This is a genomic window from Amycolatopsis sp. NPDC114484 (assembly GCF_055633755.1).
In genome coordinates, this window is record NZ_JBVKDQ010000024.1 from 1 (window position 1) to 109,911 (window position 109,911).

Below are 109,911 nucleotides of genomic sequence, written 5' to 3' on the forward strand. Positions count from 1 at the left end.
CGCGGCCGCGAGCTTGTCCAGCGTGTCGTTCGCGCCCTTCACATACGCCGCGTGGTGCTTGCTGTGGTGCAGCTCGTTGATCTCACCCGAGATGTAGGGCGCGAGAGCGCCGTAGTCGTAATCGAGTTCGGGCAGCTCGTACCGGGCCATTGGCCCTCCTTCTGGTCGACGCGCGGTTTTGCTTGGCGGCTTCCCTCGCGGGAGCCTTCTGAAACCGAGCCTCGTACTTCAAGCTAGGTGGAGGTCAACCCGCTGTGACCCGGCTCATGCCGACGGGTCCCGGTACCGCGCGAGGTCGCGGGCCAGTTCGTCGAACACCGCCACGTTGTGCTCGAACGCGACCACGGATTCGTCGATCACCCGGGCGCGGTCCTCCTCGCTCCACGGGGCCTCGTCCAGCTTCGCGCGGTAGCGGTCGCGGAAAGCGGGGGCGCTGCCGATGTCGTCGAAGCGGTAGAAGAGCGTGCCCGCCTCGGCGAGGTCGAACTTCTTCTCCAGCAGCCGACGGATGATCTGGCCGCCGGCGATGTCGCCCAGGTAGCGCGTGTAGTGATGCGCCACGAACCCGCCGGACCAGCGCGACGCCTCGGCGATCCGCGCGGTGTAGGCCTTGGTGGCGGCGAGCGGGGCGATCTCGGTGCGCCAGCCGGGGCCGACCAGGCGGGCGAGGTCGCGTTCCAGCGCGGGCAGCCGGCGCAGCTCCTCGAACACGAACTGGCTGCCGACCGGGTCGTCGGCCATCGCGTCACCGGCGCGCTCGATCGCTTGGTAGATGAAGTAGTACTGGGTGGCGAGCGCCGCGTAGCCCGCCAGTGTCAGCTCGCCGCCGAGCAGCGCGTTCATGTACGTGGAGTGGTTGGCCTTGTCGTGCACCGTCCTCGTGGACGCGCGCAGCTGTCCGGAGAACGGGCTGGCTTCGAGGTCCGCGGTCACCGTCATCAAAGGCCTCCCGACGTTCTTTCTGACAAGCTGTCAGAAAGAACTGTAGGCCACGACTGGCACTTAGGCTACCCTAAAATCAGCCATTTTCACTCGAACCGACCGCCCGCCGGACGAACCGCACGGCGGCCTCAATGGCGTCTTCCAGCTGGTCAGCGGGCACATCGATGACCTGGCGGCTGCCGAGCGCGGCGGTGATCATCGGGACCGCCACCTCGAGGTCCTGCGCCGGCCAGCTGCCCGCGTCGACTCCGGCGAGCAGCACCGAGCGCAGCTGTTCGATGATCGGGTCGGCGTGCGCGCTGATCCGCTGATACGCCGCGGGCGCGAGCGCGGACTCCAGCGCGGTGCCGGGCGGAAGGTGGTGTTCGGCCAGCACGCGCAGCTGCAGCCGGACGAACGTGGCGAGCTGGGCGATCGGGTCGTCTTCGGCGTCCACCGCCGCGCGCAGCCGCTCGACATAACGCGCGGCCTCGTCCTCCACGAACGCGACCAGCAAGCTTTCCTTGTCCGGGAAGTGGTTGTACATCGCGGTGCGGCCGAGCCCGGCCTCCGCGGCGACACCGGCGAGCGTGATCGCGTCGAACCCGCGCTCGTACAGCTGCGCACGGACGACGTCGAACACTCGTGACCGCACTTCGCGGCGGTGCGCTTCGAGCGAACCGCCCAGCACCTTCGGCACGCGCCACCCCTTCCCGTGCGAAACACTGTAGGGGACCGCGCGAAACGGTTCAGTCGTCGAGCGCCCAGGTGTGCACCGGCTCGCCTGCCGCCGAGAGTTCCAGGTACCGCCGCAGCATCCAGTTGAGCGCGGTCTCGCGGTCGGCTCCGCGTTCATGCGCGCGCAGTACGTAGTCCCGCTGCCAGGTCGCGCCGCTGCGGCGGGCGAGGCATCGGCGTTCGATGATGCCGAGGTAGCGCACCCGGGCCTCGTCGGACACATCCGAACGACGCAGGCCTTCGTGGGCCAGCGGCAGCAGCACGCGCAACGCCAGCTCGTCCGGCGGGATCCAGCCGATGCCGGGCCAGTACAGCTGCGCGTCGAAACCCTTGCGCGCGCCTTCGTACAGGTTTTCTTCCGCTGCCTGGAACGACATCTGCGACCAGACCGGCCGGTCCTGCTCGGCCAGCGCGCGTTGTGCGCCGTAGAAAAACGCCGCGTTGGCCACCATGTCGGCGACCGTCGGGCCGGCGGGCAGCACGCGGTTCTCGATGCGCAGGTGGGGCAGGCCGTCGACTACGTCGTACACCGGCCGGTTCCATCGCCAAATCGTTCCGTTGTGCAGCCGCAGTTCGGAAAGTTTCGGCGCCTGCCCGGATTCCAGCGCTTCGATCGGGTCCTCGAGATCAGTCTCCGGCAGCAGGCCGGGAAAATAGCGGACGTTTTCCTCGAACAGATCGAAGATCGACGTGATCCACCGTTCGCCGAACCACACGCGCGGCCGGACGCCCTGGTTTTTCAGCTCCTCCGGCCGGGTGTCGGTGGCCTGCTGGAACAACGGGATCCGGGTTTCGTGCCACAGTGCCTTGCCCAGCAGGAAGGGCGAGTTCGACGCGAGCGCGGTCTGCACGCCGGCCAGGCACTGCGCGGCGTTCCAGTGCGCCGCGAATTCCTCGGGGGCCACCTGCAGATGTAATTGGACCGAAGTACAAGCGGCCTCCGGGAGAATGGACTCCGCGTAATGCCGCAGCCGTTCCGGCTGGGTTCCGGGAAGCGCCGGTCCGTCCATCGCGAGCGCGATCCGCTCGCCGCGCGCGGCGAAGATCTCGTCGTTCAGTGACGAATAGCGCGTTTTGTGGGAAAGCCACTTTTGGTCGAAGTGTTCCGGCCGCAGTGTCGGCAGAATGCCGATCATGGCCACCGACGAACCGGTGTGCGCCGCGCTTTCCCCGGCTTTCGCGAGGTAGGCGTGCAGGTCTTCTTCCAGCCGCAGCGCGGAATCCCCGGCGAGCGGGCGCGGCGGCACGTTGAGTTCCAGGTTGTGCTGGCCGAGCTCGGTGGTGAACACGGTGTCGTCGAGTGCCTCCAGCACGACCGAGTTGGTCATCGACGGACGCAGCTGCCCGTCCACCAGATTCAGCTCGACCTCGAGGCCGATGTTCTTGCGGGGAAAGGAAAAACTGCCGTCGGTGAGCATCCGCGCCAGAGCGTCCAGACACCGCTGGACCTTCCGGCGGTACCGTCCGCGATCGAGCCGGCCGGGGTGTGCCGATAGATCCGTACCCATGGTTCGACGCGCTCCTTGGCTGCTGTCCGCGGTGGTCTGGGCGGCTAGTACGCCAGGCAGACCACCGTCGCACAGCGAAGTGTCCTGGGCTAGCGGCCAAACTGGTGCTCTCCGTCACCGGCGGTTGACCCAGTGCGTAATTACGCCGTTTGCACTAGAGCGAGCCACGCGTTCGGATCAATGGGCACGGGTTCGGGCGGGTGCGAGACTGTCCGATGTGGCTCAACTGATCTTCACCGAGGACCGGGCGCATCCGGGCCTCGACGACTTCCGCGACCTGTCCACAGCGGACCGTCGCCCGGACCGGCCCGGCGGGCGCGGGCTGGTGATCGCCGAGGGAACCGTCGTGGTCGGACGGTTGCTTGCTTCGCGCTATCCGGTGCGAGCGCTGCTCGGGGTGGAGAGACGGCTGCGGGAACTGGAAAACGAGCTCGCCGCCGTCGACGTGCCCGCGTATGTGACGTCGGCGGAGACGATGGCCGACGTGGTCGGGTTCCATCTCAATCGCGGCGTGCTCGCGGTCGCGGACCGGCCGGAACCGCCCGCGGTTTCCCAAATCGTGGACAGCGCACAGGTTCTGGCCGTGCTCGAAGGGGTCGGCGACCACGAAAACCTCGGCGCGCTGTTCCGCAACGCGGCCGCGCTCGGCGTCGGCGGGATATTGCTCGGTCCAGGTTGTTCGGATCCTCTTTACCGGCGCAGTGTGCGCGTTTCGATGGGGCACGTGCTGCGCGTCCCGTTCGCGACTTTCGACAGCTGGCCCGGCGGCCTGGATGTGCTGCGGGCACGGGGTTTCACGGTGGCCGCGCTGACGCCGCGCGCGGATTCCGTGCCGCTGCGCGGATTGCGCGAAAAGGTGCCGGGCCCGATCGCGCTGCTGCTCGGCGCGGAGGGGCCGGGGCTGACGGACGAGGCGATCGAGGCCGCGGATGTCGCGGTCCGCGTGGAGATGGTGTCCGGCGTCGACTCGCTGAATGTCGCCACGGCCGCCGCGATCGCGTTCCACGAGGTCTCGTCGGGGGTCGCCCCACTAGAGTGACCCCCGGCACGTTTCTTGCGGGGAGGGGCACCATGGAGCTGCGGATCCGCGGCGAGCAGGCGGTGCTGGCCGGGCCGGGCGGCGAGCACGCGCGCGAGGTCGACCCGCGCCGGCTCGCGATCGGTGCCGACCTGGCGCAGGCGCTGCACGAGTGGGCGCGCGTGGCGTCGGCGTTGGCGCGATCCGAGTCAGAAGCCGATGTCGCCGGTTCGGTCGTGTCGCAGCGCGGCCGTCAGCTCGCCGCGCGGCTGGCCGCCGTGATGGGCACCGAGGTGCGCTTTGTCGACCCGGTGACTGGAGTGGAGACGGTCGTCGAGCCGCCGCCGCGGCCGGATCAGCCCGCGCGGACCCGGACCCCGGACGAGCCGACGCCTTGGTTCACCGGGCTTACGGTGTCGGTTTTCGCCGCTGCTGTGGTGATCGTGGCGATGCTCGCGCTGGCCGGCACGCTCGCCCGCGAGACGAGCACGTGGCTCGCGCTGATCGCGTCGCTGGTGGTCACCGGCGGCGTCGCGCCGTCGCTGTGGCTGGGGCGGAAGGTGCCGATCCTGCGCTGGGCGGTGTACGGCGCGGGCGGCGGCCTGGTGCTCGCGTGGATCGGCGTGCTGGCCACGGTGTTCTGACTCGCGGATACTGGCCCGATGGCTCCGTCTGATGAATCGTACGGCTCCGCCGTTCCGTTGAGGGCGGTGGTGGGGCGGCAGCTTGGGGAACTGCGCGCCCTCTGCCTCGCCCTGCCCGAAGCCACCGAACGGCTCAGTCACGGTGAACCGGCATGGTTCGTCCGCGGCCGCAAGACGTTCGTGATGTTCGCCGACCAGCACCACGACGACCGGGTCGCGTTCTGGTGCCCCGCGCCGCCCGGCGTGCAGGAGGAACTGGTGCGCACCGAACCAGAACGGTTCTTCCGCCCGCCGTACGTCGGGCCGAGCGGGTGGCTCGGGGTGCGGCTGGACGTGGACGTCGATTGGACCGAGATAGACCAGATCGTGCGCGAGGCCTACCGGCATGTGGCGCCGAAAAAGCTGGCCGCCCTGCTGGACGCGTGACCCCGGCCTGGCCCGCCTGAGTGAAAGTCCGTGAGGGGAACCCTGAGGGAATCTGATTCCCTCAGGGTTCCCCTCACGGACAATCGCAGGTCAGTGCAGGTCAGCCGCGCTGGGTGCGGACCCCGAGCAGCACGTCCTCCCAGGACGGCACGATCGGATGGCTCTTCTTCGCCTTCGTGCGCGGCTGTTCGACGTCGTCGCCGTCGGGCTCGCCCGGGACGCGCGGGATCTCGCGGGTCCCGTCGTCGCCCTCGTCCGGACCCTCGATGGCGCGCGGTTCCTCGACGGCGTCGAGCGTCGGCTGCACCACCGAATCACGGGCCGGGGCCAGCGCACGCACGGTGCGCGGGGCGACGTACGAGTTCGGGTTCAGCAGGACCTCGGCGTTCTCGTCGAGCGCGTGCACCGTTCCGCCGTGCGCGCCGGGCGAGAACGACCAGTGCGCGCGGTTGTCGGAGCGGCCGGCTTTCCAGCGCAGCACGACGACCCACTTGCCGTCGTCGCCGCGCCAGGCGTCCCAGGCGGCCTGGTTGTAGTCGTGGCCGCGGACGCCGAAGGCGTAGGCGATGACCTCGCCGAGCGTCTGGACGTCGGGCCCGTCCTCGCGGACCGGGTGCGCCGACTGCGCGAGCTCCGCCGTCCGGGACCGTTCGAGCAGCACCGGGTAGGCGAATCGCTCCACCCGCTGCGTCGAGACGCCCGCGCTGCTCGCGACCTGCTCGACGGACTCGCCCGCGCGGATTCGCGCCTGGATCTCGCGTGGCCGCATCTGGCTCTCCAACTCGATCTCGATCTGGCCCAGCCGGGCTATGTCCCCCCTCGCCGCCGCACGCAGTCTCTCGTCGGCCGGGAGCAGGAAGCGGGTACGGCTCGCCGGGTCCTCCAGCACGAGGGACTTCCCGTCCTCGTGCAGCCCGACCACCCGCAACGCCCGCATTTCTCGCCTCCCCGGTGTTCACCTTTGTGGGTGCCCACGTTAGAACGGCGCGTCGGCTTGACGTGCGAGGCGCGCCGACGCCTCACCCATCCGAACTCAATCCGACGACCCTTTCCCGGTTATTTTCGCGGTGCCGGTAATCCGGCACGGCCGTGACACGCCGACCACGGTGCGTCACGAACGAGTGGTCATCAACGCACACCGCCCCGCGAGCCGGGCGGCTGGCGGGGCGGTATGGGCGTTTTCCGTTCAGCCCAGCCGTTCCACGACGTATTCGATGCTCTGGGTGAGCTTCGTGACATCGTCCGGGTCGATCGCCGGGAACAGGCCGACGCGCAGCTGGTTGCGGCCCAGCTTCCGGTACGGCTCGGTGTCGACGATCCCGTTGGCGCGCAACGCCTTCGCGACCGCGGCGGCGTCGACCTCGTCGGCGAAGTCAACGGTGCCGACGACCTGCGAGCGCAGGTCCGGGTTCGCCACGAACGGCGTGGTGTACGAGGTTTTCTCGGCCCATTCGTACAGCCGGGTCGAGGATTCCTTGGTGCGCGCGGTGGTCCAGGAGAGGCCGCCCTGCCCGTTCATCCACTCGATCTGCTCGGCGAGCAGGAAAAGCGTGGAGACGGCGGGGGTGTTGTAGGTCTGGTCCTTGCGCGAGTTGTCGAGCGCCGTGGTGAGCGACAGGAATTCGGGGATCCAGCGGTCGCCGCCGCCGATCTCGCCGATCCGCTCGATCGCGGCGGGCGAGGCGAGCGCGATCCACAGCCCGCCGTCGGACGCGAACGACTTCTGCGGCGCGAAGTAGTAGACGTCGAAGTCCTCGGCCTTGACCGGAAGACCGCCGGCGCCGGACGTCGCGTCGATCGCGACCAGCGCGCCGTCGCTGCCTTCGGGACGCTGCACCGGCACCGCGACGCCGGTGGAGGTTTCGTTGTGCGCCCAGCCGACGAGGTCCGCGCCCTGGGAGTAGGCGATCTCCGGCGCGCTGCCCGGGTCGGCCTTCACCACGATCGACTCGCCGAGGAACGGGGCCTTGTTCGTGACGGTCGCGAACTTCGAGGAGAACTCGCCGTAGGTGAAGTGCTGGGCGCGCTCGCGCACGAGGCCGAACGCGGCGGCGTCCCAGAACGCGGTCGTCCCGCCGTTGCCGAGGATGACCTCGTAGCCGTCCGGGAGGGAGAACAGCTCGGACAGCCCGGCGCGCACCCGCCCGACGAGCGACTTGACCGGCTTCTGCCGGTGCGAGGTGCCGAGGTAGGTGGAACCGGACCGGGCGAGGGCGGCGAGCTGCTCTTCGCGGACCTTCGAGGGTCCGCAGCCGAAGCGGCCGTCGGCCGGCTTGAGGTCTGCTGGGATCGTCAACTCAGCGTCGGTCATGTGCTTAGTCTCTCAGGTCGGGACAACGCAGGTAACGGCGGTTGGCGGGTGTCCGACATGTGGAATCGTGACGGAATCGCACGGTTATCGGCCGCGCTGGGGGTGGGTTGCGCTCTTCGCCTTGACGGCGTTGGTGCACCCGTGGGACTCGACTGCGCTGATCGGCCTTCCAATCGGGGCGGCCGCGACATTGCTGATGGTTTTCGTGCCGTGGCGACGCGCGTGGTTCCGCCGTCGAGTGGTCCCCGCTGCGCTGTTCGCTCTGTCCGTGGCGTTCGCCGGGTTCGTCGCCGCCGGGTTCTTCGTCGAGCCGCCGAATCCCGACGAGGTCAGTTCAGCCGTTTTCGCGGTCGTGCTCGCCGTCGCGTTTCTCCTTGGCTCGCTGTGGTGGTGGCGGCCGTGGCGCCGGGTGCCGCCGAAAGGATCAGTGCGCGAGGTCCGCGCCGTGCTCGACGGGGACACCACTCAGTGGGACCACGGCCAGGAGCCTTCGAGCCTGCTGCGCGTCACGGTCCGTCCGCGCGGCTACCTCACCCTGCTCGACTGCCCGCCGGAGCAAGCGCGCGAACTTCGTCGGACGGGACGGTTGCGGCTGGACGAGCCGGACGCGCACGGCCGGGTCACGGCGGAGATCGGCGGGGTGGCGACGCCGGGGCTCTTCACGACTGACCCGACGGGCTTGCCGCGGCGGCGGTTGTCGCTGCGAAGGCTGCGCTGGCAAGCCGCCATCGCCGTACCCGCCGCGGTGCTGGCGGTGGCGATCGCGGTGGGCGGCGTGGTCGCGGCGTTCCGGTTCCTCGGCGGCTCCGGGTGGCCGGTGCTGATTCCCGCGCTGATCTGGGGAGGGGTCGCGGTGGCCTGGGCCAGGCAGACCCGCGAAACCTGGCGGTTGCGGCAGGGGCCGCTCACCTCGGTTTGGGCAGCGCTGCCGGACCGGCACGTGTGGCCCGGCACGTCGGTGACCGGCTGGCTCGTGCTCGAACCCGGCTGGCCGGGACGGTTCGGCATCGAGCACTGCCCGCCGGAACTCGCCGCCGAGCTGATCGAGCACCGGCGGCTGTGGGTGTTCGGTACGCCGGAGCTGGGCGACGTTCTGGTGGGCTTGCCCGGCCAGGACCTCTACGCGAAGGCGTGGCTGTCCCCGGCCGGGCGAGCGCCCGACCTTGACGCCGAAGAGCCCGGCGTCAAGGTCGAAGCGGGATGACTCAGCGCCAACCGGCCTCGTCCAGCCCGCCCGGAATCGGCGCGGCCGGGTCGTACGGCGTGCGGCTGAAGATGAACGTCGCGAGGTTCAGGTGGTTCGCCGTCCCGTCCGCGTCGCGGCCGACGGTGAGCGTTTCGCCCGCGTAGTAGCCGTCCAGGCCGAGCCAGGTGTCCGGGCCTTCGGGACGGAACCGCGAGGCCCGCCCGCCGCCGACGGCCGGGTTAAGCGAGATCAGGCCGTCGCCCTGCACCCGCAGGAAGTACGGCGACGGGCCCCAGTGCCACAGACCGGTCAGCGCGAGCAGTTCCGGGTCCACAGTGGACGGAAGCCACTCTTCGGGCAGCGCGGGTTCGAGGTCGTCGGCGGTGGTGAGCAGGTCGAGGCACAGCTGCGTGATGTTGACCCCCGAGGTGGAGTTCGCCAGGCACAGCGCGCCGGTGCCGCTGCGCGGGTCGACCAGGGTCGCGGCGAGGAAGCCGGGCATCGAGCCGGTGTGCCCGGCCAGGTGCCTGCCCTGGTAGCGCATGACCATCAGGCCGAGGCCGAACCCGGTCGACCACACCTCGGTGTCGTCGACGGTGTTCATCGTCCGCATCTCGTCGACGGTGTCGGCGGACAGCACGTCGCCGGTGTGGCCGCCGAGGAACGACGTCCAGCGGCCGAGGTCGGTGATCGTGGACCAGAGCTGGCCCGCCGGGGCCATCGCGCCGGCGTCCGGCCACTTCTCCGGCATCAGCACGTCGGCGAACGGGTGCACGGCGAATCCCTCGGCGTGCGCGCCTTCCGGGTGCGGGGTCGTGCGGTTCATGCCCAGCGGGGTCAGGATTTCGTCGCGCACGACGTCGTACCAGGGTCGTTCGCGGTGCCGGGCGACCAGCTCGCCGAGGACGCCGTAGCCGACGTTCGAGTAGTGGAACTTGGAGCCGGGACGCAGCTTCGTCGCGCCCTTTTCCAGGCTCGCGACGAGCGCCGCCCAGTCCGCGCCGGGCGCGCGTTCCCACCACTGGCCGGGCGATTCCGACGTCAGGCCCGAGGTGTGCGACAGCAGCTGCGCGACGGTGACCGAGCCGAACGCGGTGCCCGGCAGGTGTCGCTCCAGCGGATCGGTGAGATCGAGTTCGCCCTCGTCACGCAGCCGCATGACCGCGGTCGCGATCATCGTTTTGGTGATCGACCCCAGCCGGTACTGCGTGTCGTCGTCCGGGCGCTGGTCGCCGACGCGGCCGCGGGCTCCGGACCAGACGACGTCGCCGCCCCGCACGACAGCGGCGACGAGGGACGGGGCGCGGCTGACGGACTGCTCCTGCGCGAGCCGTCGGTACAGGGCGAGTTCGGTGGAGTCGAGCATGGCGTCATTCTGCCCGGAAGCGTCAGCCGAGCAGTTGCCGGTCCAGTGCCGTCGTCACCGCCGCCGTACGGTCGGAAACGCCGAGCTTCGAGAACACCCGAAGCAGATGCGTTTTCACCGTCGCCTCGCCGATGTGCAGCTCGCGGCCGATTTCGGCGTTGGTGTGGCCCTTCGCGACCAGCCGCAGCACGTCCACCTCGCGCGCGGACAGCGGCGACACCGGCACCGGGTTCCGCATCCGGTGCACGAGCTTGCCCGCGACCGACGGCGCCAGCACGGTCTCGCCGCGGTGCGCGGCCCGGATCGCACCGGCCAATTCCGTGCGCGACGCGTCTTTCAGCAGGTATCCCGACGCACCGGCCTCGACCGCGCGCAGGATGTCCGCGTCCGTTTCGTACGTGGTGAGCACGACGATCCGGCGCGCGGGCGTCTCCTTGAGGATCGCGTGGATCGCGCCGACGCCGTCGAGGCCCGGCATGCGCAGGTCCATCAGGATGACGTCGGGCTGTTTCACGCGGTCGAGCGCCACCGCTTCGTTGCCGGAACCGGCTTCGCCGACCACCGTGAGGTCGTCCTCGGCTTCGAGCATGCCGCGCAGTCCTTCGCGCACCACGGGATGGTCGTCGACGAGCATGATCGTGATCACGCGGGCACCTCCAGTTCCAGTTCGGTGCCGCCGTTCGCGCCGGTCCGCACTTCCAGAGCGCCGCCCACCTGCTCGGCCCGCGAACGCATGCCGCGCAACCCGAATCCGGTTCCATCGGCGTCCGGGGTGAAGCCGCACCCGTTGTCGGCTACCCGCAACCGTATCGCTCCGTCCACAGCGGACAGCTGTAGGCGGACGAGCGTCGCGCCCGAGTGCTTGCGCACGTTCGACAGCGCTTCTTGCGCCGCGCGCAGCAGCACCACTTCGACCGCAGTGGACAGTGGCGGCAGCGCATCATCCACTTCGCACTCAACCGGAATACCGAGTTCCTCGGCGAGCCGATCTGCTTGACGCTGTACGGCTTCCGGCAACGAGCCAGTGGACAAATCGGACGGTGCGAGCGCGGCGACCATCGCGCGGGCCTCGGCGAGATTCTCGCGCGCGGTGCGTCCGGCGAGCGCGAGGTGTTTGCGCACTGTGGACAGATCAGTGTCCAGTTCGGACTCGATCGCCTGGGTCAGCGTGATGATGCTGGTGAACCCCTGGGCGAGCGTGTCGTGGATTTCCCGCGCCAGCCGTTCGCGTTCGGCCGCGGTGCCCGCCTCCCGCGACAGCCGGGCGACCTCGGCCTGGCTGGACTCCAGTTCGCGGATCAGCTCGGCGCGGGCGCGACTCTGCTGCAGGACGTCGCTGGTGAACTTCCCGGCCAGCACGCTGAAGACGATGAGGATCGCGGTCATCGGCAGCAGGACCGAAAGCAACTGGTTGTCCCAGCCGCCGTTCAGCACCGCGGAGACGGGTTCGAGCAGGATCAGCAGCGTCGTCGCGAGGACCGCGGGCCGCAACTCCAGCAGCATGAACAGCAGCGGACAGGAGACGAACAGCACGAAGCTCGCCGTAGTGGTCGCGATGATGGCGGTGGCGCTCAGCGCGATCAGCGCCACCGCCGCGATGCCGCGAGCCGTCTCGTTGTCCTCGCCGTGCACGATGCGCCGACCCGTGGCGAGATACCCGGCGGCGATCGCGCCCAGCGCCGCTTCGGTCACGACCTTCGTCGTCGCCGAACCGTCGTTGATGAGCACCAGGAGGGCAGTCGCCACGTAGGCGACCGCGAACATCACCTCCCAGGACCAGTACGACCGCTCCCACGCGTCGGTCTGGTTCATTTCGCTTCGTTGGTCCACCGGAACGTCACCCTCGCGAGCACCAGGCCCACCACACACCACACCGCCAGCACCAGCGCCACCTTCGGAAGCTCCCATGTCCCCGCCATCTCCTGGGTCGCGGCCTCCGGCGGAAGGAACACCGAGCGGAAGCCCTGGCAGATCCATTTCAGCGGGAAGAACGACGCGACGTCGACCATGATCCTCGGCAGATGCGTGATCGGCGTGACGAACACCCCGGAGATGAACTGCAGCACCAAGTACACCAGCTGCACCAGCGCCACGGTCCCGGCCGCGGAACGGGCGACCGAGCTGATCGCGATGCCGAGCAGCGTCGAGGAGACGATCCCGAGCAGCAGCACCCAGACCAGCGTCAGCCACTTCGCCGGGTCGGACGGCAGTTCGAGGCGGAACATCAGCATCGCCACCGCGGCCATCAGCACGGTCTGCGCCACGCTGGTCACCGCGACCATCACCATTTTGCCGACGAAATAGGCCGCCGCGGGCATCGGCGTGCCGCGCAATCGTTTCAGCGCCCCGATTTCCCGGTCCGCGGCGATGCCGATGCCGACGCTGTTGAACGACGTCGACACGATGCCCGCGCCGATCATCCCGGCGGCGAGCAGCTGGCCGGACGACACCCCGGTCTGCGCGGTCGGGCCGTCGAGGATGGAGCCGAGCAGGATCATCAGCACCGCGGGCAGCGAGAAGGTGAACACCACCTGCTCGCGGTTGCGGAAGAACTGCCGCAGTTCGAGCGCGCCGCGGGCGAGGCCCAGGCTGAAGGTGCCCGGCACGGCCATTGTCGTGGTCACGGTTTTTCCCCGATCAGGTCGAGATAGACGTCTTCCAGGCTGGGTCGCGTCACGGTGAGGCCAGCGAGTTCCCCTTGCGCACCAGCGAGTTGCGAGACGAGTTTCGTCGGGAACTGCGTGCGTTCCTCGTGACTGCCGTGCTCGTCCTGCCACCGCACGACGGCCTCGGCTCGTTCGCGGCCGCCGAGCGTCGCCGGCGTCCCCTCCGCGACGACCGAACCGCGCGCGATCACCGCGAGCCGGTCGGCCAGCGCCTCGACCTCGTCGAGATAGTGCGTGGTCAGCAGGATCGTGGTGCCCTCGTGCGCGAGCGCGTCGATGAGCGCCCAGAACTGCCGCCGCGCCTCCGGGTCGAAGCCGGTGGTGGGCTCGTCCAGGAAGAGCAGTTCCGGACGGCCGATGATGCCGAGCGCGACGTCCACGCGGCGGCGTTGCCCGCCGGACAACGACTTCACCCGCGCGCCCGCCTTCGCGGTGAGGCCGACCTGGTCGATCACCTCTTCCGGATCCCGCGGGTTCGGGTAGTACTTCGCGAAGTGCCGCACGGTCTCCGCGACGGTCAGTTCCGCCGCGTCGGTGGCCGTCTGCAGCACGATGCCGAGGCGGGCGCGCCACGCGCGTCCCGCGGTACCCGGGTCCTCGCCGAGGACAGCGGCTTCCCCCGCCGTCCGCTGCCGGTGCCCCTCCAGGATCTCGACGGTGGTCGTTTTGCCCGCGCCGTTGGGCCCGAGCAGGGCGAACACCTCGCCGTCGTGGATGTCGAGATCGATCCCGGCCACGGCGAGGTGGCCCGGGTACTCCTTGCGCAGTCCGCGCACCCGCACTGCTGTGCTCATGGCGTTCAGCGTGCGCCGCCGGGGCCGGTCGGCGGAACGCCCGGGCAGTGGAATCCGGCTGTCCACCGAACGGTGGACACGCTGGTTTCCCGTGGAACCACGCGACTCACTGTTGACAAGTTGTCTAACATGACAAGATGTCTCACAAGCAGGTGACCGCCAGCGACGGAGTCCGCCTTTCGGTCCGGGTGAGCGGCAACCCGGACGGGCCCACGGTCGTGCTCGTGCACGGATACCCGGACAACAGCTCGATGTGGGACGGCGTCGCCGAGGAGCTGCGCCGCGAGCACCGCGTGGTCGTCTACGACGTGCGCGGCGCGGGCGAATCCGACAAACCGCGAGCGCGCCGGGCGTACCGGCTGGACCAGCTCGCCGACGACCTGGCCGCGGTGGTCGACGAGGTGCAGCCGTTCGGCAAGGTGCACCTCGTCGCGCACGACTGGGGTTCGATCCAGGCTTGGCACGCGGTCACCGGTGACCAGCTGCGCGGCCGGATCGCCTCGTACACCTCGCTTTCCGGGCCCAGTCTCGATCACGCGGGCGCCTGGTTCCGCGATCAGCTGACCCGGCCGACGCCGCGTCGTCTCGGGCACGCGTTGCGGCAGTTCCTGCACTCGTACTACATCGTCGCGTTCCAGGTGCCGTTGATTCCGGAACTGTTGTGGCGCACCGGAATCATGCGCACGATGATCCGGAAACTGGAGCCAGCCGAAACGTCGCCGAAGACGGCCGACGGCGTGCACGGCCTGAAGCTGTACCGGGCGAACATGGGGCCGCGGCTGTCCCGGCCGCGCCCGCGTCCGGCGGAAATCCCGGTGCAGGTGCTCGCGCCGACCGGCGATTCGTACGTCACCGCTCCGCTGCAGACCGAGGTCGAACGCTGGGTGCCGGATCTGCACGTCCGGCGCGTGGTCGGGTCGCACTGGATCACCCGGACGAAGCCCGCGGTCGTTGCCTCCGCGGCCGCGGAACTGATCGCGTCGGTGGAAACCGGCGAGGAAACTCGCGCGCTGCGGCGGTCTCGCGTCGGCGGCCCCAGCGGTCGCTTCGCGCACCACCTCGTCGTCGTGACCGGTGCGGGCAGCGGGATCGGCCGGGAGACCGCGCTGGCGTTCGCGGCCGAGGGCGCCGACGTGGTCGTCAGCGACATCAACGGCGATTCGGCGGCGGAAACCGCGAAACTGCTGCGGGAGCGCGGAGTCGACGCCGGTGAGTACACAGTGGACTCTTCGGACGGCGCGGCGGTCGCCCGGTTCGCCGAGCAGGTGCGGGACGAGTTCGGCGTGCCGGACATCGTGGTGAACAACGCCGGGATCGGAATGTCCGGCCCGTTCCTCGACACGACGATCGAGGACTGGGAGAAGGTCGTGGACGTCAACCTGTGGGGCGTGATCCACGGGTGCCGCGCGTTCGCGCCGATGATGAAGGAACGCGCCGAGGGCGGGCAGATCGTGAACCTCGCGTCGGCCGCGGCCTATCTGCCGTCGAAGATTCTCACCGCGTACGGGACCACGAAGGCCGCCGTTCTCGCGCTGAGCAATGGTTTGCGCGCGGAGCTGGCGGCCGAGGGAATCGGCGTCACGGCGGTGTGCCCGGGGCTGGTGAATACCAACATCACCAGCACCACGAAGTTCGTCGGGGTGGACGAGGTCGAGGAGAAGCGGCGGCAGAAGGAATCGTCGAAGCTCTACGCCCGGCGCAATTTCGGCCCGGAGCGCGTGGCGCGCGACATTCTGCGTGCGGTGGAGAAGAACGTCGCGATCCAGCCGTCCACTCCGGAAGCGAAGGTCGCGCTGGTCCTTTCGCGACTGACCCCGGGTTTGCTTCGTGCGGCAGCGAAACTGGACGTCACGCCGTGAGCCGTCCGCGCCGGATGACCGCGCAGGCCCGGCGGGACGACCTCATCGCGGCGGCGCTGGACCTGTTCGGCAGCCGGGCCCCGGAATTGGTCACGGTGGACGACATCGTGGCGCGCGCCGAGGTGTCGCGGCCGTTGTTCTACCGGTATTTCCCGAGCCTGCGGGAACTGCAAATGCAGGCGTTGCGGACGGTCACCGATGGTCTGGTCGACCGGCTCGCGACCCTTGAGGAAGGCCCGCCGGAAGAACGGCTGCGCGCGGCCGTACGCGGTCTCGTCGATGTCGCGGCGCATTATCGCGAGGGCTATGTCGCGTTGCTGCGCAGCGGTTCAGTCATCGCTACTTCGGAAACGGACGCGGCGATCGACGAGGTCCGCAACCGTGCCGTCGAACTGATCCTGGAAGCGCTGGCGATTCCCGAACCGTCGCCGCTGGTGCTCCTGACCCTGCGCTGCTGGACCGCAGTGGTCGAGGGCGCTTTGCTGTCGTGGCTGCAGGAAGGCACCGTCCCGCGCGAAACGCTGGACGGATGGCTCGTCGACCAGCTCACCGCGATGCTCGCCGCCACCGACGCGCACCTGGCCAAAAAGCCGTGAGGGGAACCCTGAGGGAATCAGATTCCCTCAGGGTTCCCCTCACGTACTTGGGTCAGGCCTGGGAGATGAGGTCCCAGCCTTCGACCTCGGAAGGCGTGCGCGGGCCGGGGCCGACGTACTTCGCAGACGGACGGACCAGCCGACCGGTCTGCTTCTGCTCCAGGATGTGCGCCGCCCATCCGGCGGTGCGCGCGGAGGAGAACATCGCCGGCATCATGTGCGGCGGCACCTTCGCGAAGTCCAGGATCACCGCGGCCCAGAACTCGACGTTCGTTTCGATCGGGTGGTCCGGACGGCGTTCGCGCAGCTCGGCCAGTGCGGCCTGCTCCAGCGCGGCGGCCACCTCGTAGCGTTCGGCACCCAGTTCCTTGCAGGTGCGGCGCAGCACGCGGGCGCGCGGGTCCTCCGCGCGGTACACGCGGTGGCCGAAGCCCATCAGCCGCTCCTTGCGGTCGAGGATGCCCTTGACCAGCGCGCGGGCGTCACCCGAGCGCTCGACCTCCTCGATCATCGGCAGCACGCGCGCCGGGGCCCCGCCGTGCAGCGGGCCGGACATCGCGCCGATCGCGCCGGACAGCGCCGCCGCGACGTCCGCCCCGGTGGAGGCGATGACGCGCGCGGTGAAGGTGGAGGCGTTGAGGCCGTGCTCGGCGGCGGAAACCCAGTACGCGTCGACCGCCTTGACGTGCGCCGGGTCCGGTTCGCCGCGCCAGCGGATCATGAACCGCTCGGTGATCGACTTCGCCTCGTCGACCCGCGACTGCGGCACCGCGGGCTGGCCGATGCCGCGCGCGGACTGCGCGACGTAGGACAGCGCCATCACCGAGGCGCGGGCGAGCTGGTCGCGCGCTTCCTCGTCGGTGATGTCGAGCAGCGGACGGTAGCCCCAGATCGGGGCGAGCATGGCGAGCGCGGCCTGGACGTCGACCCGCACGTCGCCGGTGTGCACCGGAAGCGGGAACGGCTCGGCGGGCGGGAGCCCGTGCCCGAACCGGCCGTCGACCAGGAGGCCCCATACGTCGCCGAAGGTCACCTTCCCGGCGAGATCCTCGATGTCGACGCCGCGGTAGCGCAGTGCACCGCCGTCCCGGTCGGGTTCGGCGATTTCGGTACGAAACGCGACGATGCCCTCAAGGCCAGGCCGGAACCCGTCGTCGGCTTCGTTGGTCTTGCTGATCGTGGAGGTAGTCACTCTTCGCGAACCCTTTCGATGCGCATTCCCCGGCTGTGTTGTGCACGCGCGGACGGGATACACGCTGGCTCCTTGCGCGCCTCATCGCACGGTGGGACAAACCATGCTCCCTTTGCCCGGCTGGGGCAACGGAAGAAGTCGTGGTTTCGGTCACGATTACGAGAACGATTCAGTCCAGGTGAGCCTAGGACGCCACTTTCTCCGGTCCAGTGAGGTGACCGCAGACTGGTACCCCGGTGGACTTGAGGTGAACCCAGACTTGCGGAGGCGGACGGGTGTCACGCTCGGTGAGCGCGGCGGGCGCCGGGCGTACTCCGGGAGTGGCGGGCTGCCGGGCGGGAATTGCGGAATCCTCGCCGAGGCGTTCCCGGCTTGTCCGAATTCTTTTCGAGTTCGGCGAACAAGCGCTGTCCCGGCCACGTAAACACTGCGTTGCCGAATCGGGCGGAGCGCGCCCTCCGGTGGTAGACCTTGGCCATGCACCTGAGCCCGCAGGAACGCGACAAACTGCTGGTCCACGTCGCGGCGGACGTTGCTCGCAAACGACTCGAACGCGGTGTCCGGCTCAATTACCCCGAAGCCGTCGCGCTCATCACCGATTACGTCCTCGAGGGCGCTCGCGACGGGTGCGCGGTCAGTGAATTGGCCGCGGGCGGGCGCACTGTGCTCACGCGGGCGCAAGTGCTCGACGGGGTGCCGGAAATGGTGGAGTCGGTGCAGGTGGAAGCGACTTTTCCGGACGGCACGAAGCTCGTCACGGTGCACGAACCGATTGCTTGAGCACGAACCGATTGCTTGAGGAGGAATTCTTGCGGCCAGGCGAGATCATTCCCGGCGACGAGCCGGTGCCGCTGAATCCGGGCCGGTCCCGGGTCCGGCTGCGCGTGCGCAACCTCGGCGACCGGCCGGTGCAGGTCGGGTCGCACTATCACTTCGCCGCGGTCAACCCCGGGCTGGAGTTCGACCGCGAAGCGGCCCGCGGGCACCGGCTCGACGTGCCCGCCGGGACCTCGGTGCGGTTCGAACCGGGGATCGACCGGGAGGTCGACCTCGTGCCGCTCAGCGGAAACCGGCGGGTGCCGGGGCTGCGCGCCGAATACGCCGGGGAGTTCTGATGCCGGAGATCGACCGCGCCCGCTACGCCGAACTGTTCGGCCCGACCGCGGGGGACCGGATCCGGCTCGCCGACACCGACCTGCTGATCGAGGTGACCGAGGACCGGTCGATGGGACCCGGCGGCAGCGGCGACGAGGTGCTTTTCGGCGGCGGGAAGGTGATTCGCGAGTCGATGGGCCAGGGCATGGCCACCCGTGCCGAGGGCGCGCCGGATCTGGTGCTCACCGGTGCGGTGATTCTCGACCACTGGGGCGTGGTGAAGGCCGACGTCGGGGTGCGCGACGGCCGGATCGTCGGCATCGGGAAGGCGGGCAATCCGGACACTATGGACGGTGTCGATCCGGCGCTGGTGATCGGTCCGTCGACGGAAGTGCTGGCGGGCAACGGGAAGATCCTCACCGCCGGCGGCATCGACTGTCACGTGCACTTCGTCTGCCCGCAGCTGGTGGACACCGCGCTCGCGGCCGGACTGACCACTTTGGTCGGTGGCGGCACCGGGCCGAACGAGGGCACCAAGGCGACCACGGTGACACCCGGCGCCTGGAACCTCGGCCGGATGCTGTCCGCGATGGACGGTCAGCCGGTGAACGTGTTGCTGCTGGGAAAGGGAAACACTGTCCGGCACGAGGGGTTGCGGGAGCAGCTGGCCGCCGGGGCGGGCGGGTTCAAGCTGCACGAGGACTGGGGTTCGACGCCCGCCGCGATCGACGCTTGCCTCACTGTCGCGGACGAATCCGGGGTGCAGGTCGCGATCCACACCGACACTTTGAACGAGGCCGGGTTCCTGGAGTCCACTGTGGAGGCGATCGGCGGCCGGTCGATCAACGCCTACCACACCGAGGGGGCGGGCGGCGGGCACGCGCCGGACATCATCGAGGTCTCCGGAATGGCGAACTTCCTTCCGTCGTCGACGAATCCGACCCGGCCGCACACCGTCAACACCCTCGACGAGCACCTGGACATGCTGATGGTGTGCCACCATCTGAACCCGTCGGTGCCCGAGGACCTCGCGTTCGCCGAAAGCCGGATCCGGCCGAGCACGATCGCCGCCGAGGACGTCCTGCACGACCTCGGCGCGATCTCGATGATGAGTTCCGATTCGCAGGCGATGGGCCGGATCGGCGAGGTGATCATCCGGACCTGGCAGACCGCGCACGTGATGAAAGCCCGCCGTGGCGCGCTTCCCGGCGACGGTGCGGCAGACAATCTGCGCGCCCGCCGCTACGTCGCGAAGTACACGATCAACCCGGCGATCGCGCACGGAATGGACGCGGAGATCGGCTCGGTGGAGGTCGGCAAGCTCGCCGATCTTGTTTTGTGGGAACCGAAATTCTTTGGCGTGCGCCCGCATGTGGTGCTGAAAGGCGGATTCCCGGCGTGGGCGGCGATGGGGGACGCGAACGCTTCGATCCCCACGCCGCAACCGGTGCTCGCACGGCCGATGTTCGGTGCCGCGCCCGCCGTGGCGGCCGCGTCCAGCCTGCACTTCGTGGCCCCGGAAGCGCTGGAGTCCGGGTTGCCGGAACGATTCGGCATCGCCCGGCCGTTGGTACCGATCGCCAACACCCGCCGCCGGACGAAAGCGGACATGGTGCTGAACGACGCCACCCCGGCGGTACGAGTGGATCCGGACAGCTTCGCGGTGCGGGTGGACGGCGAGCTGATCGAACCGCATCCGGTGGCCGAATTGCCCATGGCGCAAAGGTATTTCCTGTTCTGATGGACCCAGTCGCACTCATTCTCGCGGACTCCCGGTTCCCGGGCGGCGGGCACGTGCATTCCGGCGGCCTCGAAGAGATAGCGGCGCGAGGCCTTGTCCGGTCCGAACGCGACTTGCCGGGATTCCTCTTTGGACGGTTGCACACGGCGGGGCTGCTCGCCGCCGCGTTCGCCGCTGCCTCAGCGCATGCTGCCGCCCGAGCCGTCGAGAGTGTCCATTGGCGACAACTCGATCAGGAACTCGACGCCCGCACGCCCTCGCTCGCGCAACGGGAAGCGTCGCGGGCACAAGGCCGGGGCACGGCGCGAGCCGGACGTGCCGCGTGGCCGTCCCCAGTCCTGTCGCAGCTGCTGACCGAAACTCCGCGCCCGCATCATCCGATCGTCAGCGGCGCGCTCGTCGGTATCGGCGGCGGCAGTCCGTTCGACGCGGCCATGGCGGTGGCCTACCTCGCCGTGAGCGGCCCGGCGAGCGCGGCCGTACGGCTGCTTGGGCTGGACCCGTTCGCGGTGAACGCGGTGGTCGCACGGATGGCCGGACCGTTGCGCGAGGTGAGCGGCCAGGCCGCCGAGACCGCCGGTGCCGATCCGGCCGATTTGCCAGCACCGGCGTCGCCGGCGCTGGATTTGTTCGCCGAGGAACACTCTCGGCATCACCAGGAAGAGGTGCGTCTCTTTGCCAGCTGAACACGGTCACGGGCACTTTCACGCCGTCAACTTCGACCCGACCGCCGCCGAACCGGACCACTACGACGCGGCGCCGACCGCCGGACGGGCGTACCGGATCGGCATCGGCGGCCCGGTCGGCAGCGGCAAGACCGCGCTCACCGCCGCGTTGTGCCGCGCGCTGGGCGGCGAATACAACCTGGCCGTGGTCACCAACGACATCTATACGACCGAGGACGCGGACTTCCTGCGCCGGGCGGGCGTCCTCGACCCGGAGCGGATCGAAGCGGTGCAGACCGGGGCCTGCCCGCACACCGCCATCCGCGACGACATCACCGCGAACCTCGACGCGGTGGAACGGCTGGAGGAGAAGTTCCCCGGCCTGGAGCTGGTCATCGTGGAAAGCGGCGGCGACAACCTGACCGCGGTGTTCAGCCGCGGACTGGCCGACAGCCAGATCTTCGTGGTCGACGTCGCGGGCGGGGACAAGGTGCCGCGCAAGGGCGGTCCCGGGGTCACGACGGCCGACCTGCTGGTGATCAACAAAACCGACCTCGCCCCGTTGGTCGGCGCCGACCTGACCGTGATGACCTCGGACGCTCACCGCATGCGGGGCGAACTGCCGGTGTTCGCGCAGTCCCTAGTGGACACCCCGGACGCTCCGGCGGTGGCGGACTGGGTGCGTTCGCTGGTGCCGGTCCGGCAGGGGTGAAGGCGCACGCACGCCTGGTCGCCGCCCTCGACGATGGACGGACGGTGCTGCGCGAGCTGAGGTCGATGGCACCGCTGATGCTCGTCCCGCGTCGGCAGCGTGGCGCTGGTGCGGTGGTGCATCTGGTCAACTCGGCGACCGCGCCGCTCGGCGGTGATGAGCTACGGCTCGAGATCCAGGTCGGGCCCGGTGCGGAGCTGAAGCTTTCCGGCGTCGCGGCGACCCTCGCGTTGCCCGGGCTGCGCGAGGTGCCGAGTTTGTCCACTGTGGAGATCGTCGTCGAGGACGGGGGTTCGTTCGAATACCTGCCGGAGCCGACCGTCGTCACCGCTCGCGCCGACCACGTCGCCGTGCTGCGCGCCGACCTGGCCGCGGACGCCCGGTTCCACACCCGCGAGGTGCTCGTCCTCGGCCGGGAGGGCGAGCGTCCGGGCAGGTTGTCCTCGACAGTGCACGTGACCTGCGGCGACGTCCCGGCTCTCCGGCAGACGCAGACCGTCGGTGACGCTCTTTTGGACGCGAGCCTCGCCGTGCTGGCTGGGCATCGAGTGCTGGTGACTGAGGTCGAGTTCGGCAGACCGCCGCGGCGAGCGGAGTCCGGACCCTGGTGGTCGCGGACCCCGCTCGCCGCGGGCGGCACGCTGACGACCGCGGTCGGTCCGGATGTGGTGGCCGCGTCGAGACTCGGTTTATCCGGCGGTGCGGAAAGTCGGCTCGGGCAGTGAGACCGGGCCGGCCTCGCGGCACATGTCGTGGCAGCCGCTGTCCAGCGTGCAGCACAGCGAGCAGATCGCGCCGCCTTGGTTGGCGCAGTCGGCGATGTCCGGCAGTTCGTAGGCGTCGCCGCAGACCGAGCAATTGTGCGTGGCGGTGGGGTCCTGGTCGACCTCCGGGCCGGAGACGAGGTTGGGCCGCACCAGGTAGTACCGGCCGCGGGTGGCCGCCGCGAGCACCGGCACCAGCGCGACGGCGATCACCAGCGCCAGCAGCGGGCTGAAGGCCGCCAGGTATTCGCCGAACGCGCCGAAGTACGCCGCGATCGACACCGCGGAAGCGAGCACCATGGCACCGAAGCCGACCGGGTTGACCTTGTGCAGGTAAGCCCGTTTGAATTCGATGTAGCGCGGGGAAAGGCCGAGCGGTTTCGCGATCACGAGGTCCGCGCACACCGCGCCGATCCAGGCGATCGCGACGTTCGAATAGAAGCCGAGGATCTTGTTCAGGAAACCGAACGCGCCGAACTCCATCAGCGCGAGCGCGATCCCGCAGTTGACCAGCACATACCAGGCACGGCCCGGGTGGCGGTGCACTACGCGGGAGAAGAAGTTCGCGAACGACAGCGAGCCGGAGTACGCGTTCGTCGTGTTGATCTTGATCTGCGAAACCACCACGAACAACGCGGCGAAAGTGAGCGCGGCCGGTCCGAGCGCGGGCCGCACCGCCTCGAGATAGGGCGCGATCGGCTCCAGCGCCGTGGTCTTGCCGACCGCTCCGAGCGCGAGGAAGGCCAGCAGGGCGCCGCCGATCTGCTTGGCCGCGCCGAGCACCACCCAGCCCGGCCCGGCGGCGAGCACCGCGGCCCACCAGGAACGCTTGTTCTCCGCCGTCTTCGCCGGCATGAAGCGCAAGTAGTCGGCCTGCTCGCCGATCTGCCCGATCAGCGACAGCGCGATGCCCATCCCGAAACCGAAGCCGACCGCGGAGAATCCGGAACCCGCGCCCTCGATGCCGCCGAACGCCGCGAAATCGGCGAATCGTCCGGGTTCCCGCACGAGCACGACGACGAACGGCAGCACCAGCCCGGCGATCCAGATCGGCTGCGTCCAGGTCTGCATCTTCGCGACCGCGCCCATCCCGTAGAGCGCGAACGGCAGCACGATCAGCGTCGCCAGCAAGTAGCCGATCGGCAGCGGAATGCCGAGCGCCAGCTGGAACGCCTGGCCCATGATCGAGCCTTCGAGGGAGAAGAAGATCACGGTGAAACTGGCATAGACGAGCGAGGTGAGGGTGGACCCGAAGTAGCCGAACCCGGCGCCGCGGGTGAGCAGGTCCATGTCCACGCCGTAGGTCGCGCAGGCGCGCGCGATCGGTACCCCGGTCACGAAGATCACCACCGCGGCGGCCAGGATGGCGAGAACTCCTGAGGTGAAGCCGTAGGACAGCACGATGCTGGCGCCGATGGCGAAGTCGGCGAGGTAGGCGATCCCGCCCAGCGCGGTCGTCGCGACGACTAACGGCGACCAGCGCCGGAACGATTGCGCGGCGAAGCGCAGCGAGTAGTCCTCGCGGTTTTCGTCGGCGGCGAGCGCGGCGTAGGTGCGTTGCGGTTTTTGCGTATCGTCGCGTTCGGACAGAGTTTCGGTCATTTGACCTGCCTCCGTAACTGGGGACGGGTGCCGGAGCAGGTCGAAAGGTAGGTGCGGGCTGTATCGATCAGGGGCCTGCCCGTGAACGGCGCGTTACAACTCGGCGTCCTGCGGTTAAGGCCCGGTGGCGAGCCGGGCGTGGCAGGAGTCACCGTTCGGTGGGTTTCGCCGGGACCGGCGACCCAATACCGTCGCTGGATAGCCGTGATTCGACACCCTCACCAGGGGTAACGGAGGTTGGGCCGGATGACACCGGAGATCGACGAGGCGGTCGTGCGGCTGCCTGGCATGCGGGTGGCCTACGACGGTGCGCCGTTTGACGAGTCGGCGCTCGCGGCAACGTGGCATGAACAGCTGGAGAGCTGGCTGAGCCAAGCGGTTTCCGAAGCGCTCGCGGAGCCCAACGCGATGGTGCTCGCGACCGCCGACGCCGAAGGCAGGCCTTCTTCGCGCACGGTGCTGTGCAAGGGCTTCGACGAACGCGGAGTGGTTTTCTACACGAACTACACGTCGTCGAAGAGCCACGACCTCACGGCCACGCGCTACGCGTCGGCCACCTTCCCCTGGTACCCGCTGCACCGCCAGGTCACGGTCCGCGGCGAGGTCGAAAAGGTCAGCGCGGACGAGACGGCCGCCTACTGGGCCCAGCGCCCGCGCGGTTCGCAGCTCGGGGCGTGGGCGTCGCCGCAGTCGCGAGTGGTCGAGGGACGGCGCGCGCTGGACAACGCCCTGCGCAACATCGAACGCCGCTTCGCCGACGTCGAGCACATCCCCGCCCCGCCGCACTGGGGAGGCTGGCGCATCCGGCCGGACTTCGTCGAGTTCTGGCAGGGTCGCGAGGACCGGCTGCACGACCGCCTCCGCTTCCACCGCACCCACGACGGCTGGCACGTGGAGCGGTTGGCTCCCTGATCTGCCGGTTGTTCTCAGACGCCGCTTCCGGGCTTTGGCCTGGGGGCGGCGTTTCGTTTCGCCGGGCGGGTCCACAACGCGAAGTCCGTGAGGGCCACCTTGAGGGAATCTGATTCCCTCAAGGTGGCCCTCACGGACTTCTCCGCGACGAGACCCGTGCACCAAACGCCACGTGGGGCGCTTCGGCCTCCGCCAAGTCGCTCTTCAGCGCGGCTCCGGCCGTCAACAAACGGCCATCCCGCCAGCCTGCGGGGAAAATCACCTGCGCCAGCTTCGTTAGCGCAACTAAGCTGATAGCTCGTGACTTCAGAACCGGGGATACGCCCGCCCCGTACCGGGGCCCGCAAGCTCCTCGGCCGGATCGTCGTCGACACCCGTCCGCTCAAGATCCCGGCTTTTCGGCGGCTGTGGATGTCCACCGCGGTCACCGCGGTCGGGTCGCAGCTCACCGCCGTCGCGGTGCCGAAGCAGGTCTTCGATATCACCGGATCGTCCGGTTACGTCGGATTGACCGGTGCGGTCGCGCTCGTCCCGCTGCTCGTGTTCGGGCTTTGGGGCGGGGCGATCGCCGACGCCGTCGACCGGCGGAAGCTGCTGCTCGTCACCAACGTCGGCGTCGCGGTCACCTCCGCGCTGCTGTGGCTCCAGGCGTTCGCCGGGATGCATTCGGTGTGGCTCGTGCTCGGGCTGCTCGCCGCGAACCAGGCGTTCTTCGCGATCAACATGCCCACGCGCGGCGCGGTCGTCGCGCGGCTCGTTCCCGCCTCGCTCTTGCCGTCGGCGAACGCGCTCAACACCACGATGGCCACGTTCGGCGCGGTGTTCGGACCGCTGTTCGGCGGGGCGCTGATCCCGGTGATCGGTCTGTCCACTTTGTACTTGGTGGACGTCTGCGCCTTGGCGATCACGTTGATCGCGGTGTGGCGGCTGCCCTCGATCCCGCCGCTCGGCGAGGGCGCGCGCAAGGCGGGGCTCGGTTCGGTCATCGACGGATTCCGTTATCTGGCCAAGCAAAAAGTGCTGCTGGCGTCGTTCGTCGTGGACATTATCGCGATGGTCGCCGGCATGCCGCGCGCGTTGATCCCGGAGATGGCCGAGCGGACGTTCGGCGACCCGCCCGGCGGCGGTCCGGCGCTCGGCATGCTCTACGCCGCGCTGCCCGCGGGCGCGATGCTCATCGGGTTGTTCTCCGGCTGGCTGCACCGGGTGCGGCGGCAGGGGGCCGCGGTCGTCATCGCTATCTGCTGCTGGGGCGCGGCGATGGCGGCGTTCGGGCTCGCGCATTCGCTGTGGCTGGCGCTGGTGTTCATCGCGCTCGGCGGCGCGGCGGACATGGTCAGTTCGGTGTACCGGCAGGCGATCCTGCAGACCGCCACCACCGACGAGATGCGCGGACGGCTCCAGGGCGTGTTCACCGTGGTCGTCGCGGGCGGGCCGCGGATCGCCGACCTCACGCACGGCTGGTCCGCCGCGGCGTGGGGCACCAAGATCGCGGCGACCGGCGGCGGCCTGCTGGTGATCGTGCTGACGGTGGCCTCGCTGGCCGTTCTTCCTGGGTTCTGGCGGTATCGGGCGCCGGTGGAGGAGGACCACTGACGCTCGCGTTACTCCGATCGGAATAGCATGCCCGATATGCGTGCATACCCGATCGCTTTGCTGATCTCCGCCGCCGCTGTCCTCACCGCCTGTTCCGGCGAGCAGAAGGCCGCCGCGCCGCCGCCCGCAACCAAGGCCCCGTCCTCCCAGCCCGCCTCGTCCGCGCCCGCCGGCAAGGCGGCGGACACCTGCGCTCTGCTGCCGTCCGACGACGTCAGCAAGGCGATCAAGATCCCGAACATCACGTCGAAGGCCGGGCCCGCCCACGACAATCCGAGCAACGGCGGCAAGGCCACGAGCTGCGAATACGTCGTCGAAGGCAAGACCGCCGGCGCGCTCGCGGTGACCCGTTACGAGGGCCGCAAGGCCAAGCCCGCGGACATGATCGCCGCGATCAAGAAGGCCAAGCCGGGCGCGGTCGACGTGGCGGGCTTCCCGGACGGCGCCGTCTTCTACACCGACGAGCAGAAGACCGCGACGCTCGCCGCGGCCAAGGTGTCCAACGGGGTTCCGGTGCTGGTCAACTACACCGGACCGGTCAAGATGACCAAGGAAATGATGACCCCGCTCGTGCACACGGCGGTCGCCAAGGCCTGATCGGCCGACTTCCCGTTCAAGCCCGGACAAGGCACACTAATCGCCCATGACGGACGTGAGCGAGGGCACTTCCAAGGTCGCCGAGCCGGCGTTGCTGCGGGTCATGGGCCCGAAGCTGCTGCTGTTCTTCGTGGTCGGCGACATCATCGGCACCGGCGTGTACGCGCTGACCGGGCAGGTCGCCGGACGCGTCGGCGGTGCGTTGTGGCTGCCGTTCCTGCTGGCGTTCGTGGTCGCGTTCATGACCGCGTTCAGCTATCTCGAACTGGTCGGCAAGTACCCGCGCGCGGCCGGCGCGGCGCTGTATACGAACAAGGCGTTCGGTGTGCCGTTCCTGACCTTCATGGTCGCGTTCGCGGTGATGTGCTCCGGGATCACCTCGGCGTCGTCGGCGGCCGTCGCGTTCGGCGCGACCTATCTCGCGGCGTTCGTGAAGCTGCCGACGGTGCTGGTCGGCATCGCGTTCGTGGTGATGCTGGCGTTGATCAACTTCCGCGGCATCGGCGAATCGGTGAAGGCCAACGTCGTCCTCACCTGCATCGAACTGTCCGGCTTGCTGATCATTATCGGCGTCGGCGTGTGGGCGGTGCTGAACGGCGACGGCGAACCGTCCCGGCTCGTCGAGATCGACACCGCGGACAAGACGTGGCTGGTCGCCATCTCCTCGGCGACGTCACTCGCGTTCTTCGCGATGGTGGGCTTCGAGGACTCGGTGAACATGGCCGAGGAATGCCATGATCCAGTGCGGATTTTCCCGCGCGCGATGCTGTGGGGCATGGTCATCGCCGCGACGATCTACGTGCTGGTCTCGGTGACGTCGTCGCTGCTGGTCCCGGCGGCTGAACTGGCTGGCGCGAAAAGCGACGCGTTGTTGAAGGTGCTCGACGTCGGCGCGCCGGGCTTCCCGCGCGAAATCTTCTCCGCCATCGGCCTGTTCGCGGTGATCAATTCCGCCTTGATCAACATGTTGATGGCCAGCCGGCTGCTGTACGGCCTCTCGAACGAGCGTGTGCTGCCGCCGGTTTTCGGCCGCGTGCACCCGACTCGCCGGACGCCCTGGGTTTCGATCATTTTCACCAGCGTCATCGCTATCGGCCTGGTGTCCTTTGTGGACATCAGTGCGCTCGGCGGCACGACCGCGTTGCTGCTGCTCGTGGTGTTCGCCATCGTCAACATCGCGCTTCTGGTGCTGCGCAAGGACAAAGTGCCGCACAAGCATTTCCGGGTGCCGACGGTGCTGCCAGTGCTGGCCGCGGTGTTCTGCCTCTATCTGGTCAGTCCGCTGTCCGGCCGCCCGGCGCAGGACTACCAGGTGGCTGGCATCCTGCTCGCCGTGGGCGTCCTGTTGTGGGTGGTGAACCTCCTGGTGAAGCGGATGCTCAGTGGTGCGTCATCGCGGCCTGGAGCCACCAGGCGCTGAACCCGGCGATTTTCGCGTCGACTACTAGCGGACGGTCGAGCCCGGCGGCGACCCGGGTGGCCACCTCGTCGAGGTCCTCCTTGGCTCGGACGGTGACCGCATCGCAGCCATAGCCGCGGGCGATGGCGGCGATATCGGTGTCGGGGAAGGTGACCGTGTCGGCCGGATGTCCGCCGGGTTCGAAGAAGTACACCTCGGCACCGTAGGCGTGGTCGTTGTAGACCACGATCAGCATCGGCAGCTTCAGCCGTACGACGGTCTCCAGTTCGGCGATGCTCATCAGGAACCCGCCGTCGCCGCACGCCGCGACCGGGAAGCGGTCCGGCTGGGCGAGCGCCGCGCCGATCGCGGTCGCCAGTCCGAGGCCGATCGACTGGAACGCCTGGGTGAAGCAGAAGCCGTTCTCGTCGGGGACGTCGAGGTACATCGTGGGGTAGCCCATGAAGTTCCCCGAATCGACGCCGACGACCCGGTTGGCCGGGATGAGTCCGTCCAGTGCGACGGACAGGGTGCGCGGGTCGATGACGTCGGCGGTCCCGGCGTCGTCGTGTTCGTTGTCGCGCCAACGGATTTCCCGGCTGATTCGGGCCTGAAGCTCGTCGCTTCGATATCCATTGTGGACACTGAGCTGTTCGGCCACCGCCAGCGCGGTACCGGCGACATCGCCAACGATGCCGAGATCGACCGGCCGATTGCGGCCCAGCGCGGTGGATTCCAGGTCGACCTGCACGAGAGTCGTTTCCGGAGAGAGCAGCCGTCCGTGTGCGGTGGTCCAGTCGTTGAGCGCGGAGCCCCAGCCGACGACGACGTCCGCACCCTGGATGAGTTCGGTCGTCAGCGGTGAAGAAAACCCGCCGGACACCCCGATCGCCCACGGCTCGCCAGCGAACAGTCCTTTCGCGACCGCACCTTCGGCGAGCAGTGCGCCACAACGGTCGGCCAGCGCGACCAGTTCCGCCCGCGCTGCCCGGGAACCGCGTCCACAAAGGAATACCGGCCGCTGGGCCTGCTGCAGAATTGAAGCGAGCGCCTTCACTTCCGCCGCAGCGGCGCGCGGCTGCGGCAGCGGTTCGATAGCGGTAAGACCATCGAGAAGGCTTTCCTCGAAAGGCTCGGCCTGCACGTCCAGCGGGAGTCGCAAAAGGACAGTCCGCCGGTCGCGCCGGGCTTGAGTGAACGCGCGCCGTACGTCAGCCAGCGCGGTTTTCGCGGACCGCACCAGGATGCTGCTCGCTCCCACGGACCGGGCGAGCGCGTCCTGGTCGATGTGAAAGTTCGACAGCGGATCCGTCGCCTCGCCGGTCACGACGACCAGCGGCGTCCGGCTCTTCGCCGCCTCCCCGAGTCCGGTGGTCGCGTTGCCCAGCCCGCAACCCTGGTGCACCGACACCGCCGCGACCTCGCCGCTGCACCGCGCGTAGGCGTCGGCCATCGTGGTCGCGCCGCCCTCGTGCCGGGCCGCGACGAACTCGGCCCCGCCCTGGATCAGGCCGTTGGTGAAGTGGAAATTTCCGCTCCCGACAACGCCGAACGCCTTGCGTACGCCGAATCGGGCCAACGCGATCCCGGCGGCTTGGGCGACGTTCACGCCTGACCTCCCGGCACCACCGCGAGCACCCGCGCCGGACTGCCGGTCCCGCCGACGATCGGCAGCGGGCAGACCACGACGAGCGCACCGGCCGGCGGCAGCGAGCCGAGATTCTGCAACGAGGTGATGCCGTACTTGTCCGCGCCGAGCAGGTGGTGGTGTGCGGGCATCGGCGGGTCGAGCGCGAAGCCGTTCCCGGCGTCGATGCCGACGGTTTCCACGCCGTAGCCAGCGATCGGCGTTTCCTCGGCGAGCCATTTCGCCGCCGCGGCTGAGATGCCGGGGGTGTGGCTGGCCCCGTCGGAGAAGTTGAGGAACGCGTCGCGGTCTTGCGCGTACTGGTCCCACCCGGAGTGCACGAGCAGCCAGCCGCCCGCGCGCAACGGACCGTGCTCGGCTTCCCACGCTCGGATGTCGTCGATCTCCAGCAGGAAGTCCGGATCGTCGGCGACGCGCGCGGAGACGTCGAGGACGTGCGCGGGCCCGATCAGCCTGCCCACCGGCAGCTCCGAAACGTCGGCGCCGTCGCGGTTGGAGATCCAGTGCCGCGGCGCGTCGAGGTGGGTGCCGATGTGCTCGCCGGTGTGGATGTTGTTGTGCCGCCACAACGGTCCGGAATCGTCGAACTCGCTGACCGGCTCGAGACTGAAGTCGATCAGGTTCGCGAACGGCTCGGGCAGCCGCAGGGTCGGGGTGGCGGCGCTGAGCTTGTTGGTGAGGTCGACGACCTCCAGCCGGCCCTCGGCCAGCTGGGTCAGGAGCTGGTCGACCGCGGTTTCGGCGGGGCTGCTCATCGGTGCGTCCTCTCGGTCGCGGGGCGCGCTATTGCGGATCCTTGACGGTCGTTGACAGCGCGGAAGGCCATATCTACAGTACCGGTTTCAGCAGCACTGACGGAATAGCTGCCGAAGATCAGCCAGGGTGAACACGGGAGCCTCGACCAGGGCTTCCGGTGTCGCAAGGCCGCCGGGACGGAGCATCGACGCACGGTGCTCGCGCCGTTACGGTGGCGAACGGACCGGTCTCGCCCGCCAGTTACGGAACGGAGTGTCGTGACCGACCAGCCCAGCCCAGTCGCTTTCCGGGCGCATTTCCCCGCCTTCGCCGACTCGGTGCACCTCGCGAGCTGCAGCCAGGGCGCGCTCTCGGACGCGCTGACCGCGGAGCTTTTCGAGTTCCAGCACACGATCCGCGAGCACGGGGCGCCGTGGGACAAGTGGATGGTGAAGGTCGCCGAGGCCCGGGCATTGTTCGCTCAGCTGATCGGCGCGGACGCGGATGACATCGCCGTCGTGCCCTCCGCTTCCGAAGGGGCGTATCAGGTCGCGTCCACGCAGGCGTGGGCGGAGCGGCCGGGAATCGTCACGACCGACCTGGAATTCCCGTCGCTGGGCCATGTTTGGCTGGCGCAGCAGGGCCGCGGCGCGGACGTCCAGTTCGTCGCCCACCACGACGGCCTGGTCGATACCGAGGATTACGCCGCGCTCATCACCGAGCGAACGCAGCTGGTGTCCGTCCCGTTGGTCAGTTACGCCAACGGTTTGCGGTTCCCGGTGCGCGAAGTCGCCGCGCTGGCTAGGAAAAACGGTGCCAGAAGCTTTGTCGACGCCTACCAGGGTCTGGGTGTCGAGCCGGTCGACGTCGCCGAACTCGGCTGCGACTATCTCGTCAGCGGAAGCCTGAAATATCTGCTCGGCATCTCCGGGATCGCCTTCCTTTATGTACGGCCAGGCTTGCGCGACGCGGTTTCCCCGCCGCTGACCGGCTGGTTCGGCCGCACGAACCCGTTCGAATTCGATCCGCGGCACCTCGACTATCCCGAGCACGCCCGCCGATTCGAGACCGGGACGCCGTCGATCCCGTCCGCGTACGGCGCGGTCGCCGGGCTGAAGCTGGTGCACCAGGTGGACGCGCGCCGGGTGCGTGCCCACATCAGCGGGTTGACCGGGCAGCTGCAGCAGCGGCTGCTCGACGCTGGGGAACAGCTCCGGTCCCCGCTGGACGACGCGCGGCGCGGTCCGCTCGTCGCCTTGGCCGACCGGGATCCCGACGCGCTGGCGGCGTTCCTCGCCGGGCGGCGGATCGTGTGCAGTGCCCGCGGCGACGTGCTGCGGATGTCCTTGCACTACTACAACGTCGAGTCCGACCTCGACGCCGTCGTCGCGGCGATCGCCGAGTACCGGGCGAGCCAGTAGGGAGCAGACATGGCCGAGTCCCCGTCCCCGAACCGGTTGCAGCGGAGGCTGCGCGGCAGGCAGTTGACCATGATCGGAATCGGCGGGGCCATCGGCACCGGCCTTTTCCTCGGATCGAGCCTGGCGATCTCGCACGCGGGGCCGGCCGTGGTGCTCGCATACGTCCTTTGTGGACTGGTGGCGCTGACGATTTCCTGGGCGCTGGCCGAGATGGTGGTGGTGCATCCGGCCGCGGGCGCGTTCGGCAGTATCGCGCAGAAGTATCTCGGCGCGGGCAGCGGGTTCGTGGTGCGCTGGGCGTATTGGGCCATGCAAGTGATCGCGATCGGCGGGGAGACGATCGCGGCCGGCGTGTACGTCCAGTTCTGGTGGCCGCAGATTCCGCTGTGGGTGCCGGTCGCGGTGTTTTCGCTGCTGGTGATCGTCGTCAACGGCGCGGCGGTGCACATTTTCGGCGAGTTCGAGTACTGGTTCGCGATGATCAAGGTCTGCGCGATCCTGGTGTTCGTCGCGCTCGGCCTGATCCTCGTGTTCTTCGGCCTGCCGAAGGCGCCCGCTCCCGGTCTCACGAATCTCAGCGCGGGCGGCGGATTCCTGCCGAACGGCGTGTCCGGGCTGTTGCTGGCCATGGTGTTCGTGCTGTTCAGCTACATCGGCACCGAGGTGGTTTCGGTGACCGCGGCCGAATCCGAGAACCCGACCCGCGACATCCCGCGCGCGGCCCGGGCGATGGTGGTGCGGCTGGCGATCTTCTACGTCGCCGCGATGCTCATCGTTGTGTTGGTGGTGCCGTGGACAGTGACCGGCGAGGGCGGATCTATTACGGCCAGCCCGTTTGTCCGAGTCTTCCAATCCGCTGGGGTTCCGGCGGCGGCGACGATCATGAACTTCGTGGTCCTGACCGCCGCGTTGTCCAGCGCGAACACCAACCTTTACCTCACCACGCGGATGCTGCATTCCCTTGCCGAGCACCGATTCGCTCCGTCCTGGGCGGGACGGCTGACCAGGTCCGGAGTGCCGCGCAACGCACTCGTACTGTCCACCGCGGGCTTGGTGATCGCGACCATCCTGTCCAAGAATTCCGATTCAGGCGCGTATCTCGTGCTGTTCGGCATTTCGATCTTCGCCGCGCTCGTCGTGTGGATGATCATTCTGGTGACCCATATGGCGTTCCGGATCCGGCGTCGCCGCGCCGGGCTGCCGCCGTCGCCGGTGCGGTTGTGGGGCGCGCCGGTCGTGAACGTCGTGGTGATCGCTTTCCTTGCCACCGTGCTGATTTCGACGTTCTGGATCGAAGGTCTCGACCCGGCGTGGAAGTTCGGGATTCCGTTCTTCGTCCTGCTGGTGGTGGCTTATCTGGTGCTGAGGGCGACCGGGCGCACGAAGCAGGCCGTCGAAGCGGAATTGGAAGACTCTACGTTGGTCGAGGTGCGTGAAGAGGCGTAATCACGGCGTCAGGTGGGCGGCGAGTTCGGCCGCCGCCTCCTGTACCCGCGCCGCGAAATCCGCGTCCTCGGGCTGCTCCGACCATCGCTCGAACGCGGTTTGGAACACTGCGACGCCGACCTGGGCGAGCATCTTCGCGCTCGCTTCGGTCGCACCGCGTTCCTGCAGCGCGCCGACGAGTGCTGCGGTTATGGCGGCTAGTTTCGTGCGCTCGCGTTCCTGCAACTCCGGGCTGGACGCGATGACCGCGCGTCGTTGCGCGGCAGACGAAACCAGGCCAGCGAACAGATCGCCAGCGTCGACCAGTGCGGCCAATAGCGCTTGAAACGGCGGAAGCGCGGGGTCGGCGCGGCGGACAGCGTCGGCCATCGCGTCCGGCAGCTGCTCCGACCCGGCGAACAGCACGTCGCGTTTGTCCGCGAAGTACCGCGAGAACGTGCGGCGGGTCAGTCCGGCGCGCTCGGTGATCTGCGTGACCGTGGCGTTCTCATAGCCGTGCTCGGCGAACAGCTCCAGCGCGGCCGCGCGGAGCCGCTCTTTGGCTTCTGGATCCCAGCGCGGCATGTCGAGATTCTAGCAGTGATGACTCAATGGGACATCACTGCTACTGTTGATGTCTCACTGAGTCATCAACTTGAGAGGACCGATCATGTCTTTGGTTGACCAGCGGGTCGTCGTCATCGGCGGCAGCTCGGGCATGGGATTGGCGACCGCGCGGGCCGCGGCGGAGGCGGGCGCGTCCGTCACGATCGCGTCGAGCAGCAAGGAACGGCTGGACGCCGCGCTCGCCGAATTACCGGATACCTGCGAAGGATTCGTCGCCGACGTACGCGACGACGCGAACGTCGCGGCCCTGTTCGAGCACGTCGGAGAGCTGGACCATCTCGTGTACACCGCGGGTGACGCGCTCGATCAGCGGCCGTTGGCGGACCTGTCGCTCGAAGCGGCCAGGAGCCGGTCCGACGTCCGCTACTGGGGCGTGGTCGCCGCGGTCAAGCACGCCGCGCCCCGGTTCCGGCCGGGCGGTTCGATCGTGCTGACGTCCGGGATCATCGGCGTCCGCCCGATGCCCGGCGCGGCGCTCGCGGCCGCTTCGATCGGCGCGATCGAGGGATTGGCCCGTGGCCTGGCCGTCGAGCTGGCCCCGCTCCGCGTCAACACGGTTCGGCCGGGCCCGATCCGCACGCCGATGTGGGACGGCCTCCCGCAACCTCAGCTGGACGCGATGGTCGCCGCGTTCACCGAACGGACGCTGACCAAGGCGGTCGGCAAGGCCGAGCAGATCGCGGCGACGAATGTGTACTTGATGGAGAACGGTTTCGTCACCGGCGAAGTGATCACTGTGGACGGAGGGTTCGTGCTTACCGGAAGCTGACCTGTTCTCCCGGCTTGAGCAGATGCAGCCGGTCCGCGAGCCCAGCCTGGGTGAAAGCCGGTTCGAGGGTGTCCGGACCTTGGGTGAAATGAGCCCAATGCTCGAAGTGCAGCGGGACGACCTGACGCGCGTTGAGGATCCGGGCCGCCTCCGCTGCATCCTCGCTCGGCAGCGTGAGGTACGCGTCGCCGACCAGCGGCGTCTGAGCCCCGCCCGCGAACAGGACGGCGATGTCGATCCGATCGAAGCGCTCGGCGATCTGCCGCACGACGTCGAGAGAAGCGTTGTCGCCGCTGATGTAAACCGTTGGCTGGCCGTCGCTTTCGAGCACGAAACCAGTGACTTCGCCGACGAGATGCTCGCTGCCGTCCGGCCCGTGCTGCGCGGGAACTCCGGTGACGCGGACGCCGCCGAGGTCGTAGGACTCCCAGTTGGCCAGCGCGCGAACGGGGTCGCCGATCCGTTCCCTCGCCGAGGCGGTGGACAGGACCAGCGGGGCGTCGAGGGCGTATTTTCGCCCCGCTGCGTCCAGGTTGTCCGGGTGCTGGTCGTGGGAAAGCAGCACCGCGTCCACCTCGCCGACTTCCGCCGCGGTGACCGCCGGGCCGACGGTTTTCGCCAGCTTGCGGGTGCCGATCGGGTAGTCGCCGGGGGCGTCGAAGGTGGGGTCGGTGAGCAGGCGGTTCTCGCCGTACTCGATGAGGGCGGTCGGGCCGCCGACGTACCGGATGCGCGTCATGCGAGTACTCAACTCGGGGAGGGCTGCGAGGTATTCCGGCGCAGTGCCTGGAATTCGACCGGGCTGTGCGCGCTGAACACCGAGACCTCGTCCTGCTTCTCGCGGGCGAGGGTCTGCAGCCGGGCGAGGTTGGCGCGGCGAGCGGATCCGTCCATCTGATTGATCGCCTCGAACACGCGCATGCCGGGCGGGCAGTGCGGGCTCACCGGGGCGACTTCGCCGTGGAAGAAGTACGCGTCGCCGGCGTGCAGGAGCCAGCCGTCGCCGGTGTCGACCGCGACGCCGGAGTGACCGTGCGTGTGGCCGGGCAGCGGAACGAGCAGGATCTCCGGCGGCAGACCGCGCAACGGCTGCACCGCGTCGAAGCCGAACCACTTTTCGCCGGCCTCGTCGTACGTGCTCCACAGTGGACTGTGCGCGAATTGCTCGGCGCGGTAACGCGTTTTCTCCGGGAAGCTCTTCGGATTGTCCGCGGCTCGCCGCTCGGTGGTGCGGACATGCACGGTGGCGTCCGGGAAATCGGCCAGGCCGCCGGCGTGGTCGACGTCGAGGTGAGTCATCACGATGTGCCGGACGTCGGAGGGGTCGTGGCCGAGCGCGCGGATCTGTGCCACGGAAGTCTCTTCCATGGTCGGCTTCGCGCCGACCATCGTCATGAACGGACCGCCGAGCCAGCGGCGCGATTCGGTGACGCCACGGGTGCCGAAGCCGGTGTCGACCAGCACGAGCGAGTCGGCGGTCTCCACGAGCAGGCAATGCGCCACGATGGTGCTGCGCCGCAGCATTCCGGGGCGGCCGTCGAGCGCCTTGCCGCCGAGCGGGCGCATCGTGCCGCAGTTGAGGTGGTGCACCTTCATACCGTGCTCCTCTCGCTGAGCCGGACGAAATCGGTCAGGTCGTGCGAGGCGAATACGGTCACCTCGTCGGCGTGGTCCCGGCGCAGCTCGCGCAACCGGCGCTGGTTCTCGCGCCGCGGCCCGGGCAGCGTCTGGACCCGCCGTTCGAACATAGCCAATCCTGGCGGGCAATAGGAGTCGGCGTCGATCTCCTGGTGGAAGAAATACGAGTCGCCCGCGTTGAGCACCCAGCCGGACCCGGTGTCGACGGCCACCCCGGCGTGGCCGACGGTGTGCCCGGCGAGCGGCACGAGCGCGACGCCCTCGACTCCGTCCAGTTCGCGGACCGCGTCGAGACCGAACCAGCTGTCGCCAGCGTCCGAATAGGACTTCCACTGTGGACCGTGACGGAACTGGACGTCGCGGTAGCGCGGATTTCCGGCGCGGTAGGCGTCGAGTTCCTTGCCGTAGACGTGCACGCGGGCCTGCGGGAAGTCGACGAGGCCGCCAGCGTGGTCGAGGTCGAGGTGGGTGAGGACGATGTCGCGGACGTCGGCCGGGTCGAAACCCAGCGCGCGGATGCGGCTCAGCGCGGTCTCGCTTTCGTCCGTCATCGGGTTCGACGTCCGCAGGAAGCGCGGGCCGAGCCAGCGTGCGGCATCGGTGACGATGGGCGAACCCATCCCGGTTTCGATGAGGGTCAGTCCGGTGCCGGTTTCCACCAGCATGCAGTGGCACACGAGGGTGGCGCGGCGCAGCAGACCGGGTTTTCCGTCGACCAGCCTGCCGCCGATCGGACGCATGGTGCCGCAGTTGAAGTGGTGTACCCGCATTAGGCGAACTCCCGTTCGACAGTGGTGTGCAGATGGGCGGCGACGGCTTGCAGCGGCGCGGTATCCCGCCGAGTGCGCGCGAGCAGCAGTGCGCCTTCGATCGCGGACAACACGACCGTCGCCAGGGAGGCGGCGCGGTCCTCGGGCAAACCGTGCTCGGTGAAGTAAGCGGAAATATCGTGCAGCCAGCCTTCGTAACCCTGGTCGCAGGCGGCGCGGATCAGGTCGCTGCTCGTCGCCTCCAACGCGACTGTCGCGATTGGACAGCCGTGGCGAAAGTCTGATTCGGACAGTCCGGTGGCTAGCGCGGTCACGATGAGGTCGATGGCGGTGGCCGGATCCGGTGCGCTGGAAGCGATTTCGCGGAACGCTTCGGCCAGCCGTTCGCCGGAAAGCTGTACCGCTTCGGCGGCCAGCTGTTCCTTGCCGCCGGGGAAATGGAAGTACAGCGAGCCCTTCGGGGCCCGGCTTTCGGACACGAGCTGGGTCATCCCGGTGGCGTGGTAGCCCTGGGTGCGAAACAGCTCGGCCGCCGATTCGAGCATCCGCCGGCGGGTGTCAGTGCGGTTGACCATGTGCCCACCGTAGCTCAAACTATGACGACCGGTCTAGTTAGTTTCGAGGCCTGCCCGCTCGGCGCGGCCGATCGGTAATCTCAGCGCCATGGCGAACCCCACCGGAGAGCAGTTCGAGATCACCCGCGGCAACGCGCGCGCCGTCATCACCGAGATCGGTGCCGGACTGCGCGCGTTCGAGATCAGCGGAGTGCCGTATGTCGAGACGTTCGCCGAGGACGAGAAGCCGCCGAAGGGGCTCGGCCAGGTCCTGCTGCCGTGGCCGAACCGGACCAAGGGCGGCAAGTGGGAGTTCGAGGGCGAAGAGCAGCAGCTGGAGATCACCGAGGAAGCGCGCGGCAACGCCATCCACGGCCTGACCCGGCACCTGGAATGGGAGCTGCTGGAGCACGCCGAAACGTCGATCACGCTCGCCATCGACGTCGAGGCGCAGCCCGGCTGGCCGGTCCCGCTGCGCGCGACGATCACCTACGACCTGCAGCCGCGGGAACTCGTCATCACGCACGAGATCCGCAACGAGGGGGAGAAGCCGATCGGCGTGGGCGTCGGGACCCACCCGTACTTCCGGATCGGCGACGCGCCCACCGACGAACTGACCCTCACGCTGCCCGCCACGCGCGTGCGGCCGTACGAGGGCGATCAGCAGATGCCGTACGCGGACGAGCAGGACGTCGAGGGCACCGAATACGACTTCCGTCAGGGCAAGCTGCTTGAGGGCGTCGACCTGGACACCGCGTTCGGCGGGCTGGAGCTGGCCGCCGACGGCACCCACCACTACGTGCTGTCCCACGGCGACCGTCAGCTGGTGGTCTGGACCGGCCCGGACTTCCGCTGGGCGCAGGTGTTCACGCCGGACGACCTGACCGGTCGCGGCCGCGCGGTGGCGATCGAGCCGATGACCTGCCCGGCGGACGCGCTCAACACCCGCACCGACCTGATCGAACTGGAGCCGGCCACGTCGTGGACGGGCAGCTGGGGAATCCGGGTCCCGTGAAACTCGAGCTGCTGACCGACGTCGCCGCGGGCGAGTTGCTGACCCTGCAGCAGGCCGCGTACCTCACCGAGGCGCGGGCGCACCAGAACTTCGACCTGCCGCCGTTGCTGGACACCCTCGACCACGTGCGCGCGGCCATCGCCGACCCGTCGATCACGGTCTGGGGTTTCCGCGACGGTGGCCGGTTGGTGGCGAGCGTGCGGATGCGAGTGGACGGTCCGGTCGGCGAGATCGGCCGGCTCGTCGTGGCACCGGATCGCCAAGGCGAGGGACTCGGTACCGCGCTGCTGGCGGCCGCGGAGGAGGCGACCCCGGCGGAGGTGACGGTCTTCCGGCTGTTCACCGGCGAACGTTCGGCCGGACCGCTCTATTTGTACCGAAAGCTCGGTTACCGCGAGACGCATCGGTCGCCGGAAGCGGACTATCAGTTGGTGCACCTGGAAAAACCCCGGATGCGCGAACCCGGGTGAGTTCGTTAGCGTGTCAAACTATGGCTTACAAGGCGATTGTCGGGGGCTATGTGGTCCCCGTCGGCGCCGCTCCGATCGAGGGCGGCACTGTGCTCATCGAAGACGGCCGGATCACCCACGTCGGGGCTGAGGCCGACGTCGAGGTTCCGGAGGACGCGGAGCTGGTGGACGCGTCCGGCAGCTGGGTCCTGCCGGGATTCATCGACGCGCACGCGCACCTCGGCGTGCACGAGGACGGCGAGGGCTGGGCGGGCAACGACACCAACGAAATGACCGACCCGAACGGCGCGCGCTTCCGCGCGGTCGACGGGATCGACCCGTACGAGCCGGGTTTCGACGACGCGCTGGCCGGCGGCGTCACGAGCGTGGTGATCAAGCCGGGGTCGGGAAACCCGATCGGCGGGCAGACCATCGGCGTGAAGACGTGGGGCCGGTCCATTCTGGACATGATCTTCGCCGAGCACGTGAGCGTGAAGAGCGCGCTGGGCGAGAACCCGAAAAGGGTTTACGGCGAGAAGAAGGTCACGCCCTCGACGAGGCTCGGCGTCGCCGCGATCCTGCGCGAGGCGTTCACGAAGGCGCGCAACTACCAGGCGAAGCGCGACCACGCGCTGGCCGAGGGCAAGCCGTTCGAAACGGACCTGACCAACGAAACGCTGGCGAAGGTCCTGGACGGCGAGCTGTACTGGGACCAGCACGTGCACCGCGCCGACGACATGGTGACCGCGATCCGGCTGGCCGACGAGTTCGGCTACAAACTGGTGATCAACCACGGCACCGAAGGCCATTTGATCGCGGACCTGCTGGCCGAACGCGACGTCCCGGTGATCCTCGGCCCGCTGTTCACCACGAAGTCCAAGGTGGAACTGCGCAACCGATCCCTGCGCTCGGCGGGAATCCTCGCGCGGGCCGGGGTCCGTATTTCCATCACCACTGATCACCCGGTCGTTCCGATCAACTTCCTGGTGTACCAAGCCGCGTTGGCGGTGAAGGACGGTCTCGACCCGGAGACCGCGCTGAAGGCACTGACGCTGCACCCGGCGCAGATGCTCGGCCTGGACGACCGGGTCGGCACGCTGAAGCCCGGCCTGGACGCGGACGTGGTGCTGTGGTCGGGCGACCCGCTGGACGTGATGAACCGCGCGATGCGGGTGTTCGTGCGGGGCCAGGAGGTCTACCACTTCGACGAGACGACCGGCGAGGGCGTGTCGGCGGATCGGCGGTACCGGGAAGCTCGCTGAACGCTGGGTCGAGGCGGCCCGGGCGGCCGCCTCAATCGAGCAACGCGGTGAGGTCGATTTCCGCGGGGAATGGCTCGGCAGTGCGGAATTTCCCGGTGATGGCCGGGGCGTCCTGGTAACCGAGTTCCCCGGCCTGGTGGCAGGCGACGAGCGAGACCGGATCGTCGAGGTCGAGGATCCAGTAGAAGGGGATTCCGGCGTCGGCGTACTCGTCGTGTTTGGCGGTGTAGTCGGTGCGCTTCGAATCCGGCGTCGCGACTTCGACCACCAAGACGAGGTCCTCGGCGCGAAGGATGTCTTCTTCGCGAGTCCGGGCAATCACGGCCGACGTGGTGACCAGGAGATCGGGGCATCGGGAGAAACCCGGTGCCCCGTCCGGTGCGAGACCCAGATCGATATCGACTCGCGGCACCACGCAGAATTCGTCCGACAGCTGATCGTGCAGTTGGAAAGCGAGCTCGTACGTAGCGCGGTTGTGCCGTGCTCCCGGTGACGGCGAGAAGACCAGACGGCCTTCCACGAGTTCGGTGAATCCCGGCTCGACCTCGCCGAGCGCGAGGTATTCCTTGATCGAGAGCAGTTGCCGAGGCAGTGTCCTGGTGTCCATGCCGCTCACGGTAAGCGAGGGGTACGACACTTTCCGCCAACGTGGTCCGCCAGGAACGTCCGCACCCCCCGCGGCGCACCCCCGGTAACCGCAGCGAAATCCCCGCTCAGCCAGGTCCCGTCCCCCTGTGCCAGCAACGAGAAAACCTGCGCGTTCGACCCCGCCTCCGGCACCCCGTTCGACTCCATCGCCGCGCGATGCTCCTCAGCCGAGATCCGCCGATACTCCACCGGCCGCCCCGTCGCGGGCGTCGATCATCCCGATCCGGCCGTCGCCCGCGGAGTTCGAAAAGCCGCCAGTCGCCGTGATCTCCGGCGCGAGGCTCAGCAGATTCTGCATAAAGAAGTTGGGCGCGAGCAGCGTGTACCCCATCCCCGAAGCCTTGAGGTGCGCATCGATCCGCGCGTGCTCCCGCCGCCGGGCGACGGGCGTGCCGTACCCCGTGCGCGACCGCGCGATCAAGGACCGCGATCTGCGCCGCCAGCGCGCTCCGAGCAGCCGAACAGGCTGCTCGCTGCCGGTATCGCTTGCGAAGAAGGCACCTCGACGATCTATAGGTACCCAATGCATACCAAGTATGCGAAAGCCTGTTCACCGAACTGCGCCGCGGCGTCGAGGGAGTGACGCAGAAATCGCTTACCCAGGCGCTGCGCAACCTCGAACGCGACGGGTTGGTCACCCGCACGATCTACCCGGCGATCCCGCCGCGCGTGGAGTACGCGCTCACCGGCCTCGGCCTGGGGATCGGCACGTCGACCGGCGCGATCGCCGACTGGTCGAAAGCCAACGCGGGCCGCGTCCACACGGCCCGCGAGGCCTACGACAACCGACGGGACTAGGCGTTCTTCAGCGAACGCGCGATCACCATCCGCTGAATCTGGTTCGTCCCCTCGAAGATCTGCGGCACCTTCGCCTCCCGCATGTACCTCTCCACCGGGAAGTCCCGCGTGTACCCCGCGCCGCCGAGCACCTGCACCGCGTCCGTCGTCACCTTCATCGCGCCGTCCGTCGCCACCAGCTTCGCGATCGACGACTGCCGCTGGAAGTCCAGTCCGCGGTCGCGACGCCGAGCAGCGTCCAGATAAGTCGCACGAGCCGATTCGACCGTCGCCGCCATGTCGGCCAGCAGGAACTCCATCCCCTGGAAATCCACGATCGGACGCCCGAACTGCGTGCGCCCCTTCGCGTACTCCACGGCCTCGTCCAGCGCCGCCTGCGCCAGGCCCACCGCGCACGCGGCGATCCCGAGCCGGCCGGAACTGAGTGACGCCAGCGCGATCTTCAGTCCCGCGCCCTCGCCGCCGATGAGGCGATCGGCGGGCACCCGGGCGTCCTCGAACAGCATCTGCGCCGTCGGCGAGCCGGTGAGGCCCATCTTCCGCTCGCGCGGAGCCGCCGAGAGGCCTGGAGTCGACGAGTCGACCAGGAGGCACGAGATGCCGTGCCCGCCGTCGTCGCTCGTGCGGACCATCGTCGTGTAGAAGTCCGCGACTCCGGCGTGGGTGATCCACGCTTTCGTGCCATTGACGACGTACTGGTCCTCGGAAAGCCGCGCACGAGTCGACAGCGCGGCCGCGTCCGAGCCCGCCTGCGTTTCCGACAGGGCGTACGCGCCGAGCAGCGAGCCGCCCAGCATGTCCGGCAGCCAGCGGTCCTGCTGCTCTTCCGTGCCGTAGTTCGCGAGCGCGTAGCAGGACATCGTGTGCACCGACAGTCCGACGCCGACACTCATCCAGGCGGCGGCGATCTCCTCCAGCGCCTGCAGGTAGACCTCGTACGGCAGCTCGGCCCCGCCCCAGCGCTCCGAGTACGGCAGGCCCAGCAGGCCGGACTTGCCCATCAGGGTGAACAGGTCGCGCGGGAACTTCTCGGCTTCCTCGTCGGCCGCGGCACGCGGTTTCAGCTCGTCACGGGCGATTTCCGTGACGAGCGCGAGCAGGTCTTCTGATTCCGGCGTCGGCAGCAGACGGTCGACCGGCATGGCTTCCTCCCAGACATTGGTACTGAAAACAGTACTAACGGCCGATTGAGAGTACCGTATGCGGAGCGGGACTGTCCCTGATCGATAGGAGATAGTGACGTGATGTCCACCCCTGAAGCCCGTCGCCGGCCCACCGCGCGGCAGCAAGCTCTGCTGCGCGAGCTTGAGGCGTTGTTCCTGGCGGAGGGCTTCGCCGGTTTCACACTCGACGATCTGGCCGCCCGGCTCCGCTGCTCGAAGTCGACGCTGTACGCGCTCGCGCCGAGCAAGGAGCAGCTCGCGGTCAAGGTCGTCGCGCACTTCTTCCGCGACGCCGCCGAACGCCTGGAGAAGCGGATCGCGGGCATCGACGACGCGCGCGAGCTGATCGGCGAGTACCTCTCCGGAGTCTCCGAGCACCTGAACCGGGCGTCGCCGGAGTTCATGGCCGATATCGCCGCGTTCGCCCCCGCCCGCGACACCTATCAGCTCAACAGCCGCGCCGCCGCGCGCCGGATCCGCGCGTTCATCGACAAGGGCGTCGCCGACGGGGTGTTCCGCGACGTGCACGCCCGGCTCGTGGCCGAAATGACCGGACTGATCATCGAGGGCATTCAGACCGGCGTGCTCGGCCGCCGCACCGACGTGTCCGACGCGGAAGCGTTCACCGCGCTCGGCGAACTTCTGCTCGGCGGCCTCGACAAGAACTGATTCGTCCGCATCGGGACAGGAATTGTCAGCGCCGGTTCCTCTACACTCGCCGCTTGTGATCGTGGTGGGTGGAGAGGCGCTGGTCGACCTCGTTCCGGGTGAACCGCTGGATTCCACTGTGGACGGTGGACTGCGCGCGCTGCTGCCGAGACTCGGCGGCGGTCCGTACAACGTCGCGCTGGCCGCTGGCAGGCTCGGCGTGCCCGCGTCGTTCCTGTCCCGGGTTTCCACTGACCGGTTCGGCGTCGCGTTGGTGGATCGCCTTTCCGCTTCGAACGTCGACACTTCGTTGCTGCAGCGAAGCAACGAGCCGACGACGCTCGCCGTCGTCGCGCTCGACGAACGCGGTGCCGCGGAATACACCTTTTACGTCGAGGGAACCGCCGATCGGCTGGTCTCCGATCCTGGTGCGCTGCCGGAAGAAACCACCGCGCTGTCGCTCGGAACGCTCGGCATGGTGCTGGAACCCGGCGCGAGCGCGTACGAACGAATTCTGCGCCGCGAATCCGCGCGTGGGACGCTGACGGTGCTCGACCCGAACATCCGGGAGGCGCTCATCGCCGACCCGGCGGCCTATCGCGCGCGCTTCGCCTCGTGGCTGCCCGACGTCCGGCTGCTGAAAATCTCCGACGACGACGCCGCGTGGCTCGCCGAAGGGGCCGACCCGGTGGCCGCCGCGAAGTCGTGGGTGGAGTCCGGTGTGGACGCCGTCGTGCTCACCCGGGGCGCGGATGGCTTGTCTGTGATCACTTCGGCTGGTGAGCTGGCCCACGTCGCGTCCCGTGAGGTCGAGGTGGCCGACACGATCGGCGCCGGCGACACCGTGCAGGGCGCGTTGCTGGCCTGGCTGCACGAGCGCACCGTGCGCGACCTGGCTTCACTCGACGCCGACGCGTGGACCGAAGCGCTTGCTTATGCGGCGAAAGCGGCGTCGATCACGGTTTCCCGCAGCGGAGCGGAGCCGCCGACCGCGGCGGATATGGCGGCCACCGTGTGAACCTGGTCCCAATGGGGCCTTTTGGGGCAACGCAGCGAGTGCGGACTGACCCACCCTTCGACTAGCGTAGTGGTGAATTCATACCCAGCGGGTCGGTGTGCAGCGAGGCGCGTGTTTCCTCGCGTGAACACGTGGCTACTGCGGAACCCGCAGACGCCGCCGTCCCGTGCCCAACGTGAGAGGGACCTGCATGTCCGACGCGACGAATGCGGGGCAGTCCGGCGGCGAAACCGCGACGCTGCGCCTGCCGAGTGGCGAGCACGAGTTCAAGGTCGTCAACCCGGTCGAGGGCGCGCCGGGTATCGAGCTGGGAAAGCTGCTGGCGCAGACGGGGTACATCACCTACGATCCCGGGTTCGTCAACACCGGCGCCGCGTCGTCGGCCATCACCTACATCGACGGTGATGCGGGCATCCTGCGCTACCGCGGCTACCCGATCGAGCAGCTGGCGGAGAAGTCCACCTTCATCGAGGTGTCCTACCTGCTCATCTACGGCGAGCTGCCGACCGAGGCCCAGCTGGCCGACTTCACCGAGCGGATCCAGCGGCACACCCTGCTGCACGAGGACCTCAAGGCGTTCTTCTCCGGCTTCCCGCGCGACGCGCACCCGATGCCGGTGCTGTCCAGCGCCGTTTCCGCGCTGTCGACCTTCTACCAGGACTCGCTGAACCCTTTCGACGAGCCCAACGTCGAGCTGTCCACCATCCGCCTGCTGGCGAAGGTGCCGACGCTCGCGGCGTACGCGTACAAGAAGTCCGTCGGCCAGCCGCTGCTGTACCCGGACAACTCGCTGGGCCTGGTGGAGAACTTCCTGCGGATGACGTTCGGCTTCCCGGCCGAGCCGTACGAGGTCGACCCGGACGTCGCGAAGGCGCTCGACCTGCTGTTCATCCTGCACGCCGACCACGAGCAGAACTGCTCCACCTCCACGGTGCGGCTCGTCGGCTCGTCCGAGGCGAACCTGTTCGCGAGCATCTCGGCGGGCATCAACGCGCTGTTCGGCCCGCTGCACGGCGGCGCGAACGCGGCGGTGCTGGAGATGCTCGAGGGCATCCGCGACGACGGCGGCGATGTCGCGACGTTCGTCAACCGCGTGAAGAACAAAGAGCAGGGTGTCAAGCTCATGGGCTTCGGGCACCGGGTCTACAAGAACTACGACCCGCGCGCGAAGATCATCAAGAACACCGCGGACGAGATCCTCGGCAAGCTCAAGGGCGGCGACCAGCTGCTCGACATCGCCAAGAAGCTCGAGGAAACCGCCCTTTCCGACGACTACTTCGTCGAGCGCAAGCTGTACCCGAACGTGGACTTCTACACCGGTCTGATCTACCGCGCGCTCGGGTTCCCGACGAAGTTCTTCACCGTGCTGTTCGCGCTCGGCCGGCTCCCCGGCTGGATCGCGCACTGGCGCGAGATGATCAACGACCCGCAGACGAAGATCGGCCGCCCGCGCCAGATCTACACCGGCCACGCCTCCCGGGACTACACCCCGATGTCGGAGCGCTGAGCCTCTGCTTGGTGAAACGCCCCGCCGTGCTTTCGCGCGGCGGGGCGTTTATCGTTGTGCGGCATGACGATGGAAGCGCCGGTCGTGCTGTGGTTTCGCCGGGATCTGCGGTTGCGGGACCATGCCGCGCTGTTCGAGGCGGCCAAGCACAGCAAACACATCCTGGCGCTGTACGTGCTGGACGACCGGCTGCTCAAACCCGCCGGTTCGCCGCGCGTGGCGTTTCTGCTGAATTCCTTGCGAGAACTGGACAAAGCGCTGTCCGGCCGGTTGCTGGTGCGCTACGGCGACCCGGCGACGGAGGTCGTCGCCGCAGCGCGGGAAATCCGGGCGGCGGCAGTGCATGTCTCTACGGATACCGCACCCTATGGGCGTGAGCGCGACGCAGCCGTTGCCGAGGCTCTGGCAGAGCATCGAATTCAGTGGGTGGAGACGGGTTCTCCGTATGCCGTGACGCCGGGGCGGGTCACCAAGCCGGACGGTACCCCGTATCGGGTGTTCACCCCGTTCTACCGCGCTTGGGCGCAGCACGGCTGGCCCCGTCCGGCGGACACCAATGTGTCTATTGTGGACTGGGTTAAGCCTTCTTCTTCGGCGGCGCTGCCGCAAACTCCTGAGGTGGATTGCGAGCTGCCGCCCGCGGGGGAGGAGGCCGCTTTGTCGGTGTGGCAGGACTTCCTCTCCGACGGCCTCGCGGATTATGCTTCCGAACGCGATCGGCCGGATCACGCTGGCACCACAAAGCTTTCTCCCTATCTGCGCTGGGGCGCGATCCATCCGCGGACGATGCTGGCCGACCTGGCCGGCAACCGGTCCGAGGGGGCGCAGGCGTTGCGCTCCGAGCTGTGCTGGCGCGAGTTCCACGCTGACGTCCTGTGGAACCGGCCGGAAACCGCGCGGAAGAACTACGACCGGCGCTTCGACGGGATGCGTTACGACACCGGGAAAACCGCGCAGGAGATGTTCGCGCGATGGTGCGAGGGGCGGACCGGGTACCCGATCGTCGACGCCGGAATGCGGCAGCTGCTCGCCGAGGGCTGGATGCACAATCGGGTCCGGATGATCGTGGCGAGTTTTCTGGTGAAGGACCTGCATTTGCCGTGGTGGTGGGGCGCGCGGCACTTCATGAAGCATCTGGTGGACGGCGATCTGGCGTCGAATCAGCTGAACTGGCAATGGGTCGCTGGTTCCGGGACGGACGCCGCGCCGTATTTCCGGATCTTCAACCCGACCACGCAGGGCCAGAAGTTCGACCCGCGGGGCGATTACGTGCGCCGGTATGTGCCGGAATTGCGTGGAGTGGAAGGAAAAGCGGTGCATGTGCTGAAGGAGCGGCAGGAGGGGTATCCGGAGCCGATCGTCGACCATGCGGAGGAACGGCAGGTCGCGTTGCAGCGGTATGGGGCGATTACGGGGTCGTAGCATGGGCCGATGAGTTTCACCGTGCACGCCGCGGAACACGCCGGGATCACGGTCACCGACCTTGATCGGGCGATCGGGGTTGCCGGCGCGGACTTCTCCACCGCCGTCCTGGTCGCGCCGGGCGGGCACCGGGTCGAGCTTCTTCAATACCATCAGCCCGAGGACCGGCGCAGCCTGCGGCCCCGGCCCTGCGACGTGGGTTCGGTCCATCTCGCGCTCATCGTGGACGACATCGAAGCCGTCCTCGAGGCCGCCGCCCCTGCTGGATGGACGGCCGCCGGATCGCCGCAGACCATGCCGGAAGGTCCGAGAGCGGGTACCCGGTTCGTCTACCTGCGTGACGAGCAGGACGGCACGGTCCTCGAACTCATCCAGCTGCCGGTCTAACGTCGCAACGCGTCCAGCAGCCGCACCCGGCTGCCGACCCGCAGCACTCCATTCCGGTACACCCGCGCCCCCACCCAAGTGACCACCGCGATCAGCACCACCGTCAACACCAGGGACAGCACCACTTCCCAAGGCTCCACCGCGCCGAGCGCGATCCGTGCGGGCATCAAGATCGGCGACAGCAACGGGATCAGCGAAACCACCCGCGTCGCCGTCCCGTGCGGTGCTTGCGTCAGCAGATTGATTCCCGCGACGAACCCGATCACCAGCGCGATATTCACCGGTCCGACCACCGCCTGCGTGTCCTCCTGTCGCGACACCAGTGCGCCGGCCGCGCCGTACAGCATGGCGTAGAGGAGGAAACCGAGCAGATACCAGACGAGACCCCAGCCCAGCGTCCCCAGCGCGACGCCCGAAATCGAGAACACGCCCGACACGCCGCCGGCGAGCAAACCCGTCACGGCGAGGATCGCGAGCTGCGCCAACCCGACCAGGCCGAGCCCGATGACCTTGCCCAGCAGCAAATGCACGGGCCGGACGGTCGCGAGCAGGATCTCCACCACCCGGCTGGATTTCTCCTCGACCACGCCCTGCGCGACGAACATCCCGTAGGTCATGATGCTGATATACAACAGAATCGCGACCACGATCCCGGTCACGAGTTTCGTCCCGGCTTGCGGATCCGCCGGTTCGAGAGCTTGTACGTCGGCATGAGTGGCGGATACTGCCTGGTGCACAGCGACGGGATCGAGGTTCGCGGAGTACAGCTGAGCGTCCAGGACCTGTTGTTGCGCGATGTTGTCCAGCACGGTCCGCAGCTGAGAGTCCAAAGTAGACTTTACGATCACCCTCGGCCGAGAAGCGCTGCCGGAGACGAGCGCGTCGACATCGCCGTCGCTGACTTGGGTCAACCCGTCCGATTCGGACTGTACTAGGACGATCTTGAGGTGCCGGTCGTTGTTCTCCAGTTGCGTGGCGATGCCCTGCGCTTGCCCCACTAGCGCGACGCGAGTCGTCTCCCGGTCTCCGGCGAGGAAAACCTGCAGGGTGACGTAACCCAGCAAGAGCAACAGCATCACCGCGGTACTGACTGCAAAGGACCGGGTGCGAAGACGTGCGTTGAGTTCCCGTTTGGCCACCAATCGCACGGCGCGAGTGGAGCGGATTCGGCTCATCGAGGTGCTCCCGGCGTGGCGACCGAATCGCGGAACAGGTCGGCGAGCGTACGGCGGCGGTGGCTGAATTCCGTCACCGGGCCGGTGGCGAGCGCGGCGGCGAGCACGGCCTGGTCATCGGCGCTCGGCGAAAGCTCCAGCACCGTCGTGACACCGCGGTCTTCGAGCACGCGTGCGCCGGGAACTGTTGCTGCCCAACCGGGATTGGCGCTCGGCGCGGTGACGACCAGCCGACGTCCGGCGTCGCGGGTCAGCTCGTCCACGGTGCCGACCGCGACCATCCGGCCGTCGCGGATGATGCCGACCCGGTCGCACAGCCGCTCCACGAGGTCGAGCTGGTGGCTGGAAAACACCACCGGCACGCCCGTCGCCGCTTTCTCCCGCAGTACGCCGCTCAGCACGTCTACCGCGAGCGGGTCGAGGCCGGAGAACGGTTCGTCGAGCACCAGCAGTGCCGGGTCGTGCACGAGCGCGGCGGCGAGTTGCACGCGTTGCTGGTTGCCGAGACTGAGCTTCTGGATGTCGTCCTTGCGCCTCGGCCCGAGCCCGAGCCGTGCGATCCACAATTCGGCGGCGCGGTGCGCGTCGTTGGTGCTGAGACCGTGCAGTTCGGCGAGGTAGACGAGCTGGTCGATGACCTTCATCTTCGGGTACAGACCGCGTTCCTCGGGCAGGTACCCGATTCGCGCGCGGGTGTCGTGCGTGACCGGCTGCCCGGCGAACCGCACCTCGCCGGAGTCCGCGGAGAGCACGCCCAGCACGATCCGCATCGTGGTGGTCTTGCCCGCCCCGTTGCTGCCGACGAACCCGAACAGCTCGCCCGGCGCAGCGGTGAAACTCACGTCGTCGAGCGCGGTTTTCGTGCCGAACCGCTTGCTGATCCGGTCGATCTCCAGCGTCACGCGTCTCCCTCCCCGTCCGGAAAAGCCGCGCGGCTGAACACGGCCTCCACCGGCAGCCCGAACACCGCGCAAATGCGCAACGCCAGGTCGAGGCTCGGGTAGTGATCGCCGCGCTCCAGCGCCCCGATGGTCTGCGGATTGACCTCGACCGCCTCGGCGAGATCCGCGCGACTCATCCCGCGCTCCGCCCGCAGCACCGGCAGCCGGTTGTGGATCGGCAGCTCCTTGCCACGCCGCACCGGGCTCATGAACCGCACTGTTGCAAAAACCCAACGACCCGTCAAGCTGCCTTGCCGGTAGTTACCCGGGTTTTCACGACAGTCCAGCCAGCGTTTTCTCCACCAGTTCGGCCACTCGCTCCCGGGCGGCCTCGGCGTCGGCGGGCACGAGGGCCAATCGGGTGCGGCGTTCGAGGACGTCCTCGACGGTCGTCGCGCCTTCGTGGCGGACGGCCCACACCACCTCGGCCGCGGTGATTTCCGTCGACGCGCACAGCGGGGCCGCGAATTCCGGCTCCAGTTCGCCGAGCGCTGCCACGCGAGGTGCTTCGGTGCCGTACTTGGCCACCAACCGCGCTGGAGCGTCCACAAGCGACAGTCGGGAGCGCGGGGCGGCGCCGAGCAGAGGAAGCTTCGCAGTACGCGAAGGCCCAGCGGGCAATCCGGCGTGTGTCAAAGCAGCATCGACGGCGTCCTCGGCCATGCGGCGATACGTCGTCAGCTTCCCGCCGACCACGGTGAGCACGCCGTCAGAACCGGTGATCACCGCGTGCTTCCGCGAGAGATCCGCGCTGCGCCCGGCGGAACCGGAAACGAGCGGCCGCAATCCGGCGTAGGAGCCGATCACGTCCGCAGTGGTCAACGGACGGTTCAGGACCGAAGAGGCCGTCGAAAGCAGGAAGTCCACATCGGACTCCGGAACCGTCGGGATGTCGGGGACCCCGCCGGACACCGGCTCGTCGGTGAGTCCTAAGTAGACCCGTCCGTCGAGCTGCGGCAGCAGGAACACGAACCGGTTGGTCTCGCCGGGAACCGGGATGTTGACCGACGTGGCCCCGACCCGCACGGTGTCCGGCGCGAGCACCAGGTGCGAGCCGCGGGAAGGCCGCAGCTGGACAGAATCAGTCAGCGTATCGGCCCAGACGCCAGTCGCGTTGATGACCTGACGCGCGCGAAGCGTGTACGAAGAGGTCCCATCACTGACCCGGGCTTCGTTGCCGGACAAGGAAACCGCCGACAAACGCGTGAGGATTCGCGCCCCGAGCAAGGCCGCGGTACGGGCAATGCTGACCACCAAACGCGCATCGTCGACCAAAGCACCGTCGTACGCCAACAGAGCGCCGCGTAGTCCGGCGGGAGCCAGGCCGGGGGACAGGGCGAGTGCTTCAGCAGCGGGAATCCGGCGCGGCCCTGGCAGGACGGACGACGGCGTACGCGCAGCCCTCCGCAACCCGTCGCCAGCCCGGAGGCCAGTGGCGATCAAAGCCTGTTGCGCGGCGGAAGTGCCGGGATAGAGCGGAAAAAGCTGCGGCATCGCGCGCGTGAGGTGCGGCGCGGTGCGGGTCAGGAGAATCCCGCGCTCCACGGCGCTTTCGTGGGCAAGACCGAGTTCGCCCTTGGCCAGGTACCGCAATCCGCCGTGCACGAGTTTGCTGGACCAGCGCGACGTGCCGAACGCGAGATCGTGCGCCTCCACCAACGCGACGGAAAGGCCGCGCGCAGCCGCGTCGAGCGCGATGCCCGCGCCGGTGACACCGCCGCCGACCACGAGCACGTCGACCTGTTCGCCGTCGACCAGCCGGGACAGTTCGCGTTCGCGGCGGCGGGCGTTGAGGGATCCGGTGCTCATGGTTTCAACCCCGCTTCGACCAGGTGCCGGAATTCGGCGAGCAGCGCGGCCTCGTCGACATCGGCGGTGGCCGGGCGCAACGAGAACGCGAACGACTGCACGACCAGCAGCACCGAGCGCGCCTGCGCGGCCACCTCGGCGGTGCGCACCGATCCGTCTCGGTGCCCCTCTTCGAGCAGGCCTCGGAGCACGTGCTCGGCGAAGTGCTGCGTCGCGCCGAGCCGCTCCACGATGTACGGCAGCACCAGTTCGGCGTCGACATCCAGCAGCGTCCGGAACAGCGGGTCGGCCGACAACGCGCCGACGCTGGCCGCCGCCAGGTGCACGATGCGGTCGCGCGCGTGCGCCGCGTGGTCGCCGGACTCGTTCACCCGCTGCAGCAGACCGCTGAACTCGCGCGTCATCAGCGCGGCGAGCACGCTGCGCACATCGGGGAACCGCCGATAGACCGTCATGCGGCTGACCTGCGCGGTTCGGGCGATCTCGGCGAGCGTCGTGCGCCGGACGCCGACCGCGAGCACGCACTGGCGCGCGGCGTCGAGGAGCTCGTCGTCGGCCACGCGGGCCGAGGTCGGGCGGCTGCGGGCGTCCGCGAGTGCGGAGGGGGCCGCTCCCGGTCGGGAGTGACGTTTGACGTCCATGTGTCACACTGTAGTCGTGAGCGATCTCATCAACCACCGCATCCGGCGTTCGTGGACCGAAGAGGGCTCGGCCTCGGCCGGGCTGCCCGACCGCGCGGTCCGGTGGCTTGGCCAGCGTATCGGCCAGGTCGGCCCGGATCGAGGCGGGAAAACCGGCGCCCCGGCCCCGGTCGCCGAGTCCGCGCTGACTGTGCCCGTCCGTACCGAATTCGAGGAACTTCTCGGCGCGGACCACGTGCTCCTCGACCCGGAGGAACGGCTCGGCCGGGCCGGTGGTCTGTCCTATCTGGACCTCCTGCACGCGCGGGCGGGCGACGAGGTGCCGGTGCCGGACGCGGTGCTGCTGCCCGCGGACCCGGACCAGGTGCAGGCCGTGCTGGACGTCTGCGTGCGGCACGACATCGGCGTGGTCCCGTTCGGCGGCGGCACCTCGGTGGTCGGCGGGGTCGCGGCGCTGCGCGGCGACAAGGCCGCGGTGGTCGTGCTGGACCTGGTGCGGCTCGACGAGCTGGTGTCGGTGGACCCGCTGTCGCGGATCGCGGTGCTGCAGGCCGGCGTGCGCGGTCCGGAGGCGGAGCGGCTGCTCGCGGCGCACGGGTACACGCTCGGTCACGTGCCGCAGTCGTTCGAGCGCGCCACCATCGGCGGGTTCGCGGCCACCCGCTCGGCCGGGCAGGCGTCGTCCGGTTACGGCCGGTTCGAGGACATGGTCGCCGGGGTCCGGCTGGCCACGCCGAAGGGCGAGTGGCGGCTCGGCGTCGCGCCGGCGTCCGCGGCCGGACCGGATCTGCGGCAGCTCGCGGTCGGCAGCGAAGGCACGCTCGGCGTGATCACCGAGGTCGCGTTGCGGGTCCGGCCGTTGCCGGAGCAGCGGCATTACGAGGGCTGGATCGTCGACGGCTGGGAGGCCGGAGCGGCGGCGGTGCGGAAGCTCGCGCAGGACCACGCGCTGGCGGACGTCACCCGGCTGTCCGATGTGGACGAGACGAATGTGTCGTTCTCGCTCAACGCCGGGCTGAAAACCACTGCGCTGAAGGCCTATCTGGCGGCGCGCCGGATCAAGAACCCGTCCCTGCTGATTGTCGGCTGGGAAGGCGACGTCGCTCGCCGCCGGCGGCGGACGTCGGCGATGTTGCGCTGTTCCGGGGCATTGCGGATCGGCAAGGTGCTCGGCGAATCGTGGCGGCACGGCCGGTTCTCCGGCCCGCGCCAGCGCGACGCGTTGCTGGATCTCGGGGTCTGCGTGGAAACCCTCGAGACCGCGGCTTATTGGTCCAATTTGGACGAACTGCACGACGCGGTGCGCGCGGCTTTGGTGGCCTCGCTGGGCCGCGCGATCGTGATGTGCCACGTTTCGCACGCTTACGAAACCGGTGCGTCGCTGTACTTCACCGTGCTGACTTCGCGGGACGACACCGATCCTGTCGGACAGTGGCAGCGCGCGAAGGCGGCGGCGTGCGAGGCGATCACCGGCATCGGGACGATCAGCCACCACCACGCGGTCGGCGTCGACCACGCGCCGTACCTGGAGGCGGAGATCGGCCGGATCGGGCTGGACGTGCTGCGCGCGGCCAAGTCCGCAGTGGATCCGACCGGGATCCTGAACCCCGGAAAACTGCTCGGCTGAACGCGCCCGCGCGGGCAGACTGGCGCGGGTGAGCGATGCAGTGGGTTCCTTTCCGCAATACGAAGTGTTCGCCGACGAATTCCTCGACCACGCACAGGACGGGTTCTACAACGCGCACTACGACCGCCCGGCCTGTCTGGAGTTGCTAGGCGACGTCGCCGGGCAACACGTCCTCGACGCCGCGTGCGGTCCCGGCCTCTACGCCGAAGAACTGACCGCACGCGGCGCGCGAGTGACCGGGTTCGACCTCAGCCCGCGCATGGTCGAGCTGAGCCGCGAACGGGTACCGGCGGGCGAGTTCCGCGTGCAGGACCTGGCCGAACCGCTGACCTGGCTGCCGGACGCGTCGGTGGACCAGGTGCTGTTCGCCCTCGCGCTGGAGTACGTGGACGACCGGGTCGGCGCGTTGCGCGAGTTCCGCCGGGTGCTGCGGCCCGGCGGCGCGCTGGTGTTGTCGAGGCAGCATCCGACCGGCGATTGGCTCCGGCACGGCGGCAACTACTTCGACGTCCGGGTGATCGAGGAGGTCTGGAGCCGCGGCTGGAAGGTGCGGTACTGGCTGGCTCCGCTGGAACGCACCTGCGAGGAGTTGCGCGAGGCCGGGTTCCTGATCGAGCAACTGCGCGAGGGACGCCCGTCTGCCGAAGCCGCCTTGGTCGATCCCGAACGGCACGCCCGGCTGGCGCAGGAGCCGCTGGGCTTCCTCACTGTGCGCGCGATTCCGCGGGTCAGCTAAACGTGTGCTCCGGCGGCAGCACGGTGCAAGCCAGGCCGTGCCCCGCCGCCGCTTCGCCGATGAGCGACGCCGCGTCGGCCTGGGCCACGTCAGCGACGCGGACCGGGGAACCGTTGACCAGCAACGGAAACCGGATCGGCGAGGCCCCGACGTAAGCGTTTACCCCGGAAAGCAGCACGCCGTCCAGCCGGATGTCGGCGTGGTCCAGCGTCGCCAGGTCGTACCGATTCCCGCGACCCTCGCAGACATCCAGTACGGCCAGCTGTTCCGGCGTCGCGAACCAGACGAAGTGGTCCTCCGGCACGCCCGGCAGCGCGGTGAGCGTTGCCGGGCGCTGACCGTCGCGTTGGCGCAGCCCGGCGGCCCACACCGCGGCGAGCCCGGTGCATCGGACCCGAGCCGCGACGACCGGCCCGGTCAGGCCGAGCCGGTCGCGCAGCCAGGTGATCTTCGACGGGCACGCGTTCGACCCGTACGCGAGCACCGGCGTGCGCGAACGCCACCCCGGCGGCGCGGTGTCCAATGCGTGGCCAGCGCCGTCGAGGTGCACGTACGAGCAGTCCGGCCGGGTGCCCGGGTACGGGTCGGCCGGATAGTCCGCGTCGGCGAAAAGGATCAGAACTCCACCACGCTGCGCAGCACGTCGCCGTGGTGCATGCGCTCGAAAGCCTGCTCCACGCCGTCGACGCCGATCCGCTCCGTGACGAACTTGTCCAGCGGCAGCCTGCCCCGCAGGTACAGGTCGACGAGCATCGGGAAGTCCCGCGAGGGCAGGCAATCGCCGTACCACGACGACTTCAGCGAACCGCCGCGCGAGAAGAAGTCGATCAGCGGCAGGTCGTTGAGCTTCATGTCCGGCGTGGGCACGCCGACCAGCACGACGGTGCCGGCGAGGTCGCGGCCGTAGAACGCTTGGCGCCAGGTCTCCGGACGGCCGACCGCGTCGATCACGACGTCCGGACCGAACGAGTTCGTCGCGTCCTGCATCGCAGCGACGACGTCCTCCTCGCTCAGGCCGCGGCTGTTGACCGTGTGCGTGGCCCCGAAGTCCTTGGCCCACTGCAGTTTCCGGTCATCGGTGTCGATCGCGACGATCGTGGTCGCCCCGGCCAGCCGCGCGCCCGCGATGGCCGCGTCGCCGACGCCGCCGCAGCCGATCACCGCGACCGAGTCGCCGCGCCCGACCGCGCCGGTGTTGATCGCCGCGCCGAGCCCGGCCATCACCCCGCAGCCCAGCAGCCCGGCCACGGCGGGTTCAGCACGCTCGTCGACCTTGGTGCACTGTCCACTGTGGACGAGAGTCTTCTCGAGGAACGCTCCGACCCCCAGCGCGGGCGACAGCTTCGTGCCGTCGGTGAGCGTCATCGGCTGCTCGGCGTTGAAAGTCGAGAAGCAGTACCAGGGCTTGCCGCGCTTGCACGCCCGGCAGGTGCCGCAGACCGCGCGCCAGTTGAGGATCACGTAGTCCCCGGGCGCGAGATCGGTGACGCCCGCGCCGACCTTGTCCACCCGTCCCGCGGCCTCGTGCCCGAGCAGGAACGGGAACTCGTCGTTGATCCCGCCCTCGCGGTAGTGCAGGTCGGTGTGGCACACCCCGCAGGCCTGCACCGACACGACGGCCTCGCCCGGCCCGGGATCAGGCACCACCACTGTCTCGAGCGTGACCGGCTGGCCCTTGGCCCGTGACACGACTCCCTGGACCTCGTACGGCATGCGCACAACCTTTCACCCGCGACGGCGTTCCCAAGCCGCAGCTAATCACGGATCATGCGCATATCGCCATAGCCCGGATCGGTTCCCTATTCGCCGGTCGCGCCGTCGGCGAGCTCGCGGACCACGTCGAGCTGCCCGACGTGCCGGGCGTACTCCTGGAGCAGGTGAAAGAGGATCCAGCTCAGCGCGGGCGGCTGTGCCGGAGAATCGAAGCGACCGCCGCCGCGCGCGATGTCCTGGAGCCGCGCACCGGACACGATCGTCCGGGAGTCCGCGCACGAGTCCAGGAAGAGCGCCCGGATCTCGTCCGCCGATTCGTCCGCGCCGACCGACCACTTTCCGGTCTCGGGGTCGTTCTCGCCCCAGACCGGATCCACGTGCTCGCCCAGGAAACCCCAGCGCAGCCACCGTCGCTCCACGAACGCGAGGTGCTTGAGCAACTCGAGCGGAGTCCAGCCCGACGGGAGCCTGCTGGTGCGCAGCTCGTCGTCGGACAGGCCGTCGAGCTTGCGCAGCAGCGTGTCGCGGTAGTAGTCGAGATAGGCGAGCAGCAGCTCGCGAGGGTCCGCCAGACTGTCCGAGGGTTCGGTCACGGACGGCACCGTAGCCCCGAAACGGCAAGGCGAACCAGCGCGTTTACGGCGTGATCAGGTAAACGACCCCGCCCGGCCCGCCGGCCACCGCGCCGCTCTCGGTGTGCCGCTTCGTGCGCTGCCAGATCTTCTCGAACTGGTCCCGCTTGTACACCGTGCGCACGCGGCCGTCGGAGCTGGACGCCGGGTCGTTCGCGATCACATCGCCCGCCTGGGTGAATCCGACGACGACCATCAGATGCCCGGCGGTGCCGTAGCCCGCGCCGTCGAGTTCGCTCGCCAGGAACGACTGCGAGGTGATCACCGGGATGCCGCGCGCGATGTAACCCTCGAGTTCGTTGAGGTCGTGCAGCCGCGTGATGTGCCCGCGCAACCCGAGCGAAGCGGCGTACGCGGTGTTGAACGGCCAGTTGCCGGTGCCGTCGTAGGCATAGTCGTAGGTGCCGCGCGCGGCGTAGACGACCGACCGGTCCTGGTAGTCCGCCGGGATCCAGTCCATCTGCCGCGCGGACGGCTTGCGGCCCCAGTACTCGGCGACCATCTCGGTCGAAGTCGGGCTGCACCAGGCCTCGCCGCCACCGCCGTATTGCGGGAACTGTCCTTTGTGGATGTTCTGGGCGAACGGCGGCACCTTCAGCTCGATCCCGCGCGCCCGGCCGGGTTTGGTGGTCTGGACGTCGAACCGGTCCGGAACGTTCGAGGTCATCGCGCCGAGCGAGGACAGTGTCGGCGTGGTCGGCGAACCCTGCTCGCGGTACAGCGTTACGCGCAGTTGGTACGAGCGCAGCGTGACGCCAGCCTTCGTGGCGAGCGTGTCGACGTCGACCGAGGCGTTGGCGTCGCTCTGCCCGTCGACGCTGGTGCGGTGGATGTCGGCGTCCCCGCTGGCCCAGCGGCCCATTGTGTACCAAGTGGTTTCGGCCCCAGCCGAAGTCCGGCCGCGCGCCTGCACCTCCAGCCACGTCTTCGCCGGGGTGCGCGCGTTCCACGACGCGATCAGCTGCGTCGCGTCGAAGCCCTGTCGGTACTTCGGCGACGTCCAGGTGCCGTAGTCGTAGGTGCGCGTGGTGCCGAGCCCCGGTTCGGTGTGCGCGACGCTGCCCGCCGGATGCGTGATCCGCAGGCCGCCGTAACCGAAGCCGAGCCCGTCGAGCCGGCCCGCGAAGAACGAGCCGGACGACCATTCGTGGTAGTCGATGGCCTCGTCGTTACGCGCGTGCTGCGGTTCGGCAGCGGCCTGGGTCGCACCAGCCGTGAGCATGACGATGGACAGTAACGTGACCAACCCGCGAACCCGCATTCCGGCTCCGTCCCCAGACCCCAGTGGTAGCCAAAGATTTTCGCCTTCCGGAGCGGGTAAGTAAAGAGCCGCCGCTACAACACCGCTTGCGTCTGGGTGATTTTCGCGGCCAGCTTGCCGTCGTCGTCGTGGATTTCGGTCTCGACGACCACGACGCGGCGCCCGGCGTGCAGTGGTCTGGACGACGCGGTGGCGTACCCCGAACGGACGCCGCGCAGGAAGTTCGTCTTGGATTCCAGCGTCGTCGTGCCCTGCGCGCCCTCGGGAAGATTGAGGAACGCGCAGACGGCGCCGGTCGAATCGGCCAGCGCCATCAGTGCCCCGCCGTGCAGCACGCCGCCGAGCGTGCACAGCGATTCGTCCCACGCGATCCGGCTGCGGACCAGGTCCGCGCCGTGTTCCAGCACCTCGATGCCGAGCCGTTCGCTGAACGGCATCGTCTTGTGGAACAGCTGCGTGCCCTCGACGTCGGTCATGCCGAGCAGTCAACCGCAGCCGGACGCGTGGCGTCGATTACCTCGCGGGTAATCAGCTGAGCGGGTTAGTGAGCAGCAGCTCGGTGTTGCGGTCGCCGGCCTCGCCGACGTGGCTGAGGTTCGCGTGGATGTCGTTGTAGGAGAACTCGCGGTACATCGAGGCGAGCGCGTCGGGGGTGCGGGCGGAGTAGTCCACGGCGTACGGGGCGTCGGCCTCGATGAGCGTGGTGAACACCGACAGCGTGCCGTCGTGGTTGTCGGCCAGCTCGATCACCCGGGCATGCTGCGGGAAGTCGATGTGACTGGCGGTGTTGATCTCCCAGAAGCTCTGCACCGGGGTTTTGCCGACGTGCGGGGTGATCTTGTTGAGGTGGGTGTGCCCGTTGACCCAGGCCACGACGTTCGGGAAGCGCTGCAGCAGCGCGACGAACGTGTCGCCGTTGAGCCGCGGGTCCAGCAGGTGACGCGCGTCGGGCAGGAGGTTGCCCATGGTGCCGCTGGTGTGGTGGCTGAAGAGGACGAACAGCTCGTCGGTGACGGAGTGGGTGACCTTGCGGCCGAAGAAGTCGTAGTACGTCGAGCTGTTTCGCTTGAGCGTCGACTCGACCCAGTTGAACTGCGCGAGCCCGATCGAACCGTCGGCGAACCCGCCCTGGGTGGTGGTGTCGAGGCTGAGGCCGGTGACGCCGGGCGCGATCCGGAACGTGTAGTAGACGTTGCGACCGTCGGAGTTCGCGTCGGTGAAACCGTGCCCGACCGGTCCCGGCCCCGTGTTCTTCGCGGCCAGATGCGCCTGGACGAACTCCGAGGTACTGAACGGACGCCGCCGCGGATCCGGCGTGACCTCGCGAACGGTGCCGCCGCCGAACAGCTCGCCGAGCGGCACGCTCTGCCCGCGCTGGATGGCGGTGCCGAGCTTGCGCGCGCTGCTCTCGTCCTTCCCGATGACCTTGTATTTGCCGGTGTACCAGCCCTCGATGCCCGGGATCCCCTCCGGCAACGTGCCCACGACGCTGTCGTCGTGATTGCCGAACGTGCAGTACCACGGCAGGTTCAACCCCGGCGCGGTGAACGGCGCGATCCCGGCTTCGAGCAGCCCGGGGATCTGCGGAAAGCCCTTCTTGGTGTAGTCGTCGGCGAGTCGCGTGCCCGGGTTCCAGAACTCCGGGTTGCCAGACGCCTGGACGCCCTCGTAGCGGTTCGGGTCGCCAGAGTTGGGCGTGATCGCGCCGCCGTTGAGCGTGGTGAGGAACCAGTCGAGTTCGAGCAGCTCGTGGTTGTCGGTGTTGTCGCCGGTGGTCATGAGGAAGTCGAACTGCCGCCCGGTAAACGGCCCCGCACGGAGACTGTTGACCCGCTTGACGAGCGAACTGGTCGCGACCGTCCCCAGCGTTTCCTGCGGCCGATGCGCGGACCCGATGAACGGATGCAAGTACTCAAATCGAGCAGGCGATTCGGTGTCAGTGATGTGCAGGTCGGTGAACTGCACGAACGCCCCGAGCGCAGTCCGCCGATCGTCACGCCCGGCCTTGGCCTCGACAAGATCCGCCCGCACAGCGACCGCCCAGCCCGGCCCGGCAGAAAGCCGCGAGTACCCCGTGGCCGCACCGGAAGCAGCCTGGTCCAGCGTGGTGCCGGTGGTACGGACAGCACGCTGGGCGGTCCGCTTCAACGCCCGGTCCAGCGCGTTGGCCGTCGGAGTGCAAAGCCGCAACCCCACCCCGGCCGCGCCTGCCGTGGTGAACGCCCGCCTGGTCAGTTCAGCCATGTCTCGCTCCCCGCCTCTCGCCCGTGCTCTGGCACGTTCCCGGACGTTCATGACCGGTCGGTGAACGAAGCCGAAGCAAAACGCGAAGGTCTCTCACATTTGCCGTGACAACGCGAGAGACTCTGTCACACAGTCAAGAGGGCCACTACCGCCGAACGGAGGGGCCAAACGTCCGTGAGGGGAACCCTGAGGGAATCTGATTCCCTCAGGGTTCCCCTCACAACCACCGCACGCCGCAAACCCCGCGCGACCGGCTCACCAGGCCGCGCACACCCACCACCAAACCGCCACCAACGCACCCACCGAACCACGCACCCACACCACCCCCGAACCCCAGACCGTCATCACAATCAGCTTCGGGGTGCCCCCGCGCAACACCGCAGCAATGTCGCCGCCAGGCGACGAGCCTCCGGCCTCAGCAGTAAAACGCGCAGGTAGCCCCCACCGCGGACAACGACACAAAGAACCAAACCAAAAAGATCACCGCCGGAATAGCAGCCAAAATCCCGCAGACCAGCCCGGCGATCCCCATCCCCTGCCCAGTCCACCCAGGCTTCCCCGCCTGCACCATCCCGGCCCAAGACAACCCGATCGCCGTAATCGCGGCGATCACATCAAAGAACGGCACCCAGAAGAAGATCAGCGCGACAATCCCGACGACCATCCCAGCCACCGCGAGCCCGCTGGTCTTCAACGGCACGCCCCCGGGATAAGGAGCTCCGTACGGCGCCCCGTACATCGGCGGCGCCCCATACGGCACCGGCATCTGCCCGGACGGATACCCCGGCGCGGGAATCGGCCCGGACGGATACCCAGGTGAAGGCACCGGCCCGGACGGATGTCCCTGCGCCGGGTCCTGACCGGGATAAGGCTGCTGCTGATACGGATCCGTCATGAATGCACTCCTGCTGCGACTGTGGCGACGGTGAGTCGTCGGCGGCCAACGGCGAAACGTTACGCGCCGTCGCGGCCTGATGTGGCGTTTTCAGCCTTTCAACCCGGATTCGGTGACCCCGCGTACCAGATAACGCTGGAGGAACGCGAAGAGCAGCACAATCGGCACGATCGACAGCACGGCGGCCAGGAACAGCAGGTTCAGCTGCGGGTTCTGCGAGGTGAGCAGCCCGGACAGCGCGACCTGCACCGTCCACGAGTCCGGCGACTGCGCGATGATCAGCGGCCACAGGAACGCGTTCCAGCTGCCGATCACGGTGATCACCGCGATCGCGGCGAAGAAGCCGCGCGAGTTGGGCACCACGATCTTGCGGAAGACGCCCCAGCGGGACAGGCCGTCGACCCGTCCGGCGTCTTCCAGTTCCTTCGGGAAGTCCAGGAAGTACTGCCGGAACAGGAAAACGCTGAACGCGCTGAACAGGCCCGGGATGATCAGGCCGCGGAAATCCGAGAGCCAGCCGAGCGTCGACACCACCACGAAACTCGGCACGAACGTCACCGAGGTCGGGATCATCAGCGTCGCCAGCACCGCGTAGAACACCGGCTTCGAGTAGCGGTACGGCACTCGCGCGAGCCCGTAGCCGGCGAGTGAGCACACGACCAGCAGGCCGACGGTTTGCAGGACCGCGACGACGACCGAGTTCACGATGCTGCGCGCGAACGGGACGTCCTGCTGGTCGAACAGCTTCGAGAAATTCTCCCAGTGGATCTGCTTCGGCCACAGCGTCCAGTCCGGTGAGGTGATCTCCGCGCGCGAGGCGAGACCGTTGCGCAGCAACAGGTAGAACGGCAGCAGGAACAGGACGGCGGACACCGCGAGCGCCGTCCAGCGAAGCACCGCGCGGATCATGTCGCACTCCGATTGAACCGGAAGAGTTTGCCCTGCAGGAGCGTCACCACGGCGATCAGCAGCGCCAGGATGATCGCGCCCGCGCTGCCGCGGCCCAGATCCTGGCCGCCGGAGCCGAGCGACGTGTAGTAGAGGTACACCAGCGGCGGCCGCGCGAACGGCGGATAACCCCGGGAATCGCCCATGATGTTGTAGAACTCGTCGAACGCCTGATAGGCGTTGATCAGGTTCAACAGCAGCACGGCCACCGACGTCGCGCGCAGCTGCGGCAGCGTGATGTGCCGGAAAACCTGCCAGCCCGGCTTCGCGCCGTCGAGCCACGCCGCCTCGTACAGATGCTGCGGAATCCGTTGCAGCGCAGCGAGGAACAGGATCATGTAGAAGCCGAGCTGCAGCCACAGCCGGGCAGTCACCAGCACGATCCAGTACAGCGGCGGGTGCACGGTTCCGGTCCACGCGACCGGGTCGAGGCCGAAGACGCCGAGCACAGTGTTCGCGAGGCCGTAGCGGACGCCGGAGAACAGCGATGTCTTCCAGATCAGCGACGCCACCACGTACGAACACGCGAACGGCAGGAAGAACACCGAACGGAAGAACGCCTTCGCGAACCGCAGCTGGTTCACGCCGACCGCCAGCGCCAGCGACAGCACGAACGTCAGCGGCACGATGAACACGGCGAACACGCTGAACGTGCCGAGGCTCGCGACGAACGGGCCGTCGGAGAGCATGTGCGCGTAGTTGTCCAGGCCGACGAAGACGCTCGGGGTGACCGTGTTGCGCGCGTCGAAGAACGACAGGTACAGGCTCCACCCGATCGGCACGTAGGCGAAGATCGCCAGGCCGAGCAGGAACGGGCCCACGAATCCCCAGAACGCCAGCGTGTCCCGGGTCTTCCGGGACAGCTTCATCCGAAAAGGCGTTTCAGCTCGGACTGCGCGACGGTGACCGCGGCCTTCGTCTGCGCCACCGGGTCCGCGCCCTCCTTGGCGATCTTCGCGACCGCGTCCGACAACGCGGTGTTCGACGTTTGTGTCCACACTGGACCGCCGATGAGGTGGCTGTTCTCCTTGACGTACTTCACCACGTCCGCGGCCGGACCGCTTTGCAGCGTCTGCGCTTTGTCGATCAGGCTCTGCCGGGCGGGGACGTGGAAGCCGTAGCGGGTGGCGAACTCGAGCTGGCTGTCGGTCTGGTCGATCCACAGCCACTTCACGAACGCCTTGGCCTCGTTGACGTGCGCGCTCTTCGCGTTGACCATCGCGCCGTACGCGCCGACCGGAACCGACGGCTTGCCGCTGTCGTCCAGCTTCGGGAACGGCAGCACGCCGAAGTCGTCGTTGAGCGCGTCGCGGACCTTCGGGACGTTCCACAGCCCGGTCCACTGCATCGCGCAGAGCCCGTCGACGAACGCGCCCGGATCCGACCAGTCGGCGGGTGCGCCGAGCAGCAGGGAACCGTTGGTGTTCAGGGTGTGCAGCTTGCTGAAGGCGGCGGCTGAGCGCGGATCGTCGAAGCCGACCTCGCGGTTGTTGTTCTTCAGATAGTCCAGCCCGGCCGACCACAGCAACGGCCCGGTCAGCGTGCCGACGCCGCCGTCATTGCCCGCGAACAGGCCCTTCACGCCGTCCTTCGACAGTTTGCTCGCGGCGTCGATCAGCTCGTCCACGGTCTGCGGCGGCTGCACCCCGGCGGCCTGCAGCATGCTCTTGCGGTAGAACAGCACCTGCGTGTCGGTGGCCTGCGGAATGCCGTAGACCTTGCCCTCCACGGTCTGCGCGGCGAGCACGGCGGGGCTGAAGTCGTTCTTGACCGGACCGATGATGTCGTCGAGCGACACCACCTGGTTCTGCCGGACCCAGTCGATCTTCACCTGCGCCTCGAAGACGTCCGGCACCGGGCTGTTCTGCAGCGCGGTGACGATCTTCGAGTCGTAGTCGCCCGGGTTCCACACCACGTTGACCTTCGCGCCCGGATAGCTGGCCGCGTAGTTCTTGACGGCTTCCTGCACGCCGTCCTCGCCGTAGGCGTGGTACCACTGCTGCAGCGGGACCTTCGGGGCCTGCGACGGGGCCGAGGCTCCCGCCGACATCGCCGTGGACGGCGGCGGATCCCCCGGACGCCCGGTATCCGACCCGCACGCCGCCGTGACCGCGCCCACCGCCGCCGTTCCCGCCAACGACAGGAACGCCCTCCTGCTTCGCTGCTGCATCCCCAGTTCTCCTCCGACGTGCTGGGAAGGACTCCTTGCGTGCAACAGATTCCCGCACGGAGTCCTTCCCAGGCCGACAACTCGCCGGAGATTTACCGCTCAGAGGTGTGAGATGTCGAGCTTTCCCTCGGAGTAGGACGCGCGCAGCCGCTTCTTGTCGAACTTGCCGACACTCGTCTTGGGCACCTCCTCCACGAACGTCCAGTTCTCCGGCAGCTGCCACTTCGCGACCTTGTCCGACAGGTATTCGCGCAGTTCTTCGGCGGTGGCTTGCTGGCCTTCCTTCACCACGACGGCGACCAGCGGGCGTTCGTCCCACTTCTCGTCCGGGATGCCGACCACCGCCGCCTCGGCGACCGCCGGATGGCCCATCACCGCGTTCTCCAGGTCCACCGACGAGATCCACTCGCCGCCGGACTTGATCACGTCCTTCGCGCGGTCGGTCAGTGTCAGGAAACCGTCCGGGCTGATCTTGCCGACGTCGCCGGTGCGCAGCCAGCCCTCGTGGAACTTCTCCGGGTCGATATCCGATCCGCCGTGGTAGGCGCCGGCGATCCACGGACCGGAGACCTCCAGTTCGCCGACCGCCTCGTTGTCCCACGGCAGTTCCTCGCCGTTGTCGCCGATCAGCCGCGCCGCCACGGACGCCGGGAACCGGCCCTGGGTGTAGCGGTAGGCCCAGCGCTCCTCGCCGGTCGCGCTGGCGGGCGGACGCGCGACGCTGCCCAGCGGCGACGTCTCGGTCATGCCCCACGCGTGCAGGATCGGCACGTCGTAGCGCTCCTCGAAGGCGTGCATCAGCGACGGCGGCGCGGCCGACCCGCCGACGACCACCTCGCGCACGTGGCTGATGTCCTGCGGGTTCGCGTCCAGGTGCGCGAGCAGGCCCTGCCAGATCGTCGGCACCGCGGCGGCGAAGGTCGGCTTCTCCGCGGCCAGCAGCGCCGCGATCGGAGCCGGCTGGAGGAACCGGTCCGGCATCAGCAGCGAGGCTCCGACCATCATCGCCGCGTACGGCAGGCCCCACGACATCGCGTGGAACATCGGCACGATCGCGAGCGCGAGGTCTTCCTGGGCGAGCCGCATGCTGTCCGTCATGCAGACCTGCATCGAGTGCAGCCAGATCGACCGGTGCGAGTAGACGACGCCCTTCGGGTCACCCGTGGTGCCGGACGTGTAACACATCGCGGCCGCGGCCCGCTCGTCGATCTCCGGCCAGTCGAACTCGTCGGACTGCTCGGCCAGCAGTTCGTCGTAGGAGTGCACGGTGACGCCCTCGGGCGCGGTCAGCGCGGACGCGTCGCCGTTGGCCACGATCACGTGCTTGACCGTCTTCATCCCCGGCAGGTTGCTCGCCAGCAGCGGAACGAGCGTGCCGTCGACGATGACGACGTGATCCTCGGCGTGGTTCGCCACGAAAACCAGCTGTTCGGGGAACAGCCGGATGTTCAGCGTGTGCAGCACCGCGCCCATCGCGGGCACTGCCAGGTAGGCGGCGAGGTGCTCGGCGTTGTTCCACATGAACGTGCCGACCCGCTGGTCGCCGGTGACGCCGAGACCGCGCAGCGCGTTCGCCAGCCGGGCGGCGTGCTTGCCGAGTTCCGCGTACGTCTCCCGGCGGGCTTCTGAACCGGTCCAGGTGACGACTTCGCTCTTCGCGTGCACCTTCGTGCCGTGGCGCAGCAGCTTCGCGAGCGACAGCTGTCCGTCCTGCATCGTGCTCAACATGGGTGACTCCCGTGGTGCTCGTTCGCCGGTGAACTGGGGTGCGCCCGACTCTAATGCGCATCCGCCGGATCGGGCACGAACAAGTTCGGTCACGGCTTGTCGGGCCCCTCCCGCCATCGGGTGGCGGCCCCGGCCGTTCATGATCCACTTCTGTCGCGCTTTCTGTTGCGGGACAAGAAAACGCGTTGTGTTAACTGTGCGGAAATACACTCCCGTTCGGGTGAGGTAATGGGGGTGGAAATGAGCCCTTCGAGGCCGTTTTCACAGGTCGCGAGGGGTCCCCTCGCGCAGGTCCGCCGTGCCCGTCGACGGGTGATAAGTGCGTGTCGGTTGCGCGTACTGCGGGCACGTGGCGTTTACTGGGGCCGTGGTAAGTGACGGCTGGCCAGCGCTTGCAGCTGCAAGCATCGGCTGAGACCGTCGGCCGCGAAAGCGGAGACCTGAGAGGAAAGGACATTACGTTGGCTCTGCCCACGTTGACTCCGGAGCAGCGCGCCGAGGCCCTCGCCAAGGCGGCAGAGGCTCGTAAGGCGCGTTCGGAGCTGCTCGCTTCGATCAAGTCCGGCAAGGAGAGCATCGAGTCGGTGCTCAAGCGGGCCAAGGAGAACAAGACCGTCGGCAAGACGAAGGTCACGCAGCTTCTCAAGGCGGTGCCCGGCCTGGGCGCGGTCAAGGTCGCCGCGCTGCTCGAGCAGGCGGGGATCGACCCCGACCGCCGGGCCGCTGGCCTGGGCGAACGGCAGCGCGAAGCGCTGATCGACGCGCTCAAGTAACGCTGATCCGGCGGCCGCGGGGAAGGTGTGCGCGAAGGTGTTGCCCCGGCGACACTTTCCCCGCGGCGCTCCCGGATCCTGAGACGCTGGTGGAGTGACGACCAGTACCGCGCCGGCGACCCCGGCCGAGACCACCGTCCGCTACCAGCGCGGCGACTTCCTGTTCGCGACCGCCCGGCGGGCCCTGCTCGCCCGCGGCGCGCTCGGGACCGTCACCGACGCCGACCCTCGCCGCCTCGCCCGCTCGGCAGCCGCTGAGCTGGAGCGTTCCGGCGTGCCGCTCGCCGTCGGCGTGCTGCCGTTCGACACCGGACCCGGCGCTGCCTCGCCGGGGCACCTCGTGCTGCCCCGGACGGTCCATCGCGCCCAGGCGAACGCCGAGACCCCGGCCGCTCCGCCCGCCGCCGAGCTGCCCGCTCCCACGGCCACCCGGCGGCTCCCGTCCGCTGAGGGCCACCGCGAGAACGTACGGGCGGCCGTCGCCGCCCTGCGCGAGCGTGACCTGCGCAAAGCCGTGCTCGCCCGCGCGCTCGAGCTGGAATTCGACGCACCGATCCCGGTCGAGGGGATCGTGCGCAACCTCGCGCGCGGCAACCCGCGCCACTTCACCTACGCCGCCGAACTGCCCGGCGGCCGCACTCTCGTCGGGGCCACCCCTGAGCTGCTGCTTTCCCGGGCCGGCGACTCCGTGTTCACGACCCCGCACGCCGGGTCGATGCCGCGTTCGGCCGACCCGGAGACCGACCGGGCCAACGGCGAAGCCCTCCTCGCGTCCGCGAAGGACCGGGAAGAGCACGACCTGGTGATCGACTACGTCATCGAGTCGCTGCGGCCGTTCTGCCGCAAGCTCGACGTCCCCGCCGGCCCTGAGCTGGTCTCCACGCCCGCGATCTGGCACCTGCGGACGTCCATCACCGGCGAGCTGGCGGACCGCTCGGTGACCGCGCTCGACCTCGCTGCCGCGATGCACCCGACGCCGGCCGTCTGCGGCACCCCGACCGTCCCCGCGCGCGACCTCGTGCAGGAACTGGAGCCGTTCGACCGCGGTTACTACGCCGGTGCGGTCGGCTGGGTCGACGCGGCGGGAGACGGCGAATGGGCCGTCGCGATCCGGTGCGCCGAAGTGGCCGAGAAGTCGATGCGGCTCTACGCGGGCGGCGGGATCGTGCCCGCGTCGGATCCGGACACCGAGTACCAGGAGACGATCGCGAAGTTCCGCACGCTGCTCGGCGCGATGGGGCTGGACGACAGCGCGTCGTGAGGCTTACGGCAGCCAGTGCTCCTCGGTGACGCTCAGGCTGTCCGCGGTCAATGCCGCCACCGCCGCCCGATGCCCGTCGGCCGCCTTGAGGTCCGAGAGCCGGGTCCGCGCCGGGTCGAGCGCTTCGTCGCCGGACGCCACCAGCTCGGCGGGGGCGTCGTAGCGGGAGAACGTGATGCTCTGCAGCGGGATCTTCAGCCCCTTGCCGGTGGCCTTCATCACCGCTTCCTTGCGCGTCCAGTAGATGAAGAACGCCGCCGAACGCTCCTCGTCCGACAGGCCCGCGACGGCTTCCCGCTCGGCCGGGCTCAGCGCGTACTCCACGAGCGAGGCGTCCGCCTTGCGGCTGGCGGTTTCGACGTCTAGGCCGACTGGCACGCCGTCAGTGACCGCGAGACCGATCAGATTGCCCGAATGCGAGATAGACAGCACGAGGTCCGAACCCGGTACGCGCGGACGGCCGTGCGGTTTGCCGCAGTCGTCGCAGGTCGCGTCGAAGCGCACGGACTCCGCCGCGCCGCCGAGGCGTTCCGCGACGAGCGTCTTCGCGAGCACCCGGCCGGTCAGGAAGCGGCGCTGGTCGATTTCGAGCCGGTACGCGTCGTAGCGGCCGCGCTCCAGGTCGTCCAGCAGCTTCAGGTACCGGTCCTCCGCGGGCAGCGGTTCGGACCAGCGCACCACGATTTCGGTCACCGGCATACCCTCCCTCGTCCGCCTCCGATCTTGCCCGGGTGCGCCGAGGTTTGTCATGCCCCTATCCCGAACGCGGCGAAGGCCCCCTCGGAGTCCGAGAGGGCCTTCGCGGCGGAGATGACGAGTGCTAAGACTTGTTCTTGTCGCGCATCGCGATCGGGACCCCGGCTAGGTCCTCCTCGTTGCACAGCAATTTCACGTCGTAGTAGGGCGAACCCTGTCGCTCGTCGTAGTCCAGGTGGATCGCGAGGACGTCGAGCGGCTCTCCGAGCCACTCCTGCGCCTGGCGCAGCCATACCGCACAGCGTTCCAGTGCGCTGGGCAGATCGTCGTCGCGAAACTCGACTGGTCGATACGGTACGTCCTGAACCTGGTCGCGCGGGTTTGAAGGTGCGGGCAGGCCAGGCGAGAGACCCGCGTCGTCCAGTTCAAGTTGGATCGTTTGGTCGGTCACCCTTCGAGCGTCCCCCACGTTCGCCGTCTGAGCAAGGCGTATGGCGCTAAAAGCCCTCTTGGACAGGCAAGTCCCACACCTGGGCGACCACTTCGAGGCATTGCCGGAGGTCGTGGGCACGCACCGCGACCGGATGTCCGAGCGCCCGCAACGCCAGTTCCGCGTAGTGCGTGGCCAGGCCTTCGAGCTTGAGCGGGCCTTTCGGCGAATACCACCTGGCCACGCCGCTGCACATTTCGAGCAATGCGAGCCGGGTCACGGCCGGTTGTGCGGTGTGGAACACGTTCGCCGCGGCGCCGTCTTCGATCGCGTTCGCCCAGTATTGCTCGTATTCGTCCCGCAGTGCGACCACTCGGGCACGCGCCGGAGCCGAAAGCGCGTCGACTTCGTTGTCCACCACCCGGGTTTCGCCAGGCTGGGTGGCGTGCGCGAGGACGTGCAGCGCGACCAGCGTGCGCAGCCGGACCACCGGATCGTCGCTGCCCGCGGTGGCCTTAGCGACCGCGTCGATCAGGCGGCGCAGCGAGGTCGTCATGATCTCGACAAGAAGATCTTCCTTGGTGCCCATGTAGTGATAGAGGGTCGCCGAAGAAAGTTCGGCTTCCTGGGCCAGATCCCTAATGCCGGTACCGTGGAACCCCTTGGTGGCGAACAGTTTCACGGCCGCCGCCCGGACTCGCTCGGCGCTGCTCACTGCCACTCCCCGGTGCTGCGGTCCCAGGAGCCGGCGCGGAGGTCGGCGACCTTTCGCAGCTCGCCCTTCGCGACGCGTTCCGACGGCGTGCGCGGCAGGTCGTCCGCGAACGTCCAGAACCTCGGCACCTTGAAGTACGCCAACTGCTGCGCGCAGAACTCCGCCAGCTCTTCGGGCGACGGACGGTCCGCGCCGCATACGACGTACGCCTTCACTTCCTCGCCGCGCAGCTCGTCCGGCACCGCGAGCACGGCCGCGAGCTGCACTTTCGGATGTTGCAGCAGTGCGCGCTCGACCTCGTCGGCGGAGATGTTCTCGCCGCTGCGCCGGATCATGTCCTTGGTGCGGCCGAGGTAGTAGACGCGGCCTTCGCCGTCCATCCGCGCGAGGTCGCCGGTGTGGAACCAGCCGCCAGCGAAGGCGCGCGCGGTCGCTTCGGGATCCTCGTGGTAGCCGTGCATCAGCCCGATGCCGCGGATCAGCAGCTCGCCAGTTTCCCCACGTGGCAACGGTTTCCCGTTCTCGTCGGCGATCATCGCTTCGCGGTCGCGGGTCGGCCGTCCGATGCAGCCGGTGCCGACCGCGGCGTCGTGATCGGCCTCGGAGACCCGGATGTCGCCGCCGGTCTCGGTCATCCCGAACGCCTCGTACCACGGCACGCCCCAGCGTTGCTCCAGCTGGGCGTGCAGGTCCGGCGGGATCGCCGACGCGCTGATCGCGCGGACGCGGTGGTTCCGGTCGTCTGGGTGCGGCGGCTGGCGCAGCAGCAGCGTCGGCATCAGGCCCAGGCAGTAGAACCAGGTGACCTCGTGCTCGCGGACCTTCGCCCAGAATGTGGAGGGGTGGAAGCGGTCCAGCACGACGAGCGTCGCCCCGGCGGCCAGCGCGAGCGCGACGTTCCACTGTGGATCGATATAGTGGAACGGTTGTGCGGTAAGCAGAATGTCGTCCTCGCCGACCGCGGGAAAATCGGCGGCGAGACCGATCGCGAGCGTGGTCCAGTACCGGTGCGGCAGCACGCAGCCCTTCGGCGCGCCGGTGGTGCCGGAGGTGTACTGGATGTTCACCGGCTGCTCGGCGACCACCGCTTCGGGTTCGCAGCGCGTTTCCGACTGCAACGCGTCCGGCGTGAGGACGCGTTCCACGGCCGTTTCCGGTGCGATTTTCTCCAGCAGTTCCACGAACTCTTCCGCGGCTACCGCGAGTCGCGCGCCGGAGTGGCGAAGGACGTGCGCGCCGTCGAATTCGCGGTAGTTGATGTTCACCGGGACCAGAACGGCGCCGAGTTTGGCGAGCGCGAGCCACATGAGCGGGAATTCCGGCTCATTGCGGAGCATCACCGCGACGCGATCGCCTGTCCGGATGCCGTGGTCTTGGAGCGCTTTCGCCAGGCGTCCGCTGCGGTCGTCGAGCTCGGCGAAGGTGAATCGGGTATCGGTGCTGTCGAAGATCCACGCGGTGCGCTCCGGCCAGAGCTGCGCGGCGCGTGTGACCAGCGCGACCAGGGTGTCGACCTGCTGCAACGGCGTCACGCCCGGCTCCGGAACGCTTCGGTCGACGCGCGGACAGCGGCCGAGTGCTCGGTGATCAGGGCGTGGGTGACCTCGAGTTCCAGCGCGGAGTCGAAGGCGTGGTCGATCCCGGCGTCCAGCGCCCGCTTCGCCATCGTGGCGGCCTCCGGCGGGTGATGCGCGATCTTCTCCGCCCAGCCGAGCGCGAGGGGCATCAGCTCGTCCGCCGGTGCCGCGGCGTTGACGAGACCGAGGTCGTGCGCGCGACGGCCGTCGAACCGGTCGCCGAGCAGCAGCAGCTCCTTGGCCTTGACCGGCCCGACCAGCAGCGGGAGCAGCCTCGACGCGGCACCCGTGACGCTCAGCCCCAGCGATACCTCGGGGAACGCGAACACGGCGTCCTCGGCGGCCAGGATCAGGTCGCAGCCCAGCGCGAACTCCGCGCCCGCGCCGATCGCGTACCCGTGCACGGCGGCGATCACCGGCTGACGCAGCGCGCGCAGCCGGCGCGTGACGTCCTGGAGCCGCTCCAGCCTCGCCCGGGAGTCACCCTCGGGGGTGGGTTCCTTCAGGTCGTGCCCGGCACAGAAGGCGCGGCCGTTGCCCGAGAGCAGCACGACGCGGGCGTCGCTGTGCGCGACTTCCTCCAGCGCGGTCAGGAAGTCGTCCACCAGCACGGGCGCCACGGCGTTGAGCCGCTCGGGCCGGTTCAGCCGGATCTGCGCGATGCCGCCCTCGACGGCCAGGTCAACGGTGCTCATGGAGGGGAGCCTAGACGTTCGATCGATCGATCGATAGTGTCCAGGGCATGCAGGTTGACGCGGTGTACGAGAACGCCAGGCTGGTCACCGGCGACACCGCGCTGGCGGTGCTGCACGGCCGGATCGTGGCGCTGGGCGACGACGCGCGCGAGCTGTCCGCCCGCCGCCGGGTGGATCTCGGCGGGGGTTTCGTCGCGCCCGGGTTCCACGACGCGCACAACCACATGGCCTGGTTCGGCATGGGCCTGGACGACGTGCCGCTCAGCGACTGCCGCAGCGTCGACGAGGTGTACGCCGCGGTGGCGCGGCGCGCGGCCGAGCTGCCCGCCGGGAGCTGGGTCGTCGGCAGCGGCTACGACCAGAACAAACTCGCCGGCGGCGAGCACCCCGACCGGCACGGCCTGGACCGCGCCGCCCCCGGCATGCTCGTGCGGCTCAAGCACACGTCCGGCCACATGACCCTGGTCAACTCGGCGGTGCTGGACCGGCTGGACCTGGCGAACGTCCCCGTCGGCGGCGACGTGGTGCTGTCGGCTGACGGCTCGCCGACCGGCCTGTTGCGCGAACAGGCGCAGTTGTTGCTGCGTCCGCTGACGTACCCGACACCGCTCGAATCGGTGGTCCGCGGGCTCGACCGGGCGAGCCGGCAGTACCTGTCCGAGGGCATCACGAGCGTCCAGGAAGCCGGAATCGGCGGCGGCCTGGTCGGCGAGACGCCAGCCGAGCTGGCCGCGTACCAGCTCGCGCGCGAACGCGGCGTCCTGCGAGTGCGGAGCACGGTGATGGTCGCCGCGAGCGTCCTGCACGACCTGCCCGACGGTGTCGGCTTCGGCCTGGACCTGGGCCTGCGCACCGGCCTCGGCGACGAGTGGCTGCGCGTCGGCCCGATGAAACTCTTCGCCGACGGCTCGCTCATCGGCCGCACCTGCGCGATGCACGAACCGTTCGCCGGCGAACCGGACAACCGCGGCTACTTCCAGGTGCCCGAGGACGAGCTGACGCGCACCATCCGCCAAGCCCACGACGCCGGCTGGCAAATCGCGACCCACGCCATCGGCGACCGAGCCATCACGGTGGTGCTGGATGCCTACGAAGCCGCCCTGGCAGCGAACCCGCGCGCCGACCACCGGCACCGCATCGAGCACTGCGCCGTACTCCCGCCCGCAGAGCTGACCCGCCTGGCCTCGCTGGGCCTGATCGCGTCCCCGCAGGGCCGGTTCGTGAACGAACTGGGCGACGGCATGCGCGCGGCACTCGGAGAATCGCGGGTGCCGTGGTGCTACCGCCTCCGCAGCGTCCTCGACGCCGGATGCGTCCTGCCCGCCAGCTCAGACCGCCCGGTCGTCGACGGTGCCCCACTGCTGGGCCTCGCCGACATGGTCCACCGCCGGACATCCACCGGCGAACCGTTCTCGATCGAGGAGGCGCTGACCCCGGCGGAGGCCCTGCGCGCCTACACGTACGGCTCGGCCTACGCGACCTTCGCGGAGAGCTACCTCGGCACGCTGGAACCGGGGAAGCTCGCGGATTTTGTGGTCCTGTCCGCGGATCCACTGTCCACTGTGGAGGACGCCAGAGTGCTCGGCACGGCGGTGGGCGGCGAGCTTCTGTACGAGGCCTCGTGATGGGGAGGGCGTCGTTCCGGTCGGCTCGCGGGCTGGGGTGCTGGCCGGGTGGCTTGGGTGCTTGCGGTCGTTTGCTGGTTCGCTCGGGTGCCGCTCGCCGCCCTGCGGTTGGCTTGGAGGCCCGAATGCTCGGCAGCCCGCGTGGGTGCTCCTCGCCGTCCGGCAGCTGGCCTGGATGCTTGCGGCTCGGTGCTCCGCCTGGGCACGCCTCGTCGTCCGGTGGTTGGCTTGGTTGCTCCCAGCCGCTCGGCGGCGCGATTGGGAGCGCGGGGCCGTTCGCCGATTCGCTCGCACGCCCCTCGCTGCCCGGCGATTCGCCTGGTCGCTCCCAACCGTTCGGCGGTCCGGTCAGGTGCTCGGGGCTGTTCGCTGGTCAGCTTGGGCGCTCCTCGCGGTTCGGCGGTTGCCTTGCGTGCCCACCACCGGTCGGCGGTTGGCTTGGGCGCTCGCGACCTTCCGGTGGTTGGCTTGGCTGCTCCCAGTCACCTGGCGGCTGGCTCGCGCGCTCTCCAGCGCTCGGCGGTCCGCTTGTGTGCTCGCGACCATTCGCTGGCCCGCTTGGGTACACCTCGCCGTCCGGCGGTTGGCTTGCGCGCTCTCCACCGCTCACCCGTCAGCTCGCGCGCTCCCCGCCCTGGGGCGACTCGCCAGCCGCGCCGGTCACCTCGCCGGCCGACTCGTCCGCTTATTCAGTTGTCGATTCACCGACCTACCACCACCAACTCCTTCCCTCTCTCGATGCTCCATCCCGGCTTCGCCGCGCCGGACTCCTGCTCTCTTGCTCTGATACCTGCACCGTAACCGCCACCACCGACAAAAAAGGGGTGCCCGATGCCCGTTCGCGACGCCGTCTTCGAGGACGTCGAGGAGATCTGCAGTCTCATCGAGGAACACGCGGTCTACGAGGACAAGCACGACCTCAAACTCGACCGCGCCGAGATGAGCGGTCACCTGTTCGGTCCGGAGCCGAAGGCGTGGGTGCTGATCTGCACGCCACCGGGACGCCCGGACCTCGTTGCCGGGTTCGCCTTCTGCAGCTGGAATTTCTCCACCTGGGAGGGTCGCCCGGGGATCTGGCTCGACGACCTGTTCATCCGTCCGGAGCACCGCAGGCATGGACTCGGCCGAGAGCTGCTGGACGCGTTGCGCGCCCGGACGACGGGGCGCGTCGAGTGGGACATGCAGGCGGGCAATGCCAAGGCCGAGGCGTTCTACGCACAGCTCGGCGCGGAGCCGGTGCCGGGGTGGGTCCGTTACCGCTGGCGGCCGTGACCGGACGGTCGCATTGGTCTGGAGTAGGACTGCGGCGGGGCTGGACTGGCTAGTGGTGGTCTAGGCGGGGCGGCTGCGGCGCAGTCCTGGCTGGGGATAGCGCGGGTGCCTGATCGAGCGATCGTTGCTGGCAGGGCTGGGTGAGCGCGTTCCCGTGGCGGACAGTCGTGGCTGCCTGGGGCGAGCGACCGCGGCAGACCAGACCGGCTGTCGCTCGCGGTCCTGACTGGCCGACCGCGACAGACCAGACCTCCTGCCGATGGGAGCCCGGACCGAGCGACCGCGACAGACCAGACCCGCTACCGCTGGCGGCCCTGACCGGCCGACCACAATAGTCCGGGCCCCGTATCGTATGCGGCATGGGAGATGGTTCCGTCCGGAGGTCGTCGTCGGTCGAGGACTACGTGCGGGTGATCTACGGGCTGGTCGAACGGGGCGAGGCGGTCACCAACGCGTCGCTGGCCGGGCGGCTTGAGGTGAGTCCGTCGTCGGCGTCGGGCATGGTTACGAAGCTTTCTCAGCTCGGCCTGGTCGCGCACGTGCCCTACCGCGGCATCGAGCTGACCTCGGAGGGGCGGCAGCTCGCTCGGTCGGTGCTGCGCAGGCACCGGCTGATCGAGACGTACCTGGTCTCCGAACTCGGCTACACCTGGGACGAGGTCCACGCCGAGGCCGACGCGCTGGAGCACGCTGTCTCCGATCGGCTCGTCGAGCGCATCGCGGCCAAGCTCGGCAACCCGGTGCGCGATCCGCACGGGGATCCGATCCCGGCTCCGGACGGCAGCGTCGAGGAGCTTCCGATGCGCATTCTGGACGACCTTCCGCCGGGTGCGGTCGGGGAGATCGTCCGGGTGTGGGATACCGATCCGGACCTGCTGCGTTACCTCACCGAGCACGCGATCGGCCTTGGCGAGCGGATCGAGGTGGTCGAGCGGCAGCCGTTCGGGGGGCCGATGGTGGTGAAGGTCGGGCAGCCGCCGGACGACGCCACGCACGCGATCGGCAAGGAGATCGCGCAGGCGTTGTCGGTGACCTTGCGCTGAGGTGCGTGCGCGCCCGGCTGGCGAGCGCAGGCGTTGTCAGTCACCCTGCGCTGACCTTGACACAGCTGGCGTACGACGGCTGCGCTCCGGGGCGTACGCGCGAATGTCGCCGCCGGACGGATGTGGCGGGAAGGTCCCCGCACCGACGATAAGCGGCATGACCACTACCAAACCCTTCCGCTTCGGGATCGTGTCCGGGTACGCGCCGGATCTGGCGTCTTGGACCGCGCAGGCTCGCCGGATCGAGGAGCTTGGGTTCGACACCATGTTCGCGACTGACCCGGTCGGCGGGCTCGACCCGTTGACGCTCGTTCCGGCCGCCGCCGCGGTCACCAGCACGCTGACCGTCGGCACCTTCGTGCTGGCCGATCCGTTCCGTGACGCGCGGAACCTCGCGTGGCAGGCCGATTCACTGCATCAGGCGACCGGTGGCCGCTTCCTGCTGGGGCTGGGCGTCGGTCATCCGGGGGCCGGGAAGCACGCGGAAACGCTTGGGCGCGAGTTCGTTTCGCCGGGGGAGCGCGTCGCCCGGTTGGCGGACACCATCGAGGTGCTTTCGCAGCGCCCCGACCGGCCGCGGTTATTGCTCGCGGGTTCCGGGCCCAAGATGCTCGCGCTCGCCGCGCGCAACGCTGACGTCGTGACGTTTTCCTGGGGGCCGCGCACGACCGAGGAACAGGCTGACTCCATTGTGGACACTTTTCGCTCGTTCGCGGGAGACCGGGATGTCGAATTGGCGGTGAACCTGACCGCGATCGGGGACAAGCCTTCGCCGCAGATCGCCCGCTACACCGGCGTTGACGTGCCGCAACTGGTCGAAGAGAAAGCTGTCACCGTCTTGCCGGAAAACCCCGGCGCTGCTGGGGAAATGCTTCTCCGCTGGCGCGAGCGGTGGGGAATTTCCTGTGTCACGGTCAATTCCGGCTACGCGGAACCGTTCGCCGCGATCACCCAGGCGCTCTCCGCACAAGGGTGACAGCTCTTCCGATCATGCGTTATCCGGCCTACGCTCCGAGGTTTCCCAGCGACGTGGTTCGGAGCGTGTGCGATGACCGGTCAGCGAACACCGACGATCGACCGGGGGAGTACAACAGGGCGGGATCTCGGGCAATTGCTCGAAACCGGCCCGTTCGCCGAAGCGCTGCGCGCGGCCATCCGGGCCCGCGGGCTCGGCCTCGAACGCATCAGATATCGGTTGCGGGGAAGGGGAACCACGGTCAGTCTCGCGACCTTGAGTCATTGGCAATCCGGACGCTGCCGCCCGGAACGCCCGGAATCCTTGCGGGCATTGCGAAATCTCGAGCAGATTCTCGGCGTTCCGGACGGGTCGTTGCGCAGGTTGCTCGGCCCGCCGCGTCCGCGCGGCCAGTTCCATCAGCCGGGCCAGCAGCTCTCCTGAGCGCGCCCGGCCGCGGCGGACGGCGAGTGCGCCGGCGTATCCCGACGCCTACGCGCCGTCGCCCGCCGCGTTCGCCCGAAGCCCCGCTCCCTTCCGCCGGGTGCGCGCCGCGGCACGGCAGCCCGACGGGGTTTCGGGCGGTGTGGGGGCGACGGCGGGCGCGGCAGTTCGCGTGCGCTACCGGGAAAACCTGATTCGGGGCACGCGGGCCCAGTCGAGCTGAAACCGGCGGCTTCTACGATCAGACCCATGCGTGCGGTCGTGATCGAAGAGTTCGGCGTGCTTCCGGAAGTGCGGGAAGTACCGGATCCGGTGACCCCGGACGGCGGGGTCGTCATCGCCGTCGAAGCGACTGGGGTGTGCCGCAGCGATTGGCATACCTGGCAGGGCCACGACGACGCGGTCCGGTTGCCGCACGTGGCCGGGCACGAACTCGCCGGGCGGATCGTTGAGGTGGGAAAGGGCGTCAAGGGCTGGGCGAAGGGCGACCGGGTGACGGTCCCGTTCGTGTGCGCGTGCGGCGTTTGCGCGCAGTGTGCCAAGGGCGACCAGCAGATCTGCGACGACGAGTTCCAGCCCGGCGCGACCCACTGGGGTTCGTTCGCCGAACTGGTCGCCATCGAGCACGCGCAGCCGAATCTGGTCGCGTTGCCGGACTCGATGTCGTCGGCGGAAGCTGCTGCGCTCGGTTGCCGCTTCGGGACGGCTTTCCGGGCGGTGTTGCGCCAGGGCGGTGTACGCGCGGGGCAGTGGGTGTCTGTGTACGGCTGTGGCGGCGTAGGCATCTCCGCGGTCCTGCTGGCGGCAGCTGCGGGCGCGAAGGTGGTTGCGGTGGACGTCTCGCCGCAGGCGCGCGCGTTGGCGGAGCGTTCTGGTGCCGTGCTGAGCGTCGACGCCAGCGCGTTCGACGGGCCAGCGGCGCTGGCTGCGTACGTCCGTGAGCGCACCGAAGGCGGTACGCACGTGTCGCTGGACTGTCTCGGCTCTCCAATCACCTGTGCGGCTTCGGTGGGCAGCTTGCGCAAGCGCGGCCGGCACGTCCAGGCCGGGTTGATGCCGCCCAGCCAGGGGGTGCCGCCGATTCCGATGCATCGGGTGGTCGGCGGCGAGCTGGAGATCGTCGGGATCCATGGCCTGCAGGCATACGAATACCCCGAGTTGCTCGGCGTGGTCGAGCGGTCCGGCATCGATCTGGACGGGTTGATCGGCACGCGGATCGGGCTGGACGGAGTGCCGGCGGCGCTCGCTGCGATGAGTGATCCGGTGCCTGCCCGCGCCGGAGTGACTGTCGTCGAGTTCGGGTGACGAATGGTGACCGGCGAACACCCTGGGTGGCGAGTCCGAGTTGTAGCTGACGAAAACCTGGCGGGTCCCGCGGCAGTGTGCAATTCTCCGAAGCTTGGCGGCAAGTGGCGAGGGGAACCCGCCGCAGGAGCGCCCGACAGGGTGGTTCCTGCGGCCGTCGGCCGCGGAGCGAAGTGATGGAGCTGCTGCCGCGTCCGCGCCGGGAGATTTCACCGGGCGCGGTGCACGTCCCGGATTGGCTCACTGAGCAGGAACAACGCGACCTCGTCACGGCCTGTCGCGGCTGGCGCGGTTACCGGTCGACCCGGCTGCCGGGCGGCGGGGTGATGTCGGTGCGCACGGTCTGTCTTGGCTGGCAGTGGCTGCCCTACCGCTACGACCGGCTGCGCGAGGACGGTTCGCCGGTGGAGCCGTTCCCGGACTGGCTGGCCGATCTTGGTCGCCGCGCGTTAGCCGACGCCTACGACCGGCCTGCCGACGACTATCAGCCCGACGTAGCGCTCGTGAACTACTACGACGCCACCGCGAAAATGGGCATGCACCAGGACAAAGACGAGCTTTCGACAGAGCCGGTCGTCTCGCTGAGCCTCGGCGACACGTGCGTGTTCCGCTTCGGCAACACCGAGCACCGAAACCGGCCGTACACCGACGTCGAACTGCGCTCAGGAGATCTGTTCGTGTTCGGCGGCCCGGCGCGGCTGGCGTTCCACGGAGTGCCGAAAACCCTGCCCGGCACAGCGGATCCGGATCTTGGCCTGACCGGGCGGCTCAACCTCACGCTGCGGGTGTCGGGGAGGTGAACCGGACCCGCTGACCCGGCCGGAGCTGGGCGGCGAGGTCCAGGTCGTCCTCGTCCACGACGGCGGCGACGGGATAGCCGCCGGTCACCGGATGGTCGGCGAGGAACAGGATCGGCACCCCGGACGGCGGCACCTGCAGTGCGCCGGGGACGGCGGCTTCCGGGGCCAGTTCGCCGACGCGGGCGCGGGTCAGCGCGGGACCGTCCAGTCGGACGCCGACGCGGTCGAGGTCGCTCGTCACGGTGTAGGTGCCAGTGAGCAAAGTGGACAGTGCGGACGCGGTGAACCAGTCCAGTCGCGGTCCGGGTTCCAGGCGCAGCACGGGTTCTTCCGCAAGCCGGGGCCGCGGGGCGAGATCGACACCAGGGTGGCCCTGTACCGCCGAGCCGATCGGCAGCGACATTCCCGCCGCGAGGACGGGCGGGCCGAGTTTGCCCAGCGTGTCGGTGGCTCGCGCGCCGAGCACCGGCGGCACGTCCAGGCCGCCGCGCACCGCGAGGTAGCTGCGCAGGCCGAGCGAAGCGACGCCGAGTTCGAGTTCGTCTCCGGGACGCAGCACGATCGGCGCACCGGTGGCGGCGGCCCGCCCGCCAGCGCGGATCGGCACCTGCGCGCCGGTGACCGCGACGGTGGTGTGTTCGGAAACGCGCAGCCGCAGGCCGCCGAGGGTGATCTCCAGCCCCGCATGTGTTTCGGGATTGCCGACGAGCCGGTTCGCCAGCTTCAGCGAACCCCGGTCGGCCGCGCCGGACCGGCCGACGCCGACCGCCGCGTACCCGGGCCTGCCGAGGTCTTGCACGGTCGAGAACGGACCGGGCGCGAGGATCTCGATCTTCCCGGTCACCGAACCGCCTCGAACCGCACTCGGGTACCCGGGACCAGCAGATTCGGCTGCTCGCGTTCGACGTTCCACACCTGCGCGCCGCTGTGGCCGAGCAGATGCCAGCCGCCGGGCGACGGATGCGGGTAGATCGCGCTGTACTCACCGGCGATCGCCACCGCACCCGCTGGCACGCGCGTGCGCGGCGTGCTCCGGCGTGGCAGGTGCAGCGCCGGATCGAGGCCGGTCAAGTAGGCGAAGCCGGGAGCGAAACCGCAGAAGGCCGCGACGTAGGTGCCTGCCGAATGTCGTTGCACGACTTCGGAAACGGACAGCCCGGTGGCTTCGGCAACGTCTGCCAGATCAGCGCCGTCGTAGCGCACCGGCAGGGTGATAGTGGCCGCCGTTCGCTCGGAGGCGTCCACTGTGGACAGTGAAGCGAGCGCGCGAGTCAACACGGCGGAATCGGTGCGGGCAGGGTCGAACCGGACCAGCAGAGTGCGTGCGGCGGGGACAAGTTCGACAACGCCCTCGGGTTGGGCAGCTTCGCAGGCCGCCTGGAACCCGAGCACGTCATCGACCTCCACGAGCAACGCGGAACGGCCGTAGCGCAAAACAGTGCTCACACGAACGACCTCAGCACCACGCCGGATTCGGTGAGCAGCTCGCGAATCCGGCGGGCCAGCTCAACCGCGCCGGGCGTATCCCCGTGCACGCAAAGGGAATCCGCCCGGAGCGTGAGCTTGCCGCCGTCATCGTCGACGACCTCGCCGGTGGTCGCCATGGTGAGCGCCCGCGTAGCCACTTCGTCAGCGTCGTGCAGTACTGCGCCCGGCAGCTTGCGCGACACCAGCCGTCCTTCGGGCGTGTACGCGCGGTCGGCGAACGCTTCGGCGTACGCAGGCACGCCCGCCGCTTGAGCCGCGCGCAACATTTCGGAGTCCGGAGGACACAGCAGCGCCAGGTCGGTGTGATAGCGCCGTACGCCTTCGACAAGCGCAGCTGCCTGCTCCGGATCGACAGCTGCGGTGTTGTACAGCGCGCCGTGCGCCTTCACATAACGCACGCAGCTGTGCGCCGCGCGCGCGAAGGCGTCGAGAGCGCCGATTTGGTACAGCACTTCGTCCGCGAGGTCTTCCGGCGCGATGTCGAGCGCGCGACGGCCGAAGCCGGCCAGGTCGCGGTAGCCGACGTGCGCGCCGATGGTGACGCCGCGTTCGGCCGCGCGTTCGCACACCCGGCGCATCACGCTGGCGTCTCCCGCGTGGAAGCCGCACGCGATGTTCGCGCTGGTCACGATGTCGAGCATGGCTTCGTCGTCGCCCATGGTCCAGGCACCGAAGCCTTCGCCGAGGTCGCTGTTGAGGTCCATGTCATCCCACCTGGTAGTCGCGATCGGGCCGGTCGGTCAAGAACATGTACCCGGGGGCGTGCGTGATGGCGAACGGCGGCCGGGACGCCATCAGCGCCGCCTGCGGGGTGACGCCGCACGCCCAGAACATCGGCACGTCACCGGGTTGCGCGTCGACCGGATCGCCGAAATCCGGGCGGCCGAGGTCGGTGATGCCCAGCTCGGCGGGATCGCCGACGTGCACCGGAGCGCCGTGCACCGCGGGCATCGCGGCAGTGATGCGCACCGCGTCCTCGACCTGGGTTTCCGGAATCTGCCGCATCGACACCACCATCGGGCCGCTCAGCCGTCCGGACGGTTCGCACTGCCGGTTCGTCACGTACATCGAGACGTTGCGACCCTGCTCGGCGTGCCGCAGCGGGATGCCCGCGGCGCGCAGCAACGTCTCGAAACTGAAGCTGCAGCCGATGGAGAACGCGACCATGTCACTGCGCCACACCCCGGTGACGTCGGTGATTTCGCTGGTCAGTGCGCCGTTGTGCCAGACGCGGTAGCGCGGCAGGTCGGTGCGCAGGTCCGCACCGGGCGCGAGCCGCGTGGTCGGATCACCGGGTTCGCTGACGTCGAGGACCGGGCACGGCCGCGGGTTGCGGGCGCAGAACTCGCGGACGTCGTCGGCCCAGTCCGCGGGGACCGCGATCAGGTTGGTCTGTGCGAAACCGTCGGCCCAGCCGGTGGTCGGGCGTTCGGTGCCGGTGCGAAAGAGCGCGCGAGCCTCCGCCGGAGTGAGCGTCGAAGGATCGTAGGAAGTGGTCATACCTCCACCAGTTCCTTGCCTCGCGTTTCCGGCAGGCCGAGCAGCGCTACCGCGGCGATCGCGTAACCGACCGCGCCGAGCACGATCGCGCCGCCCGCGCCGAGAAAGCCCACCACAGCGGGGAAAGCGGCACCGACCGCGCGGCCGAAGTTGTAGGTGAAGCCCTGTCCGGTGGCGCGCAGCTCGGTCGGGTACAGCTCGGCGAGATACGCGCCGAAGCCGCTGAAGATCGCCGAAGTCGAGAAGCCGAGCGGGAAACTGATCAGCAGCATCAGCCCGTTCGCGCCGTAGGGCAGCTGCACGAACAGCACGATCAGCAGCGCGGAAACGACGGAGAACAGCAGGAACGTCTTCTTCCGGCCGAGCAGGTCGGTGAGATAGCCGCCGCAGATGTAGCCGATGAACGCGCCGGGGATCAGCAGCGCGAAGTAGCCGCCGGTGTTGACCACGGACAGACCGCGACTGCTCTGCAGGTACTTCGGCATCCAGGTGAACAGCGTGTAGTAGCCGCCCTGGACGCCGGTCGCGAGGAGCGCGGCGAACACCGTGGTACGAAGGAGATTCGGCCGGAAAATCCCGGCGAGCGAGCCTTTGACCTTGGCCGAAACCCGGCGCGCCGCGGCCTCCGGCGCGTCTTCGACACTGCGTCGAACCCAGAGCACGAGCAGCGCCGGAAGGACGCCGACCCAGAACAGCACGCGCCACGCGATGTCCTGGTCGAGAACGCTGAACAGCACCGTGTAGACGATCACCAGCAGGCCCCAGCCCACCGCCCACGCGCTCTGCACGAACGCCACCGTGCGGCCGCGGTACTTGGCCGAGCAGTACTCGGCGACCAGCGCGGCACCGACCGCCCACTCGCCGCCGAACCCGAGCCCCTGCAGGCCGCGGAAGATCAGCAGCGTTTCGAAGTTGGGCGCGAATCCGCACAGCACGGTGAAGATCGTGTACATCGCGATGGTCAGCTGCAGCGTGCGGACGCGGCCGATGCGGTCGGCGAGCACGCCGGCTCCGACGCCGCCGATGGCGGACACGACCAGCGTGACGGTGCTGAGCAGGCCCGCTTCGCCGGAGGTGATGCCGAAGTAGGCGGTGATCGCGGCCAGGCCGAAGGGCAGGGTCTGGTAGTCGAACGAATCGAGGCCGTAGCCGCCGAAGGCGCCGAGGAAGGCGCGGCGGCCCTTGTGGCCGAGCGAGCGATACCAGCCGAACGGGTGGGCCGCGTTCGCGGTGCCGTCGGCGACGTTGACGTTCATAGGGCACCTCACAGGGGGACGAACTCATGGTGGCACGAGTCACATGGCCGCTACCGTACGGATCGTTCAACAATTCCACAAGTCCCTCATTTTATTGTTCACCGCCAGCTGGCTACGCTGGGCGACGTGGTCACCGACGGAGAACCCATGGGCCTGGAAGCGGATCGCGGCCTGCTCGGCCGGACGAGCACCGCGGAGCGGGTCGCCGGCGTGCTGCGCACGCGCGTTTCGGAGGGGTACTTCCTGCCCGGGGTACGGCTTTCGGAGCAGGACATCGGCAGCGCGCTCGGGGTCTCGCGCAATACGCTCCGTGAGGCTTTCCGGCTGCTGACCCACGAACGGTTGCTGGTGCACGAGCTGAACCGCGGGGTGTTCGTGCGGGTGCCGAGCGTCGAAGACGTGCGCGACATCTACCAGGTCCGCAAGATCATCGAATGCGCCGCGGTCCGCGACGTGACCGAAAAGCCGGCGGCGTACGCGAAGATCGCCAGCACGGTCGCGGACGGTGATCGTGCGGCGAAGCAGGCGCAATGGCAGGACCTGGGCACCGCGAACATCCGTTTCCACGCGGAACTGGCGGCGCTCACCGGCAGCGAGCGCATCGTCGAGCTGATGCAGGCGCTCGCCGCGGAGCTGCGGCTGGTGTTCCACGTGATGGCCGATCCGCGCCGCTTTCACGAGCGGTATCTGCCGCGGAACCACGAAATCCTGGACATGCTCGCGACCGGCGACGGGATCCGTACGGCGGAGATGCTCGCCGGCTACCTCGACGACGCGGAAGCGCAGTTGGTCGAGGCCTATTCGGAGCTGGCCGGCACCCGCTGATCGGGCCGGTCGAAACCGGCCGGTTTGCCCGGGAAGGCAGCGAGAATGGCCGTTCGGCCCCTCCTGCCACCCGAAGCCGCCACGGCGGCGCCGGTCTGGCTACCGTCGGCAGTGGGCCGCGTGAGAGCGCCGCCCCGGGCGTCGGGACCCCCAGCCGACGCGCGGAGGACGGCCCACGGCCGGGCGGTTGACCTTGGTTCCCGCCCGGCCCGCGCGGTTTCCGCGGCGGGCCGTGGCCACCGGGGGGAGGTCACGGCCCGCCGTCCTTCTCAGTCCACAGTGGACGGCTACTGGTTCACCGACCATTTCTGGTTGACGCCGCCGTTGCACGTCCACAGCTGCAGTTTCGTCCCGTTGGCCGAACTGACCCCCGCCGCGTCGAGGCATTTGTTCGCGTGCGGGTTGACGATGTCGTGCGCCGCGGTCACGACCCACTGCTGCGCGTTGCTGTTGTTGCAGTCGTACATCTGGACCGGGGTGCCGTCGTCGGTGCCGGAGTACTTGACGTCCATGCACTTGCCGAGCGCGCGAATGGACCCGTCGCCGCCGATGGTCCAGTTCTGCGCGGCGTTGCCGTTGCAGTCGGTGATCTGCAGCTGGGTGAAGTTCGCCGGATTGGCCCAGGGGACGTCGACGCACTTGCCGCCGATGCCGATGATCCGGCCGCTGGACCCGCCGTCGCCGCTGGTGTTCACGTGCACGTAGTCGACGACCAGTTGCTGCGGGAATTGCGTGTTCCCGTCCGGATCGCCGGGCCAGTCGCCGCCGACGGCGAGGTTCAGGATCACGTAGAAGGGATGGTCGAAGACCCAGCGGTTGCCGTTCAGATCGGCCGGGGTGCGGGTCTGGTAGGCGTTGCCGTCGACCGACCAGACGATCTTGTTCGGCGACCAATCGACCGCGTAGGTATGGAAATCGTCGGCGAAGACGGGGCCGTTGTACGCCGCGCCGATGCCGCCCGCGCCGGAGTAGCCGGGGCCGTGGATGGTGCCGTGCACGGTGTTCGGTTCGCGGCCGATGTTCTCCATGACGTCGATTTCGCCGTCGTTCGGCCAGTTCCCGCCGCCGAGCATCCAGAACGCGGGCCACATGCCCTGGCCGCGCGGGATCTTCATCCGGGTCTCGACGTGGCCGTACGCCTGGCTGAACTTGCCCGCGGTGTTGAGCCGGGCGGAGGTGTACTGGCAGGTGCCGTACCAGCAGGTGTGGCCGGAGTTCTCGCGTTTGGCGGTGATGACCAGGTGGCCTTGGCCGTCGAGCGCGCCGTTGGCGGCCCCGGCGGTGTACCACTGGCGTTCGTGGTTGTTGCCGTTGTTGTCGCCGGTTTCGTAGGTCCATTTCGACGCGTCGGCGGCGGCTCCGGCGGGGCCGTTGAAATCGTCGGTGAAGCTTTCGGCGGCGGCCGCGGTGGGAGGGGCGAGCACCGCTGGGGCGGTCTGCAGGCCGAGCGCCAGTAGTGCGGCCGCGGCGAAGGCGGCGGGGAGGCGTCTGGGGAATCTGGGCATGCGTGGTCACCTCGGTTTCGGGGAGGAACCTTGGGCGAGGGTGAACGGGAGTGCTTTGTTGTGGCGGGCAACAAAGTAGGAAGAGTATGCCTGGTCTGGACCTCTGCGGCAATGGTCCAGGTCCGTGAGGGGAACCCTGGGGGAATCAGAGTCCCTCAGGGTTCCCTTCACGGACAGTTCGAAGGGTCACCTGAGCGAGGGTAAGGCTGCCCCTACCGAGGTGAGGCCAGTCGGCACCATGGTTCGCCGGAAGCCTCCGTCCTACGTTCGGAAGTGCCAGCCGAGACCGGACGACAGGAGAGAGGCCGACATGACGGCGGGGACGGATCTTCGACCACCGCGGGCCACGCCCGCAGCGGAGCGAACGGTACGGGTCGAGCCGGGGAAGCGCTGGTGGCGGAGACCGTGGGTGGGGCCGCTGGGGCTGGTCGTGGTCGCGTTCCTGGCGTATTCACTGCCGCCGTACCTGGCGTTCGATCCGGCGCGGTCGCGGGTGCCGTCGACCTTCCCCGCGCACTATTTGTTCCTGGTGGGGCACGTGGTGTTCGGGTCGATCGCGATGGTGACCGCGCTGCTGCAGATCTGGCCGTGGATCCGGCGGAAGCATCCGGTGCTGCACCGCTGCTCCGGCCGCGCGTACGTGTTCGCCGGAGTGCTGCCGTCCGGGCTGCTGGCGCTGACGATCGGCGCGGCGACCCCGTACGGGCCGGTGACCCGGGCCAGCGACGTGCTGCTCGCGGTGCTGTGGCTCGGTACGACGTGGGCGGGCTACCGCGCCGCTCGCGAACGCCGGTTCGGTGATCACCGGCGCTGGATGGTCCGCAGCTTCGCACTGACGATGTCGATCATCCTCAACCGGCTCATCGGCCCGGTCGCGGCGATCTTCCTGGAACCGCGGCTCGCCACCACGTTCGGCGGCAGCGAGATCGCGCTCGGGCAGTCGATCGCGGCGCTCGGGGCGTGGGTGAGCTGGACGGTCGCGCTGATCGCGGCGCAGCTGTGGCTCGATCGAAAACCGAAGCGCCGCGCGAGTGTTTAGCTCTGGCTTAATCGTTTGGTGTCCGCGCCGCCTGCTTGTTAGAACACCAGCAGGCGGCGCGGATGCATTCGGTGCGAGGGGTACACCGAATGACGGCTCATCCGCGCCGCTGCAGCGACCGGGCGATGATCGTCCGCTGGATCTCTGACGCGCCTTCGTAAATGCGCGGCGCGCGGACCTCTCGATACAGATGCTCCAGCAAATGTCCCCGCCGGAGCGCTCGCGCGCCGTGCAATTGCACCGCTTGATCCACGACGTATTGCGCGGTCTCGGTCGCGAACAACTTCGCCATTGCCGCGCGACCGGCCAGGTTCTGCTCGCCCGCGTCGTAGGCCGCTGCGGCGGCGTAGACCAGCAGACGGCCCGCTTCCGTTCGCGTCGCCATCTCGGCCAGCGTGTGGGCGACCGTTTGCTGCTTCACCAACGGGCCGCCGAATGCCTCGCGTGAAGCTGTGTACTCCACGGTCGCGTCGAGTGCGGCTTGTGCCATTCCGACCGCGAAGGCGCCGACGCTCGGGCGGAACAGGTCCAAAGTCCGCATGGCTACAGCGAAACCGCGGTTTTCTTCGCCGAGCAGTTCGTCGCGATTTACCCGGACACCGTCGAAGACCACGGTGCCGATGGGGTGCGGGCTCACCAAATCCAGGTGTTCGCCGCTGAGGCCCGCGCGGTCGCCGGGGACCACGAAGGCGCTGACCCCGCGGGAACCGGCGTCGGGAGTCGTGCGGGCGAAGACCGTGTAGAAATCGGCTTCGGGCGCGTTCGAGATCCACATTTTCGTGCCGGTGAGCCGCCAGCCGTCGCCGTCGGGTTCGGCGGCGAGTTGCAGGGCTGCGGCGTCGGATCCGGCGTCTGGTTCGGTCAATGCGAAGGCGGCAACAGCGTCACCGGCGGCGACGGCGGGGAGCCAACGCTGGACCTGTTCGTCCAAACCGGACTGAAGCACCGGGTAGCTGCCCAAGCCTTGCAAGGCCAAGGCGGTCTCGGCTTCGGTGCTTTGCGTGGCGAGGGCTTCCCGCAGCAGGCACAGGTCGGTCGCGGCGGCTTGCCGGGTCGGCTGTCCACTTTCGACACCAGGGAACAGTCGGGCGAGCAATCCGTGCGAGCCCATCGCCTTGAGCAGTGGTCGGTTTACCGCGCCTTCGGCACCGGCGGCGGCCAGTTCGACAAGCTGTTCGGCGGCGATCTTTCGGACGGAAGCGGCGTAGGAGGTCTGCTCCGGAGTGAAAGCGAAGGCGTTCATCGGGCGTCCTCCGGTCGCCAGCGGGCATGGGCGGTTTGGTGGCCGCCGGTGCGGACCAGGTCGAGTCGCGGCTCCGGGCCGTCGGTGCGGCCGGTCTGCGGCGGACGTTTGCCCGCTGCCCACTGTTTCGGCCACGCCACCGGATACTCCTGCGCGGCGGCCGCGTGCAGAGTCCATTGTGGATTGAACAGGTGGGTGCGGCCGAGCGCGCACAGGTCGGCCCGTCCCGCGAGGATGAGCGAGTTCACGTCGTCGTATGAGGAAATCGCGCCGACGGCGATCACCGCGGTGCCGTAACGACGTCCGACCTCGTTGCGGATCCGGTCGGCGTAGGGCGTTTGGTAGCTGCGACCGAACTTCGGCCGTTCTTCGCTGACCACCTGGCCGGTCGAGACATCGATCGCGGCCGCGCCGTGTTCGGCGAACGCCTGCGCGATGGCCACGGCCTCGTCGGAGTCATTGCCGCCCTCGAACCAGTCCGTGGCGGAGATCCGGACGGTCAGCGGACGGTCGGCCGGCCAGACGGCGCGGACGGCGTCGAAGACTTCCAGCGGGAAGCGCAGCCGGTTTTCCGGGGAGCCGCCGTAGGAATCGGTTCGCTGGTTGGTCAGCGGCGACAGGAAGGACGACAGCAGATAGCCGTGCGCGCAGTGCAGTTCCAGCAGATCGAACCCGGCGCGCGCGGCGGCTTCCGCGGCCGAAACGAACTGGTCCCGGATCTCGCCCAGTTCGGCGACGGACAGCTCTCGCGGCGTCTGGTTGTTCGGCGAATACGGCAGCGCGGACGGCGCGCAGATCTCCCAGTTTCCTTCCGGAAGCGGGTCGTCAATGCCTTCCCACATCAGTTTCGTCGAACCCTTGCGGCCGGAATGCCCCAGCTGCAACCCGATCTTCGCCGAGGTTTCGCGGTGCACGAACTCGACGATCCGCTTCCACGCCGCTTCCTGTTCGGAGGTGTACAGCCCGGGACAGCCGGGCGTGATCCGGCCTTCGGCGGACACGCAGATCATCTCGGTCATGACCATCCCGGCCCCGCCGAGCGCCTTGCTTCCCAGGTGCACCAGGTGGAATTCGCCGGGCACGCCGTCGACCGCGGAGTACATGTCCATCGGCGACACGATGATCCGGTTCGGCAATTCCAGCGAGCCGATCCACGCCGGCTGGAACATCGGCGGCGCGACGGAAGTGCCGAGTGAATCGGCGAACCACTGATCCAGCGAGGCAGCGAATTCCCGGTCCCGCAGCTTCAGGTTGTCATAGGTGACGCGACGGCTTCGGGTAAGCAGGTTGAACGCGAACTGCGCTGGTTCCTGATGCGTGTAATGCGCCAGATTCTCGAACCACTCCAGGCTCGCCTGCGCCGCGCGCTGCGTGGACGCGACGACTGGACGTCGCTCTTCTTCGTACGCGGCAAGGGCTTCCGGAACGCTCGACTGTTCGTGCAAACACGCGGCGAGCGCGAGCGCGTCTTCCATCGCCAGCTTCGTGCCGGAACCGATCGAGAAATGCGCGGTGTGCGCGGCGTCGCCGAGCAGCACGACATTCTCGTGGACCCAGTTTTCGCAGCGGACCGTGCCGAAGGTGGCCCACTTGGAGTTGTTGGCCAGCAACTGATGTCCGTCGAAAATGTCGCCGCACAGTTCGCGGATCAGCTCGATCGACTTCTCGTCGCTCTCGCCCGGCCCGAGTCCGGTGGCGGCGATCGGGCCGAAGGCCCGCTGCCACACGTCCTCGTGCATCTCCAGGATGAACGTGCTGCCGTCCCGGCCGTACGGATAGCCGTGGACCTGCATGATGCCGTGCGGGGTTTCGAGCACGTAGAACTTGAACGCGTCGAACACGAGGTCGGTGCCGAGCCAGATGTAGCGGCACTGCCGGGTCTCGACGCTCGGCCGGAACGAATCGGCGAACGCCGTGCGCACCGCGGAATTCACGCCGTCCGCGGCGACCACGAGATCTGACGAAGCAGCCAGCTCGGCCGGATCCGGCGCGGTACTGCGGAATCGGACATCAATGCCCATTTCGCGGCATCGCTGCTGCAGGATCGCGAGCAGCCGCTTGCGGCTCATCGCGGCGAATCCGTGCCCGCCCGAAGTCGACACGGTGCCGCGGTAGTGCACGTCGATGTCGTCCCAGCGCGCGAACTCCCGGCTCATCGCCTCGTGCACGGCCGCGTCGGCGTGCTCGATGCCGCCGAGCGTCTCGTCGGAGAAGACGACGCCGAAGCCGAACGTGTCATCAGGCGCGTTGCGCTCCCAGACCGTGATCTCGTGGTCCGGGCCGAGTTGTTTCGCGAGCACGGCGAAGTAGAGGCCCGCAGGCCCGCCGCCGACTACTGAGATCCGCACGCCGTTCAGGGTATGTCGCGTGTCCTACGGTCGTCAAGAAGGCGATAGATGGGTTACGCTCCCCGGCATGGAGCGGATCAATCCCCCCGAGCTGGGCAAGCCGTCGGGGTTCTCGCACGCGGTGGCGGCGCGGGGCCGGCTGGTGTTCCTCGCCGGGCAGACCGCGCTGGACGCGGACAACCGGATCGTCGGCGAAGGCGTCGTGGCGCAGTTCGAGCGCGCACTCGGCAACCTGCTCACCGCGTTGCGCGCGGCCGGCGGCGAACCCGCGGATCTGTGCGGCCTGACCGTTTACATCGTCGACATGGACGACTACAAGGCCCACGCGCGCGAGATCGGCCGCGTGTGGAAGCGGCTGGTTGGCGCGGATTACCCGGCGATGGCGGGCATCGGCGTGAACCGGCTGTGGGACGTCGAGGCGCTGGTGGAAGTGCAGGGCTACGCGGTGGTCAACCGCTGAGCACCTGCTGCAGGTGCGTGCGCGCGGCTTCCTCGAGCCGGTCGTGCAGCGTGAAGAACACCTCCGCGGCGCGGATGCCGGACCAACCCTCGGGCAGCAATTCCGCGGGCAGGCACGGGTCGAGATACGGCATCCGCCGCCAGCCGGTGAGCACGCGCAGGTAGTCGGCGAACGCTTCGTCCGCGGGCGTCGTGCGGCGGCGCTGCCACCGCCGCAGCGCCGGTTCGTGCTCTTCGAGGAACGCCGTGTACAGCTCGTCCAACTGGTCCAGGTCCCACCACTCGCGGACCTTCTCGCGCGGATCGCCGAAGGCGAGGTGCTCGGCGCGGAACACGTCGGCGTACGCGGCGAGACCGAGGCGCTCCAGCGTGCCGACGGTGGCCCCGTACAGGTGCGCCGGCGCGATCCAGACGCCGGAAGACGCGGTGCCGAAACCAAGCCGCGACAGCTGGGTGCGCAGCACGTGCCGCTTGTGCCGTTCGGCTTCCGGCACTGAGAACACTGCGAGCAGCCAGCCGTCGGCGAGCTTCGCGCGGTCGCGGCGGAAGATTCGTTCGTCGCCTTCGCGCAGCAAATCCAAGGCGGTACCGGACAATTCGTACCCGGCGGATCCGTCCCGGCGCACGGCTTCGAGCACTCCGCGCCGTTTGAGCCGGGAAATCGACGACCGCACCGCGGGCTCGTCGACCCCTACCGCGGCGAGCAGATCGATCAGCGAGGCGACCGAAAGCCACTCGCCGCCGGTCAGATGGTGCACGCCGTAGACCGACACAATGAGGTGCCGGGGCTGGGCCGCGCGCCCGCCGTCGGCATCGGCTGCTTCCGGTACGGCCGTCACCCGGTCACCATACAGTGCCGTTCATCGCCAATCCGACTACAGCCACGGCGCGGACGGGTTCCGGCGAGCACATCGGCCGCGGACCGTCTCCGCCTCCTTCCGGTCGGATTGGGAACAGGCGAGGGGTAGCATTTCCGGCGCGATGGCGTTTGTGAGCGATGCACCTTTGGTGAGCCGGCTGACCCGCCGCGGACGGCTGATGGCGAAACGCACCTGCGACCGCCGGGGACACGCCTTCGCGTTCGGCCGGTTCCTTTTCCGCACCCCCACCGCGTGGGAGTACGCGGCGGCGGTCGCGGGCGGCAGCGATCCGGCCGCGCAACGCTGGCTCGGCTGGCTGGCCGACTCCGTGGTGGCCGAGCCGATGCGCGCCGAGGCGCTGCGGGTGGTGCCCGGCACCGGACCGGACTGGACCACGCCGGATCCGCATTCGGTGGACGTCGTCGCGATCGATCTCGCGGCGGGTCGCTGCGCCGGACTCGTGAGCGTGCACGCGGGCGAGGACGGCGGCCCGGAAACCGGCGGCTATCTCGCGCCGGAGTACCGCGGACAGGGATTCGGCCGCGACCTGTTCGCCGCCGGTCTCGTACTGGCGCACGAGCATCTCGGGCTTTCGCGGGTGCGCGCGGGCGCGGAGGTCGGCAACGTCGCGAGCGGCCGCTCGCTGGAAGCCGCCGGTTTGCGCCGGGCGCCGGGGCCGCCGCAGTACACGCTTCCGGACGGACGGGCCTGCGAGGCTTGGTGGTACCAGCACGACGCGGCCCGGCCGCGGAAATGCGCGGGGCCGCAGGCGCAGTGGCTAGTCGCCTCGTGAGCCGTACTGCTCGTACGCCCTCAACGTCTTGATCACCAGCGCCCGTTCCCCCGGACTCAACGGGGACAACGCTTCCTGCCACGCCTTCGCGCCGCGCGCGAGCCACGCGTCGACGGCCGGGCGCTTGTCCTCGTGGATGCTCACGATGGTGCGCCGCCGGTCGTCCGGGTCCTCGGTGCGTTCCAGCACGCCTTGCCGGGACAGGTCGCCGACCATCAGACTCGCTGTGGTGGGCGCGATTTCGAGCCGCCCGGCGAGTTCGTTGACCGTCATCGGGCCGTCGAACAACAGATAGGCCAGGAGCGACAGATGCCGCGGCGCGAGCGTGACGTCGTCGAGTTCCGGAGGCGGCGGCGTCCGCTTCGCGCGCCCGACGATGCGGGGCATGAGAAGCAGCAGTTCGCGGACCCCGTCGTCCAGGGTCGGGCCGGGCTCGGTGACCATGTCGCGACAGTACCTGCGCGTGTGTTGACAGCCCGATTCGCGCGATCCTAGGTTTGTTGTTACATCATCAACAGGGGAGTTCTCCGATGTCGGACTGGAACCAGGGAATCATCGACGAGTTCCGCGCGAACGCGGGCAAGGTCGGCGGCATGTTCGAGGGCAAGAACATGGTCCTGCTCACGCACACCGGTGCGAAGAGCGGCAAACAGCGGGTGACTCCGCTGGTGTACACCGCCGACGGCGACCGGATCGTCATCGTCGCGTCCAAGGGCGGTGCGGACACCAACCCGGACTGGTACCACAACCTCGTCGCGAACCCGTCCGTCACGGTCGAGGTCGGCACAGAGAAGTTCCCGGCGACGGCGAAGCTCGTGACCGACCGTGCCGAGCGCGACCGGCTGTACGCCGGGATGGTCGCGCACTCGGAGGGCTTCGCGGAGTACGAGAAGAAGACCGAGCGCGTGATCCCGGTCTTCGTTCTCGAACGCTGAGTTACTAATCTGGCCAAAAGTAGGCCGACTCCCACACGGCACGTACCGTTGCTACGAAGCTATTAGGCCGTGACTGTGGTCGGATTAGTAATGATCGGCACAGTCAGTTCAGCGGCTGTCCGTAGACGAAGCTCCGCAGCCGTCCAGTCGACATCGGGTCCAGCGGGGCGAACAGCTTGGCGTGCGCGGCCTGAACGGTCGCCGCGTCGGGCTCGATCATCGACAGCGCGCGCACGGTGTAGCGCGAATCGGCGGTGAAATCCGGCGCGGTCGAGTGTTGGTACGCGCCGCCTAGCAGGTCGATGATCAGCACGGTCGGCACGGGCGCGTCCGGGCCGGCGTGGTCGAGCACGGTGCTCAGCACGTCGTCCCGGAGCGTCGGCAGCACGCGGTTGTCGCCGAGGTACGAATGCGGGTTCGGCGGTTCCGCGGCGATCTTGCCGGAATCGGTGAACGGCATCGTGGTGAGCGTTTCCTGCAGCGGGCCGAGTGCGCGCAGCGGTGCGACGAGCTGGTCGCCATCGGTGCCGAGGTAGGCCACGCGGATGTGCGCGATGTGCTTGCCCCGCAACGGTTCCGGCACCATCGGCAGATCCGGGTAGGGCACCATCGCGACCGAGGTGCCGACGGTGTCGGGCAGGTCGGCGGTCCAGTCGCGCCAGGTGCGCAGGACGTCCGGGATCTTGGCGGTGTCGAAGTACAGTCCGCCGCCGTACAGCGTGGTCACCGGGACGAGGTCGAACTCCAGCGCGGTCACGATCCCGGCGCCGATCGGGCCGGTTGTGCGGGTGCCGTCGGACCGGACGAGCTCGGCGGAGCGGACGCGGTCCGAAGCCAGTCCGAAGTGCCGGCCGAGGAGACCGAAACCGCCGCCGAGGGTGTAGCCGACCACGCCGACGCCCGGGGAAGAACCGCTCAGCGGCGCGAGCCCGTGTTCCGCGGCGGCGGTGATGACGCTGCCCCAGGTGGTTCCGGCTTCGACGCGCGCCACGGCGCGCTCCGGGTCGACGGTCACGCCGGTCATCCGCCGCGTCGAGATCAGCACGCCCTCGGCCGGCGCGCGCAGCCCGTGTCCGGTCGCTTGCACGGAAACCGGCAGGTCGCGCTCGGCCGCGAGCCGGACCGCGGCGGCGACGTCGTCCGCGCTGGTGGCGGCGACGACCAGCTGCGGGGTGGAGCTGATGCCGGTCTGGAACCCGGCGATCTCTTCGCGGTAACCGGCCTGGTCAGGGGTGAACGTCTGCATGCCTTCAGCGTGCTAGCTCTGTAGCGATAAGTCCAAGAGATACTAGTTCCGGCAGCTATAATCACTGATTATGGAACTGCATCAGCTCGAGTACTTCGTCGCGGTCGCGGAGGAAGCCAACTTCACCCGCGCGGCGGCCCGGATGCACGTCGCTCAACCCGGGGTCAGCGCGCAGATCCGGCGGCTGGAACGCGAACTCGGGCAGCCGCTGTTCGACCGGTCCGGTCGCACAGTACGACTCACCGGGGTCGGCGAGGCCGCCCTGCCGCATGCGCGGGCCGCGCTGGCGGCGGTCGCAGCGGTGCGCGAGACGGTCGCTGAGCACGAAGGGCTGGTGCGCGGCCAGGTCGCGATGGGGATGGTGACTTCCCTCGGGCCGGTGGAGCTGCCGGAGTTCCTGGCCGAGTTCGCCGAACGCTACCCCGGCGTGGAAATCACGCTCAGCGAAGCGAATTCCGACCTGATGGTCGACGCGCTGCGCGAAGGACGGCTGGACGTCGCGGTGATCGGCCTCGCCGACGGCGTGCCCGCCGGGCTCACCACCCAGATCGTGCTCGACGAGGAGCTCGTCGCCGTCACCGCGCCGCGCGACGAGTTCGCCGACCGTGCCTCGATCACCCTGCCTGAGCTGGCCGAACGGTCGCTGATCTGCCTGCCGAAAGGCACCGGCATGCGTGGTGTGCTGGACCGCGGCTTCGCTGCGGCCGGGCTGCATTCGCGGGTGACGATCGAGGCGAGCGACCCGAACGTGCTGGCCAAACTCGCGATGCGCGGCCTCGGGGTGGCGTTGGTTCCGCGATCGCTCGCGCGCTACTACGCCGAGAAGCTGCACACCTTGCGGCTGCGACCGGAGCTGCGCGGGCAGCTGGCGCTGGCGTGGCGGTCCGACGGCCCGGTTGGGCCCGCGGCCCGTGCGCTGATCGAGTTCGCCCGGTCGGTGCTCTGACAGTTCTTGACAAGGTGTCAACGGAGGCGTTCCCCTGGACGGATGCTCCAGGACGGCATGCTCGGCGTCAGCCTGCTCGCGGGCGGCGCGAACGTGATCATGCAGCTGGGCCGGCCCGCGGTCGGCTACGGCGTGCTGGAAAGCCGCGTCGATTCCGGGAATCTCTTCAAACATCCGCTGAAACGCACGCGCACGACCGTCACCTACCTCGCGGTCGCCGTGCTGGGCACTGACGCGGACCGGGCGGCGTACCGGCGGGCGGTGAACGCGGTGCACGCCCAGGTGGTTTCGACCGAGGCCAGTCCGGCCCAGTACCGCGCTTTCGACCGGGAGCTGCAGCTGTGGGTCGCCGCCTGTCTGTGCCACGGCGTCGAGGACGTGCATCGCGCGTTTCTCGGTCGGCCCGCTCCGGAATCGTGGTACGCCGAGGCCGCCGTGCTGGGCACGACGCTGCAGGTGCGTCCGGAAGACTGGCCGGAGGACTTCGCCGCGTATTGGGCGGACGGACTGGCCCAAGTGGACATCGACGACCGGCTCCGCGAGTACCTCACCGCCATCGCGAACCTGGAATTCCTGCCGCGGCCGTTGTCGCTCCTCTTCGGACGGTTCCACCGCTTCGTCACGACCGGGTTCCTGCCGGAGGAGTTCCGCGAGCAGATGCGGCTGCCGTGGTCGGCCGCGGACCAGCGCCGGTTCGATCGGCTGACGCGCGGGATCGGCCGAATGGTCGAACGGCTTCCGTCGCGCGTGCGGCGTTTCCCCTACGACGCTTGCCTCGCGGACTTCCGGCGGCGGTCGCGGAAGGGAAAACCGCTCGTCTAAGCGGTTGACCGGGATGGTCTGGTCGGCAAGGGTTGGCGTATGGCCAAAGCGGATGAGGTGCGTGAAGGGGTTTCCCTGACCAACCTCGACCAGGAGCTGTTCGCCGACGCCGGGGCGGCGAAGCGCGACCTCGTCGACTACTTCGACGCCGTCGCGGACCGGTTGCTGCCGGTGCTGCGCGACCGTCCGCTGTCGGTGATGCGCGTGCTGCGCGGGCAGGACGCGTTCATGCAGAAGAACCTGCCGAAGTACACGCCGGAGTGGGTGCCGCGGGCGAAACTGTGGGCGGAGAGTTCGCAACGGACGGTCACCTACGGCCTGTGCAACGACCGGCGGACTCTGTTGTGGTTCGGCAATCAGCGCGCGGTCGAGCTGCATCCCGCGCTGACGCGAGTGGAGCCGGTCGGCCAGACCGATCTGATCATGGACCTCGATCCGCCCGAGGGCGCGGATTTCAGCGTCGCGGTGGCAGCGGCTCGGTTGGTGCGGCAGGCCTTGGCGGACGTCGGGCTCGCCGGTGCGTTGAAGACCAGCGGATCCAAGGGCGTGCACGTGTTCGTGCCGCTGGTTCCCGGACTGTCCTTTGAGGACGTCGCGGCGGCGACCCGGGCGGTCGGCGCGCGGGCGGAGCGGATCGATCCGCGGCTGGCGACCACGGCGTTCATCCGGGAAGACCGGCACGGCAAGGTGTTTCTCGATTCGACCCGCGCGGGCGGGGCTACGGTGGCGGCGGTCTACAGTCCGCGGATCCGGCCGGGCACGCCGGTCTCGTTCCCGGTTCGCTGGGCGGACGCGGACAACGTCAAACCGGCGGATTTCACCGTGAAGACCGCGGTGGAACTTCTGGGCAGCGCCGACCCGTGGGCGGAGGAACTGCCGGAGCCGCAGGAACTTCCGGCAGATCTCGTGGCCGAGGGGCATACGATCCCGGTCGCCCGGGTCGCGGCGATGCACGAGGGCAAACGCCGGGCCCGGGCGCGACGGGAGTCAGGGGAGAGCGAGTAGATCCTGGTGGTGCACGGTGACGTCGGTGATCTGCCGGTCCTCGGGAGCGGCTAGCGATGGGTCTTGTTCTCGTGCTGCGGCAACGAATCCGCGGTACCAGGCGTCGATGAGGTCGCGGTGCTCTGGACCGAGCCGCCACGGTGACGGTCTGGTGTGGACTGTCCAACCGTGTCGCTGAAACTCCGCCGCGGTGAAGGCGACGGCCTCCGGGCCTAGCTTTCCGTCTCGGCGCTGGTGGTCGTTGAATGCCTCGTTGAGCGCTTCGTCTGCCGCGTCCGGTGGCGCTATCTCGGCCGATCCGGTCACGGACAACGTGAACAGTGCTGGGCTTCCCGCGTCCACACAGGACTTCACTAGTCGCTGAATCTCTTCCTCGGTAAGAAGATCCAGCAGTGCGGAAGCTGTGACCAAAGAAGTGCCGCTAAGGTCCAGCCGAGTCGCGTCCGCCTGTTCCGTCTCGACGCTGATCCCCGGTGGAAGGCTGCGCGCGGCGATCTTCAGCAACCGAGGGTCCTGGTCGTGCAGAATCCACCGCTGTGGCTTCGGCAGGCGACCGCTCAACCAGCGTCCCATCGCGCCGGTGCCGCAGCCGAGGTCCCGGATCACCGCTGGACTGGCCGGGAGCAAGGCGACCAGATCGGCAGCCCGGGCCGCGGTGTCGGCTGGCTCTCTGAGTTTCAGCCATTCCGGCGCGTAACCGGAAGAGTCCACTGTGGTCACAGCGAACGCTCGTATCCGGCCGAAGCGGCGTGGGATTCGTGCAGGGTCACCGAAATCTTGGCCAGCCCGCGCGCGTTCTCGCCGAGTTCCCCGGCGTGGATCCGGTCCGCGAGCCGGTCGGCGATCACCTTGGCGAGGTATTCCGTCGAGGTGTTGATCCCGGCGAAATCGGGCTCGTCGTCGAGGTTCCGGTAGTTCAGGTCGGCGAGCACCGCACCCAGTTGCTGCGTGGCGAGCCCGATGTCGACGACGATGTTGTCCGAGTCCAATTCGGACCGCCGGAACGTCGCGTCGACCACGAACGTCGCGCCGTGCAAGCGTTGCGCCGGGCCGAAAACCTCGCCGCGGAAACTGTGGGCGACCATGATGTGATCGCGCACGGTGACACTGAACAACGCGTTCTCCTTTACGGGTAGGTGATCCGGTGAGCCAGTCCGCGCAGAGTTCCGTCAGCCAGTCGCGCCGCGACGTCCGGCAGTTCGGCGAAGGCGGATTCGCCGGTGACGAGGACGTCGAACGCCGAGTCCGCGAGCAGCCGCAACGCCAGCGCCATCCGGTCGCCGTAACCGCGCCGCGCCGCGCGGGCTGGCGAGACGGTACCGACCTGGCTGCCGCGCACAGTGAGCCGGCGCGAGTGGAAGTTCTCGCCGAGCGGCACCGACACCTGACGGTCGCCGTACCAGCTCAACTCGACGACCGTGCCCTCGTGGCCGAGCAGCTCCAGCGAACGCGCGAGCCCGGCGTCGGTCGCACTGGCGTGCACCACGAGGTCGAGGTCGCCGGTCGCGGTTTCCGGGGTGGCGTAACGGATGCCGAACGCGTCCGCGACCTCGGCGCGGTCCGGGTCGGGATCGACGAGCTGTACGTCCACGCCGGGAAAGCGGGAAAGCAGCCGCGCGACACTGCAGCCGACCATGCCCGCCCCGACCACCGCGATCCGGTCGCCGACCAGCGGCGCCGCGTCCCAGAGCGCGTTCACCGCGGTCTCGACAGTCCCGGCGAGCACCGCCCGCGCCGCGGGGACGTCGTCCGGCACCACCGTGACCGCCGACGCGGGCACGACGTACTCGGTCTGATGCGGGTAGAGGCAGAACACCGTGCGGCCGGTCAGCTCGGGCGGTCCGGAAAGGACCTCGCCGACGTTCAGGTAGCCGTACTTGACCGGCCACGGAAAGTCGCCCTCCTGATACGGCGCGCGCATGATGTCCTGCTGGCTCGCCGGCACGCCGCCGCGTAATACGAGACTTTCCGTACCGCGGCTCAACGCCGAAAATCGCGTTCGGACCAGCACTTCATCGTCCTGTGGAGCAGCCACCTCGGCCGATCGGACCTCCCCGCCCGCGGCCGAAGTGAACCAGAAAGCCTGCGCCGCCCGTGTCAAGGTTGTCCTCCGTTGCTGCCGGATCGAGGCGAAATGGCTGTCTCCACCTGTACACGAACCCCGGCCGAGCTGGGTTCAACTGTCGTCCAGCAGGCCCCCGCGCTGCTGGCGCAACTCGCGCTGCTGACCCTGCTGACCGTGACGACCGGCCTGGGCCCAGCCGGCTGGGCAGTCGGCGTGGCCTACCTCCTCGGCCTGTTGGTACTGCTCACCCAGGGCGCCTGGCGAATCCGCGTCTACCGGCTGGGCCCCGCCGACCAGGTGACCCTCGCCCGAGCGGCCCTGATCGGCATCGTGACGGCTCTGGTCGCCGACCGCCTGGGCGGGCACCCGCCGCTGGCCCTGATCGTCCCCATCGCCGCAGTCGCCCTGGCCCTGGACGCACTAGACGGCCACGTCGCCCGCCGCACCGGAACCGTCTCCGCGCTGGGCGCCCGCTTCGACATGGAAGCGGACGCGTTCCTGATCCTGGTACTGAGCGTCCTGGTCGCCACGAAGGTCGGCCCGTGGGTACTGGCAATCGGCCTGATGCGATACGCCTTCGTAGCGGCGGCGCGGCTGTGGCCGTGGCTGCGGGCATCGCTGCGCCCGAGCTGGGCCCGGAAGGCGGTAGCGGCTTTGCAAGGAATCACCCTGACAGCCGCAGCGGCCGGGTTCGTGCCGGTGATCTTGGCGGGGATCGCGGTGGCGACGTTGAGCTGGTCTTTTGGCCGGGATGTGTGGTGGTTGTACCGGACTCGGCGCGGAACACCCCGGAAGGGTTTCGCGGCCGGAAGCACGGACTAGGCACTGATGCTTGGTCAGTCCAGCGGCTGGCGATGGGGCAGCTTGGCCGCCAGGGTGGAGAAGTACCTCTTCCTGGACCAGGCCGATCGGTTGCCGATGACGTAGAGCCGCCGCTTGGCGCGGCTCACCGCGACGTTCAGCAGGTTGGGCTCGCTCGCGGCCCACCGGCGAGCACCTTCGCTCTGGGGGTCGCTGCCCAGCACCAGGATGACGATGTCGGCCTCCTTGCCCTGGGCGGTGTGCACAGTCCCCGCCACTAAACCGGGGTAGCGCTCTTTCCGGTGGACGACTTGCTGTGCGATCTCGCGGAACGGGCCGATGACCATCACCTGCGACGACGCGATCTCCAGGTCCTTCAGAGCCGCCAGGATCCGGTCCAGTTGCACGCCTTCGGCCGGTATCCAATGGCTGCCCGGGCTGTCGGCTCGCACGTCGATCCACTTGGAGTCCGGCACGAGGGGATGCGCGGAGGCGAACTTCCGGTTCCCGGAAGGGCTCGTCGCGTGGATCATGAGACCGTCGTAGGCGATCGCATTGGAAATGCCGAACATCGGCTGGTCGCAGCGTCGGTGCACGGTCAGCGGGGCACCGACCCAGATCCTGCCGTCATCCGTGCGCAGTTCGGTGCCGAGCGGGTTGAGCCGGTCGGCGACCTTCTGGACGGATGTGCGGGTGGTCAGCCATTGTTCGTCGACATCGTGACGCAGCCGGATCGCTTGATCGGCGGTGAACGGCAGAGTCGTGACCGGCTTGAGCTGAAGCGGATCGCCGACGACTACCGCGCGTCGCGCTCGCCATAGCGCTCCGACAGCGTTCTGCGGGGTCGACTGGCCCGCTTCGTCGATCAACAGCCACCCGATGCTCTCCGCGCCGAGGCCCTCGAACAGCCGCCCCACCGAGGCGAACGTGGTGGAAACAACCGGAACCACGAAAAACAAGGCTTGCCAGGCTGCGCGCAGTTTTGTCGCGTCGATGTCGCCCGGTGCGACGCCCGCGACGACATCGACCGCGGCATGCAGGCTCTTCCGCATTTGGGCAGGGACTTGGCGAAGGAACGCCTTGTGCAGCCTGAGCGCCGCGAGGAACAGTTCGGTCCGCGCGCGGTTCCGGGCCGGATCCAGCCACGGGGCGGCGAGTTCGCGCCGTTCGCGGTCGTGGTGCCAGTCGTCGTCCGGTACGTGCTTGCCCCATTGCCGTCGTGCCGTGGCGACGCGGTCGCGCAGGGCTGTGGCGAGGTGCCGGGACCTGGCTGACCGGGTGTGACACTGCTGTTGTTCCCGTTCGGCGGCGGCCAGCTCCGTCCGGGCCGCGTTGAGCGCGAACTCGGCTTGCGCCGCTGCGTCTTCAGCGGCACGAAGCTTGTCGCCGAGCTCGTCGTCTTCCTCTCGCCATTTCCGATTGCGCTTGCCGAAAGAGACCAGCCACTGGAGCAAGCCAGGTTTGAAATCGTGGTGGCGACGACGGCGGTCGTACCACTGGTCCCGGTCGTCGCGGCACAAGCGGGCAGCCTGTTCTCCGGACCGGACCGCGTCCCCGCAGGCAGCGAGCCGTGCGTCGGCGGCAGCGAGCTCTCGCAGATCATGAGCTTCTTGGGCGATCGCCGAAGGCAACCGCCGCAGATCCTCGTAAGCCTGTTGCCGTTCGGCGCGCAAATCGGCTTCGTGCCGAGCCGCTTCGAGGAAGAGAGCTCTTTCGTCAGTCCAGTCCGGGGGAGTCCCCTCTGCCTCGAACTCTTTGAGGAGGTAAAGCATCCCGAGTTCGGCCCGTTCGGCCGGGCTGAGATCCGCGGTGTCCTGGCCGGCCAAGCTGTCCGGCTTTCGATACCAGAACGCGTCGACGAAATCTCCGCGATTGCTTTTGTTGCCAAGACGTGCCGCGGTCAGCGCCCAGCCCTGTTCTGGCGAGCCCTGCCCGGCCCTCTCGGCCGCGGACTTACCTGCCTGCAACAAAGCCGACGCGAGCTGCGGGAAGTAGTCGACCTCCTGGGCCATCTCCAACCAGCATTCGTCGACGGCAGTCCGGGCAGGGATCTCGTTGGTCACGTTCTCGACGGCGCCGTTGTTGGCCGAGGCGAGCACGATCTCGAACCCCGTGAACTCGGGTTTCCAATGCTGGAGGACACGCTTGTAGTTGTCGGTGTGCCAGGTGTCGGTGATCCCGGTGAAGGCGTCGATCGGATACACCAAGGTGGACAGTGCGCGGGCTCGTTCCACGACGATCCCGGCGATCAGGTCGCGGAGCATCGTGGTCTTGCCGGTGCCGGGCGGTCCGTTCACGGCGAAGATCGGGCCGGTCTCGGCGGAACGGCGCAGCGCGGCGTTGACCGCCAGCTGCTGGCCGAGCGCGAGCGGGTGTTCCGGAGAGGACGGCCATCGCCCGGCCGGCGCTTCCGTCGGCGCGGTGCGGACGAGAACCGCGTCGAGATCATGCTGCACGTCAATGCGCCGGTCGAGGCGCAAATGCTCGTTCGGCCGCAGGTACTCGAGAAGCGCCTGACCGGTTCCGCCGCGCGCGGCGTCCGACGCGACCCGGTCCAGGTCGTTGACGATCATGCTGTTGAGGAAGTCGATGTTGGTCACGTTGTCCGCGGCGCGTTTCTTCACGACGACACTGCGGATCCGTATCTCAGTCCCGTCCAGCGTGCCGTTGTCAGCAGTGAGCGCGGCGGCGACGACGCGGCACGCGACCAGCTCGCTCAGGTTCAGCGGCGGCCGGTTCATCGGCCCGTCGATCCGCGGGCGGCGAGGAGCTGTCTCGTCGATGACATCCAGACTGAGCGTGTCCTCGAACTTGTCGCTGAACAAGCGCTTCGCGTCGGCGAAACCGGAGAGCCAATCGGGTGCCTCCGGGCCGGGACGCACTGTGCGCCCGGTTGCCCATGCGCACGAGGAGAGAACTTCGGAGCCGAGGATCGGCCGCCCGTCGTCCGTCACCGCGAATGCGGCCAGAGCGCTCTCGCCGGGCGGTCGTTCGTTGTAGCTGTCGGCATGGGTCTCGAAGACCTGCGAGAGCACATCGAATACCTGCTCAAGGGAAAAGACGCCGACGTAGACCGTATGCCGCCACTCCTGGTCCGGGCGCAAGGTCTCCTGGTGGATTTCGTGGTTCCGGTCCCACGGCAGCGGGCGGCCGGGTTGCGCTCGAAAAACCCTCCGCTGCCTGTTCGCCTTGTCCACTGACGGCGGGTTGAACATCTCGACCGTGTGCCAATACCGGACTATCCGTGCGCGGTCCGCATCGCTTTGCTCGCTCAGGGCCATCCCTCGCTTCCCTCCCCGGGAGCAACCTAGCGCAGTGCCGCGGCGCTGGATCGGGATATTCGTATCCCGGTGCGGGGAAGGCGGCGAAACTCGGAGCGGGGAATTCCTGATGGTCCGGCGGGCTGGCGACTTCCACGGGAACGTACGAGCTGGCCCTTGTGCCGATGCGGATCCAGCTCCGGAAACCGTGGTTCCCGCACTGTCGTGGCTCTTGATTCCGCAGTACCGCAAAAGGGCCAGCCGCTCGCCCCGACCGGCACCGCCTGAGCGGGACTACTGCGGGTAAAGCGGACTGGCCCCGGGATGCGGTATCGGCCCCCCCTCAGGCTGATTGCCAACCTCCCAATACCCACCATAGCGGGGACCGAATAGGCCTCCTTAACCCGTCCGTGGGTAACCCGGCCGTATTCCTTTTCGCGGTATCTGTCACCGAGTCAATAAAGGCGAGAATTGCTCTCGAGCTGCGGATCCGCCCCGGTTAGCAATCGCAAAAAGAAACCGTACACGTATCCTGTTGTGAAACTCAGCTCTTCGCGCTCAACTGCCACGAGACGCCCCACCGGTCATTGACCCAGGCGAACGGCCCGAAGCCGTAGTCGTCCAGGGGCATCAGCGTTCCGCCGCCTTCGCTGAGTGCTTCGTAGATCCGCTTGAGTTCGTCTGTCGAGTCGACGGTCACGAACAGCGAGGTCGACGGCGTGAAGTCGAAGCCGTGCTGGACGAAGCTGTCGCTGCACCGCACCCGTTGCCCGGCGACGGTGAACTCGGCCATCACGATCGTCCCCTCCGGTCCGGGGCCCTCGGCACCGTAGCGCTGTTCGGACAGCACGGAGTCGCCGGGGAACAGCGAGGTGTAGAAGGCCATCGCCTCGGCGGCGTCGCGTTTCTGGAACATCAGGAACGGCACGAGATCGGTCATCGGACTGCCCTTTCGCGGGTTGGGGTCGAGTCCGAACGTCGCATTGACAAGAAGTTTTGTCAAGGGTGCAGCACGACGCAGGCGAAGCCGAACGAGTTCCGGTAATCCCGGAGCCACTCGTCCCGGTGGGTGGCCGCGGCGGCGAGGGCTTCGGGCTGGTCGGGGTCTTCCGGGTGCTCCAGGGCCCATTCGGTGACGCTTCCGGTCCACGACCATTCGTAGGCGTCCAGTTCGCCGCGCGTGCTGGTGTGGCCGTGGGTCGGCGTCCAGCCCGCGGAAGTCACCTGGTCGAGGAGTTCGGACAGGTCGGGCAGGCCGCCGAAGATCTCGAGTGCGGCGGGGGTTGGTTCGGCTTCCCAATAGGCGTCGCCGATCAGCGCGCGGCCGCCGGGGCGGACGTGGGGTCGCAATGCGGCGAGGGTGTCCGAGAGGCCGCCGAAGGCGTGGGTTGAGCCGATGCACAGGACGGTGTCGAATTCGGCCGCGGCGGGGAATTCGGTGGCGGGCCGCTGGTGGAGGGTCAGGCGGTCGGCGACGCCTTGAGCAGCGGCGGCTTCCCGGGCGCGCGAGAGGGCGAATTCCGAGGTGTCGACCCCGACGGCGCGGAGTTTCGGGTACGCGGCGAGTGCGCGGATGAGCCATTCGGCACCGCCGCAGCCTAGGTCTAGAACAACAGCGTCCTCGTGCGGGATGCTGCGCTCGAGCAGGCGCTGGACCTCGTCGTCGCTGATCGGGGACGCGATGGGGTGCCGGGCGTGGGCGAGTGCGGAAAGTCGTTCACGGTTCACGCGCGGCAGGCTGACACGACGAATGCGGGCCGCGCATCTTGTTTACGAGCGGGTGCGCATCGACGCCGACGGGGCGGTGCCGAGTACGCGGGCGGCGACCCAGGCCAGACCGTCGGCGGTCTCGGCGGGGGTGCCCGAGGGCTGCATGACGTGGCTCAGCACGGTGCGCACGACGAGGTCCATGACCACGGTGAGCTGACCGTCGTCCAGTGGCGGTGCGTAGCTGCGGACCCGGCCGCGCAGGACGGCTTTCGCTTCGGTGAGCAGAGTGCCGGCGCGGGTGGTCAGCAGCGGCAGGAATTCGTTGTCGGTGCCGTGCGTCGCGGAGGCGATGGCGCGCAAAAGGATGTTGTCGTCGGCCAGTTCGAGCACCGCTCGGACGGCGTCGTAGATCGCCTCGACCAGGTCGTCTGGATGCCGGTCGAACGCGGTGCTGACGACGGCGAGGAACCGGCGCAGCTCGTGCGAGATCATCGCCTCGGCGAGGGCGGTTTTCGAGCCGATCTCGTTGTAGACGGTCTGCCTGCTCACCCCGACCAGGTCGGCCAGCCGCGCCATGGTGACCGCTGACCAGCCGGATTTCGCGGTGAGTTCGATGGCGGCGGTGATGATGGGCTGCCGGTACTGGCCGCCCGCGGGCACCGGAAGCACGCTCATGACGGTCATTCTAGGCGGCCGTTTCCAGCGCGAAGGCGACTGCCTCGGACCACGGTGCCCGCGCGGCGATCCGCTTGCGGTACTTCATGATGTCGCGCGGCCGGTCGACGGTGAACGCGCCGACGAGCCGGTCGCCGCGCCGGTACAGCGCGGTGAAGCCGTGCTCGGCCGGGACCGCGACGACGACCTCGTCCGCCCGCGGCGTCCCGACGAACTGAATGCGGTGAGAGTACCAATCGGACCAGAAATACGGCACGGCGCTGAACACCCGCGCGCTCGCGGGGTCCAGCGCGTGCCGAGCCGCGGCCGCACCCTGCTCGGCCGCGTTCGTCCAGTGCTCCAGGCGCATCAGCTCGCCGTCGAACAACGCGTTCGCCACGTGCGCGACGTCTCCGGCCGCGTAGACGCCGTGCGCGGCGGCGAGCGTGCCGTCGCAGATGACGCCGCCGTCGCGTTCGTGCAGGAGTAGTCCGCTGTCCCGCAGCCAGCCGGTGGCCGGGGCCGCGCCGATTCCCGCGACGACCAGGTCGGCGGGGAGGGTTTCGCCGGTGGACAGCTGGACTCCGGTCACTGCGCCGTCTTTCGCCGCGAAGCCGGTGACCCTGGTGCCCAGGCGGAGATCGGTGCCTGCCGCGCGATGCAGATCCGCGCAGACGTCGCCGGCCTCGGGGCCGATCGCGCGCACCAAAGGGGTGTCGAGAGCTTCCACAATAGACACTGTCAGGCCGCGTTTGCGGGCGGCTGAAGCGACTTCCGAGCCGATGAAACCGGCTCCGATGACGACTGTCCTAGCACCACTGTCCAACGCGGACCGGATGGCGACGGCGTCGTTCGCGGTGCGCAGCGAGTAGATACCGGAGATCTCCTCGGTACCGGGGAGAACTCGGGCGGCGGCCCCGGTCGCGAGCACCGCTGCGTCGTAGCGGACCGTCGTGTCGCCGATGTGGATCTCACGGGCGATCGGGGCGAGTCCGGTCGCGGGCGTGCCCAGCTGGAGTTCGACGCCGAGAGCGCGCAGGTCGTCCGCGCTGAGAAATGGTTCCACCGCAACGGGTCCGTCCGCCGCGAGGAAAGCCTTCGACAGCGGCGGCCGGTCGTAGGGCAGCCGGTCTTCCGCGCCGATCAACACGATCCGGCCGTCGTATCCGGTCCGCCGCGCTGATTCGACCGCTCGCAATCCCGCCAGCGACGCGCCGACCACCGCGAGCGTCATGACACCAGTTTCAGCGCGAGCACCGGGCAGGCGTCGACCGCCGCGGCGAGGTCGGTCCGGTGCTCCTCGCCGGGGTTCTCGTCGAGCACGACAACCGTGCCCTCGTCGCCCACCTCGAAGAAGTCCGGGGCCATCGCCTCGCACATGCCCAGGCCGTCACACTTGTTCAGATCCGCTTCGATCCGCATCACACACTCATCCTTCCGGGAGCGACGAAGTCGACCTTTTCCCTTACACCGCAGTCGGGACAGCACCAGCTGTCCGGAATGGACGACCACGGCGTACCGGCCGGGAAGCCTTCGCGCGGGTCGCCGCGCTGCTCGTCGTAGACGTATCCGCAGCCAGGGCACATCCCGCCTTCGCTGGCGTCGCCGCGCACGTCGTCCGGCACACCCACAGTCTCGGCAGCGGAAGATCCATACCGGGCAAGGATTTTCTCCCGCTTCGACGGCTGGATGTTCGCCCGGCTGAGGTCGCCCTCGAAGTGGTTGAGCACCCGCGGGTCCATCACGCGACGCCACAGCGGCGGGAACAATGCGAGCACGATCATCCCGGCGTATCCGGTCGGCAGCACCGGAGATTCGGCGAAATCGCGCAGGGTCTGGTAGCGACGCGTCGGGTTGGCGTGGTGATCGCTGTGCCGCTGCAGGTGGTACAGCAGGACGTTGGTCGCGATGTTGTTGGAATTCCAGCTGTGGCTGGGATCCACCCGCTCGTACCGGCGGCGCTCCGGCGGGCCGACCTTCTGCCGCAGCATCCCGTAGTGCTCCATGTAGTTCACGACCTCCAGCAGCGAGAACCCGATCACCGCCTGGATCACCAGGTACGGCAGGATTCCGACGCCGAGCCACGCCACCATCGCCACCCAAAGCACCGCGGACATCAGCCACGCGTTGAGCACGTCGTTGCCGATCCGGAACGGATGCTTGTCGCGGCGGGCGTACCGCTTGCGTTCCAGGCCCCACGCGGATTTCAGCGAACCGAACACCGTGCGCGGCCAGAACCGGTAGAAACTTTCGCCGACGCGGCTCGACGCCGGGTCCTCCGGAGTCGCGACGCGCACGTGGTGCCCGCGGTTGTGTTCGATGTAGAAGTGCCCGTAGAAGCTTTGCGCCAGCGCGATTTTCGACAGCCAGCGCTCGTGGCTTTCCTTCTTGTGACCCAGTTCGTGCGCGGTGTTGATGCCGATCCCGCCGATGCAGCCGATCGAGATCGCCAGCCCGATCTTGTCCACAACGGACAGCTCGCCGCGCGCGATCAGCCAGAACGCGAAGACGAACCCGACGTACTGGATCGGCAGGAACAGGTAGGTGATCCACCGGTAGTAGCGGTCCTGTTCGAGCCGCTCGATCACGTCGTCCGGCGGATTGCTCCGGTCGAGGCCGGCGACCAGATCGATCGCGGGCACGATCGCCAGGATCACGATCGGCCCGATCCAGAACCAGGCGCCCCAGCCGGTCGCGGCGTGCAGGCCGATCGCGAGGAACGCGAGCGACGGCACGACCAGCCCGATCAGCCACAGGTACCGCTTCTTGTCGGTCCAGCGTTCGGTCGACCCCAGCGGCACCGTGCCGGTCATCTCGCTCATCGCGCC

112 protein-coding genes and 1 pseudogene are annotated in these 109,911 nt (G+C 68.8%); 48 read left to right on the plus strand and 65 right to left on the minus strand.

What is annotated here, in order from left to right:
* The 4 genes and pseudogenes from ACZ7SW_RS37925 to ACZ7SW_RS37940 all read right to left on the minus strand — a co-directional run.
* Nucleotides 1-150 (minus strand): annotated as a pseudogene (locus ACZ7SW_RS37925) (superoxide dismutase); the annotation flags it as partial.
* A gap of 114 nt (nt 151-264) precedes the next feature.
* Nucleotides 265-939, minus strand: coding sequence for a biliverdin-producing heme oxygenase (locus ACZ7SW_RS37930; protein ID WP_470235185.1), 675 nt, complete (start codon nt 937-939; stop codon nt 265-267).
* A 79-nt stretch (nt 940-1,018) separates the two neighbouring features.
* On the minus strand, nt 1,019-1,621 hold the full coding sequence (locus tag ACZ7SW_RS37935; protein ID WP_470235186.1) for a TetR/AcrR family transcriptional regulator: 603 nt from the start codon (nt 1,619-1,621) through the stop codon (nt 1,019-1,021).
* A 49-nt stretch (nt 1,622-1,670) separates the two neighbouring features.
* Nucleotides 1,671-3,167 carry a glutamate-cysteine ligase family protein gene (locus ACZ7SW_RS37940; RefSeq protein ID WP_470235187.1) on the minus strand — a complete coding sequence of 499 codons (1,497 nt, stop codon included), beginning with the start codon at nt 3,165-3,167 and terminating at the stop codon, nt 1,671-1,673.
* Between the two features lie 217 nt (nt 3,168-3,384).
* On the opposite strand from ACZ7SW_RS37940, the gene ACZ7SW_RS37945 reads away from it, so the two are divergent.
* The 3 genes from ACZ7SW_RS37945 to ACZ7SW_RS37955 are packed head-to-tail and all read left to right on the plus strand — an operon-like array spanning nt 3,385 to nt 5,255.
* On the plus strand, nt 3,385-4,206 hold the full coding sequence (locus ACZ7SW_RS37945) for a TrmH family RNA methyltransferase (RefSeq protein ID WP_470235188.1): 822 nt from the start codon (nt 3,385-3,387) through the stop codon (nt 4,204-4,206).
* Between the two features lie 32 nt (nt 4,207-4,238).
* A complete protein-coding gene (locus tag ACZ7SW_RS37950; RefSeq protein WP_470235189.1) occupies nt 4,239-4,829 on the plus strand; it encodes a DUF2537 domain-containing protein in 591 nt (196 codons plus the stop codon).
* Nucleotides 4,830-4,847: 18 nt separating this feature from the next.
* Nucleotides 4,848-5,255, plus strand: a complete 408-nt coding sequence (locus tag ACZ7SW_RS37955) for an MmcQ/YjbR family DNA-binding protein (protein ID WP_470235190.1) — start codon at nt 4,848-4,850, stop codon at nt 5,253-5,255.
* A gap of 100 nt (nt 5,256-5,355) precedes the next feature.
* Here the strand turns inward: ACZ7SW_RS37955 and sepH are convergent, their stop codons facing one another.
* Entirely contained in the window at nt 5,356-6,192 is an 837-nt protein-coding gene (gene sepH / locus ACZ7SW_RS37960) for a septation protein SepH (protein ID WP_470235191.1), read from the minus strand.
* 249 nt (nt 6,193-6,441) lie between these two features.
* The gene (serC, locus tag ACZ7SW_RS37965; RefSeq protein WP_470235192.1) at nt 6,442-7,566 is read right to left on the minus strand and encodes a phosphoserine transaminase; all 1,125 of its coding nucleotides are present in this window, start codon (nt 7,564-7,566) and stop codon (nt 6,442-6,444) included.
* Between the two features lie 121 nt (nt 7,567-7,687).
* Between serC and ACZ7SW_RS37970 the strand changes: the two genes are divergently transcribed.
* Complete coding sequence (locus tag ACZ7SW_RS37970; RefSeq protein WP_470235193.1) at nt 7,688-8,770, plus strand: hypothetical protein; 1,083 nt, start codon at nt 7,688-7,690, stop codon at nt 8,768-8,770.
* Nucleotide 8,771: 1 nt separating this feature from the next.
* Here the strand turns inward: ACZ7SW_RS37970 and ACZ7SW_RS37975 are convergent, their stop codons facing one another.
* Genes ACZ7SW_RS37975 through ACZ7SW_RS37995 form a run of 5 tightly spaced genes read right to left on the minus strand, consistent with a single transcriptional unit; the run spans nt 8,772 to nt 13,578 of the window.
* Nucleotides 8,772-10,118, minus strand: a complete 1,347-nt coding sequence (locus ACZ7SW_RS37975) for a serine hydrolase domain-containing protein (protein ID WP_470235194.1) — start codon at nt 10,116-10,118, stop codon at nt 8,772-8,774.
* 22 nt (nt 10,119-10,140) lie between these two features.
* Nucleotides 10,141-10,764 (minus strand): response regulator, encoded by a 624-nt coding sequence (locus ACZ7SW_RS37980; protein ID WP_470235195.1) that lies wholly within the window; start codon nt 10,762-10,764, stop codon nt 10,141-10,143.
* Nucleotides 10,761-11,930: a sensor histidine kinase gene (locus ACZ7SW_RS37985; RefSeq protein WP_470235196.1), complete on the minus strand. Its 1,170-nt coding sequence runs from the start codon at nt 11,928-11,930 to the stop codon at nt 10,761-10,763. Before ACZ7SW_RS37985 ends, ACZ7SW_RS37980 begins: the two co-directional genes overlap by 4 nt.
* Nucleotides 11,927-12,742: an ABC transporter permease gene (locus tag ACZ7SW_RS37990; protein ID WP_470235197.1), complete on the minus strand. Its 816-nt coding sequence runs from the start codon at nt 12,740-12,742 to the stop codon at nt 11,927-11,929. The genes ACZ7SW_RS37985 and ACZ7SW_RS37990 overlap by 4 nt, the downstream gene beginning before the upstream one ends.
* Nucleotides 12,739-13,578 (minus strand): ABC transporter ATP-binding protein, encoded by an 840-nt coding sequence (locus ACZ7SW_RS37995; RefSeq protein WP_470235198.1) that lies wholly within the window; start codon nt 13,576-13,578, stop codon nt 12,739-12,741. Before ACZ7SW_RS37995 ends, ACZ7SW_RS37990 begins: the two co-directional genes overlap by 4 nt.
* 152 nt (nt 13,579-13,730) lie before the next feature.
* Here ACZ7SW_RS37995 and ACZ7SW_RS38000 point away from each other — a divergent pair, with 152 nt between their 5' ends.
* Nucleotides 13,731-15,437 (plus strand): SDR family oxidoreductase, encoded by a 1,707-nt coding sequence (locus ACZ7SW_RS38000; protein WP_470235293.1) that lies wholly within the window; start codon nt 13,731-13,733, stop codon nt 15,435-15,437.
* Between the two features lie 14 nt (nt 15,438-15,451).
* On the plus strand, nt 15,452-16,033 hold the full coding sequence (locus ACZ7SW_RS38005) for a TetR/AcrR family transcriptional regulator (RefSeq protein WP_470235294.1): 582 nt from the start codon (nt 15,452-15,454) through the stop codon (nt 16,031-16,033).
* Nucleotides 16,034-16,085: 52 nt separating this feature from the next.
* Here ACZ7SW_RS38005 and ACZ7SW_RS38010 read toward each other — a convergent pair whose 3' ends face one another.
* Entirely contained in the window at nt 16,086-17,225 is a 1,140-nt protein-coding gene (locus ACZ7SW_RS38010; RefSeq protein ID WP_470235199.1) for a citrate synthase 2, read from the minus strand.
* Between the two features lie 477 nt (nt 17,226-17,702).
* Here ACZ7SW_RS38010 and ACZ7SW_RS38015 point away from each other — a divergent pair, with 477 nt between their 5' ends.
* From ACZ7SW_RS38015 to ACZ7SW_RS38040, 6 genes are read left to right on the plus strand one after another with little or no spacing between them, the layout of a single operon-like run.
* Nucleotides 17,703-18,005 (plus strand): urease subunit gamma, encoded by a 303-nt coding sequence (locus tag ACZ7SW_RS38015; protein WP_470235200.1) that lies wholly within the window; start codon nt 17,703-17,705, stop codon nt 18,003-18,005.
* Nucleotides 18,006-18,034: 29 nt separating this feature from the next.
* Complete coding sequence (locus ACZ7SW_RS38020; protein ID WP_470235295.1) at nt 18,035-18,340, plus strand: urease subunit beta; 306 nt, start codon at nt 18,035-18,037, stop codon at nt 18,338-18,340.
* Nucleotides 18,340-20,061 carry an urease subunit alpha gene (locus ACZ7SW_RS38025; RefSeq protein WP_470235201.1) on the plus strand — a complete coding sequence of 574 codons (1,722 nt, stop codon included), beginning with the start codon at nt 18,340-18,342 and terminating at the stop codon, nt 20,059-20,061. The genes ACZ7SW_RS38020 and ACZ7SW_RS38025 overlap by 1 nt, the downstream gene beginning before the upstream one ends.
* Nucleotides 20,061-20,747, plus strand: coding sequence for an urease accessory protein UreF (locus tag ACZ7SW_RS38030; protein ID WP_470235202.1), 687 nt, complete (start codon nt 20,061-20,063; stop codon nt 20,745-20,747). Before ACZ7SW_RS38025 ends, ACZ7SW_RS38030 begins: the two co-directional genes overlap by 1 nt.
* Nucleotides 20,737-21,438, plus strand: a complete 702-nt coding sequence (gene ureG, locus ACZ7SW_RS38035; protein WP_470235203.1) for an urease accessory protein UreG — start codon at nt 20,737-20,739, stop codon at nt 21,436-21,438. Before ACZ7SW_RS38030 ends, ureG begins: the two co-directional genes overlap by 11 nt.
* Nucleotides 21,435-22,163: an urease accessory protein UreD gene (locus ACZ7SW_RS38040; RefSeq protein WP_470235204.1), complete on the plus strand. Its 729-nt coding sequence runs from the start codon at nt 21,435-21,437 to the stop codon at nt 22,161-22,163. Before ureG ends, ACZ7SW_RS38040 begins: the two co-directional genes overlap by 4 nt.
* Here the strand turns inward: ACZ7SW_RS38040 and ACZ7SW_RS38045 are convergent.
* On the minus strand, nt 22,128-23,804 hold the full coding sequence (locus ACZ7SW_RS38045) for a purine-cytosine permease family protein (protein ID WP_470235205.1): 1,677 nt from the start codon (nt 23,802-23,804) through the stop codon (nt 22,128-22,130). The genes ACZ7SW_RS38040 and ACZ7SW_RS38045 overlap by 36 nt on opposite strands.
* Before the next feature lie 246 nt (nt 23,805-24,050).
* Here ACZ7SW_RS38045 and pdxH point away from each other — a divergent pair, with 246 nt between their 5' ends.
* The 4 genes from pdxH to ACZ7SW_RS38065 all read left to right on the plus strand — a co-directional run bounded on the left by pdxH (nt 24,051) and on the right by ACZ7SW_RS38065 (nt 28,329).
* Nucleotides 24,051-24,716 carry a pyridoxamine 5'-phosphate oxidase gene (pdxH, locus tag ACZ7SW_RS38050; protein ID WP_470235206.1) on the plus strand — a complete coding sequence of 222 codons (666 nt, stop codon included), beginning with the start codon at nt 24,051-24,053 and terminating at the stop codon, nt 24,714-24,716.
* Nucleotides 24,717-25,016: 300 nt separating this feature from the next.
* Nucleotides 25,017-26,312, plus strand: coding sequence for an MFS transporter (locus ACZ7SW_RS38055; RefSeq protein WP_470235207.1), 1,296 nt, complete (start codon nt 25,017-25,019; stop codon nt 26,310-26,312).
* Nucleotides 26,313-26,348: 36 nt separating this feature from the next.
* Nucleotides 26,349-26,909: a DUF3558 family protein gene (locus ACZ7SW_RS38060; RefSeq protein WP_470235208.1), complete on the plus strand. Its 561-nt coding sequence runs from the start codon at nt 26,349-26,351 to the stop codon at nt 26,907-26,909.
* A 46-nt stretch (nt 26,910-26,955) separates the two neighbouring features.
* Nucleotides 26,956-28,329, plus strand: a complete 1,374-nt coding sequence (locus tag ACZ7SW_RS38065) for an APC family permease (RefSeq protein ID WP_470235209.1) — start codon at nt 26,956-26,958, stop codon at nt 28,327-28,329.
* On the opposite strand, the gene ACZ7SW_RS38070 is transcribed toward ACZ7SW_RS38065, so the two are convergent.
* Both ACZ7SW_RS38070 and ACZ7SW_RS38075 read right to left on the minus strand, forming a co-directional pair.
* Entirely contained in the window at nt 28,289-29,917 is a 1,629-nt protein-coding gene (locus ACZ7SW_RS38070; protein WP_470235210.1) for a thiamine pyrophosphate-binding protein, read from the minus strand. The genes ACZ7SW_RS38065 and ACZ7SW_RS38070 overlap by 41 nt on opposite strands.
* Complete coding sequence (locus tag ACZ7SW_RS38075) at nt 29,914-30,711, minus strand: cyclase family protein (RefSeq protein ID WP_470235211.1); 798 nt, start codon at nt 30,709-30,711, stop codon at nt 29,914-29,916. Before ACZ7SW_RS38075 ends, ACZ7SW_RS38070 begins: the two co-directional genes overlap by 4 nt.
* A 258-nt stretch (nt 30,712-30,969) precedes the next feature.
* Between ACZ7SW_RS38075 and ACZ7SW_RS38080 the strand changes: the two genes are divergently transcribed.
* On the plus strand, nt 30,970-32,112 hold the full coding sequence (locus ACZ7SW_RS38080; protein ID WP_470235212.1) for an aminotransferase class V-fold PLP-dependent enzyme: 1,143 nt from the start codon (nt 30,970-30,972) through the stop codon (nt 32,110-32,112).
* Between the two features lie 9 nt (nt 32,113-32,121).
* On the plus strand, nt 32,122-33,558 hold the full coding sequence (locus tag ACZ7SW_RS38085; protein WP_470235213.1) for an amino acid permease: 1,437 nt from the start codon (nt 32,122-32,124) through the stop codon (nt 33,556-33,558).
* On the opposite strand, the gene ACZ7SW_RS38090 is transcribed toward ACZ7SW_RS38085, so the two are convergent.
* The gene (locus tag ACZ7SW_RS38090; protein WP_470235214.1) at nt 33,559-34,122 is read right to left on the minus strand and encodes a TetR family transcriptional regulator; all 564 of its coding nucleotides are present in this window, start codon (nt 34,120-34,122) and stop codon (nt 33,559-33,561) included. It lies immediately after the preceding gene.
* Between the two features lie 85 nt (nt 34,123-34,207).
* On the opposite strand from ACZ7SW_RS38090, the gene ACZ7SW_RS38095 reads away from it, so the two are divergent.
* Complete coding sequence (locus tag ACZ7SW_RS38095; protein ID WP_470235215.1) at nt 34,208-34,933, plus strand: SDR family oxidoreductase; 726 nt, start codon at nt 34,208-34,210, stop codon at nt 34,931-34,933.
* Here the strand turns inward: ACZ7SW_RS38095 and ACZ7SW_RS38100 are convergent.
* The 4 genes from ACZ7SW_RS38100 to ACZ7SW_RS38115 are packed head-to-tail and all read right to left on the minus strand — an operon-like array spanning nt 34,920 to nt 37,916.
* Nucleotides 34,920-35,672 (minus strand): MBL fold metallo-hydrolase, encoded by a 753-nt coding sequence (locus tag ACZ7SW_RS38100; RefSeq protein WP_470235216.1) that lies wholly within the window; start codon nt 35,670-35,672, stop codon nt 34,920-34,922. The two genes, ACZ7SW_RS38095 and ACZ7SW_RS38100, sit on opposite strands and share 14 nt — an antisense overlap.
* An 8-nt stretch (nt 35,673-35,680) precedes the next feature.
* Entirely contained in the window at nt 35,681-36,529 is an 849-nt protein-coding gene (locus ACZ7SW_RS38105) for an MBL fold metallo-hydrolase (protein WP_470235217.1), read from the minus strand.
* Entirely contained in the window at nt 36,526-37,341 is an 816-nt protein-coding gene (locus tag ACZ7SW_RS38110; protein WP_470235218.1) for an MBL fold metallo-hydrolase, read from the minus strand. The genes ACZ7SW_RS38105 and ACZ7SW_RS38110 overlap by 4 nt, the downstream gene beginning before the upstream one ends.
* The gene (locus tag ACZ7SW_RS38115; RefSeq protein WP_470235219.1) at nt 37,341-37,916 is read right to left on the minus strand and encodes a TetR/AcrR family transcriptional regulator; all 576 of its coding nucleotides are present in this window, start codon (nt 37,914-37,916) and stop codon (nt 37,341-37,343) included. Before ACZ7SW_RS38115 ends, ACZ7SW_RS38110 begins: the two co-directional genes overlap by 1 nt.
* A gap of 88 nt (nt 37,917-38,004) precedes the next feature.
* On the opposite strand from ACZ7SW_RS38115, the gene ACZ7SW_RS38120 reads away from it, so the two are divergent.
* The 3 genes from ACZ7SW_RS38120 to ACZ7SW_RS38130 are packed head-to-tail and all read left to right on the plus strand — an operon-like array spanning nt 38,005 to nt 40,621.
* Nucleotides 38,005-38,910 carry an aldose 1-epimerase family protein gene (locus ACZ7SW_RS38120; RefSeq protein ID WP_470235220.1) on the plus strand — a complete coding sequence of 302 codons (906 nt, stop codon included), beginning with the start codon at nt 38,005-38,007 and terminating at the stop codon, nt 38,908-38,910.
* The gene (locus ACZ7SW_RS38125; protein ID WP_470235221.1) at nt 38,877-39,380 is read left to right on the plus strand and encodes a GNAT family N-acetyltransferase; all 504 of its coding nucleotides are present in this window, start codon (nt 38,877-38,879) and stop codon (nt 39,378-39,380) included. The genes ACZ7SW_RS38120 and ACZ7SW_RS38125 overlap by 34 nt, the downstream gene beginning before the upstream one ends.
* Before the next feature lie 20 nt (nt 39,381-39,400).
* Nucleotides 39,401-40,621 carry an amidohydrolase gene (locus ACZ7SW_RS38130; RefSeq protein WP_470235222.1) on the plus strand — a complete coding sequence of 407 codons (1,221 nt, stop codon included), beginning with the start codon at nt 39,401-39,403 and terminating at the stop codon, nt 40,619-40,621.
* A gap of 31 nt (nt 40,622-40,652) precedes the next feature.
* On the opposite strand, the gene ACZ7SW_RS38135 is transcribed toward ACZ7SW_RS38130, so the two are convergent.
* Together ACZ7SW_RS38135 and ACZ7SW_RS38140 are read right to left on the minus strand one after the other, a co-directional pair.
* Complete coding sequence (locus ACZ7SW_RS38135) at nt 40,653-41,228, minus strand: Uma2 family endonuclease (protein ID WP_470235223.1); 576 nt, start codon at nt 41,226-41,228, stop codon at nt 40,653-40,655.
* 204 nt (nt 41,229-41,432) lie between these two features.
* Nucleotides 41,433-41,690, minus strand: coding sequence for a hypothetical protein (locus ACZ7SW_RS38140; protein ID WP_470235224.1), 258 nt, complete (start codon nt 41,688-41,690; stop codon nt 41,433-41,435).
* A 158-nt stretch (nt 41,691-41,848) separates the two neighbouring features.
* On the opposite strand from ACZ7SW_RS38140, the gene ACZ7SW_RS38145 reads away from it, so the two are divergent.
* Nucleotides 41,849-42,067 (plus strand): winged helix-turn-helix transcriptional regulator, encoded by a 219-nt coding sequence (locus ACZ7SW_RS38145; protein WP_470235225.1) that lies wholly within the window; start codon nt 41,849-41,851, stop codon nt 42,065-42,067.
* Here the strand turns inward: ACZ7SW_RS38145 and ACZ7SW_RS38150 are convergent.
* Nucleotides 42,064-43,209, minus strand: coding sequence for an acyl-CoA dehydrogenase family protein (locus ACZ7SW_RS38150; protein ID WP_470235226.1), 1,146 nt, complete (start codon nt 43,207-43,209; stop codon nt 42,064-42,066). The two genes, ACZ7SW_RS38145 and ACZ7SW_RS38150, sit on opposite strands and share 4 nt — an antisense overlap.
* Nucleotides 43,210-43,311: 102 nt before the next feature.
* Between ACZ7SW_RS38150 and ACZ7SW_RS38155 the strand changes: the two genes are divergently transcribed.
* The 5 genes from ACZ7SW_RS38155 (at nt 43,312) to ACZ7SW_RS38175 (ending at nt 48,212) form a co-directional block, all read left to right on the plus strand.
* Entirely contained in the window at nt 43,312-43,899 is a 588-nt protein-coding gene (locus ACZ7SW_RS38155) for a TetR/AcrR family transcriptional regulator (RefSeq protein ID WP_037369544.1), read from the plus strand.
* 55 nt (nt 43,900-43,954) lie between these two features.
* On the plus strand, nt 43,955-44,896 hold the full coding sequence (locus ACZ7SW_RS38160) for a carbohydrate kinase family protein (protein ID WP_470235227.1): 942 nt from the start codon (nt 43,955-43,957) through the stop codon (nt 44,894-44,896).
* 190 nt (nt 44,897-45,086) lie between these two features.
* Complete coding sequence (locus ACZ7SW_RS38165) at nt 45,087-46,403, plus strand: citrate synthase (RefSeq protein WP_406638857.1); 1,317 nt, start codon at nt 45,087-45,089, stop codon at nt 46,401-46,403.
* Nucleotides 46,404-46,466: 63 nt separating this feature from the next.
* Nucleotides 46,467-47,825 (plus strand): cryptochrome/photolyase family protein, encoded by a 1,359-nt coding sequence (locus ACZ7SW_RS38170; protein ID WP_470235228.1) that lies wholly within the window; start codon nt 46,467-46,469, stop codon nt 47,823-47,825.
* Between the two features lie 9 nt (nt 47,826-47,834).
* The gene (locus tag ACZ7SW_RS38175) at nt 47,835-48,212 is read left to right on the plus strand and encodes a VOC family protein (protein ID WP_470235229.1); all 378 of its coding nucleotides are present in this window, start codon (nt 47,835-47,837) and stop codon (nt 48,210-48,212) included.
* Here the strand turns inward: ACZ7SW_RS38175 and ACZ7SW_RS38180 are convergent.
* The 5 genes from ACZ7SW_RS38180 to ACZ7SW_RS38200 all read right to left on the minus strand — a co-directional run bounded on the left by ACZ7SW_RS38180 (nt 48,209) and on the right by ACZ7SW_RS38200 (nt 52,778).
* Nucleotides 48,209-49,387: an ABC transporter permease gene (locus ACZ7SW_RS38180; protein ID WP_470235230.1), complete on the minus strand. Its 1,179-nt coding sequence runs from the start codon at nt 49,385-49,387 to the stop codon at nt 48,209-48,211. The two genes, ACZ7SW_RS38175 and ACZ7SW_RS38180, sit on opposite strands and share 4 nt — an antisense overlap.
* Nucleotides 49,384-50,283, minus strand: a complete 900-nt coding sequence (locus tag ACZ7SW_RS38185; protein WP_470235296.1) for an ABC transporter ATP-binding protein — start codon at nt 50,281-50,283, stop codon at nt 49,384-49,386. The genes ACZ7SW_RS38180 and ACZ7SW_RS38185 overlap by 4 nt, the downstream gene beginning before the upstream one ends.
* A gap of 2 nt (nt 50,284-50,285) precedes the next feature.
* The gene (locus tag ACZ7SW_RS38190; RefSeq protein WP_470235231.1) at nt 50,286-50,537 is read right to left on the minus strand and encodes a helix-turn-helix transcriptional regulator; all 252 of its coding nucleotides are present in this window, start codon (nt 50,535-50,537) and stop codon (nt 50,286-50,288) included.
* A gap of 64 nt (nt 50,538-50,601) precedes the next feature.
* Nucleotides 50,602-52,137, minus strand: a complete 1,536-nt coding sequence (locus ACZ7SW_RS38195) for a glycerol-3-phosphate dehydrogenase/oxidase (protein ID WP_470235232.1) — start codon at nt 52,135-52,137, stop codon at nt 50,602-50,604.
* Complete coding sequence (locus ACZ7SW_RS38200) at nt 52,134-52,778, minus strand: TetR/AcrR family transcriptional regulator (RefSeq protein ID WP_470235233.1); 645 nt, start codon at nt 52,776-52,778, stop codon at nt 52,134-52,136. The genes ACZ7SW_RS38195 and ACZ7SW_RS38200 overlap by 4 nt, the downstream gene beginning before the upstream one ends.
* Before the next feature lie 16 nt (nt 52,779-52,794).
* On the opposite strand from ACZ7SW_RS38200, the gene ACZ7SW_RS38205 reads away from it, so the two are divergent.
* Nucleotides 52,795-54,405, plus strand: a complete 1,611-nt coding sequence (locus ACZ7SW_RS38205) for an FAD-binding oxidoreductase (protein WP_470235234.1) — start codon at nt 52,795-52,797, stop codon at nt 54,403-54,405.
* 28 nt (nt 54,406-54,433) lie between these two features.
* Entirely contained in the window at nt 54,434-55,141 is a 708-nt protein-coding gene (locus tag ACZ7SW_RS38210; protein WP_470235235.1) for a class I SAM-dependent methyltransferase, read from the plus strand.
* Here the strand turns inward: ACZ7SW_RS38210 and ACZ7SW_RS38215 are convergent.
* The 11 genes from ACZ7SW_RS38215 to ACZ7SW_RS38265 form a co-directional block, all read right to left on the minus strand.
* Nucleotides 55,134-55,691 carry a gamma-glutamylcyclotransferase gene (locus ACZ7SW_RS38215; protein ID WP_470235236.1) on the minus strand — a complete coding sequence of 186 codons (558 nt, stop codon included), beginning with the start codon at nt 55,689-55,691 and terminating at the stop codon, nt 55,134-55,136. The two genes, ACZ7SW_RS38210 and ACZ7SW_RS38215, sit on opposite strands and share 8 nt — an antisense overlap.
* Before the next feature lie 65 nt (nt 55,692-55,756).
* Nucleotides 55,757-56,854, minus strand: a complete 1,098-nt coding sequence (locus ACZ7SW_RS38220) for an S-(hydroxymethyl)mycothiol dehydrogenase (protein ID WP_470235237.1) — start codon at nt 56,852-56,854, stop codon at nt 55,757-55,759.
* A gap of 86 nt (nt 56,855-56,940) precedes the next feature.
* Nucleotides 56,941-57,447 (minus strand): DinB family protein, encoded by a 507-nt coding sequence (locus ACZ7SW_RS38225; protein WP_470235238.1) that lies wholly within the window; start codon nt 57,445-57,447, stop codon nt 56,941-56,943.
* Between the two features lie 43 nt (nt 57,448-57,490).
* Entirely contained in the window at nt 57,491-58,747 is a 1,257-nt protein-coding gene (locus ACZ7SW_RS38230) for a peptidase C39 family protein (RefSeq protein ID WP_470235239.1), read from the minus strand.
* A gap of 74 nt (nt 58,748-58,821) precedes the next feature.
* On the minus strand, nt 58,822-59,223 hold the full coding sequence (locus ACZ7SW_RS38235; RefSeq protein WP_470235240.1) for a PaaI family thioesterase: 402 nt from the start codon (nt 59,221-59,223) through the stop codon (nt 58,822-58,824).
* A gap of 52 nt (nt 59,224-59,275) precedes the next feature.
* Nucleotides 59,276-60,991, minus strand: coding sequence for a TIGR03767 family metallophosphoesterase (locus ACZ7SW_RS38240; protein ID WP_470235241.1), 1,716 nt, complete (start codon nt 60,989-60,991; stop codon nt 59,276-59,278).
* A 415-nt stretch (nt 60,992-61,406) separates the two neighbouring features.
* A complete protein-coding gene (locus ACZ7SW_RS38245) occupies nt 61,407-61,886 on the minus strand; it encodes a DUF4190 domain-containing protein (RefSeq protein ID WP_470235242.1) in 480 nt (159 codons plus the stop codon).
* A 90-nt stretch (nt 61,887-61,976) separates the two neighbouring features.
* Nucleotides 61,977-62,795 carry a carbohydrate ABC transporter permease gene (locus ACZ7SW_RS38250; RefSeq protein WP_470235243.1) on the minus strand — a complete coding sequence of 273 codons (819 nt, stop codon included), beginning with the start codon at nt 62,793-62,795 and terminating at the stop codon, nt 61,977-61,979.
* Nucleotides 62,792-63,703 (minus strand): carbohydrate ABC transporter permease, encoded by a 912-nt coding sequence (locus ACZ7SW_RS38255; RefSeq protein WP_470235244.1) that lies wholly within the window; start codon nt 63,701-63,703, stop codon nt 62,792-62,794. The genes ACZ7SW_RS38250 and ACZ7SW_RS38255 overlap by 4 nt, the downstream gene beginning before the upstream one ends.
* Nucleotides 63,700-65,004 carry an ABC transporter substrate-binding protein gene (locus ACZ7SW_RS38260; RefSeq protein ID WP_470235245.1) on the minus strand — a complete coding sequence of 435 codons (1,305 nt, stop codon included), beginning with the start codon at nt 65,002-65,004 and terminating at the stop codon, nt 63,700-63,702. The genes ACZ7SW_RS38255 and ACZ7SW_RS38260 overlap by 4 nt, the downstream gene beginning before the upstream one ends.
* Nucleotides 65,005-65,103: 99 nt before the next feature.
* Nucleotides 65,104-66,732, minus strand: a complete 1,629-nt coding sequence (locus ACZ7SW_RS38265; protein ID WP_470235246.1) for a long-chain fatty acid--CoA ligase — start codon at nt 66,730-66,732, stop codon at nt 65,104-65,106.
* 461 nt (nt 66,733-67,193) lie between these two features.
* Between ACZ7SW_RS38265 and mihF the strand changes: the two genes are divergently transcribed.
* Both mihF and ACZ7SW_RS38275 read left to right on the plus strand, forming a co-directional pair.
* Nucleotides 67,194-67,505 (plus strand): integration host factor, actinobacterial type, encoded by a 312-nt coding sequence (gene mihF / locus ACZ7SW_RS38270; protein ID WP_020664542.1) that lies wholly within the window; start codon nt 67,194-67,196, stop codon nt 67,503-67,505.
* A gap of 94 nt (nt 67,506-67,599) precedes the next feature.
* Entirely contained in the window at nt 67,600-68,766 is a 1,167-nt protein-coding gene (locus ACZ7SW_RS38275; RefSeq protein WP_470235247.1) for an isochorismate synthase, read from the plus strand.
* A 3-nt stretch (nt 68,767-68,769) separates the two neighbouring features.
* On the opposite strand, the gene ACZ7SW_RS38280 is transcribed toward ACZ7SW_RS38275, so the two are convergent.
* The 5 genes from ACZ7SW_RS38280 to ACZ7SW_RS38300 form a co-directional block, all read right to left on the minus strand.
* Nucleotides 68,770-69,459 (minus strand): 4'-phosphopantetheinyl transferase family protein, encoded by a 690-nt coding sequence (locus ACZ7SW_RS38280; RefSeq protein WP_470235248.1) that lies wholly within the window; start codon nt 69,457-69,459, stop codon nt 68,770-68,772.
* Nucleotides 69,460-69,586: 127 nt separating this feature from the next.
* A complete protein-coding gene (locus ACZ7SW_RS38285; RefSeq protein ID WP_470235249.1) occupies nt 69,587-69,913 on the minus strand; it encodes a hypothetical protein in 327 nt (108 codons plus the stop codon).
* 46 nt (nt 69,914-69,959) lie between these two features.
* Nucleotides 69,960-70,607 (minus strand): TetR/AcrR family transcriptional regulator, encoded by a 648-nt coding sequence (locus ACZ7SW_RS38290; protein WP_470235250.1) that lies wholly within the window; start codon nt 70,605-70,607, stop codon nt 69,960-69,962.
* The gene (locus ACZ7SW_RS38295; RefSeq protein ID WP_470235251.1) at nt 70,604-72,139 is read right to left on the minus strand and encodes an ATP-dependent acyl-CoA ligase; all 1,536 of its coding nucleotides are present in this window, start codon (nt 72,137-72,139) and stop codon (nt 70,604-70,606) included. Before ACZ7SW_RS38295 ends, ACZ7SW_RS38290 begins: the two co-directional genes overlap by 4 nt.
* Nucleotides 72,136-72,879, minus strand: a complete 744-nt coding sequence (locus ACZ7SW_RS38300) for an enoyl-CoA hydratase/isomerase family protein (RefSeq protein ID WP_470235252.1) — start codon at nt 72,877-72,879, stop codon at nt 72,136-72,138. The genes ACZ7SW_RS38295 and ACZ7SW_RS38300 overlap by 4 nt, the downstream gene beginning before the upstream one ends.
* A gap of 47 nt (nt 72,880-72,926) precedes the next feature.
* Here ACZ7SW_RS38300 and ACZ7SW_RS38305 point away from each other — a divergent pair, with 47 nt between their 5' ends.
* The 7 genes from ACZ7SW_RS38305 (at nt 72,927) to ACZ7SW_RS38335 (ending at nt 80,323) form a co-directional block, all read left to right on the plus strand.
* Nucleotides 72,927-74,504 (plus strand): amidohydrolase, encoded by a 1,578-nt coding sequence (locus ACZ7SW_RS38305; protein WP_470235253.1) that lies wholly within the window; start codon nt 72,927-72,929, stop codon nt 74,502-74,504.
* 831 nt (nt 74,505-75,335) lie between these two features.
* Nucleotides 75,336-75,776 carry a GNAT family N-acetyltransferase gene (locus tag ACZ7SW_RS38310; RefSeq protein ID WP_370933880.1) on the plus strand — a complete coding sequence of 147 codons (441 nt, stop codon included), beginning with the start codon at nt 75,336-75,338 and terminating at the stop codon, nt 75,774-75,776.
* Between the two features lie 359 nt (nt 75,777-76,135).
* Entirely contained in the window at nt 76,136-76,819 is a 684-nt protein-coding gene (locus ACZ7SW_RS38315) for a metal-dependent transcriptional regulator (RefSeq protein WP_470235254.1), read from the plus strand.
* 157 nt (nt 76,820-76,976) lie between these two features.
* Nucleotides 76,977-77,795, plus strand: a complete 819-nt coding sequence (locus tag ACZ7SW_RS38320) for an LLM class flavin-dependent oxidoreductase (RefSeq protein WP_470235255.1) — start codon at nt 76,977-76,979, stop codon at nt 77,793-77,795.
* Nucleotides 77,796-77,867: 72 nt separating this feature from the next.
* Nucleotides 77,868-78,218 carry a transcriptional regulator gene (locus ACZ7SW_RS38325; RefSeq protein ID WP_116201118.1) on the plus strand — a complete coding sequence of 117 codons (351 nt, stop codon included), beginning with the start codon at nt 77,868-77,870 and terminating at the stop codon, nt 78,216-78,218.
* Between the two features lie 249 nt (nt 78,219-78,467).
* Entirely contained in the window at nt 78,468-79,523 is a 1,056-nt protein-coding gene (locus ACZ7SW_RS38330) for an alcohol dehydrogenase catalytic domain-containing protein (RefSeq protein ID WP_470235256.1), read from the plus strand.
* A gap of 176 nt (nt 79,524-79,699) precedes the next feature.
* On the plus strand, nt 79,700-80,323 hold the full coding sequence (locus ACZ7SW_RS38335) for an alpha-ketoglutarate-dependent dioxygenase AlkB family protein (RefSeq protein WP_470235257.1): 624 nt from the start codon (nt 79,700-79,702) through the stop codon (nt 80,321-80,323).
* Here ACZ7SW_RS38335 and ACZ7SW_RS38340 read toward each other — a convergent pair.
* Genes ACZ7SW_RS38340 through ACZ7SW_RS38360 form a run of 5 tightly spaced genes read right to left on the minus strand, consistent with a single transcriptional unit; the run spans nt 80,298 to nt 84,567 of the window.
* The gene (locus tag ACZ7SW_RS38340) at nt 80,298-81,167 is read right to left on the minus strand and encodes a 5-oxoprolinase subunit C family protein (RefSeq protein ID WP_470235258.1); all 870 of its coding nucleotides are present in this window, start codon (nt 81,165-81,167) and stop codon (nt 80,298-80,300) included. The two genes, ACZ7SW_RS38335 and ACZ7SW_RS38340, sit on opposite strands and share 26 nt — an antisense overlap.
* Entirely contained in the window at nt 81,164-81,769 is a 606-nt protein-coding gene (locus tag ACZ7SW_RS38345; RefSeq protein ID WP_470235259.1) for a 5-oxoprolinase subunit B family protein, read from the minus strand. Before ACZ7SW_RS38345 ends, ACZ7SW_RS38340 begins: the two co-directional genes overlap by 4 nt.
* Nucleotides 81,766-82,515, minus strand: coding sequence for a LamB/YcsF family protein (locus ACZ7SW_RS38350; RefSeq protein ID WP_470235260.1), 750 nt, complete (start codon nt 82,513-82,515; stop codon nt 81,766-81,768). The genes ACZ7SW_RS38345 and ACZ7SW_RS38350 overlap by 4 nt, the downstream gene beginning before the upstream one ends.
* 1 nt (nt 82,516) lies before the next feature.
* Nucleotides 82,517-83,311, minus strand: a complete 795-nt coding sequence (locus ACZ7SW_RS38355; RefSeq protein WP_470235261.1) for a putative hydro-lyase — start codon at nt 83,309-83,311, stop codon at nt 82,517-82,519.
* The gene (locus ACZ7SW_RS38360) at nt 83,308-84,567 is read right to left on the minus strand and encodes an MFS transporter (RefSeq protein ID WP_470235262.1); all 1,260 of its coding nucleotides are present in this window, start codon (nt 84,565-84,567) and stop codon (nt 83,308-83,310) included. The genes ACZ7SW_RS38355 and ACZ7SW_RS38360 overlap by 4 nt, the downstream gene beginning before the upstream one ends.
* A gap of 147 nt (nt 84,568-84,714) precedes the next feature.
* Between ACZ7SW_RS38360 and ACZ7SW_RS38365 the strand changes: the two genes are divergently transcribed.
* Nucleotides 84,715-85,392 (plus strand): GntR family transcriptional regulator, encoded by a 678-nt coding sequence (locus ACZ7SW_RS38365; protein ID WP_470235297.1) that lies wholly within the window; start codon nt 84,715-84,717, stop codon nt 85,390-85,392.
* Between the two features lie 287 nt (nt 85,393-85,679).
* Here ACZ7SW_RS38365 and ACZ7SW_RS38370 read toward each other — a convergent pair whose 3' ends face one another.
* Nucleotides 85,680-86,897, minus strand: coding sequence for a family 16 glycosylhydrolase (locus tag ACZ7SW_RS38370; RefSeq protein WP_470235263.1), 1,218 nt, complete (start codon nt 86,895-86,897; stop codon nt 85,680-85,682).
* Nucleotides 86,898-87,306: 409 nt separating this feature from the next.
* Here ACZ7SW_RS38370 and ACZ7SW_RS38375 point away from each other — a divergent pair, with 409 nt between their 5' ends.
* Nucleotides 87,307-87,936 (plus strand): DUF2306 domain-containing protein, encoded by a 630-nt coding sequence (locus ACZ7SW_RS38375; RefSeq protein WP_470235264.1) that lies wholly within the window; start codon nt 87,307-87,309, stop codon nt 87,934-87,936.
* A gap of 97 nt (nt 87,937-88,033) precedes the next feature.
* On the opposite strand, the gene ACZ7SW_RS38380 is transcribed toward ACZ7SW_RS38375, so the two are convergent.
* Nucleotides 88,034-89,179 (minus strand): acyl-CoA dehydrogenase family protein, encoded by a 1,146-nt coding sequence (locus tag ACZ7SW_RS38380; RefSeq protein WP_470235265.1) that lies wholly within the window; start codon nt 89,177-89,179, stop codon nt 88,034-88,036.
* On the minus strand, nt 89,176-91,527 hold the full coding sequence (locus tag ACZ7SW_RS38385) for a bifunctional salicylyl-CoA 5-hydroxylase/oxidoreductase (RefSeq protein ID WP_470235266.1): 2,352 nt from the start codon (nt 91,525-91,527) through the stop codon (nt 89,176-89,178). Before ACZ7SW_RS38385 ends, ACZ7SW_RS38380 begins: the two co-directional genes overlap by 4 nt.
* A gap of 67 nt (nt 91,528-91,594) precedes the next feature.
* Between ACZ7SW_RS38385 and ACZ7SW_RS38390 the strand changes: the two genes are divergently transcribed.
* Entirely contained in the window at nt 91,595-91,987 is a 393-nt protein-coding gene (locus ACZ7SW_RS38390) for a RidA family protein (RefSeq protein ID WP_470235267.1), read from the plus strand.
* Here the strand turns inward: ACZ7SW_RS38390 and ACZ7SW_RS38395 are convergent.
* The gene (locus ACZ7SW_RS38395) at nt 91,977-92,825 is read right to left on the minus strand and encodes a PaaX family transcriptional regulator (RefSeq protein WP_470235268.1); all 849 of its coding nucleotides are present in this window, start codon (nt 92,823-92,825) and stop codon (nt 91,977-91,979) included. The two genes, ACZ7SW_RS38390 and ACZ7SW_RS38395, sit on opposite strands and share 11 nt — an antisense overlap.
* 142 nt (nt 92,826-92,967) lie before the next feature.
* Here ACZ7SW_RS38395 and ACZ7SW_RS38400 point away from each other — a divergent pair, with 142 nt between their 5' ends.
* Nucleotides 92,968-93,639 (plus strand): GNAT family N-acetyltransferase, encoded by a 672-nt coding sequence (locus ACZ7SW_RS38400; protein ID WP_470235269.1) that lies wholly within the window; start codon nt 92,968-92,970, stop codon nt 93,637-93,639.
* Here the strand turns inward: ACZ7SW_RS38400 and ACZ7SW_RS38405 are convergent.
* Nucleotides 93,625-94,083, minus strand: coding sequence for a MarR family winged helix-turn-helix transcriptional regulator (locus ACZ7SW_RS38405; protein ID WP_470235270.1), 459 nt, complete (start codon nt 94,081-94,083; stop codon nt 93,625-93,627). The genes ACZ7SW_RS38400 and ACZ7SW_RS38405 overlap by 15 nt on opposite strands.
* 86 nt (nt 94,084-94,169) lie before the next feature.
* On the opposite strand from ACZ7SW_RS38405, the gene ACZ7SW_RS38410 reads away from it, so the two are divergent.
* A complete protein-coding gene (locus ACZ7SW_RS38410) occupies nt 94,170-94,574 on the plus strand; it encodes a nitroreductase family deazaflavin-dependent oxidoreductase (protein WP_470235271.1) in 405 nt (134 codons plus the stop codon).
* A gap of 103 nt (nt 94,575-94,677) precedes the next feature.
* Here the strand turns inward: ACZ7SW_RS38410 and ACZ7SW_RS38415 are convergent, their stop codons facing one another.
* Nucleotides 94,678-95,820, minus strand: a complete 1,143-nt coding sequence (locus ACZ7SW_RS38415; protein ID WP_470235272.1) for an FAD-binding oxidoreductase — start codon at nt 95,818-95,820, stop codon at nt 94,678-94,680.
* A gap of 70 nt (nt 95,821-95,890) precedes the next feature.
* Between ACZ7SW_RS38415 and ACZ7SW_RS38420 the strand changes: the two genes are divergently transcribed.
* From ACZ7SW_RS38420 to ACZ7SW_RS38430, 3 genes are read left to right on the plus strand one after another with little or no spacing between them, the layout of a single operon-like run.
* Nucleotides 95,891-96,766, plus strand: a complete 876-nt coding sequence (locus tag ACZ7SW_RS38420) for a LysR family transcriptional regulator (protein ID WP_470235273.1) — start codon at nt 95,891-95,893, stop codon at nt 96,764-96,766.
* A 42-nt stretch (nt 96,767-96,808) separates the two neighbouring features.
* Nucleotides 96,809-97,588, plus strand: coding sequence for an oxygenase MpaB family protein (locus tag ACZ7SW_RS38425; protein WP_470235274.1), 780 nt, complete (start codon nt 96,809-96,811; stop codon nt 97,586-97,588).
* Nucleotides 97,589-97,627: 39 nt separating this feature from the next.
* Nucleotides 97,628-98,593 (plus strand): DNA polymerase domain-containing protein, encoded by a 966-nt coding sequence (locus tag ACZ7SW_RS38430; protein ID WP_470235275.1) that lies wholly within the window; start codon nt 97,628-97,630, stop codon nt 98,591-98,593.
* Here the strand turns inward: ACZ7SW_RS38430 and ACZ7SW_RS38435 are convergent.
* From ACZ7SW_RS38435 to ACZ7SW_RS38445, 3 genes are read right to left on the minus strand one after another with little or no spacing between them, the layout of a single operon-like run.
* Nucleotides 98,576-99,313: a class I SAM-dependent methyltransferase gene (locus tag ACZ7SW_RS38435; protein ID WP_470235276.1), complete on the minus strand. Its 738-nt coding sequence runs from the start codon at nt 99,311-99,313 to the stop codon at nt 98,576-98,578. The two genes, ACZ7SW_RS38430 and ACZ7SW_RS38435, sit on opposite strands and share 18 nt — an antisense overlap.
* Nucleotides 99,310-99,708: a 6-pyruvoyl trahydropterin synthase family protein gene (locus ACZ7SW_RS38440; protein ID WP_470235277.1), complete on the minus strand. Its 399-nt coding sequence runs from the start codon at nt 99,706-99,708 to the stop codon at nt 99,310-99,312. Before ACZ7SW_RS38440 ends, ACZ7SW_RS38435 begins: the two co-directional genes overlap by 4 nt.
* A gap of 11 nt (nt 99,709-99,719) precedes the next feature.
* Nucleotides 99,720-100,694, minus strand: coding sequence for a zinc-dependent alcohol dehydrogenase (locus ACZ7SW_RS38445; RefSeq protein WP_470235278.1), 975 nt, complete (start codon nt 100,692-100,694; stop codon nt 99,720-99,722).
* A gap of 33 nt (nt 100,695-100,727) precedes the next feature.
* Between ACZ7SW_RS38445 and ACZ7SW_RS38450 the strand changes: the two genes are divergently transcribed.
* Nucleotides 100,728-101,480, plus strand: coding sequence for a CDP-alcohol phosphatidyltransferase family protein (locus tag ACZ7SW_RS38450; RefSeq protein ID WP_470235279.1), 753 nt, complete (start codon nt 100,728-100,730; stop codon nt 101,478-101,480).
* 14 nt (nt 101,481-101,494) lie between these two features.
* On the opposite strand, the gene ACZ7SW_RS38455 is transcribed toward ACZ7SW_RS38450, so the two are convergent.
* From ACZ7SW_RS38455 to ACZ7SW_RS38485, 7 genes are all read right to left on the minus strand, one after another.
* Nucleotides 101,495-104,740, minus strand: a complete 3,246-nt coding sequence (locus ACZ7SW_RS38455; RefSeq protein WP_470235280.1) for a DEAD/DEAH box helicase — start codon at nt 104,738-104,740, stop codon at nt 101,495-101,497.
* Between the two features lie 523 nt (nt 104,741-105,263).
* Entirely contained in the window at nt 105,264-105,659 is a 396-nt protein-coding gene (locus ACZ7SW_RS38460; RefSeq protein ID WP_470235281.1) for a VOC family protein, read from the minus strand.
* 59 nt (nt 105,660-105,718) lie between these two features.
* Complete coding sequence (locus ACZ7SW_RS38465; protein WP_470235282.1) at nt 105,719-106,447, minus strand: SAM-dependent methyltransferase; 729 nt, start codon at nt 106,445-106,447, stop codon at nt 105,719-105,721.
* A 42-nt stretch (nt 106,448-106,489) separates the two neighbouring features.
* Nucleotides 106,490-107,113 (minus strand): TetR/AcrR family transcriptional regulator, encoded by a 624-nt coding sequence (locus ACZ7SW_RS38470; protein ID WP_470235283.1) that lies wholly within the window; start codon nt 107,111-107,113, stop codon nt 106,490-106,492.
* A gap of 1 nt (nt 107,114) precedes the next feature.
* The gene (locus ACZ7SW_RS38475; RefSeq protein ID WP_470235284.1) at nt 107,115-108,317 is read right to left on the minus strand and encodes an NAD(P)/FAD-dependent oxidoreductase; all 1,203 of its coding nucleotides are present in this window, start codon (nt 108,315-108,317) and stop codon (nt 107,115-107,117) included.
* A complete protein-coding gene (locus tag ACZ7SW_RS38480; RefSeq protein WP_037811043.1) occupies nt 108,314-108,505 on the minus strand; it encodes a ferredoxin in 192 nt (63 codons plus the stop codon). The genes ACZ7SW_RS38475 and ACZ7SW_RS38480 overlap by 4 nt, the downstream gene beginning before the upstream one ends.
* Nucleotides 108,505-109,905: a fatty acid desaturase gene (locus tag ACZ7SW_RS38485; RefSeq protein WP_470235285.1), complete on the minus strand. Its 1,401-nt coding sequence runs from the start codon at nt 109,903-109,905 to the stop codon at nt 108,505-108,507. The genes ACZ7SW_RS38480 and ACZ7SW_RS38485 overlap by 1 nt, the downstream gene beginning before the upstream one ends.
* Nucleotides 109,906-109,911: the final 6 nt, after the last annotated feature.

Coding starts and splice junctions, on each gene's coding strand:
- ACZ7SW_RS38255 (WP_470235244.1), bottom strand. CDS start 63,703: ATGAAGCTGTCCCGGAAGACCCGGGACACGCTGGCGTTCTGGGGATTC.
- ACZ7SW_RS38110 (WP_470235218.1), bottom strand. CDS start 37,341: ATGCGGGTACACCACTTCAACTGCGGCACCATGCGTCCGATCGGCGGC.
- ACZ7SW_RS38045 (WP_470235205.1), bottom strand. CDS start 23,804: ATGACCGAAACTCTGTCCGAACGCGACGATACGCAAAAACCGCAACGC.
- ACZ7SW_RS38075 (WP_470235211.1), bottom strand. CDS start 30,711: ATGAGCAGCCCCGCCGAAACCGCGGTCGACCAGCTCCTGACCCAGCTG.
- ACZ7SW_RS38450 (WP_470235279.1), top strand. CDS start 100,728: ATGGCTGTCTCCACCTGTACACGAACCCCGGCCGAGCTGGGTTCAACT.
- ACZ7SW_RS38300 (WP_470235252.1), bottom strand. CDS start 72,879: ATGAGCACCGTTGACCTGGCCGTCGAGGGCGGCATCGCGCAGATCCGG.
- ACZ7SW_RS38330 (WP_470235256.1), top strand. CDS start 78,468: ATGCGTGCGGTCGTGATCGAAGAGTTCGGCGTGCTTCCGGAAGTGCGG.
- ACZ7SW_RS38095 (WP_470235215.1), top strand. CDS start 34,208: ATGTCTTTGGTTGACCAGCGGGTCGTCGTCATCGGCGGCAGCTCGGGC.
- ACZ7SW_RS38025 (WP_470235201.1), top strand. CDS start 18,340: ATGCCGGAGATCGACCGCGCCCGCTACGCCGAACTGTTCGGCCCGACC.
- ACZ7SW_RS37930 (WP_470235185.1), bottom strand. CDS start 939: ATGACGGTGACCGCGGACCTCGAAGCCAGCCCGTTCTCCGGACAGCTG.
- ACZ7SW_RS38325 (WP_116201118.1), top strand. CDS start 77,868: ATGACCGGTCAGCGAACACCGACGATCGACCGGGGGAGTACAACAGGG.
- ACZ7SW_RS38115 (WP_470235219.1), bottom strand. CDS start 37,916: ATGGTCAACCGCACTGACACCCGCCGGCGGATGCTCGAATCGGCGGCC.
- ACZ7SW_RS38475 (WP_470235284.1), bottom strand. CDS start 108,317: ATGACGCTCGCGGTGGTCGGCGCGTCGCTGGCGGGATTGCGAGCGGTC.
- ACZ7SW_RS37950 (WP_470235189.1), top strand. CDS start 4,239: ATGGAGCTGCGGATCCGCGGCGAGCAGGCGGTGCTGGCCGGGCCGGGC.
- ACZ7SW_RS38220 (WP_470235237.1), bottom strand. CDS start 56,854: ATGCCGTACGAGGTCCAGGGAGTCGTGTCACGGGCCAAGGGCCAGCCG.
- ACZ7SW_RS38150 (WP_470235226.1), bottom strand. CDS start 43,209: ATGCCGGTCGACCGTCTGCTGCCGACGCCGGAATCAGAAGACCTGCTC.
- ACZ7SW_RS38245 (WP_470235242.1), bottom strand. CDS start 61,886: ATGACGGATCCGTATCAGCAGCAGCCTTATCCCGGTCAGGACCCGGCG.
- ACZ7SW_RS38380 (WP_470235265.1), bottom strand. CDS start 89,179: ATGAACGCCTTCGCTTTCACTCCGGAGCAGACCTCCTACGCCGCTTCC.
- ACZ7SW_RS38105 (WP_470235217.1), bottom strand. CDS start 36,529: ATGAAGGTGCACCACCTCAACTGCGGCACGATGCGCCCGCTCGGCGGC.
- ACZ7SW_RS38470 (WP_470235283.1), bottom strand. CDS start 107,113: ATGACCGTCATGAGCGTGCTTCCGGTGCCCGCGGGCGGCCAGTACCGG.
- ACZ7SW_RS38425 (WP_470235274.1), top strand. CDS start 96,809: ATGCTCCAGGACGGCATGCTCGGCGTCAGCCTGCTCGCGGGCGGCGCG.
- sepH (WP_470235191.1), bottom strand. CDS start 6,192: ATGCGGGCGTTGCGGGTGGTCGGGCTGCACGAGGACGGGAAGTCCCTC.
- pdxH (WP_470235206.1), top strand. CDS start 24,051: ATGACACCGGAGATCGACGAGGCGGTCGTGCGGCTGCCTGGCATGCGG.
- ACZ7SW_RS37975 (WP_470235194.1), bottom strand. CDS start 10,118: ATGCTCGACTCCACCGAACTCGCCCTGTACCGACGGCTCGCGCAGGAG.
- ACZ7SW_RS38400 (WP_470235269.1), top strand. CDS start 92,968: ATGGCGTTTGTGAGCGATGCACCTTTGGTGAGCCGGCTGACCCGCCGC.
- ACZ7SW_RS38460 (WP_470235281.1), bottom strand. CDS start 105,659: ATGACCGATCTCGTGCCGTTCCTGATGTTCCAGAAACGCGACGCCGCC.
- ACZ7SW_RS38200 (WP_470235233.1), bottom strand. CDS start 52,778: ATGGACGTCAAACGTCACTCCCGACCGGGAGCGGCCCCCTCCGCACTC.
- ACZ7SW_RS37995 (WP_470235198.1), bottom strand. CDS start 13,578: ATGAGCACAGCAGTGCGGGTGCGCGGACTGCGCAAGGAGTACCCGGGC.
- ACZ7SW_RS37985 (WP_470235196.1), bottom strand. CDS start 11,930: ATGAACCAGACCGACGCGTGGGAGCGGTCGTACTGGTCCTGGGAGGTG.
- ACZ7SW_RS38165 (WP_406638857.1), top strand. CDS start 45,087: ATGTCCGACGCGACGAATGCGGGGCAGTCCGGCGGCGAAACCGCGACG.
- ACZ7SW_RS38130 (WP_470235222.1), top strand. CDS start 39,401: ATGGCTTACAAGGCGATTGTCGGGGGCTATGTGGTCCCCGTCGGCGCC.
- ACZ7SW_RS38405 (WP_470235270.1), bottom strand. CDS start 94,083: ATGGTCACCGAGCCCGGCCCGACCCTGGACGACGGGGTCCGCGAACTG.
- ACZ7SW_RS38310 (WP_370933880.1), top strand. CDS start 75,336: ATGCCCGTTCGCGACGCCGTCTTCGAGGACGTCGAGGAGATCTGCAGT.
- ACZ7SW_RS38360 (WP_470235262.1), bottom strand. CDS start 84,567: ATGAACGTCAACGTCGCCGACGGCACCGCGAACGCGGCCCACCCGTTC.
- serC (WP_470235192.1), bottom strand. CDS start 7,566: ATGACCGACGCTGAGTTGACGATCCCAGCAGACCTCAAGCCGGCCGAC.
- ACZ7SW_RS38175 (WP_470235229.1), top strand. CDS start 47,835: ATGAGTTTCACCGTGCACGCCGCGGAACACGCCGGGATCACGGTCACC.
- ACZ7SW_RS38195 (WP_470235232.1), bottom strand. CDS start 52,137: ATGAGCACCGGATCCCTCAACGCCCGCCGCCGCGAACGCGAACTGTCC.
- ACZ7SW_RS38485 (WP_470235285.1), bottom strand. CDS start 109,905: ATGAGCGAGATGACCGGCACGGTGCCGCTGGGGTCGACCGAACGCTGG.
- ACZ7SW_RS38250 (WP_470235243.1), bottom strand. CDS start 62,795: ATGATCCGCGCGGTGCTTCGCTGGACGGCGCTCGCGGTGTCCGCCGTC.
- ACZ7SW_RS38120 (WP_470235220.1), top strand. CDS start 38,005: ATGGCGAACCCCACCGGAGAGCAGTTCGAGATCACCCGCGGCAACGCG.
- ACZ7SW_RS38135 (WP_470235223.1), bottom strand. CDS start 41,228: ATGGACACCAGGACACTGCCTCGGCAACTGCTCTCGATCAAGGAATAC.
- ACZ7SW_RS38335 (WP_470235257.1), top strand. CDS start 79,700: ATGGAGCTGCTGCCGCGTCCGCGCCGGGAGATTTCACCGGGCGCGGTG.
- ACZ7SW_RS38455 (WP_470235280.1), bottom strand. CDS start 104,740: ATGGCCCTGAGCGAGCAAAGCGATGCGGACCGCGCACGGATAGTCCGG.
- ACZ7SW_RS38100 (WP_470235216.1), bottom strand. CDS start 35,672: ATGACGCGCATCCGGTACGTCGGCGGCCCGACCGCCCTCATCGAGTAC.
- ACZ7SW_RS38430 (WP_470235275.1), top strand. CDS start 97,628: ATGGCCAAAGCGGATGAGGTGCGTGAAGGGGTTTCCCTGACCAACCTC.
- ACZ7SW_RS38370 (WP_470235263.1), bottom strand. CDS start 86,897: ATGCCCAGATTCCCCAGACGCCTCCCCGCCGCCTTCGCCGCGGCCGCA.
- ACZ7SW_RS38170 (WP_470235228.1), top strand. CDS start 46,467: ATGACGATGGAAGCGCCGGTCGTGCTGTGGTTTCGCCGGGATCTGCGG.
- ACZ7SW_RS37940 (WP_470235187.1), bottom strand. CDS start 3,167: ATGGGTACGGATCTATCGGCACACCCCGGCCGGCTCGATCGCGGACGG.
- ACZ7SW_RS37955 (WP_470235190.1), top strand. CDS start 4,848: ATGGCTCCGTCTGATGAATCGTACGGCTCCGCCGTTCCGTTGAGGGCG.
- ACZ7SW_RS38350 (WP_470235260.1), bottom strand. CDS start 82,515: ATGGACCTCAACAGCGACCTCGGCGAAGGCTTCGGTGCCTGGACCATG.
- ACZ7SW_RS38390 (WP_470235267.1), top strand. CDS start 91,595: ATGGAGCGGATCAATCCCCCCGAGCTGGGCAAGCCGTCGGGGTTCTCG.
- ACZ7SW_RS38235 (WP_470235240.1), bottom strand. CDS start 59,223: ATGACCGACGTCGAGGGCACGCAGCTGTTCCACAAGACGATGCCGTTC.
- ACZ7SW_RS38240 (WP_470235241.1), bottom strand. CDS start 60,991: ATGGCTGAACTGACCAGGCGGGCGTTCACCACGGCAGGCGCGGCCGGG.
- ACZ7SW_RS38320 (WP_470235255.1), top strand. CDS start 76,977: ATGACCACTACCAAACCCTTCCGCTTCGGGATCGTGTCCGGGTACGCG.
- ACZ7SW_RS38065 (WP_470235209.1), top strand. CDS start 26,956: ATGACGGACGTGAGCGAGGGCACTTCCAAGGTCGCCGAGCCGGCGTTG.
- ACZ7SW_RS38315 (WP_470235254.1), top strand. CDS start 76,136: ATGGGAGATGGTTCCGTCCGGAGGTCGTCGTCGGTCGAGGACTACGTG.
- ACZ7SW_RS38090 (WP_470235214.1), bottom strand. CDS start 34,122: ATGCCGCGCTGGGATCCAGAAGCCAAAGAGCGGCTCCGCGCGGCCGCG.
- ACZ7SW_RS38180 (WP_470235230.1), bottom strand. CDS start 49,387: ATGAGCCGAATCCGCTCCACTCGCGCCGTGCGATTGGTGGCCAAACGG.
- ACZ7SW_RS38355 (WP_470235261.1), bottom strand. CDS start 83,311: ATGACCACTTCCTACGATCCTTCGACGCTCACTCCGGCGGAGGCTCGC.
- ACZ7SW_RS38085 (WP_470235213.1), top strand. CDS start 32,122: ATGGCCGAGTCCCCGTCCCCGAACCGGTTGCAGCGGAGGCTGCGCGGC.
- ACZ7SW_RS38030 (WP_470235202.1), top strand. CDS start 20,061: ATGGACCCAGTCGCACTCATTCTCGCGGACTCCCGGTTCCCGGGCGGC.
- ACZ7SW_RS38365 (WP_470235297.1), top strand. CDS start 84,715: ATGGGCCTGGAAGCGGATCGCGGCCTGCTCGGCCGGACGAGCACCGCG.
- ACZ7SW_RS38480 (WP_037811043.1), bottom strand. CDS start 108,505: ATGCGGATCGAAGCGGATCTGAACAAGTGTGACGGCCTGGGCATGTGC.
- ACZ7SW_RS38060 (WP_470235208.1), top strand. CDS start 26,349: ATGCGTGCATACCCGATCGCTTTGCTGATCTCCGCCGCCGCTGTCCTC.
- ACZ7SW_RS38410 (WP_470235271.1), top strand. CDS start 94,170: ATGTCGGACTGGAACCAGGGAATCATCGACGAGTTCCGCGCGAACGCG.
- ACZ7SW_RS38190 (WP_470235231.1), bottom strand. CDS start 50,537: ATGAGCCCGGTGCGGCGTGGCAAGGAGCTGCCGATCCACAACCGGCTG.
- ACZ7SW_RS38265 (WP_470235246.1), bottom strand. CDS start 66,732: ATGTTGAGCACGATGCAGGACGGACAGCTGTCGCTCGCGAAGCTGCTG.
- ACZ7SW_RS38305 (WP_470235253.1), top strand. CDS start 72,927: ATGCAGGTTGACGCGGTGTACGAGAACGCCAGGCTGGTCACCGGCGAC.
- ACZ7SW_RS38015 (WP_470235200.1), top strand. CDS start 17,703: ATGCACCTGAGCCCGCAGGAACGCGACAAACTGCTGGTCCACGTCGCG.
- ACZ7SW_RS38155 (WP_037369544.1), top strand. CDS start 43,312: ATGTCCACCCCTGAAGCCCGTCGCCGGCCCACCGCGCGGCAGCAAGCT.
- ACZ7SW_RS38005 (WP_470235294.1), top strand. CDS start 15,452: ATGACCGCGCAGGCCCGGCGGGACGACCTCATCGCGGCGGCGCTGGAC.
- ACZ7SW_RS38415 (WP_470235272.1), bottom strand. CDS start 95,820: ATGCAGACGTTCACCCCTGACCAGGCCGGTTACCGCGAAGAGATCGCC.
- ACZ7SW_RS38420 (WP_470235273.1), top strand. CDS start 95,891: ATGGAACTGCATCAGCTCGAGTACTTCGTCGCGGTCGCGGAGGAAGCC.
- ACZ7SW_RS38230 (WP_470235239.1), bottom strand. CDS start 58,747: ATGCGGGTTCGCGGGTTGGTCACGTTACTGTCCATCGTCATGCTCACG.
- ACZ7SW_RS38260 (WP_470235245.1), bottom strand. CDS start 65,004: ATGCAGCAGCGAAGCAGGAGGGCGTTCCTGTCGTTGGCGGGAACGGCG.